The following is a 114499-nucleotide window of genomic DNA, read 5'->3' on the forward strand; positions in this document are numbered from 1 at the left end:
GGGCCTGGACCGAGACGTCCAGTGCCGAGACCGCCTCGTCGGCGATGAGCACCTTGGGATCGAGCGCCAGGGCCCGGGCAATGCCGATCCGCTGGCGCTGACCGCCCGAGAATTCATGCGGCCAGCGATCGGCCGCAGCTTCCGGCAGGCCGACCAGCCTCAGCAGCTCGAACATCCGCCGGCGGACCTCGGCTGCCGGTCGGCCATGGGCGAGGGGGGCCTCGCAGATGATGTCGCCGACCTTGCGCCGCGGGTTGAGCGAGGCGAAGGGGTCCTGGAAGACCACCTGCATCCGGCCGCGCGCCTCTTTCAGGCCGCGTGCGCCCTGCGCCATCAGGTCGGTGCCGTCCAGCATCACCCGGCCGCCATCCGGCTCGATCAGCCGGACCAGGCAGCGGCCGACGGTCGACTTGCCCGAGCCGCTTTCGCCCACGATGCCCAGCACCTCGCCGCGGCGCAGGGTCAGTGCCACATTGTCGGCCGCATGGACCTCGCGGCCGGATCTGCGCGAGAACAGGCTGCGCTCGCCCCGATAGACCTTCTCAAGGCCCGCCACATCCAGCACCACCGGCGCATCGACCGGGATCGGCGGGGCCGCCGCCTCCAGCCGCGGTACGGCACCGATCAGCTTGATGGTGTAGGGATGGCGCGGCCGGTTCAGCACCTCTTCCGCGGTCCCCTGTTCGACCACGCGCCCCGCACACATCACCACCACCCGATGGGCGATCTCGGCCATCACCCCGAAGTCGTGGGTGATGAACATGACACCCATGCCGGTGCGGGCCTGAATCTCGCGGATCAGCTCCAGGATCTGGGCCTGGGTGGTGACGTCGAGTGCCGTGGTCGGCTCGTCGGCGATCAGCAGCTCGGGTTCGTTGGCAAGTGCGATCGCGATCATCACCCGCTGGCGCTGGCCGCCCGAGAGCCGGAAGGGATGGCTCTTCACGATCTTCTCGGGGTCCGGCAGGTCCACCCGGGTCAGCAGCTCGATCACCCGGCGACGGATTGCCGCCCGGTCGCGCATGCCATGGGCGATCAGCGCCTCGGCAATCTGATCGCCGACCGTCATCACCGGGTTGAGCGCGGTCATCGGCTCCTGGAAGATCATCGCGGCCTTGCCGCCGCGCAGCCGCCGGCGTTCGGCGGCCGGAAGATCCAGCAGCTCACGGCCGCCGAAGACCACCCGGCCGGCCGAGGGCGTCAGACCTTCGGGCAGCAGACCCATCACGGCGCTTGCCGACATCGACTTGCCGGACCCGCTTTCGCCCACGATGCAGACGATCTCGCCGCGGCCGATCTCGAAAGAGACCTCCTCGATCGCATTCGGCCGGTCAGCCCCTTCGGGCAGCGGAATGGTCAGGCCCTCGATCGAGAGCAGCGGCCCGCTCATGCCCGCCCCCGGCGCGCCAGGCGCGGGTTGAGGGCGTCGTTCAGGCCTTCGCCGACGAGGTTGAGCGCAAGCACGGTCAGCACGATGGCGACTCCGGGGAAGAAGCTCATCCACCAGGCCTGGCGGATCACGGTACGGGCGGCGCCGACCTGATAGCCCCAGCTCATGAGATCGGGATCGCCGAGGCCCAGGAAGCTGATCGCGCTTTCCATCAGGATCGCGGTCGCGATCATCAGCGAGGCCGAGACGATGATCGGCGCCATGGCATTGGGCAGGATCTGGCGGCAGATGATCACCAGATCGCTCTGCCCGCCCATGCGTGAGGCGAGGACGAATTCGCGGCCGCGCAGGCTGAGGAATTCGGCCCGGACCAGGCGTGCGACCGGCGGCCAGCTGACGGCTGCGATCGCCGCCACGGTCGAGGCGATGGAGGGGGTGAGGATGGCGACCAGCACGACCGCGAAGATCAGGCTGGGGACGGTCTGGAACAGTTCGGTCAGCCGCATCAGCGCGTCGTCGATCCGGCCGCCGAAATAGCCGGCGGTGGCGCCGATCACGACACCCACCCCCACCGTCACCAGGGTCGAGACCAGGCCGATCAGCATCGAGACGCGGGCGCCATGGGCGATGCCCGCCGCAAGGTCGCGGCCGAGCGTGTCGGAGCCGAGCAGGAAGCCGCCGGTCATCGGCGGGGCGAAGGGGCGCCCGGCCATGGTCCAGGGGCTGCCGGGGAAGAGCAGCGGCGCCAGCAGGGCCAGTGCCACCAGGGCCACCAGCACCACGAGGCCGATCACGGCCCCCTTGTGGCGGGCGAAACGGGTCCAGAAGGCGATCATCGGCTCAACGCTCGAAACGGATGCGGGGATCGATCAGGCCGTAGACCAGATCGGTCAGAAGGTTGATGACCACGACCATGGTGGAGGTGACCAGGAACACGCCCAGCAGCACCGAATAGTCGCGCTGGAGCAGGGCGTTGAAGGCCAGCCGGCCGATGCCCGGCCAGGCGAAGACCGTCTCGACCAGGATCGTGCCGCCGACCAGATGGCCCGCCTGGACACCGGCCATGGTGACCACGGGCAGCAGGGCGTTGCGCAGCACATGGGCGCGTTCCACCCGCGCTTCCGTCAGCCCCTTGGCGCGGGCGGTGCGCACGAAATCCTGCGACTGCACCTCCAGCATCTGTGCCCGGGTCAGGCGGGCATAGACGCCGGTGTAGAACAGGCCGAGTGTCATTGCCGGCAGCACCAGATGCCTTGCAACCTCTGCCGTATAGGCGAAGCCGCCGGCGGGCGGGGTTGCGCCATGCATGCCGAAGGCCGGCAGCCAGCCCAGCTCCAGCGAGAAGAGCAGGATCGCCATCAGCCCCACCCAGAACAGCGGCGTCGCATAGAAGGCGAGTGCCAGGGTGGAGACGACCGTATCGACCCAGCCGCCGGGGCGGCGTGCGGCGATCACGCCGGCGGTGATGCCCAGCGCCAGCGAGATCACGAAGGCGGTGATGGTCAGCACCAGGGTTGCCGGCAGGCGTTCCAGGATGATGTCGGCCACCGGCCGGCCCTGGCGGTAGGAGGTGCCGAAATCGAGGGTCGCGACATTGCCCAGATAGACCAGCAGCTGCTCGTGTACCGGTCGGTCCAGACCGAAGCGCTCGCGCAGCTCGTCGAGATAGGCCTGATCGGTCATCGCGGCCTCGCCGGCCATGACCGCGACCGGATCGCCCGGGGCCATGCGGATCAGCACGAAATTCATGCAGGCGATGGCGAGGATGACGGCGACCGCCTTCACGAGGCGCGATGCCGCGCGGTCGAGCTTGACCATCGGTGGCAGGTTTCCTGTGGTGGGGCGCAGAGGAAAGACGAAGACAGAGATCCGGGCGGCGGCAGTCATCGCCACAAGGGGAGACAGGTGGCGGCCTTAAGAGGGAGGGCGCCGCCGCCCGGCCCGGCGGGGGGACGCCGGGGAGGGGAGGAGGGTGGGAAGAGGGGAGAGAGGCTGCCGCGCTCAGCGCTTGGGCAGACGCACGTCTTCCATCTCGCCATTGAGGCCGGTGGCCCCGGTCACGAGGTTCTCGATGCCCGAACGGTAGAGGGTCGGGAACTGCACCTCGATCAGATAGCCGAAATAGGCCTGTTCCGAGATCCGCTGCTGAAGATCCGAGAAGAGCGAGGCCCGGGTGTCGCGGTCGGTCGCGACGGCGGCTTCGCGGAACAGCCGGTCGACCTCCGGATCGTTCAGCCCCGACACATTGGCCGAGGGCGAGCCCTTGACCAGATTGGTCGAGACATAGGCCCGCTCCACGCCCAGCGACGGGTCGCCATACTGGTAGAGCAGGTTGAGGCTGAGATCGTAATCCCAGTCGCCGAGCCGCTTGGCCCAGCCGGCATGGTCGGTCGCGACCGTCTCGGTCCTGATGCCGATCTGCTCCAGCTGCTGGCGGATGTATTCGCCGAGGCGGATATAGGTCTCGCCATAGGGCAGCGGCAGGAAGCGGACGGTGGCGCGCACGCCGTCGGGGCCCTTCTTCAGCCCCATCTCGTCGAGCAGGGCTTCGGCCTTCTTCAGGTCGTAGTCGTAGTTGACCAGCGCCTTTTCGTCGTAGAACGGCGTGGTCGAGGCGATCGGGCCGGCCGACGGCTTCGCGAAGCCGAACCACAGATTATCGACGATGAACTGGCGGTCGATCGCATGCATCACCGCCCGGCGGAAGCGGGCATCGTCCATCGGCGCGCTGCGCAGGTTGAACTGCACCCACATCGTCGGCGACAGCATCTCATAGCCGGCGCGGGTCTCGGTGACACCGTCCGAGGCCGCAAGCCGCTGGACGTCGAAATACTCGATATCGCCGCCGCGCAGCACGTCGACCTCGCCGGTCTCGAAGGCGAGCGCACGGCTGGCCGCATCGGGCACGATCACGAAGTTCAGGCCGTCGAGGTCGGGCTTGCCGGCCTGCCAGTAATCCGCGTTGCGTTCCAGCCGGATGAAGGCGCCGCGCTTCCATTCGGCCAGCTTGAACGGGCCGGTGCCGATCGGGGTCTGATTGGCCGGATTGGTCTGATAGTCGGTGCCCTCGTAGATATGCGCCGGGATCATCGGCGCCGACGAGGTCTCGAAGCCCATGATGAAGGGCGCGAAGGGCGCCTTCAGGGTCATGCGCACGGTATGGTCGTCCAGCGCTTCGATCTTGTCCGCCCGGCTGAAATGGCCGCGGGCACGCGGATGGACCTTGGCAAGGAAGTCGGTCGCCGAGAACACCACATCCTTCGCCGTGAAGGGCCGGCCGTCATGCCAGCGCACGTCCTTGCGCAGATGGAAGGTGTAGACCAGCCCGTCTTCCGAGATCTCCCAGCGCTCGGCCAGATGCGGCCGCGGCTGAAGATCGGGGCCGTAGGTCAGCAGGCCTTCATAGATCTTGCCGGCCACGAACTGGGTCGGGCCCTGCTGGTTCAGGCCCAGCATCAGGGTCGGGGGCTCAGGATGCGCAATCATGCGCAGCACGCCGCCATTGCGTGCGTCTTCGGCCGAAGCCCCGCCGGGCAGGCTGAGGGCGAGCAGGGCCGTTGCGGCGGCGCTGAGCGCCGCCTGCTTCCACAGTGTCCGCATCTTTGGTCGTCCTCCCGTCGGCCGGCCTGTCGGTACCCGGGCATGGGGCACCCGCCGGCTTCACATCTGTCGGCAGGATTCCGTTAAACGGAAGGCGTGTCAATTTATAAAATGAATTTCATCTAATGAAATGACAGGGCCGGCCGATGCAGAATTCGGCGCCCCTTATACATAGCCCGGCGCATCCGCGTTCACCGCCAGCATACGGGCAAGCATGCTGGCCAGCTGGCCGCGTTCGTCCTGGGTGAACATGCGGATCAGATGGCGTTCGGTGGCGGCATGGTCCGCCATGGCGGCATCGGCCAGCGCCACGCCTTTCTCGGTCAGCTCCACGATCACGCTGCGCCGGTCGTTGCGGTCGGAGGTGCGGCGGATCAGCCCGTCTTTTTCAAGGCGCAGCAGCAGGTTGGAGATGCCGCCCGACGAGAACAGCATGGTCTGTTGCAGCTGCGAGGGCGAGAGCCGGTAGGGGGCGCCTTCCACCCGAAGCGTCGCCAGAATGGCATAGGCCGGATATTTCAGCCCATGGGCGGCCAGCGTGGCATTGACCGCCTTCAGGATCACGCCTTCGAGACGAAGGATGCGCCCGACCACGGCCTTGCCCGAGCTGTCGATATCCGGCCGTTCGCGGCGCCAGCGCGCCATGCCCCGGCCGACGGTATCGAAATCGGCCGGATCCCCCGGAGCCGTTCCGACCCCGGCGGGCGTGATCTGGCTGTCGGTCTCGTCGGTGGCAGGGCCTGGGGCCGGATCGGTCTGCATCGGCGGGTGCTGCTCCTGGCTGCGGCGTTTCCACATGGTGGCCCGGCTGACGGTATCTCACAAGTTTCTTTCTTGAAAGATAATCGGAAGAGACCTAGGCTTGCAATCAACGGGACGCATCGCGGCGGGGAGAGGCTGCGAAGACGGCCCGCCGGACGGATCAGGGCCCGGACAGGACAGGGACCCCGCCGGCACCAGGCGCGATGCGCGGCATCACGAACAAGAGAGCCCCATGCGGGGCGCACAGAAATGCCCTTTCGGGCAGGGCACCGGCCGTGGGCCGGGGCACAGGCTGGGAGAACACGGATATGGCGACGGAACGCTCCAATCGCGCGCGGCGGCGGATGACGGCAGGAACCGCTGCGGCGGCCATCACGGCGGCGGTTGCGGTCGCGGCACCGGCTGCGGCATCGGCCGAAGAACTGGTGATCGCAACCTTCGGCGGCTCTTTCGCCGAGGACACCAAAACCTGCCACATCGCCGCCTTCGAAAAGGCGACCGGCGCGACCGTCGCCATGAAGGTCGGCTCGTCCGTGCAGCATGCGGCCGCAATCCGCGCCATGGGCGGGCGCAGCCAGTTCGACGTCGCCTATATGGACGACTCGCTGGCCACCCAACTCGCCAATGAAAAGCTGCTCTCCGAGATCGACACCACGAAGCTCGGCAACGCAGCCGATCTGATCCCGGGCGCCATCCCCGACAACAAGCGCTTCGTGGTGTTCATGCTGGGTGCCACCGCGCTTGCCTACAACCCCGAGATGATGCCCGAGCCGCCGACCTCGTGGACCGATCTCGCCGACCCGAAATGGAAGGGCAAGATCGCGCTGGGCGACGTGACCGGCACCTCGGGCATGCAGTTCCTGCTGGCGATGAACCGGATGCATGGCGGCACGATCGACAATATCGATCCGGGCATCGCCGCGCTGAAGGAACTGGCGCCCTCGGCGGTCACCTTCTACACCCAGGCCGACCAGATCGTGTCGCTGTTCGAACGCGGCGAGATCGCCATGGCGCCCTGGTATCCCGACCGGGTCGGCTCTGCCGCCGACAAGGGGGTTAAGGTCGCGGTCGCCTATCCGAAGGAAGGTGCGGTCGGCATCCGCCCGACGCTGAGCATCCCCGAAGGCGCGCCCCATGCCGATCTCGCGCATAAGTTCGTCGACGTGGTGCTCTCGCCCGAGGGGCAGGCCTGCTTCGCCGAGCGGAAATATGCCGGCCCGGTGAATACCAAGGTCGAACTCAGCGACAAGGTTGCGAAGATCGTGCCGACCGGCGAGGCGCGCGACAACCTCTGGTTCCCTGATCCCCAGACGGTCGCGAGCAACATGCCCGACTGGATCCGGCGCTGGCAGCGCGAAGTCACCCGCTGATCCATCCCATGCACCGCCGCGCCGATACCTCCCCCCTTGGATCGGCGCGACGGTCCTGAACGGCGGCAGGGATGGGGGCTCTCCCCTCCCTGGCCCCCCGGACGCCTGTCTCCCCCCTTGCGGGCGCCCCCTGCCGCCGTTTCTTTCCCGTTTCAGACTGTCTTCCCGCTTCAGACCGTCCTCTTCGCCGGCTGCCCCGCCGGCCGGTGCGCGCCTGCGCCGACCGGCCGGAACGGGGAGCGCTGGCATCGAGGCGCAACCCGACCGCCTGGATGGACCGCCGCCGATGGCCAAGCTGACGATCGACCGACTGCATAAGCGCTATGGCGACACCGAGGTGGTGCGCGACGTCTCCATCACCGTTGCCGACGGGGAATTCGTCTCGCTGCTCGGGCCCTCGGGCTGCGGCAAGACCACGATCCTGCGCATGGTCGCCGGGTTGATCGAGCCCAGCGCCGGGCGGATCATGGCCGGCGACGAAGACATCACCCGCCTGCCCCCGCACCGGCGCCGGATCGGGCTGGTCTTCCAGTCCTATGCCCTGTTCCCGCATCTGACGGTGGCCGAGAACGTCGCCTTCGGCCTGAAACGCCAGGGCGTGCGCGGGGCCGAGCTGTCGTCGCGGGTGAAAGAGGCGCTGGCCCTGGTCCGGCTCGACCATCTGGCCGACCGCTATCCCCGCCAGATGTCGGGCGGGCAGCAGCAGCGGGTGGCGATTGCGCGCGCGGTGGCGCCGCGGCCGCGGATGATGCTGTTCGACGAGCCGTTGTCCAATCTCGACGCCCAGCTGCGCGACGAGATGCAGATCGAGCTGAAGCGTCTTCAGGGCCGGCTCGGCATCACCAGCCTGTTCGTGACCCATGACCAGGCCGAAGCCCTGTCGCTGTCGGACCGGGTCTGCGTGCTGGCCCATGGCGTGATCCAGCAGTTCGATGCGCCCGAGGCGATCTATGCCCGGCCGGCCAACGGTTTCGTCGCGAGCTTCATCGGCCGGCCCAACCGGCTTCAGGGCCGGGTGGAGACGGCAGGGCCGGCGGGCCGGGTGCGGATCGGCCCCGAGCTCATCCTCGCCGCGGCCGACCCGCAGGTCGCGGCAGGTGGCGCGGCCGAAATCATCATCCGGCAGGAAGCGATCCGGATCCTGGGTCCCGAAGCGGATGTTCCGCATGCGGTTGCGGGCGAAATCGCCTTCCGCTCCTTCACCGGTGCCCGGGTGCAGTATGTGGTGAAGCTGGCCGGCGGTGTGGAGATGATCGCCGAGACATCTTCCGCCGGCCCCGGTGCCGATCTGGCCCCGGGGGCGGCCGTCCGGCTCGCCATCGATCCGGGTCAGGTCTTTGCGATGCCGGCGGGAGGTGCCGCATGATCATGCGCCGCCGAACCGGGCTGGGGCTGGTCTCGCCCCTGATGCTGGTGCTGATCGCGTGCTTCCTGGCACCGGTCATTCTGATGCTGCCGACCAGTTTTCGCGAATACCTGCCGGGCATGGGCATCACCCCCGGCAGCTGGACCCTCGACAACTACACCCAGATCGTCACCGACGACTATTACCGCGAGGTGGTCTGGCGGACCTTCGGCCTGGGATTGCTGGTCACCGCGATCGCGCTGGTCATCGGCTATCCGCTGGCGCTGATGATCGCCCGCGGCCCGGCGCGCTGGCGGGTGCCGCTGACGCTGGCGGTGATCTTCCCGATGATGCTGAACCTGGTGGTGCGCTCCTTCGGCTGGATCGCGCTGCTCGCCAATCGCGGCCTGCTCAATAATCTTCTGATCGATCTCGGCCTGATCGACACGCCGCTCAAGCTCATGTTCAACATGACCGGCGTGGTGATCGGCCTGGTCCATATCTACCTGCCCTTCATGGTGCTGATGCTGGTGGCGGCGATCCAGGCCGTGCCGCGCGATGTGGAGGCGGCGGCAGCCACCCTCGGCGCCGGGCGGATCCGGACCTTCTTCATGGTCACCCTGCCGCTGACCGCCTCGGGCATCCTGGCCGGCTCGATCCTGGTCTTCGTGCTCACCATCAGCGCGCTGGTCACCCCGCGCATGCTCGGCGGTGCCACCTACCGGGTGCTGGCCACGGTCATCTACGACGAATACATGCAGCTTCTGAACTGGCCGGGCGGGTCGGCACTCGCCTTCGCGCTCACCGTCACCGCACTGGTGGTGGTGTGGATCTCGGGCCGGCTTGCGAAGCGCTGGGGAGGTCTCGCATGACACTTGCACCCGGACGCGCCGTGGCGGTCACCGCCGTGCTGGTGGTGATTTTCCTGCAATTGCCGGTGGTGGTGACGGTGCTCGCCGCCTTCAGCAGCACCTCCTACCTCACCATTCCGCCCCAGGGGCTGACGCTCGGCTGGTTCGCCAAGGTGTTGAGCGATCCGGACTATCTGAGCGCGATCTGGCTGAGCCTGCTGCTGGCCGTGGTCTCGACCACGATCTCGCTGGTGCTGGGCGTCGCCGCCGCCTGGGCGTTGCACGCCAAGGCCCTGCCGGGATCGGACGCGATCGCATCCTTCCTCATGGCACCGCTGGTTTTCCCCTCGGTCGTGATCGGCGTCGCCCTGCTGCAATATGTCAGCCTGCTCCGGCTCTATGGCGGCACCGGCGTGCTGATCGCCGCCCATGTGGTGATCACCGTGCCCTATATCGTCCGCGCGGCGCTTTCCAGCCTCGGCGGCATCGACCGCTCGCTCGACGAGGCGGCGCGGGTGCTGGGTGCTACCGGTTTCGAGGCCTTCCGCCTGGTCACCCTGCCGCTGATCCGCCCGGGGCTGATCGCCGGCGCGCTCTTCGCGCTCGTCACCTCGCTCGACAACGTGCCGGTCACGATCTTCCTGCTCGGCCCCGGCCAGCAGACCCTGCCGGTGCTGATCTTCTCCTCCGTCGAACATGGCGTCGACCCCAGCGTGGCCGCGGTCTCTACCCTGATGATCGTGCTGACCGGGCTGATCCTGTTCGTCGCCGAACGCCGCACCGGTTTCCACAAATTCGTGTGAGCGGGAGGGAGTCGTTTTAGCCCCTCGCCGGGCGGGTGCTCCCGCACCCTTGGCCGCCGCCTCAATGGCGGGAGTCTTTAAGTCCCTCGCCGGGCGGGCGCTCCCGCGCCCTTGGCCGCCGCCTCAATGGCGGGAGTCTTTAAGTCCCTCGCCGGGCGGGTGCTCCCGCACCCTTGGCCGCCGCCTCAATGGCGGCTGGGAGCTGGTCAGTCCTCACCCGGCGGGTGCATCCGTGCCCCTGCTCGCCGCCATGTTGGCCGAAATCCTAAAGTCGGAACGCTGCATCCCATGTCCTTCCATCCCGACGGCTTTCCCCTTTTCCTGACCTTCGACCTCGATGCCGAGACCATGTGGACGGCGCGGGATCCGAACAACGCCAACCGGCCGATCCTGATGTCGCAGGGGGCCTATGGCTGGAAGGTCGGCATCTGGCGGATCCTCGATCTGCTCGACCGCTATGGCGTCAAGTCGACCTTCTTCGTGCCCGGGCTGGTGATGGAGCAGCGCCCCCAGGTGGTCGAGGCCCTGTTGACCCGCGGCCACGAGATCGCCCATCACAGCTGGAGCCATGCCTGGATCGTCAACCTCACGCCTGAGCAGGAGCGCGAGGAGATGGAGAAGGGCATCGAGATCATCAAGCGGATGACCGGCCGGGCGCCGCGCGGCTGGCGCTCGCCCGCCGCCGAGTTCAGCCCGATCACGATGGATCTGCTGGTCGAGAACGGCTTCGACTATTCCTCGAATTTCTTCGACGACGACAGCCCCTATATCCACAACCATAAAGGGCAGAAGACGAAGCTGGTCGAACTGCCCTTTCGCTGGGTGCTGGATGATGCGCCCTTCTTCCAGTACTCGATCATCCTGCCCGGCCGCACGCTCCAGGCGCCCTCGGCAGCGCTCGAAGCCTGGACGCTCGAATTCGACACGCTCTATGCCGAGGACCGGATGATGATGCTGGGCATGCACCCCCAGCTGATCGGCCAGCCCTCGCGGCTCAAGCTGCTCGAAGGCATCATCGAACATGCGCTGAAGCATCCCCGGGTGGTGATCGGCCGCTGTGACGAGCTGGTCGATGCCATGCGTCCCGGCCTTGAAGCGGCGGCGTCATGAACCGTAACCGGGATTTCGAGGGCCGCCGGATCCTGATCACCGGCGGGGCCAGCGGCATCGGCCTCGCCACCGCCCGGATGATCGCGGAGCGCGGCGGCCGTGCCGCCGTGCTGGATCGCGACCGGGCGGCCCTCGACCGGCTCGATATCACGGGCGTCACCGGTCATGCGGCCGATGTGGCCGAGACCGCCGGCGTCGAGGCGGCAGTGGCCGCCGCGGCGGACGAGATGGGCGGCATCGACGGCGTCGTCTGTGCCGCCGGCATCGACCACGAAGAGCCGCTGGCGCGGATCACCGATGCCGCCTGGGCGCGCAGCATCGGCGTCAACCTGACGTCCCCGATGCTGGTGATGCGCGCGGCTCTGCCGCACCTGGCGGCCGCGGGTGCGGCTTCGGCGGTGTTCATTTCGTCGGCCGCCGGTCTGGTGCCGCTCAAGGGCCGGGCCAGCTATTGCGCCGCCAAGGCCGGGGTCGTGATGCTCGCCAAATCGCTCGCCATGGAGCTGGCGGATCAGGGGGTGCGGGTGAACGCCATCTGCCCCGGCGCCATCGACACGCCGCTCTTCCGCACCTCGTGGGAGCCCAAGCCCGACCCTGAGGCGACGCTGGCCGCGATCCGCCGCCGCTATGCGCTGGAACGGATCGGCACCCCCGACGAAATCGCTGCGGCGGTGCTCTGGCTGCTCGGCCCCGAGGCCGGCTATGTCACCGGCGTCGCACTCGCCGTCGACGGCGGCCGCAGTTTCCACTGATCAGATCCACGGTCAATCAAGGAGAGGCCGGCCATGGCACGGTTTTCGGACAGGGTGGTGATCGTGACCGGTGCCGCGAACGGCATCGGTGCCGCAACGGTCCGGCGCTTCCTGGGTGAGGGCGCGCGCGTGGTCGGTGTCGATCTGGATGATGCCGGGCTGGCGGCGGTCTTCGAGGGGGCCGGCCAGGACGGGATGGCGGTTGCCGGCGACTGCACCGATCCGGCGGTGCTGGGCCGCGCCTATATGCAGGCGGTTGACCGTTTCGGCCCGATCGACGTGCTGTTCAACAATGTCGGCCAGAGCGCCCGCGAGCGCGCCGGCCCCTTCCATGCCTCGGAAGAGGGCGTGTGGCGCTTCGTGATGGAGGTCAGCCTGATGACCACCCTGCGCATGACCCGGCTGGTGCTGCCGGAAATGCGCAGCCGCGGCACCGGCCGGATCATCAACATGTCGAGCGACGGTGCCTTCGTCGGCGATGCCGGCATCGTCGACTATGCCGCCGCCAAGATGGGCGTGATCGGCTTTACCCGCGCCCTGGCGCGCGAGAATGCCGGCCTCGGCATCACCGTCAACGCCGTTGCCCCCGGCGCCATCGCCACCCGCGCCCACGATCGGCTGACGCCCGAGGTGGTGGACCGGATCAAGGCCCAGACCCCGGCGGGCTTCGTGGGCGTGCCCGAGGATGTCGCCGGCGTGGTCGCCTTTCTCGCCAGCGACGATGCCCGCTACGTCACCGGCCAGACCCTGCTGATCGACGGCGGCCGCTGGATGATCTGAACCGGCGCCCGCGGCCCCCCTTCCGAACACGAGGACCGCCCCCATGACCACCGATATCACCGGCTTCTCCGCCCGCGATCTCGCCCGCCTGATCCGCCGCCGCGAGGTCTCGGCGGTCGAGGCGACGGAGGCGGTGCTCGCCCGGATCGAAGACCGTGCGGATCTCAACGCCTTCATCACCGTCTGTGCCGACGAGGCCCGTGCCGAGGCCCGTGCCGCCGATGATCGCGTGCGGTCGGCCGAAGATCCCGACACCCTGCCGCCGCTGCTCGGCGTGCCCTATTCGGTCAAGGATCTGACGCTGACCCGGGGGGTACGCACCACCATGGGCTCGGCCATCTTCCGCGATTTCGTGCCCACCCAGGATGCCGTCGCCGTCGCCCGCGCCCGTGCCGCCGGGGCGGTGCTGGTCGGCAAGACCACCACTCCCGAATTCGGCCACAAACAGGCCGCCGACGCGCCGATCTTCGGCCGCACCCTGAACCCGATCGACCCGAAGGTCACCTGCGGCGCCTCCAGCGCGGGTGCCGCGGTCGCGGTCGCGGCCGGCATGGGGCCGATCGCACTCGGCACCGATGGCGGCGGCTCGATCCGCATCCCGGCCGCCTGCTGCGGCATCGTCGGCCTGAAGGCCACCCTCGGCCGCATCCCGCACCTCCAGCTGCCCGACCTGATCGCTGCCAATTCCTTCGTCGGCCCCATGGCGCGCGACGTCGCCGACACCGCTCTGCTCTTCGACGCCATCCAGGGCTTCGACGCCCGCGACCCCTGGGGCCAGGGCGGCCTGCCGCCCGAACGCCGCGCCACCACGCTCGATGGCCTGCGCGTCGCCTATCTGCGCAGCTGCGGCACCCGGGTCGACCCGCGCGTGCTCGCCGCCACCGACGCCGCCGTCGCCCGCATGATCGAGGCCGGCGCCCGCGTCCACGAGATCGAGATCGATTTCGCGTCGGAAGAGCGCCATTTCCTGGTCATCCTGCAATCCGGCCTCGCCGCCCGCGTCGGCCCCGAGCTCGCCCGCTTCCGCGACCAGCTCGACCCCTCGCTGGTGATGACCATCGAGAAAGGCCTCACCCACTCGGCCGTCGACCTCTCCGCCGCCGCCGCCGCCCGCACCGCGCTTTTCGGCCGCCTCCAGGACGAACTCGCCCGCGCCGACGTCATCGTCTCCCCCACCCTGACGGCACCGCCGCTGCCGGTCGACCAGGATCCCAACGGCATCGTCACCATCGCGGGCGAGGCGGTCGGCACCATCCGCGGCGCCTGGTACCCCTACACCTTCCCCCTCAACCTCACCGGCCACCCGGCCCTCTCCATGCCCTGCGGCACCACCCCCGATGACGGCCTGCCCCTCGCGCTCCAGATCATCGGCCGCTGGCACGACGACCGCTACATTCTGGACGTCGCCGGACTGGTAGAGACGGCGCTCGGCTGACGGACAGGCCGGCGCCCTCTGCTCCGCAAGACCAGGGCTGCCGCCCTGGACCCGCCCGGAGGCGAGGCCTCCGGACCTCCGGATTTCGCTCCGCCCGCAAATATCATCCGCATGTCCGTAAATGTCAGACTCCACCCTGTAAAATAATCGCACAAACTCTCCGCAGTCATCCCGGCGAAGGCCGGGATCCAGGTAGGCCTCTATCCCAATGAACAAAAATACGTGGCACACCGGTAATATCACGCGCCCAGTCAGCCATGATCTGATCCCGCATATCCCGTATCCTTTACGCAAACACGAGCCCGGCCATCGGCCTGTCGGGCAACGCCCTGCACAATAAAAGCCGGCCCCTGTCTTTCCGGCTGCCACAGCCCCGATAGCCACCCCAGCCCGACCGCAGATCCACCCCGCCTCACCCGCGAACCCCAAGCTCCCGTAAAAACCCCGGGAGGTTCGCGGAAAAAATTCTCCTGATCTTTCAGAGCATTAAATTTCACATGTGTGAAGCATTCATACGATAGAATATCCCCCAACAGAGGTTCGCGCGGATCGCCTTTTTCCGGTCCCCGATTCAGGCTATTAAGAGGGGGTGGGTCGCACCCTTGCGGGTGCGTGGATTGAAACAGCGCCTGCGGCAGCTGATGGGGCGCTGGTCCTGGGTCGCACCCTTGCGGGTGCGTGGATTGAAACCCAGGGGTTGTGACGCGGCGACAGAATTGGATCGTCGCACCCTTGCGGGTGCGTGGATTGAAACCCTTTGTGGGCCAGGCCCGCTATGCCACGGCCCTGGAGTCGCACCCTTGCGGGTGCGTGGATTGAAACCACGGGCGCCGCTCAATTGCCCGCGACGGGCGGGTCGCACCCTTGCGGGTGCGTGGATTGAAACGGAGTCCATGTGCCACCCCGCGTGCGTGATCGCACGTCGCACCCTTGCGGGTGCGTGGATTGAAACGGCGGCCGCGCTGAAGCCCAGCAGATCCCGCAGGTCGCACCCTTGCGGGTGCGTGGATTGAAACCGTCGCCTGTTTCCCAGCCGCCGTTGTGGCCGCCTCAATCGGCCGACAGCCGAAGCGTGGTCAGATACCGCAGCAGATGCCGCGCGCCCTCGGCCGCGAGGCGCAGATGCCGGGTCCGGGCGTCTTCATCCAGCTCCGGATCGTCGGCGATCGAGACATGCAGCCCCACCAGCCAGGCCTGAAACGCGGCCCCTGACACCGACCCCGCCGTCACCCCGACTGCCCGCGCCATCACGGCATTGCGCAGCGCATCCAGCGCCAGCGCCAACCCCGGCTCCGCGGTCACATCGACCCAGCCGCCGGCGATCTGGTCGTCCAGGATTGCCCAATCGGTGGCGAGGGTAGAGACGGGGCAGGGGCCGGCCGGCCGCGCGGCCTCCGTCTCCGGTTCAGGTCTTTCTTCCGCCACGGTCATCTCCCTGCACCCCAAAAAAACCTCACTTCACCCTGCTCCACCCCGGGGAAAGCAGCGGCTCACGCTAATTTGAGGACTATAGTCCGTGGTTTTATGATCCTCAAGACCACTAGCCTCGGGCATGCATCCGCTCGAACGCGTCGCCCGAAACCTCCGCCGCCTGCGCGTCCTCCGGGGCCTTTCACAAGAGGCTCTGGCGGTGGATGCGGGTGTGGATCGCACCTACATTAGCCGCTTGGAGCGACGGTTGGAGAATCCCACTGTCGCCGTGCTTGATCGTCTGGCGGGAGCGTTGAAGTGCGATATCAGAGAATTTTTCGATGACGTGAAGGGGGAAGCGGCCGGAAATCTGATGCGAGGCAGGAAAAGAAATTCTTTTTGAATTGCCCTTATCGTAAATGGAGGTGTAAATGGAGAATATATATAAATTATTCTCAAAGAATTTCGATGATATCGATGCGGATGATCTCGTAATTCTCAAGGATATAAATGAAGGATGGTTTGTCGAATATAAGGAAGATATTCCAAAGCCTGATGCAATTGCAAAATATATGACTTCTTTTGCAAACACATATGGTGGGTGGATATTCTTTGGAATTGCGGAACACTCAAAAGAAAATCCTGTGGCAGGCAGTTTCCCTGGTATAAAGCGGGGGGATGCCGAAAAGTTACTCCAGACCATCCGGAATGTTGCGGCAAATAATTGTGAACCTGTTCCCTTTTTTAATAAAAAGGCTGTATGGGGGCCATGTGAAAGCATCGGGCTCTGCAAAGATAAATGTGTAATTATTCTCCAAGTCCCTCAGGGGGGACATGCTCCTTATATTCATAAAGATGGACGAATTTACCGGAGAGTTGGAGATGGCTCAGAGCCTAAGCCGGAAACTGATAGGTTCTTGCTTGAGAAGCTATTCTTACGATCGCAGGAGATTAGAAATTCCCACCGAGATAATATTCGTGCCTCTCTTCAGCAAATTTCATTTGATGAGCATAATGCATATATGAAGATCTTCTTCATATCAGACTTCTGGATGGAGCGAGAGGTGTGGAGATTTCTAGAAATTCACGATATAAAGAGAATCTTAGGGAAATTGAGCGATTTTTATCGTATTGATTTTGATACCATTCATAGAAATGTAAACGGATTTACTTGTCGGCAAGTGGGAAATAACGATCCCGCAAAGAATGTTATGATGTGGAAAGCATCTCATAATCTTGACAATGAATTTACATTGCCCATACGTAAAATATTCATTGAAGATGTTTCTTCTGTGCCCGAACACATCAATGAATATAAATATGGAAAGAGATTTATGGATATATGTCGCAAGCGTAATTTTAAAGAACTGATGATTCTCGATTTAAATTTGTTGCTTCCTGCGCTGATGGCTATATCCCAAATATTAGTTATATTTAATCAGGAATTCAATACTCATGAGAGCGTGCATATCAAAATTTGTATGACTGGAGTAAAAAGAACAGTACCTTTTCTGGATGTTTCATACGCGCTAGATCAATTCCAGAATCTGGGGGTGCCGATGGTTCTGGATGATGAGCTTGTAATTTTTCCTGGAAGTACTCCAGATAGCTATCTTGAGGAAAAAATTCCGAAATATGGGGGTATTGAAAATAAACAGACAGAATTGGCTACTAAATTGTTCGTAAATGTTATGATGGCTCTAGGTTTCTCGCTTCGATCAGATCCGCAAGATGAGCGTTCAGGAACTGATCAATATGTTCTAGAATTACAAAAAGCAGGCTTGAGAGCGTCAAGAATTTGGAGGGGCGATGATGATGTTGAAGATTTTTGAATAGCAGCGATCTGTAATAATAATCAGAACCCCTGAGCCCAGCGTCTCAACCCGATGAACATGATTTTCCAGGGCTGGCTGATGAACTTGTTCCAGGCATGACAGCACACGGCGATGTGCACAGAGAGGGCAATCACCCGACGGCCGGCCCCTCTGGCGAGGCTTTCATGCCACGGGGTCAAGGTGATCTAAAGTTTATCTTACCAGTTATGAATGTTCTCCCGACCGGCAGCCTTTGCCCCCCTCAATCCGGCCACCGCTTATGCACCCAGAACCACAGATCCGGCCGTTCGCGGATCCAGCCTTCCAGGCGGGCATTGACCAGCCTTGTAAGGCGTTCTGCGGCCTGCTCCAGGGTTTCGCCGGGTTCCGGTGTCGGGTCGATCGGCGGGTCGATGGTGATGCGGAAGCGGGGGCCGCTCAGGCGTTCGACACGGGCGGTGACCAGCGGTGCATCGAAGCGGACGGCGAATTCGCCATGGGCCGTGGTGGTCATGGCGTCGCGGCCGAAGAAGGGCAGGGGCGTGCCGGTGTTGAGTTTCTGGTCGATCAGCATCGCCAGATGGCCGCCGGCCTTCAGGCGTTTCATGATCTCGCGGGCGGTTCTGGCACCCTTGGGCAGGAAATCGGTGGCGCCGCCGGCGCGGCGGCGGGAATGCTGGATCAGCTTTTCGATTTCGGTGTCGTTGGCCTGGCGATAGACCTGGGAGAGGGTGATGCCCGACTGGGTGGCGGCAAGCGATGCCAGTTCCCAATTGCCGTAATGGCCCGAGACGAAGATGCCTGGCCGGCCGTCGTCGCGGGCTTCCAGCACATATTCGCGGCCGATCACCTCCACCCGGGCAGGGTCGCCGCCGGTGCAGTCGAAGCGGTCGAGATGGGCGATCTCGAAGGCGGTGCGGCCGAGATTGTCCCACATGGCGCGCACGATGCGCTCGATCTCGTCGGCGCCGAGCTCGGGAAAGGCGCGGGCGAGGTTGCGGCGGGCGATCCGGCTGACCTTGATCCGCGGGCCGATGCTGCGCGCCAGCCAGCCGCCGAAGGCCGAGGCGCGTTCCAGGCCGAGCAGCCGGGCGAAGCCGAAGGCCAGGCGGCCGGACAGGCTCTCCAGTCGCCGACGGAAGGTCATCGGCGGCGTTTCGGGGGTGAAAGGGGTGTCGGAAGTCATCTGCGGCGCCCGGTGCCGTCCTCGTGTCCGGTGCCGTCCTCATGCCCGGCCCGGCCGTCGATCAGCCGCGACAGCCCGGCCGGCGTGGCGGGTTCCGGCCGGCGCGGATCGATGCGGTCGAGCAGCCGGTCCAGCGGGTCGGCATCCAGCCATTCCAGGCTGATGGTCAGGTGGTCGACCAGGTCGCGCGCCTCGGGCGGCAGGCGGACCAGATCCTTCTCGGTCGTCACGAGCACGGCATCCATGCGATGGGCCACCTCCACCAGCCGGGCAATCTCGTCCGGATCATAGGGGTGGTGGTCGGGGAAGGACCAGCTGCCGGCGATGCGGCAGCCGATGGTGCGCAGCGTGTCGAAGAATTTCTCGGGCCGGCCGATACCGGCAAAGGCCACGACCTTGCGGTTGCGCAGCCGACGGGTCTCGGGGCCCGGCACGGTCACGGCGCGCAGCACCGGGCGTTCGAAGGGGAGTGCTGCTGCGACGTCGATCGTATCCTCGCCCACCACCACCACGCCATCGGCGCGGGCAAGGCCCCGGGCCAGCGGTTCGCGCATCGGGCCGGCCGGGATCACCCGGCCATTGCCGAAGCCATAGCCGCCGTCGACCACGATCAGCGACAGATCCTTTTCGATCGACGGGTTCTGGAAGCCGTCGTCCAGGATCACGATATCCGCCCCGGCCGCCGCCGCGGCGCGCGCCCCGGCCACCCGGTCGCGGGCGACCCAGGTCGGCAGGCGGCGGGCGATCAGCAGGGCCTCGTCGCCCACCTGCTCGGCACGATGGGCGATGGGGTCGACCAGCACGGGGCCCTTCACACTGCCGCCATAGCCGCGCAGCACCACATGGGGCCTGCGGCCGCGCTCGCGCAGCCGCGCGGCGATGGCGAGTGCGGTCGGCGTCTTGCCGGCGCCGCCGGCGGTGAGATTGCCGACACAGAGCACCGGCACGCCGGCCCGGGCCGGCCGGACCAGCAGCCGGCGCAGCTCACCCGCCGCCCGGAAGACGAGCGACAGCGGCGCCAGCGCCCAGAGCAGCGGGCGCTCTGCCGGTTTCGCCTGACGTCCCCAGAATTCCGGTGCCTTCACGACGGATCTCCCGATGCCTCGGCCGGTTCGAGAAGCGGTACCAGCGCCGCCGCGATCGCCTCCACCGCGGCACGTCCCTCTTCGGCCACCCGGGCGCCTGCCCGGGCCAGCCTCTCGCACGCCGCCGGATCGTCGAGCAGCCGCCCGGCCGTCCGGGCGAGTGCGGCGGCATCCTCGACGATTTCCACGGCGCCGGCAGCCCGGAAGCGGGCGGCCAGGCTCTCGAAATTGTCGAGATGCGGCCCGGTCGTCACGGCTGCGCCGAGGCGCGCGGGTTCCAGCAGATTATGCCCGCCGACCGGGACAAGCGAGCCTCCGATAAAGGTGAGGGGGATTGCGCGAAAAAAAAGACCCAGTTCGCCGAGCGTGTCGGCAAGATAGACCTGCGTCTGCCCGGCCAGCGGCTCGCCTGCCGCCCGTCGCGCCACCCGAAGCCCCGCCGCACGGATCTCATCCGCCAGGGCCGGGCCGCGTTCGGGGTGGCGGGGGACGATGACGGTCAGCAGGCCGGGACGGGTCGTGCGCATCGCCCGGTCGGCGGCCAGGATCTGCGTCTCTTCGCCCGGATGGGTGCTGGCGGCGAGCCAGACCGGGCGCGGGCCGATCGCGGCCTTGAGCGCTGCGACCGCCGCCGGATCCGCGGGCAGCGGCTCGGCCGCATCCTTAAGGTTGCCCGGGGCCGGCACCGGCCGGCCGAGCACGGCCGAAAACCGGGCGGCGCTGTCGTCATCCTGGGCGAGCAGCGGCCGGAAGCCGCCGATCAGCCGGGCGGCGAGGCCGGGCAGCCTCGCCCAGCGCCGGGCAGAGGTCGCCGACATCCGGGCATTGACCAGGGCGCGCGGGATGCGGCGCCGGTCCAGCCCGTCGATCAGATTGGGCCAGATCTCGCTTTCGACGAAGACCGCGGCATCCGGCCGCCAGTGATCCAGGAAGCCGTCGACCGCCACGGGCAGGTCGACCGGGGCGAACTGATGCAGGGCGCCGACGCCCCCCCCGGTTTCCGTCAGCCGGCTTTCCATCAACCGGGCCGAGGTGACGGTGCCGGTTGTGACCAGCACCGTGGTGGCCGGCGCCATCGCCTTCAGCCGGGCGATCAACGGCAGCAGCGACAGGCTTTCACCGACGCTGGCGCCATGCAGCCAGACCAGCCGTCCGGCCGGGCGGGCGAGGCCGGGGCGGCCCAGCCGTTCCGGCCAGCGGGTTTCGTGCTCGCGCCCCGCCGCCCGGCGGCGAGCCAGATGGCGCGTCACCAGCGGCGTGCCCAGCCGGGCGAGCCCACGATAGAGGCAAAGGGCCAGGCCGGCGCCACTCATCGATCCGGTACCGCTCATCGATCTGCCGCCGCCTGTTCGGCATCGAGCGGGGGCGGCAGATCCAGCGGCACATGGCCGGTGGCGCGGTCGGCCTCGGCGGTGATGCGGTTCAGCTCGTCCTCGATCCGGATCCGGTAGCGCTCCAGCGCCGCGGCATCGGCATCGCGGGGCACGTGGATCGGCTCTCCCCAGATGAACACCCCGCGGCTGAACGGCATCGGCACCAGAAACCGGTCCCAGCTGCCGATCAGCCGCCGGCGGCGCATGCTGAAGGTGGCCGGGATGACCGGTACGCCCGACAGCCGGGCGATGGCGGCGATGCCGCCGCTGGCGCGCTGGCGCGGCCCGCGGGGCCCGTCGGGGGTGACGCCGGCATATTCGCCGGCGCGGATCGCCTTGACGATCTGGCGCACCGCCGCCGCCCCGCCTTTCGACGACGAACCGGCGACCGAGCCCAGGCCGAAACGGGCGATGGTATCGGCGATCAGCCGGCCGTCGCGATGCTGGCTGATCAGCATGTTCATCGGCACGCCCGCCCGCCAGACATGGGGCATCATCAGCAGCCGTCCGTGCCAGAAGGCCAGGATGAAGGGCCGGCCCTCGTCCCAATGGGCGCGGGGGGCGGCATCGCCGGTGACCTGCCATCGGCTGGTGGCATGGACCAGGCGGATATAGGCGGCGGCAATCCGGCAGGCGAGGCGGCGCGCCCGGTCGCTCTTCAGCCAGCGCTTGACCAGCCCCGCCATCGGCCTCAGCCCTTCCGCACGGCCGGAGCGGCCATGTCGGCCGCATCCTCGACATCGCTGCGGCCGACGGGGGCTTCGGACTGGTCGGCAAACTGCAGCGCATGCAGCCGGGCATAGGCCCCGCCGGCGGCGATCAGTTCGGCGTGGCTGCCCTGTTCGATCACCCGGCCGCGATCCATCACGCAGATCAGGTCGGCATCGACCACGGTCGACAGCCGGTGTGCCACCACCACCACCGTGCGGCCGACCATCAGCCGGGCGAGCGCATCCTGCACCGCCCGCTCGCTTTCGGTGTCGAGTGCCGAGGTCGCTTCGTCGAGCAGCAGGATCGGCGCGTCCTTCAGCATGGCGCGGGCGATCGAGATGCGCTGGCGCTGACCGCCGGATAGGCTGGAACCATGCTCGCCCACCGGCGTGTCATAGCCCTTGGGCAGGGCCATGATGAAGTCATGCGCGGCGGCGTCACGGGCGGCGGCCTCGATCTCTTCGCGCGTGGCATCCGGGCGGCCATAGGCGATGTTGGCGGCGACGCTGTCGTTGAACAGCGTCACCTCCTGCGAGACCAGGGCGATGGCGGCGCGGAGCGAGGCCATGGTCACCTCGCGGACATCGGCACCGTCGATGGTCAGCCGGCCGCCGTCCAGGTCGTAGAAGCGCGGGATCAGATTGATCACGGTAGACTTGCCGGCGCCCGAGGCCCCGACCAGCGCCACCCGGCGGCCCGCCGGCACCACCAGATCGAGCCCGTCGAGCGCAGGCGCGCCCTCGGCGCCATAGCCGAAGCGGGCATCCTCGAAGCGGATTTCCCCCCTGACCGGCCCGCCGATGACCTGCGGCAGCGGCCTGGCATCCGGCCGGTCGGTAATCGTCGCCGGCAGATCGATCAGTTCGAACACCCGATGGGTGGCGGCCAGGCCTTCCTGGAGATTGGCGTTCAGATTGGCGAGGGTCTTGGCCGGGCGATAGGCCATCAGCAGAGCGGTCACGAACGAGAAGAAGGCCCCGGGCGTGGTCTCGCCCGCCACCACCTGTGATCCGCCATAGAAGATGACGAGGCCGACCGCCACGCCGCCCAGCGCCTCCATAATCGGCGAGGAGGCGGCACGGATGCGTTCGGCCTTGCCGGTCAGGCGGTAGATTTCCTCGACTGTCACGCCCATCCGCCGGGTTTCGTAGCCCTCCATGCCATAGGCCTTGACGTGGCGGGCGCCCAGGAAAGTCTCTTCCAGAATGCCGGTCAGCCGGCCGATCTGGTCCTGGGCACGGTCCGACACCTTGCGCATCCGCCGGCCGAGTTTCGCGATCGGCAGGATCGCGACCGGGAAGACCACAAAGGCGATGATCGCCAGCAGCCAGTCCTGCCAGAACATCAGCCCGACCAGAAAGACGACGGTCAGGCTTTCCTTGGCCAGGCTGGTGATCGCGGCGGCGGCGGATTTGCGCACCAGCTGCACGTCATAGGTGAAGCGCGCGATCAGCCGGCCCGATCCGGTGCGGTGGAAGAAGGCGAGATCGGCGGCCATCAGCCGCTGATACATCCGGTGCTGCAGATCGGCCACCACCCGGGTGCCCAGCCGTTCCATCAGCACCCGCTCGGCATAGGTCGCGAAGCCGTTGACGGCGGCGATGGTGAGCACGGCGGCGGGCACCAGCAGCAGCATGGTCTCGTCGCGCTTCAGGAACACGTCGTCCAGCACCGGCTGCATCAGCCAGGCATTGGCGGCGGTTGCGGCCGCGGTCACGACCATCGCCCCGATCGCGAGCGCGATCCGTCGCCAATAGGGGCGCAGATGCTCGCGGGCGAGGCGGGTGATCAGGACCCGGGTGCCGGCGGCGCCATCGGGACGGGGGGACTTCGGCTTGCGGCGCGACATGGGGCGGGGATGGATCCCGTGAAGAGGCGGCGGCCGGCGGATGCGGTCGGCATCCGGCCGGCGCGGGTCATGGCTGCGGTTGTACGCCAGCCGGCGCCGGGCTTCCAGCCGCATCGACCGCAAGCCGGCCGATCAGGGCGGCATGCAGCGCCGGGTTTGCGGCGATCAGCGAGGGATGTTCGGTGGTGTCGGGCCTGGCATAGAGCAGGTCGCGGCCCTCGGCATCGGTCATCCGTCCGCCCGCCTCGGCGACGATCAGATCGGCGGCGGCGAGGTCCCAATCCGCCTTGGGGCGCAGCGATACCGCGGCATCGAAGCGGCCGGCGGCGACCAGCGCCAGCTTGTAGGCGATGGAGCCGAGCGCGATCACCGCACTGCCGTCCAGACCCGAACCCCAGCGGCGTTCATGAAGTTCCCGGCGCGAGACCAGCAGCCGGGCGGCCAGCGGATCGGTGCCGCCGCCCACCCGGCAGGGGGCGCCGTTCAGGCGGCAGCCATGGCCGGCCACCGCCTCGAAGAACTCACCCGTCGCCGGGTTGAAGACCTGGGCGATCACCGGCCGCCCGGCCTCGACCAGGGCGACCGAGATGGTGAATTCCGGCCGCCCGTCCACAAAGGCACGGGTACCGTCGATGGGATCGACCACCCAGATCCGCGGTCGGGCCCGCTCGGAGAGATGGGCCACGCTTTCCTCCGACAGCCAGCCATAGCCGGGCCGGGCATGGAGCAGATGGTCGCGCAGCACCGTGTCGATGGCGATGTCGACCTCGGTCACCGGGTTGTCGCCGCCCTTGTCCCAGGTCACCGGGGCCTTGCCGAAGGCGTTCATGGCGATCCGCCCGCCCGTCCGCAGCGCCCGCTCCAGAAGCAGACGATCATCGGCGAGATCGGGCGGCAGGGCACCTTCCGGCAGGGCGAACAAGGGCTCGGTCATCGGTGACGGGCACTCCCGGTCGTGGATCCGGCCTGGTGTCACAGGCCGGGTGGTCTCGCGGATCAGGCGCCGGCGACGGTCAGGCCGTCGACGGCGAGCGTCGGCGCATCGGTACCGCTGCGGAATTCGAGATCGGAGGCGGGTTCCACCGACATCAGCATGTCCTGGATGCGCCCTGCAACCGTGATCTCGTTCACCGGATAGGCAATTTCGCCGTTTTCGATCCAGAAGCCTGCCACACCCTGGCTGAAATCGCCGGTGACGACGTTCACACCCGAGCCCATGGTTTCATCGACCAGCAGGCCGGTGCCGACCTTGGCAATCAGCTCGTCGCGGCTGAGCCTGCCCGGCGCCAGATAGAGGTTGCTCGACGCCGGGCTCGGCGCCGAGCCGGCGCCGCGGGCGGCATGGCCGGTGCTCTTCAGCCCCAGCTGGCGGGCCGAGCGGCAGTCGAGCAGCCAGGATTTCAGCACCCCGCCTTCAACCACGGTCAGCGGCGCACCGGCGATGCCCTCGCCGTCGAAGGGATGCGAGGCCGGCGCCCGCTCGCGGAACGGATCGTCGATGATGGTGAAGGCATCGCAGGCGATGCGCTCGCCCATCCGGTCCTTCAGAAAGCTGGTGCCGCGGGTGACCGCCGCACCGTTGACGGCAGACGCGATCGCCGCGACCAGCATCCGGGACACGCGGCGGTCGAACACCACCGGCACCCGCGCGGTCTTCGGCCGGCGCGGGTTCAGCCGCGCCACCGTCCGCTCGCCTGCGATCCGGCCGATTTCGGCCAGGTCGTCCAAATCGGCCACGAAGCGCTTGGAGGTGTATTCATGGCCGCGGACCATGTTCAGCCCCTCGCCCGCGATCACGCTGGCACCCACCGTGAAGCGGCTGGTGCGATAGGCGCCGCGGAAGCCGTTCGAGGCGGCGAGTGCGATCATGCTGTGGGACTGGGACGCGCCGGCGCCCTCGGAATTGGTCACGCCGTCGATCCCGCGGGCGGCCTCTTCACAGGTCTCCGCCCAGGCGAGCAGATCCTCGGCGCTGAATTCGGTCGGGTCGTAGATCTCCAGCGCCGGAATCTCGCGCGCGATCTCGCCCGGCTCGGCCAGGCCCGCAAAGCGGTCCTCGGGCACGACATTGGCCATGGCGACCGCGCGCTCGGCCAGCGCGTCCAGGCTGCCGGGCCTGAGATCGGCGGTCGAGACGATCGCCTGACGGCGCCCGACCAGGACCCGGAGCCCCAGATCGCCGCCATCCGACCGGGTCAGTTCCTCGATCTTGCCCAGCCGGCGCTGCACCGACAGCGCGCGGCTCTCGACCATCAGCGCATCGGCCTGGTCGGCACCGGCACGCTTCGCGCGCGCAATCAGGTCTTCGAGCAGGTCGAGAGCGTTTCCAAGTCCGGTATCGGTCATCTGGTCCTCGTGCGGCATCGTCCCGGGCCTCGGGGTGCATCGCCCGACGGGGTGCGCAGGCCCGAAGCCTAGATATGGGACGAAGCGTCACGGAACACCAGCGTCACGGCACGTGGAATGGTCCGCCGGTCAGCTTCGCGGCGGGTAGACCTCGTGCGCCACGTCGTCGATCACATAGGTGTCGAGCCCTTCGGGGCTCAGAAGGCGCGACTCGACCGTGCCGTCCTCGTCCAGCAGGTGCAGCGTCGCCCCCAGCCGCTTTTCGCCCGGAATATCAGCCGGGGCGAGCTTGTCGACGATGAAGCCCGAGGAGGCGCCGAAGGCGAAGACCGTGCCGTCGCGGCGGAAGATCCGGGCGGTGTGGAGATGGCCCGAGGCGACCAGCTTCACCATGCCCCGGCGGATCGCCTCCACATAGGGGCCGCGCGCGCGGCCAGGCACGCTCCAATAGCCGCGGTCGTCTTCGTCGGGGTCGTTCAGGAACAGCGGCTTGTGCAGGAACAGCGCCACGGGGCGGCCGGTGGCCTCGGCCTCGGCCAGCACGTCGCCGGCCCAGTCCGCCTGCTCCGCCTCACGCGGGTGGCCCGATCCCATCAGCATGGCGTTCAGCCCGATCAGCCGCCACGGCCCGGCGTCGCGCAGCCAGCGGTCCGGGCCGAAATGGGCTTCCCAGCGCGAGATGCGGAGATCGTTCACCGCCTGGAAATGGTCGGGGTTCTCGCTGCCGACATCGTGATTGCCGGGCACGGCCGCCCAGGGCAGTTCCAGCCCGTCCATCAGCCAGCGGCAATGGGCCAGATCCTCCACCATATCGGCGCCGTCGACGGTCACGTCACCGGTGTGGACCACCAGGTCCGGCGCAATCGCCCGCGCCAGCGCCGCGACCGGCGCCCAGTTCGACGCGAAATGCGGCTTGGTGGGGCTGATATGGGTGTCGGTGATCTGGAGGATGCGCAGCATGCGAGGGTCATCCATGGCCGTGGGCGGGACGGATGACAGTAGCACGGGTGCGTGGCAGCTTCGCGACGATCGGGAGATCGTGAGTATGAGGGGCGGGTATGTGCTTGTGGCCGGCTCAGCCGGCCAGCCTCTGGCGCCGCGCTTCCTCGTCGGCCAGGACACGTTGCGTCATGGCGCGCAACCGCCGTGAGACAGCTTCATCCGTCTCACTTGGCGGCAGGGCTTCGAAGATCCTGCGCAGATCTGCGACAAGGGAGGGTTCTGCCCGGGTATCGTTGATCTGATAAATTCGCTTGTTCATCTGTCAGCGCCTGATTTTGGCAGGTGATCACCGGGAGTAGACGTCAAGTTAGGACGGGGCGTCGGTTTGTTCAATGACTTCCTGCGTGGCAACACCATCGGATCGGAAGGCTTCACCGCCCGGACGCCTGCCAGCGAGAGGAAGAAGCTGTTCTTGGACCGACCATCGATGGATATCTGTTGACGATGCTCGCGGACAAGGCACAAGGCGAGAGCCTGATCGTCCGGGCCGATCGACAGTTCCTGTGCCTGGCCACCAGGCTGTTTCCAGAGTGCGATCGTGCGGATGTTCGGCGCGCCGGCCTGATGCTGCCGGTCGATCAGGGCCGTGGACGTGAAGGTCAGGACCGATGAGCCCGGATCCTCGGCAAGGACGGTGGCATATCGGCCCGGCCAACGTTTCTCGAGTTGTGGTCCATCCATCAGCAGCGCCACGACGAGACTGGGGCCGATGGCGTTGATCACCGGCAGGACCGGGTCGAAGCGGGCGAGATCTTCACAGATAAGAACCGCCAGGGACAGATCACTGTCGATGACACTGAAATGGCAGGTACGGCCACTCACGTCGATATATTCCCACCACTCGCGCGTGGGGTCGAGAACATGCCCCATATGGTAGCGCCGGATCTGATCACCGTTGAGCTTCCAGCGATGGTGCTTGCTCTGCGTCCATTTGCGTTGGACGGCGCCGTCTGCCGTCGACGCGGTGAAGGCGAGATTGCGGGGCATTGCCTCGGAGTTGGCGGGCTTGCCGATGGCGCCGGAGATGAAGAGCTGCAGCCTCGGATGGCGTCGTGCGACCTCTTTCGCCAGGTCCTCCGCGATCTCGGTCGGCAGGGCGCATTCCGGAAGAAAGACGGCATGGATCTCGCCCAGTTCCTTCTCGCCTGCCTGGATCAGACCGGCGATCATACCGGCCAGTTTTGAGACGTTGGTCGGCCCGGAGAGGGCATCATCATAGCCTGCGACATCGACGGTGAAGTATCCGGGTTCTTCCGCGTCTCTACGCTCGGCCTTGAACAGGCTGCCATTCACGCGTGCGGGCCACGGTATCAACAGGATGCCGAGCGGCCGGTGATGTTCCGGATCGGTCGCGAGGCCCGAGATGAGCCAGTTGGCTTCCACCATGCTCCGGGGCGGCAGCAACGCCAGATTGTGCGACATCGACCGCAACGTGCAGCCGACATCGGGAAGCCGGCTTTTCGGGAAGACGACGGCCTCCAGCGGCGTGACGGCAAGCGTCAGGCTCTGCGGGAAATGCGGCAGTTTCGGCATAACCGCAGATGCAGCCGTCGCGTCTCGCGTCGTGTAGGCGGGTTCCGCCGTAATGGTTGCACCGAGCACGGCCCGCGTGAACGGGGATATTCTGTCCGGAGACGGCCCGTTGGCAGGGGTGTGGGTCTTCGGCACGAACCCCATACCCTCTGCCGCTTCGTCTGCGATGCACATCAAGGTGATCAGCTTGCGGGCAAGGGGATGGGAAGGCGCCGTGTGGGCCAGAGCCTGGAGATCGACGTGATCTGCGCCGCCTGTGACCTCATGCCACAATCGTTTGGTGTACGAATCCGGCACGCCTTTGTCGCGCCAGCCGCGTCCGGCGGCTCGGATGGAACTTTTTTCAGACGAGGCCATCGAGGCATGCGCCGATTGATGAGCGTAGAGCCAGGCATGTGAGTAGAGGCCCGTCCGCTCGATCAGTGTCGCAGTGACGCCAAACAGATCCGGAGGCCATTCCGGACAGGTCGACCAATCCGGATCGTCACCACCCGGATTTGTTCCCGAGGGCATCATGTTTCTGATCACGGCCCCGATCGTCGTCATGCAGGCTCCCCGGACCCCGGTTTCCAGGAGGGTACGATGACACGGGTCCGAAGGCTCATCAACCTGGGCGTTTGTGTTTCAGTCCTTCACCGGCTTCCAGATCGCCTGCCCCGATCCGGGCAGCCCCAGTTTCGGCCAGATCTGGTCGATCCGGTCGATGACCGCCTGGTCCATGCGCAGCTCCTTGCCCCATTCGCGCTTCGTCTCGGGCGGCCATTTGTTGGTGGCATCCAGGCCGATCTTGGAGCCGAGGCCGGATTCGGGGCTCGCGAAGTCCAGATAGTCGATGGGGGTGTTCTCGATGACGGTGATGTCGCGCGCCGGATCCATGCGGGTCGACATCGCCCACATCACGTCCTTCCAGTCGCGCGCATTGATGTCGTCATCCACCACGATCACCCATTTGGTGTACATGAACTGGCGGAGATAGGACCACACTCCCATCATCACCCGCTTGGCATGACCCGGATAGGCCTTGCGCATCGACACCACGGCGATGCGGTAGGAACAGCCTTCGGGCGGCAGCCAGAAGTCGACGATTTCCGGGAATTGCTGGCGGATCAGCGGGATGAACACTTCGTTCAGCGCCTCGCCCAGCACCGAGGGCTCGTCCGGCGGCCGGCCGGTGAAAGTGGAGAGGTAGATCGGCTGGCGGCGCATGGTCACCGCGGTGACGCGGAAAACCGGGAAGGGCTCGACATTGTTGTAATAGCCGGTGTGGTCGCCATAGGGCCCCTCGTCGCCGTAATCGTCGAGGCTGACCTCGCCTTCCAGCACGATCTCGGCCGTGGCCGGCACCTTCAGCGGCTGGCTGACCGCATCGACCAGCTCCACCTTGCGGCCGCGCAGCAGGCCGGCGAACTGGTATTCCGACAGAGTATCGGGCACGGGCGTGACGGCGGCCAGGATCGTGCCCGGATCGGCGCCGATGACGGCGGCGGCCGGCAGCGGCTCGCGCTTGTTCAGCCCCCAGCGGCGATGATGCTGGGCACCGCCGCGATGGCGCAGCCAGCGCATCAGCGTGCGATCCCGCCCCAGAACCTGCATGCGGTAGATGCCGAGATTATAGCCGTCGGTCTTCTCGCCCCCGGGGCCGCGGGTCACCACCAGCGGCCAGGTGATCAGCGGTGCCGGCTCCCCCGGCCAGCAGGTCTGGACCGGCAGACGGGTGAGGTCGATCTCGTCGCCGCGCAGGACCACCTCCTGCACCGGTGCGCGCGAGACCGTCTTCGGCCGCATCGCCATCACCGTCTTCATCAGCGGCAGCATGTCCAGCGCTTCGCGCCAGCCGCCCGGCGGCTCGGGCTGGCGCAGGAAGGCCAGGGTCTCGCCCACGCCGCGCAGCTGCGGCGGCTCGCGGTCCATGCCCCAGGCGACCCGCTCCACCGTGCCGAACAGATTGACCAGCACCGGCATGGTCGACAGGCTGCCATCCGGCATCACCGGCTTTTCGAACAGCACCGCCGGGCCGCCTTCGGCCAGCAGCCGGGTCTGGATCTCGGTCATTTCGAGCACGGTGGAGACCGGCTCGCGGACCCGGACCAGACGGCCGGTGGCCTCAAGACGGGCCATGAAGTCGCGCAGGCTGTCATAGGGCATCGGTGGCGGCCTCGCTTCGGCTTTGGGTATGCCCGGACTTGACCCGTCCCGGGGGGCGGGGTCAAGTGCACAGGCGACGTTCAGACATGCGTGGAGCAGATGATGGCGGCGAAGGATCCCGAGACAAGTCCCGAAGCCCGATCCGGCCTCAAAGGACGGCTGCGGGGCATCTGGGCGCGGTTCGATCTGATCGACCGCCAGCTGGTCAAGGTGGCGGGTGCCGTGCTGATCATCCTGATCCTGCGCCCGTTCCTGCCGCCTGCCGTGGACATGCCGGCGGGGGCCTGGATCCTGGCCGTGGCGCTGCTTCTGGCCCGGCCGCTCGCCCGGCTCATCCGCCGAGGGGGACCTGGCGGGCCAGGATGATGGTGGCGAGCAGGATCAGCCCCATGTCGCGGTTTGACTTGAACAGTTTCAGGCACAGCGCCGGGTCGTCGATATCGAGCTTGCGGATCTGCCAGAACAGATGCGACGCCGTGAAGGCCATGGCCAGCACCCAGCCGGTACCGAAACCGGCGGCGAGACCCGCCGCCACGGTGAAGCCCCAGAAGACCAGATAGAACACCGCCACCGCCGGCCTGGTGCGCCGGCCGAGGGCGAGGGCGGTGGATTTCACCCCCACCAGCAGGTCGTCCTCGCGGTCCTGATGGGCATAGATCGTGTCGTAGCCGAGGGTCCAGAAGATGCCGCCCGCATAGAGCAGCAGGCCGGGCGTCATGGCGGCGAGATCGGCGGCACCGCTGGCGGCGGCCCAGCCGACCAGGGCCGCCCAGTTGAAGGTGAGGCCCAGCCAGGCCTGCGGCCAGTAGGTGATCCGCTTCATGAACGGATAGGGCACGATCAGCGCCAGCGAAGCGAGGCCGATGACGATCGCCGGCACCGGCAGCATCATCAGCACCGCCAGGCCGACCAGCCCCTGGGGCACCAGGAAGAGCAGCGCCTGGAGCGGCGTCACCCGGCCGCTCGGGATCGGCCGGCTGCGGGTGCGCTCTACCTTCGCATCATAATGCCGGTCGGCCAGATCGTTGATCGTGCAGCCGAAGCCGCGCATGGCCACCGCGCCGATCAGGAAGGCCAGCATCAGCACGATATCGGGCAGGCCGCCCTGCGGGGCGGCCAGCGCGATCGCCCACCAGCCGGGCAGGAGCAGCAGCCACCAGCCGATCGGCCGGTCCCAGCGCGCCAGCAGCGCATAGGGCTTCAGCCCCTCGGGCAGCAGACGCATCAGCCCCTTATCGGCATGGATATCGGTATGACCGGTCCTGGACTTCGCGGCCGGTTCGGCCATGGCGCTGCTCCTCGGGCTCTGGCTCCTGGGGCGTCGGGCGGCGACGGATCCACCCCATGCCGGTTTATCCCCTGGGCGCAGGGTTGCCAAGGGCGGCAATGCACCGGCTTGGGCTTCAAACCCGCGGTCAGGGGCGCTATAGCTCATGGGGAAGAGCCGATACGGAGATCCCATGGCCGCCGATGCGCCCCGCCTTTACCTTGATCCCGACCGTCTGACCGGGCCGATGACGGCCGGTGCAGAGCTGCTGCTCGACGAGGACCAGGCCCATTATCTTCGGGCGGTGATGCGGCGCGAGGCGGGGGCGGCGCTTGCCCTGTTCAACGGCCGGGACGGCGAATGGGCGGCAGAGCTGGTGCCCATGGGCAAGCGCGGCGCGGCTGCGCGGCTGGTGGCACGGCACCGCCTGCCGGTGCCCGAACGACGGCTGGAGCTGGTGATGGCCCCGGTCAAGCGCGGCCCGGTAGAGTTTGCGGTCGAAAAGGCGACGGAACTCGGCGTCACCGCGATCCGTTTCGCGGTCACCCGCCGCACCGTCGTCGACCGGTTGCGCATGGACCGGCTGGCCGCCATCGCGCGCGAGGCGGCCGAGCAGTGCGAACGGCTGACCGTGCCCGCCATTCATGCCCCGGAACCGCTGGATGCGGTGCTGGACGGTCTGGGCGACCTGCCCGTCGTCTTCGGCGACGAGACCGGGGCCGGGCGTCCGGCCGCGGACGTCGCGGCCATGCTGGGAGATGGTCCGGCCGGGCTGCTGACGGGGCCCGAGGGCGGCTTCGATCCGGCCGAGCTTGACCGGCTGAGGGGCCGGCCCCATCTGACCGCGATCGGCCTGGGCCCGCGCGTGCTCCGGGCGGAAACTGCGGTCATCGCGGGGCTTGCCATCCTGCAGGCCCTGGCGCCAGATGGCGGCGGCGCCCGCCATCGACCCGGGCCGCCGACCACCGTGCCGGGCTGACGCCCGGCCGGGAGATCCGTTTCAGGGGCGCCCTGCATGCGGCGTCCCCGGTGCCGCCACCAGGGGGGCACCGACCGGCCCGGTCCTGCCGGGCCGCATGCCCCGCCGGCCGGTCATCACGATCAGGGTGGCGGGCGCTCTTCCCGCCGACAGACGCCCGTCTGCCGGATCCGACACCCGGAGGCCGCCCGTCCCATGCAGACGCTCATTCTGCCGCTTCTCGACGACATCCTTGCATCCCAGGCCGACAAGGTCACCGCCTGGTTCGATGCCCGTTTCACCGAGACCCCGGCACTTCCCTATGCCTCGGTCGATCTGCGCCATTCAGGCGTCAAGATCGCCCCGGTCGACACCAACCTGTTCTCGGCCGGGTTCAACAACATTTCCCGCGCCGCCCGCGGCCGGGCGTCGGAACGGTTCAAGACCCATCTGGCGCGGGTGGCACCCGACGGCCGGCGGCTGCTGATCGTGCCCGAGAACCACACCCGCAATCTGCACTACCTGGAAAACGTGCGGGTGCTGGCCGGAATCATCGAAGAGGCCGGCTGGGAGGTCCGTCTCGGCAGCCTGATGTACGACCTGGACGAGGCGATGGTGCTGGAGACGGCGACCGGCGCCGATATCCGGGTTGAGCCGCTGCGTCGCGAGGACGGCCGGATCGGCACCGCCGACGGCTTCGTCCCCGATGTGGTGCTGATGAACAACGACATGACCGCGGGCGCGCCCTCGATCCTGGTCGATCTGGAACAGCCGGTGATCCCGCCGCTGTCGCTCGGCTGGTATCGCCGGCGCAAGAGCGGTCATTTCTCTGCCTATGCCCAGGTCGCCGACGCCTTCGCCGAGGAATTCGATGTTGACCCCTGGCTGATCCAGGCGCTGTGGCACCAGTGCGGCCAGATCAATTTCCGCGAAAAGGCCGGGCTCGGCTGCGTCGCCCGCGGTGTCGACAAGGTGCTGCACCTGACCCGCGAGAAGTACCGGCAATACGGCATCGAGAGCGACCCTTACGTCTTCGTGAAGGCCGACAGCGGCACCTATGGCATGGGCGTGATGACCGCCCGGTCGGGCGAAGACATCCTGGAGATGAACAAGAAGACCCGGCACAAGATGAACGTCATCAAGGAAGGTGCCCTCAACACCGAGGTCATCGTCCAGGAGGGCGTGCCGACGGTCGACCTGATCGATGGCGAGAGCGCCGAGCCGGTGATCTATCTGGTCGACGGCCGGGCGGTCGGCGGGTTCTACCGGGTCAACAAGGGCCGGGGCGAGTATGACAGCCTGAACGCTATGGGGGCCTATTTCACCCAGATGTGCGACGAGGTCGAACCGCGGATCGAGCCGGCGGGCAATGGCGGCGACGCCCCCTGTCCCTTCCGGGTCTTCGGCGTGCTGGGCAGCCTGGCCGCCCTGGCTGCCGCGCGCGAGCAGGTCATCTGAGCCGGCCCGGAACGGCTGCCCGATGAACACGGGGGCCATCCGGCCCCCGTGTTTCATATCGGCCGCCGATGAAACATCTGCAACGCATGTGTTTCAGTAAAACGGACGTTGCATCCATGATTTCAGCGGCCTAGCATCATCCGGACCCCCCGATCATCCGGATGAGACGCCATGTCCGAGATTCCGCTGCGCCGTAACCGCGCCCAGTCCCGCGTGCTCCATCGTGCTTCCGCCGCCGAGCCTGCCGTCGCCGTCGGCGGCGAGGGCTGCTGGCTGATCGACCAGGATGGCCGCCGCTATCTGGATGCCTCGGGCGGGGCCGCGGTCTCGTGCCTGGGCCATGGCGATCCGCGGGTTCGCGCCGCGATCCTGGCCCAGCTCGACCGGGTCGCCTTCGCTCATACCGGCTTCTTCACCAACGAGCCGATGGAGCGCCTGGCCGATCTGCTGTCCGAGGCCGCCCCTGACGGCTTCGGCAAGGTCTGTTTCGTCTCGGGCGGGTCCGAGGCGATCGAGAGTGCGCTCAAGATCGCCCGGCAGCATGCGGTGGAGCGCGGTGATCCGGCTCGCACCCGGGTGATCGCGCGCCGGCAGAGCTATCACGGCAATACGCTGGGCGCGCTGTCGGCCACCGGCAATGTCGGCCGGCGCCGGCCCTTCCTGCCCTGGGTGATGGGCGATGTGGTCCATGTCGCCCCCTGCCATGCCTATCGCTATCGTCTGCCCGGGGAGAGCGACACCGGATACGGCGCCCGGCTCGCGGCGGAATTCGAGCGCGAGCTGCTGATCCAGGGGCCCGAGACCGTGCTCGCCTTCCTGGCCGAGCCGGTGGTCGGCGCGACGCTTGGTGCGGTCCCCGCGGTCGAGGGCTATTTCAAGGCGATCCGCGAGATCTGCACCCGCCATGGCGTGCTGCTGATCCTCGACGAGGTGATGTGTGGCATGGGACGGACCGGCCATACCTTTGCCTGCGAAGCCGATGGCATCGCCCCCGACATCATCGTCATGGCCAAGGGGCTGGGCGCCGGCTATCAGCCGATCGGCGCGGTGCTGGTCTCGGACGAGATCGCCCGGGTGATCGAGACCGGCCGGCTGGGCCTGACCACCGGCCATACCTATATGGGCCATCCGGTTGCCTGCGCCGCCGCTCTGGCGGTGCAGGAGGCGATCCGCGACGACGGTCTGGTGGCCCGGGTGCGCGAGATGGGGCCGGTTTTCGAGCGGCTGCTGCGCGAGGGCCTGGGCGACCGGCCCTATGTCGGCGACATCCGCGGCCGCGGCTTTTTCCGCGGCATCGAGCTGGTGGCCGATCGCGACAGCAAGGCGCCGTTCCCGGCCGGGGCGGGGCTGTGGAAAAAGATCAAGGAAGAGGCCTTCGCCCGGGGGCTGATCTGCTATCCGGGCGGCGGCACCGTCGACGGGCTCTCGGGCGATCATGTGCTGCTGGCGCCGCCCTTCATCGCGACGGAAGAGGAGCTGGCGCTCGCCGTCGACCGGCTGGGGGCCGCGATCGATGCCGCGCTCGCCGCGACCGGTCTGGCGGCCGGCTGATCCAGGGGGCAATGATGACCGGAGCGGCAGGCGCGGACGAGGTGCTTCAACGGATCGAGGCCGGCATGGACGGTCTCAGCCCACAGCTGCGCCGCGCGGCGCGCCACCTGCTCGACCATCCCGACCGCGTGCCCCTGGTCTCGATGCGTCGCCTGGCCGATGAAGCGGGGGTGACGCCCGCCACCTTCGTGCGCCTGGCTGAAAAGCTGGGCTATGCCGGCTTCACCGAACTGGGGGCACTGTTCCGCGACCGGCTGGCCGGTGGCGGCGACGGCCGCTATGCCGACCGCTCGCGCCGGCTGCAGCGTCTGGGGGCCGGCGACGGCCCAGCCGGGCTGGTCGCCGACTTTCTGGCGGCCGACCGGGCCAATCTGGACCGCAGCCTGGGGGCCGACGCGGCCCCGGCGCTGGCGGCAGCCGCCGGAGCGATCGTGGCGGCCCGCCGGGTGGTGGTGGTCGGCCAGCGCAAATGCCACACCCTCGGCTTCTTCCTGGCTTATGCGCTCGACCTTGTCCGGCCCGGCGTCGCGCTTGCCGGCGATGCGGCGGGGCTCTTGCCCGACCGGCTGCGGGATCTGGGGCCGGGCGACGTGCTGATCGCCGCAACCATCACCCGCTATGCCCGGGCGACCCGCGATGCGGTGGTCTTTGCCGCCGGTACCGGCGCGACCGTGGTGGTGCTGACCGACGACCGCGACGGCCCGGTCGCCGCCTATGCCGATCATGTCCTGCTGCTGGCCCATGACGGGCCCGGGATCTTCCGCTCCCTGACCGGCGGGCTGGCCCTTGCCCAGGCCCTGGTCGGGCTGGTGGCGGTGGGCATCGGCGCAGCTGCCGACGACCGGGTGGCCCGGGCCGAGGCCCATCTCGACGGATTTCGCACATTGCTGGATGGTCCGGCGCAACGACCTTCCATCGCACACCGCGGATCGCGAAAAGATCGCTCAACTTCGAAGCCCGGTGCGATCACGGGCAGACAAGGCCGGATCGATGGTGGATGATCGGCGGAGCATCTTGTCCGCCCCCAGCAAGAGGCAGCGTTGATGACGACGGCTTATGACACGCCAGTGGTTCTGGCGGTGGCACCCAATGGTGCACGCCGCGGCAAGGCCGATCATCCCGCTTTGCCGCTGACGCCGGCTGAGCTTGCGCGCGCCGCCGTCGATGCCGTGGCGGCGGGTGCCTCGATGATCCATCTGCATGTCCGCGATGCCGATGGCCGGCACAGCCTGGACGCTGATCTCTACCGCGCGGCCGTGGCGGCGGTGGAAGACGCCGCCGGCGGCCGGCTGGTGATCCAGGTGACCAGCGAGGCGGCGGGGCTCTACGAGGCGCCGGCACAGATCGCCGCCATGCGGGCGTTGATGCCCGGCTTCTGTTCCCTGGCCCTCAGGGAGTTCCTGCCCGAAGGGGCGGGGCGCGCGGCCGAAGCCGATCTCGCCCGGCTGCTGGATGATCTGGCCGCTGCGGGTGGCCGCTGGCAGTGGATCCTCTATGATGCCCAGGAGGTTGAGCGTCTGGCCCGGCTGCGTGACCGGGGCATGCTGCCGGTGGCCGACGGGCTTGAGGGCGGTGCGGCGCCGGTGCTCTATGTCCTGGGGCGCTATGCCCCGGGCGGCGGCCGGCCGGGGGATCTGATCGGCTTTCTGGCGGCCCGTGCCGAAACCGGTTTCGAGGACCCCTGGATGGTCTGCGCCTTCGGGCCGGCGGAGCTGGCGGCGACCGGGGCGGCGATGTCGCTGGGTGGCCATGCGCGGCTCGGCTTTGAGAACAACATGACCTTGCGCGACGGGGCCCCCGCCCCGGACAACGCCGCACTGATCGGCCAGGCGGCCGGGGTGGCGGCAGCGCTGGGGCGGCCCGTCGCCGATGCGGCGTCGGTGCGTGCCCTGTTCGGGCTCCGCTGAGCGGGGGCCCGAAGACTTTCAACGATCGAGTAACGAGGGGAAAGGGAGAGCGATGTTCGTTCGCAAATCGGCCCTTGCGGCCACCGTCTTCGCCGCGGGTCTGGCGGGTGCCACGGTTCCGGCCGTGGCGGCCACCGACATTCTGATCGGCGGCGGTGCGGTCACCGGCGTCTACTACCAGGTGGCGCTGCAGGCCTGTGCCATCATCAACAAGCAGGCGGCCGACAAGCTGAACTGCGTCGGTCGTCCGGCGCTGGGTTCGGTGTTCAACGTCAATGCCGTCAGCCGCGGTCTGCTCGACTTCGGTGTCGCCCAGTCGGATGCCAACTACAATGCCTGGAGCGGTGCCGCCGACTGGGACGGCAAGAAGGTCGAAAACCTGCGCAGCGTGTTCTCGGTCCATCCCGAGACCGTGCTGCTGGTCACCCGCAAGGAGACCGGCATCAAATCGGTCGAGGATCTGAAGGGCAAGACCGTCAATATCGGCAATCCGGGCTCGGGGCAGCGCGGCAATGCCATGGACGTGCTGGACCTCTACGGGATCAATCCGGATGCGGATCTGAACGCCCAGGGTCTGCAGCAGGGTGAGGCCTCGCGCGCCCTGGTCGACAGCAAGGTCGATGCCTTCTTCTACACCGTCGGCAACCCGTCGGCGGCGATCGAGGATCCGGCGAACTCGACCGAGATCGACCTGATCAACATCAACTCCGACGCGATCAAGAAGTTCGTCGAGGAGCGGCCGTATTATGTGATGACCAGCATCCCGGCCAACACCTATCGCGGCGTCGATCACCCGACCGAGACCTACGCGGTCAAGGCGACGATGATCACCAGCTCCGATGTCTCGGAAGAGACGGTCTACACCTTCGTGAAGACCTTCTTCGACAACTTCGACACCTTCAAGGGGTCGAACGCCGCCTTCCGCGACCTGGATCCGAAGCAGATGCTGGAAGGGCTGACCGCCCCGCTGCATCCGGGCGCCGAGAAGTACTACAAGGAAAAGGGCTGGATGTAATCCGGCACGGATGCCGCCGCCCGGTTGGGGAACCGGGCGGCGGCATCGTCTTTATGCATATCTGCTTCACGAGGTTTCATGCGCATTCCAAGCCGCACCTGCGGCGAATGCCGGGGAGGAGGGGCCTGATGGCTGCATCGCAAACGGGGGGCCGCGGTGCACCCCCGAAGGGTGAGGGCGACATCGCGGCGGCCGAGGCCCTGGTCGCGCAGGTGGAAGCGGGGGCACGCGCGCCGAGAAGCCCGGTGATGCGCTGGCTGATCGTCGCGCTCTGCCTCGGCTGGTCGGCCTTCCAGCTCTACATCGCCTATGTGCCCTTCGACCAGTTCCTGGCGCGGGTCTTCCACCTGACCTTCGCCATGCTGCTCGCTTTCCTGTGCTATCCCGCCTATCGCGCGCCGGATGGCCGCCTGGCGAAGCTGCTGGATCGCCTGTCCGGGGGGCCGCGTTCGGCGCTGGCAAAGGTGCCGGTCTACGATCTGGTGCTGGCGGTCGTGGGCGCCGTCGCCGTGCTCTATCTCTGGTGGGATTACGAAGAGATCGTCATGCGCGCGGGTCTGCCGCTGGAGCGTGACATCTGGTTCGGCCTCGCCACCATCATCCTGCTGCTCGAAGCCGCCCGACGCACGCTCGGGCCGGCGCTCGCGATCCTGGCGATCGTCTTCCTCGGCTATTGCGTCGTGGGCCCCTGGCTGCCCGGCATCATCCGCCATCAGGGCGTGCCGCTCGATTTCCTGATGAGCGACATGTACCTCAGCGATACTGGCATCTTCGGCGTGCCGATCGGCGTCTCGGTCAGCTTCGTTTTCCTGTTCGTGCTCTTCGGCGCGCTGCTCGACCGCGCCGGTGCCGGGCGCTATTTCATCGACGTCGCCTTCTCGCTGCTCGGCCATCTGCGCGGCGGGCCGGCCAAGGCGGCCGTTGTCGCCTCGGGGCTGACCGGGCTGGTGTCGGGCTCGTCGATCGCCAACACCGTGACCACCGGCACCTTCACCATCCCGTTGATGAAGAAGGTCGGCCTGCCCGCCTACAAGGCCGGTGCGGTCGAGGTCGCAGCCTCCACCAACGGCCAGCTGATGCCGCCGGTGATGGGGGCGGCTGCCTTCATCATGGCCGAAATCCTGGGCATTCCCTATCTGGACGTGGTGCGCGCCGCCCTGATCCCGGCGGTGATCTCGTATCTGGCGCTGCTCTATGTGGTCCATCTTGAAGCCTGCAAGCTGGACCTGAAGCCGGTGCCGCGGTCGGAACTGCCGCGCTTCCGCCAGACATTCTTCGCCGGGCTGCACTTCCTGATCCCGGTGATCGTGCTGATCTGGTACCTCGTGGTGTTGCAGCGCTCGGCCACGCTGTCGGTGCTGCTCGCGATCGAGGCCATGGCGGTCATCATGATCCTGCAGCGGCCGATTCTGGCCTGGCTGACCCGGAAGCCGGGCGCACCCATGGGGCAGATCCTGCGCGACGGGGTCGCCCAGGGGCTGCAGGACATCTTTGACGGGCTGATCAACGGCGCCCGGAACATGGTCGCGGTGGGCATCGCGACCGCGGCCGCCGGTATCATCGTGGGCGCCGTCACCATCACCGGTCTGGTCGGGCGTTTCGTCACCCTCATCGACGTGATCAGCTTCGGCAACATCTACCTGATGCTGGTGCTGACCGCGATCACCTCGATCATTCTGGGCATGGGTCTGCCGACCACGGCCAACTACATCATCATGGCGACGCTCACCGCGCCGGTGATCGTGCAGCTGGGCGGCGATGCCGGGCTGATCTTCCCGCTGATCGCGGCCCATCTCTTCGTGTTCTATTTCGGCATTCTGGCCGACGACACGCCGCCGGTCGGGCTTGCCGCCTATGCCGCCGCCGCCATCGCCCGCGCCGATCCGATCAAAACCGGCATCCAGGGCTTCACCTACGACATGCGGACGGCGATCCTGCCCTTCATCTTCCTGTTCAACACCGATCTGCTGATGATCTCGGGCGTTGATGATGCCGGGCGGGCGGTGTGGATCGACGATCCGATCCGTCTGGCCTGGATCTCGATCTGTGCCGTGGCGGCGATGTTCGCCTTCGCGGCCGGGCTCCAGGGCTGGTTTGCCCGGGCCTGCAAGGGCTGGGAGCGGCTGGCGCTGTTCGCCGTCGCCTTCGCCATGTTCCGGCCGGGTTTCCTGGCGCCCTATATCCCCCTGATGGGGCGGATCGAGGTGCAGGCGCTGGCACTCGCCTTGTTTGCCGCCATCTATCTCTGGCAGCGGCGCACCGCCGGGCCGGACCGCAGGCCGGCTGCGGTTCGCTGAGCTGAGCTGCGGCACGACACGGAAAACCCCCGCCGGGCGGCCTGCCCGGCGGGGGTTTTCAATTGGTCGGAGCCTTGCGGCTCAGGCGGCGATTTCGGTGCCGCCCACCGTCAGCCCGTCGATGCGCAGGGTCGGCTGGCCCACGCCCACCGGCACCCACTGGCCGTCCTTGCCGCAGGAGCCGATGCCGCCGTCGAGCGCCATGTCGTTGCCGATCATCGATACCCGCTTGAGCACGTCGGGGCCGTTGCCGATCAGCGTCGCGCCCTTCACCGGCCGGGTGATCTTCCCGTCCTCGATCAGATAGGCGAGCGAGGCCGAGAAGGTGAACTTGCCCGAGGTGATGTCGACCTGGCCGCCGCCGAACTCCTTGGCATAGAGGCCACGCTTGACCGAGGCGATGATCTCGGCCGGGTCCTTGTCGCCGCCCAGCATGTAAGTGTTGGTCATCCGCGGCAGCGGCTGATGGGCATAGCTTTCCCGGCGGCCGTTGCCGGTGACCGGCACGCCCATCAGCCGGGCATTCATCCGGTCCTGCATATAGCCCTTCAGGATCCCGTCCTCGATCAGCACGGTGCGAGAGGACGGCGTGCCCTCGTCGTCGATGGTGAGCGAGCCGCGACGGTCGGGGATGGTGCCGTCGTCGACCACGGTGACGCCGGGGGCGGCCACACGTTCGCCGATAAGCCCTGAGAAGGCCGAGAGCCTGCGGCGGTTGAAATCGCCTTCCAGACCGTGGCCCACCGCTTCATGCAGCAGGATGCCGGGCCAGCCGGAGCCAAGCACCACCGTCATCTCGCCGGCGGGTGCCGGGGCGGCCTCCAGGTTGATCAGCGCCTGAGAAAGCGCCTCCTCGACCAGGGCCTGCCAGCGCTCGGGAGCAACCCAGCCGGTATAGCCGGCGCGGCCGCCGGCGCCGGCATAACCGCTTTCCTGGCGGTCACCTTCCCCCACCAGCAGCGAGACGCCGATACGGACCAGCGGCCGCACGTCGCGGGCCGAACTGCCGTCGGGGCGCAGGATCTCCACCACCTGCCAGTTGGCCGAGAGCGTGGCGCTGACCTGCCGGACCCGGTTGTCGCGCGCGCGCGCCCAGGCGTCGATCTCGGCCAGCAGCTTCACCTTGTCGGCAAAGGGCATCGCATCCAGAGGGTTGCCCGGCTGGTAGAGGGCCGGACCGGGCTTCGCAGGCGCCAGATCCAGCGTGCCGCCATGGCCGCGCAGCACGGCGCCGACCGTGTCGGCGGCACGCGCCAGCGCGCCGTCGTCGATCTGGCTGGCATGGGCGTAGGCGACGGTATCGCCGGCCACGGCCCGCATGCCGAAACCCTGAACAGTGTCGAAAGTGGCCGAACGCAGATGGCCGTCGTCGAAGCCCAGCACCTCGGACTGACGGTATTCGAGGAAGAGCTCGCCGTCATCCGCCCCTCTGAGCGCCTCGGCGACCTGGCGTTCCAGGCGCGAGCGGTCGAGTGCCCCCGAGGCGAAGAAGGGATCGGTGGCGGTGAGCTTGGCGGTATCGGGCATTGGTCGCGGGCCTTACCTGGTCGGACGATCGGGGGTCGGGGGCAGTCGGAAATCGGGGTGGTCGGACGTTGCGGCGGTGGGACGTTGCGACGAGCGGAACTCCGGGACGGGGCGGAGGGTTGCCCCGGCATGTGGCAGGCGACTGGTGCCGGCCAGAGGGTTGGACGTCGGCGTGTCGTTCATGCATGTTATATGGAGCGGTCGGCCGGGGGATATAAGGGATCGTTCGCAGAGCGCTCAGCTTCAGCCCGTCCACCCCGCGCAGGCACCGCCTTTCTCTCCGGACAGCCGTCGTTGCATTCCGGACGAAATGGCCCGGACCGCATGGCGGATTCGCCTCCAGGTTCTGTGCGACAAGTTGTCGCATTTTTCCCGAGCGGACTCCGCTTCAGCCTAAGAAGCACAGAAAAACCGCGGAGACTCCAACCGTGGTTGAGCTGCATGGACACCATATCCGTGCAGCTTGTTAGACTTACGGGCGTCGTGTAGCCTTGGTCGCAGCCAATGCGGCCAATTGCCACACGAAGGCGAACTGAGGACGTGGTCTAACGCCGTCCGGCAGAAGACGGGCGGAGCCATCCGCAGGGGGAAGGCCCAAGAATGAGGTCCAAGGATCTAGTCTCTTCGCTGATCGCGGTCTGCGCCGTTCTGTTCGGGACGGGCGGGGCGGCGTTCGCGGAAGGAGTTGCCCATGACTGGCAGCTCAATCTCCAGGCGCCGGCGACGCCTGTCATGGAGCGGGTCGTCGATCTGCATGACATCCTGCTCTACATCTGCTTCGGCGTGTCGATCTTCGTACTCGCCCTGCTGGTCGTCGTCGTCCTTCGCTTCAATCGGACGTCCAACCCGACTCCGTCGAAGCGCTCGCACCACACCCTGCTCGAGATCGGCTGGACCGTTGCCCCGATCCTGATCCTGGTCGTGATCGCGATCCCCTCCTTCCGTCTGATCTATTTCGAGAACAAGGTGGAAGAGGCCGATCTGACCATCAAGGCGATCGGGCATCAGTGGTACTGGTCTTACGAATACCCGGACAACGGCAACTTCACTTTCGTCAGCAACCTGCTGGAAGGTGATGCGCTCCCGGCCGGCGGCCACCGCCTGCTGGAGGTCGACAACCGGGTCGTCGTGCCGGCCGGCAAGACCGTCCGCCTGCTGATCACCAGCGAGGACGTGCTGCACAGCTTCGCGATGCCGTCCTTCGGCGTGAAGATGGACGCCGTGCCGGGCCGGCTGAACGAGACCTGGTTCCGGGTCGACAAGCCGGGCGTCTATTACGGCCAGTGCTCCGAAATCTGCGGCGTGCGGCACGGCTTCATGCCGATCGTGATCGAGGCGCGGGCCGAGGGCGATTTCGAAAACTGGGTGACCGAAGCACAGGGCAGGTTCGCGCGCGTCGACGGGGCCGACGAGGTCCGGGTCGCGCTGGCGGGCCAGTGAGCTTCCGCGGGCACATCCGATAACGAGAGGGATTGGTCATGGCACACGCGGGCGCACATGACGCTCACGGCGCACACCATCCGACGGGCTGGAAGCGGTGGGTCTTCTCCACGAACCACAAGGACATCGGCGTGATGTACCTTGTGTTCGCGGTGGTCGCCGGTCTGATCGGCGGTTTCTTTTCAATGCTGATCCGTGCCGAGCTGGCGTCTCCGGGCGACCAGATTTTCGGCGGCGACTATCAGTTCTACAACGTGGTCATCACCGCGCACGGCCTGATCATGATCTTCTTCGTGGTCATGCCGGCGCTCATCGGCGGGTTCGGCAACTATTTCGTGCCGCTGATGATCGGAGCGCCCGACATGGCGTTCCCGCGGATGAACAACATCTCCTTCTGGCTGCTGCCGCCGTCCTTCGCGCTGCTGCTGGGCTCCGCCTTCGTCGACGGCGGTGCGGGCACGGGCTGGACGATCTATCCGCCATTGTCGGGCAATGTGTCCCATGGCGGTGCGGCGGTGGACATGGCGATCTTCTCGCTGCATCTGTCGGGTGCGGCGTCGATCCTGGGCGCCATCAACTTCATCGTCACCATCCTGAACATGCGCGCCCCGGGCATGACGCTGCACAAGATGCCGCTCTTCGCCTGGTCGATGCTGGTGACGGCCTTCCTGCTGGTGCTGTCGCTGCCCGTGCTGGCCGGCGCCATCACCATGCTGCTCACCGACCGCAACTTCGGCACGGCGTTCTTCGACCCGGCCAAGGGCGGTGACCCGATCCTGTTCCAGCATCTGTTCTGGTTCTTCGGGCACCCCGAAGTCTACATCATGATCCTGCCGGGCTTCGGCATCATCAGCCACGTGATCTCGACCTTCTCCCGCAAGCCGATCTTCGGCTATCTGGGCATGGCCTATGCCATGGTCGCGATCGGTGTCGTGGGCTTCGTGGTCTGGGCGCACCACATGTTCACCGTCGGCCTCGATGTCGACACCCGCGCCTATTTCACCGCAGCGACCATGGTCATTGCGGTGCCGACCGGCATCAAGATCTTCTCGTGGATCGCCACCGCCTGGGGCGGCTCCATCGAGTTCAAGACCCCGATGCTGTTTGCGATCGGCTTCATCTTCCTGTTCACCGTCGGCGGCGTGACCGGTGTCGTGTTGTCGAATGCAGGGGTGGACACGGTGCTCCACGACACCTATTACGTTGTGGCGCACTTCCACTACGTGCTGTCGCTGGGCGCGCTGTTCGCCATCTTTGCCGGCTTCTACTACTGGATCGGCAAGATGTCGGGCCGGCAGTATCCCGAGACGCTGGGCAAGATCCACTTCTGGCTCACCTTCATCGGCGTGAACCTGACCTTCTTCCCGATGCACTTCCTGGGGCTGGCCGGCATGCCGCGCCGCATCCCCGATTATCCGGATGTGTATGCGGGCTGGAATCACGTCGCCTCGATGGGGGCTTACATCTCGGGCTTCGCCGCGCTGTTCTTCGTCTACGTGGTGTTCCGCACGTTGACCGCGGGTCAGAAGTGCGCCGACAATCCGTGGGGCGAGGGTGCAACCACCCTCGAATGGACGGTGACGTCGCCGCCGCCCTTCCACACCTTCGAGGACGGTCTGCCGCGCGTGAAGTGACGGCAGCCTGACGAGACCGGTCCTTCGGGGCCGTGGCCGGCGGCACCCATGCCACGGCGCGGCCCCGAAACCGCCCGACCCCGTCCCGGCCATGCCGGCCGGACCGGTCGGCCGGACAGGTGCCGGAACGGGTGGATCGGGATGCGGCGGAAAAATCGTCCGAAGCGCAGCTCATCCAGGTCGGTGCCGTCCCCCGCACCGCGTCCAGAAGACCAAGGCCCACGCCCGTGACCGACTCCGTCTACACCTCCACCGCCGTTGCCGCAGATGCCGCATCCCCCGCGGCCGATCCGTCGGTGCGGGATTTCATCGCCCTCCTCAAGCCGCGCGTCATGTCGCTGGTGGTGTTCACGGGCGCCGTCGGCATCTATCTGGCGCCCGGCCACCTGCATCCGGTGCTGGCCTTCGTGGCGCTGCTCTGCATCGCGGTCGGTGCCGGGGCGTCGGGGGCGATCAACATGTGGTACGACCGCGACATCGACGCGGTCATGGCCCGCACCGTCGACCGGCCGATCCCGGCCGGGCGCATGGAGCCCGAAACCGCGCTCGCCTTCGGCGTGGCGCTGGCGGTGGCCTCGGTGGTGGTGATGGGCCTTGCGGTCAATCCGGTGGCGGCGGCGCTGCTGGCGCTGACCATCGGCTTCTATGTCTTCATCTACACCATGTGGCTGAAGCGCAGCACGCCGCAGAACATCGTCATCGGCGGTGCCGCAGGCGCCTTCCCGCCCATGGTCGGCTGGGCGGCGGTCAGCGGCGACGTCTCGCTGGGCGGTCTGGTGCTGTTTGCACTGATCTTCATGTGGACCCCGCCGCATTTCTGGGCGCTGGCGCTCTACCGGGCCGGCGACTATGCGCGCGCGGGCGTGCCGATGCTGCCGGTGGTGGCCGGTCGCCGTGAGACCAAGAAACAGATCCTGATCTACACGGTGGCGCTGATCCCGCTGTCGGTGGCGCCCTGGGCGATGGGCCTGGCCAGCCTCTGGTACGGTCTGGCGGCGGGCGGGCTCAGCCTGATCTTCCTCGGCCATGCGATCCGCGTGGCCAAGAGCGAGGACGACCGGGCTCCCAAGGCGATGTTCGGTTTTTCGATCCTCTATCTGTTCGCCCTGTTCGCCCTGCTGGTGGTGGACAAGGCGGCGGGTCTGGGGAGCTGGTCATGACGCCTGCCGATACCCGCAACGGTCCCGCCGAGACCCATGACGCGGCGGAATACGATCCGCAGCGCGCCGTGGTGGAAGAGCGGGTCGACCCCGCTTCCGCCGAAGCGAAGGACCGGATGCGGCGCATGCGGCAGCGCAATTGGGCGCTCTTTGCCCTGCTCTGGGCGATGGTGGCGCTGTTCTTCGCCATCACCATCGCGAAGATGAGCTGACGAAGGGGTATCGGGTCGTGAGCGAGGCGGATGGACGGGAGGATATGGCGACCGGGCGGGCGCGGCGGCAGCGGCGCGGCAAGCTCGGCACCCTGATCGGCGTCGGCATGCTGCTGGGCGGCATGACCGTGCTCACCTCGTATTCGGCCACGATCTACAACCTGTTCTGCCAGGTCACCGGCTATGGCGGCACCACCCAGGTGGCGGATGCGACCGAGGTGCCGGTGCTCGATCGGGAGATGAAGGTTCGCTTCAACGCCGACACCGCCCGCGGCATGCCCTGGGGCTTCTTCCCCGAGCAGCGCGAAATGGTGGTGAAGGTGGGGGAGCGCCATCTCGCCTTCTACAAGGCGGTCAACAACAGCGACCGGCCGGTTCTGGGCCAGGCCGCCTACAATGTAACGCCCCAGAAGATGGGGCTCTATTTCGACAAGATCGACTGCTTCTGCTTCACCGAGCAGCTGCTCATGCCGGGGCAGTCGATCGACATGCCGGTCAGCTTCTACATCGATCCGAAGATGGCAGACGACCGCAATGTCGATGAGGTCCGCACCGTGACGCTGTCCTACACCTTCTTCGATCTGGGGGAGGAGGGGCTGCAGAGCTATCTGGAGCGGACCGGGCGGAAACTTGAGGATTTCGCGACCGTAACGCCGGGCACCAGCCTGGCGGACGGCGCCCGTACCGGAGGCCAGATCCGCCCCGCGGGCGGTTGAGGCGGATGGTCGGAGACCAGAAAAAGGGACGGAAACGCCCGGACCATCCCTGCGGTCCGGTGCAGGGAGCTGCCGGGGGCGGGGGTGCGCCCCGTCCCCGGGCCGACGGCCGACGCCGGACGAGGGCGGCTGCCAGGGGTCATGCGGCATCGGCCTTGAGGAGGAGTGTAGAATGAGCGAAGCACACGCCGCGCACACCAAAGTGCACGATTATCATCTCGTCGACCCGAGCCCGTGGCCCTTCCTGGGGGCCATGGCCGGCCTGCTGATGGCGGTCGGCGGGGTCATGTTCATGCACAACAACCCGGTGGGCTGGCTTGTCCTGCTGGTGGGCTTCCTCTGCGTGCTTGGCGTCATGGCCGGCTGGTGGCGGGACGTCATCAAGGAGTCGGTACAGCACAAGGCCCATACCGGCGTGGTCCAGATCGGGCTGCGCATGGGCATGGTGCTGTTCATCGCCTCGGAGGTGATGTTCTTCGTCGCCTTCTTCTGGGCCTATTTCAACGCCTCGCTGTTCCCGACCGAGGCGATCGGCGGTGTCTGGCCGCCCGAGGGCATCGAGACCTTCGATCCCTGGCACCTGCCGCTGATGAACACCACCATCCTGCTGCTGTCGGGCACCACGGTGACCTGGGCGCATCATGCCCTGCGCGAAGGCGACAACCGTACCACCGTGCAGATGCTGGCGATCACCGTCGGTCTCGGCGTGTTCTTCTCCTGCGTCCAGGCCTATGAATACAGCCACGCCACCTTCGCCTTCAGCGATGGCGTCTATGCCTCCACCTTCTACATGGCGACCGGTTTCCACGGCTTCCATGTGCTGGTCGGCACCATCTTCCTGGCCGTCTGCCTGCGCCGGGCCATGGCGCGCCAGTTCACCGCCCAGAAGCATATCGGCTTCGAGGCGGCGGCCTGGTACTGGCATTTCGTCGACGTGGTCTGGCTGTTCCTGTTCGTCGCGATCTACGTCTGGGGCCGCTGATGGCCGATATGCGAAGCGGAGGCGGGGATTGGCCGGCGGTTAACCCGCTGGCTGCCGGCCTCCGCTGCCGCTGTCCACGCTGCGGCGAGGGGCGCCTGTTCCGGGGGCTTCTCGCCGTTCGCGATTCCTGCGACCGCTGCGGCCTGGACCTTCGGGACGTGGCAAGCGAGGATGGCCCCGCCGCCTTCGTGATCCTGATCGCGGGCTTCATCCTGATGGCGCTGGTGCTTTGGGTGGAACTCACCTGGGCGCCGCCGATCTGGCTGCATCTCGTGATCTGGCTGCCGCTGGCCGTTGTCCTGTCGATCGGCCTGCTCCGGCCGATGAAGGCGTGGATGGTCGCCCAGCAATACCGCCACCGCGTCCTTGGTCTCGGCCGGGACGAGGACGGCACCACCGGAGACTGACCCCCCATCATGCCCGCCGCTGATCCGTCGCCGTCCGGTTCCCCGCATGCCGGCCGCGCCGGCCGCCCCGCCAGCAAAAAGCCCAAACGGGCCGGACTTCTGCTCGTCCTCGTGGTGCTGGCCGTGGCGGCCATGCTCGGCCTCGGCACCTGGCAGGTGCAGCGTCTGGCCTGGAAGACCGATCTGATCGGGCAGCGTGCGGCGAGCCTCGCCGCCGATCCGGTCGCGCTACCGGTCTTCGGCCCGGCCGCCACGCCTGACGAGCTGGCAGAATGGTCCTTCCGCCGGGTGCGGATGACCGGCCGTTTCCTTCATGACAAGGAACTCTATCAGGCGGCCAAATCGCTCAACGGCAATTCCGGCTACCACATCCTGACCCCGTTCGAGCGCACCGGCCTGCCGGGCGGCGCCGCGCAGACCGTGCTGGTCAGCCGCGGCTGGGTGCCGCTGGACCACAAGGACCCGGCCACCCGTGCGGCCGGCCAGATCCCGGGCGAGGTGACCGTCACCGGCATTGCCCGCGTGCCGGGGACGAATGCCTGGGTCGTGCCCGACAACCGGCCGTCCGAGAATTTCTGGTTCACCATCGACACGAAGGTGATGGGCGATTTCGTGGACGAGACCCTGGCGCCGGTCTATGTCGAAGCTGATGCCACGCCCGTGCCGGGCGACCTGCCCAAGGGCGGCCAGACCCGGTCGGAGCTGCCCAACGACCATCTTCAGTACGCGATCACCTGGTATGCGCTGGCGATCTCGCTGATCGTGATCTATGTCGTCTACAGGCGGCGGCATTGATCCGCCCGCCTGCGACCGATCGCCGACCGCCTGCCTCCGCCTGATCGCTCTCTGACCCGAACCGTTACGGCCGTCCGATGAAACCCTCCATCCGTCGCTTCCGTGCCGTCGCCGGCATCGCCATCGTCGCCACCTTCGTGCTGATCGTTCTGGGTGCGGTGATCCGCGCGACCAATTCCGGGCTGTCCTGCCCCGATTGGCCGCATTGCTACGGCTTCTGGGTGCCGACGCCGGCCAAGCTCGCAACCGTGCCCGGGATCGACTACACCTTCACCCAGGTGATGTATGAATGGGTGCACCGCTTCATTGCCGGCGTCATCGTCGGGCCGCTGACCCTGGTCCTGGCGATCTGGGCGCTGGTCATGCGGCGCGAGAACCTGCGCCCCGCCCTGTTCGGCATCGCCGCCCTGGCGCTGCTGCTGGTTCAGGGGCTGCTGGGCGGGCTGACGGTGCTGGACCGGAACTCTCCCTGGAGCGTCGCGGTTCACCTTTCAAACGCCCAGCTGGTGCTGGCGATGCTGATCGGCATGTATGTCTCGGCCGGCCGGCCGGCGCAGAGTGCTCTGGTCTGGACCGAGCCGGTCAGCCGCGGTACCAGGCTGGCCGTGTTCGTGGTTGCCCTGATCGCCCTGTCGACGATCGCGGCCGGGGCGATGATGGCCAAGAACGGCGCCTCGCTCGCCTGCTCGACCTGGCCGCTCTGTGACGGCGAGGTGGTGCCGCCGCTCGACGATCCGCTGATCGCGCTGCACTTCACCCATCGGGTGCTGGCCGGCATCACGGCTCTTTCGATCCTGGCCCTGTTCATCTGGGCCCACCGGGCCCGCCGGCGGGCGCCGGGCTTCGCCCGCGACATGCACCGTACGCTGGGGCTGGTCGCCCTTCAGGTCTGCGTCGGTGCTGCGGTCATCTTCCTGCAGGTGCCGGTCTGGACGGCCGCCACCCATCAGGGCATGGGGGTGCTGGTGCTGGCCTCGCTGGTGGTGACCCTGCTGCATCTGGCCTTCGGCCCCGGCACCGCGGCCCCTCGCGGACGACCGGAGCCCGTCGCCGGCCGTGCCGCAACGGCTCGCGGCGCCTGACCACCCGTTCTCCGATCACAAGGACGTCTCCGCCGATGCCGGCCATGACCGAACTTGAGGCGCGCTTTCGCCGCCTGTCGCATATCGAAGGCGCCGAGGGCGTGCTCAGCTGGGATTGGGCGGTGAACATGCCCAAGGGCGGCGCCGTGGTGCGCTCCGCCCAGATGGCGACCCTGGCTGAAATCGGCCATGACATCCTCACGGCTGCCGACCTGCCGGCGCTGTTCGACGATGCCGCGGCCGAACTCGCGGGGGCGATGCCAGCCGATGAGGCTGCCGCCGACCGGCTCGACTGGCAGCGGGCGAATCTGGCCGAGATGCGGCGGCGCCATGCCCATGCCACGGCCCTGCCGGCCGATCTGGTCCGGCGCCGTGCAGAGGCGGCCTCCGCCTGCGAGATGATCTGGCGCGAGGCGCGCGCGGCTGATGATTTCGCCCGCTTCGCCCCGGCGCTCGCCTATGTGCTGAAGCTTGAGCGCGAGGCCGCCGCCGCCAAGGGCGCCGCACTCGGCCTGCCGCCCTACGAGGCGCTGCTCGATGCCTACGACCCCGGCCGGCGCACGGCCGATATCGACCGGATCTTCGCCCGGCTGGAAATCGAGCTGCCGATGATCCGCGAGGCGGCGCTCGCCGCCCAGGCGGCCCGGCCGGAGCCGATCCGGCCGAAGGGGCCGTTCCCGGTGGCGGCGCAGCGCGCGCTGGGCATCCGGCTGATGACGATGGCGGGCTTTCCTTTCGATCATGGCCGGCTGGATGTCAGCCACCACCCCTTCTCGGGCGGCGTGCCGGATGATCTGCGCATCACCACCCGCTATGACGAGGCCGATTTCGCCGAAAGCGCCATGGCGGTGCTGCACGAAACCGGCCATGCACTCTACGAGCACGGCCTGCCCCGCGACTGGCGCGACCAGCCGGTGGGTCTTGCCCGCGGCATGACCATCCATGAAAGCCAGTCGCTGCTGACCGAGATGCAGGCCAGCCGCAGCCGGCCGTTCATGACCGCCTTTGCCGCCGCGGCACGCGAGGCCTTCGGCGCCGATGCCGGCGATCCGGCCTATGATGCCGACAATCTCCATGCGCTGATGGTGCGGGTGCGGCCGGGCTTCATTCGGGTCAATGCCGACGAGGTGACCTATCCCGGCCATGTCATGCTGCGCTATGGGCTGGAGCGGGCGATGATCGCCGGCGACCTTGCCGTGGACGATCTGCCCGGGGCCTGGCGCGAAGGCATGGCCCGGCTGGTCGGCGTGGTGCCCGACACCGATCGTGACGGCTGCCTGCAGGATATCCACTGGCCGAGCGGCGCCTTCGGTTATTTCCCGACCTATTCGCTGGGGGCGATGGCGGCGGCGCAGCTGTTCCAGGCCGCCCGCCGCGCCCTGCCGGCGCTTGATGACGATCTTGCCCGCGGTGATTTCTCGGGCCTGCTCGGCTGGCTGCGCACCCATGTCCACGGCCAGGGCTGCCGCTGGTCGGCAGACGAGCTGATCGTGCGGGCGACCGGCGCGCCGCTCTCCGCCGACGCCTTCCTCAGCCATCTGCGTCGCCGCTATCTGGGGGAAAACCCGGCCTGACCCCGGCCCCGGCGCCGGGACGGCCGGGTCCACATGGCTGACCGGCGCCGCTGGTCGATTGATCGGGCGCGCCGGTCCCGGTAGTCTCGGCGCAGCTCCGGCCCTTTCCGGCCTCCCGACTCTCACGACGAAGGTTGACCTCCGTGCAGTACATCAGCACCCGCGGCCGCGCGCCGCGGCTCGATTTCGGTCAGGTTCTCCTCGACGGTCTCGCCCGCGATGGCGGCCTCTATCTGCCCGAGAGCTGGCCCCGGGTCGAGCCGGCCACCATGCGGGCCTGGCGGGGGCTGGACTATGCGGGTCTCGCGAAGCAGGTGATGCGGCTCTTCGTCGGCACGACCATTGCGCCGGCCGATCTCGACCGGATGATCGACGACACCTATGCCGGCTTCGGCCACAGGGCGGTGGCGCCGCTGAAGCAGCTGGGCGCGAATGAATGGGTGATGGAGCTGTTCCACGGCCCGACCCTTGCCTTCAAGGATTTCGCCCTGCAGCTGCTCGGCCGGCTGTTCGATCATGCGCTGGAGCGTTCGGACCGGCGCGGCGTGATTCTGGGGGCGACTTCGGGCGATACCGGCTCGGCCGCGATCGAGGCCTGCCGTGATCGCGCACGGCTGGACGTGTTCATCCTGCACCCGCTGGGTCGCACCTCCGAGGTGCAGCGCCGGCAGATGACCACCGTGCTCTCGCCCAATGTCCACAACATCGCCATCCGCGGCACGTTCGACGATGCCCAGGACATGGTGAAGGCGGCGTTCGGCGACGAGACCTTCCGTGATCATGTCGGGCTGACCGCGATCAACTCGATCAACTGGGCGCGGATCGCGGCCCAGGTGGTCTACTATTTCCATGCCGCGCTGGCGCTGGGGGCGCCTGACCGCGAGGTTGCCTTCGCCGTGCCGACCGGCAATTTCGGCGATGTCTATGCCGGCTATATCGCCGCCTCGATGGGTCTGCCGGTGGCAAAGCTGATCGTGGCCACCAACGAGAACGACATCCTGGCGCGGTTCTTCCGCAATGGCGACTATTCCTCGGCCGGCGTGCGGCCGACCTGGAGCCCGTCGATGGACATTCAGGTCGCCAGCAATTTCGAACGGCTGCTTTTCGATCTGAAGGGCCGCGATGGCGAGGCGACCGCCGCTGCCATCCGCACCTTCCGCGAGACCGGCAGCCTGCCGGTCACCGATGCCGAGGTCGCGAGGGCGCGGCTGCTGTTCGATGCCGGCGCCGCCGATGACGGCCGTACCATCGACACCATCGCCCGGGTTTTCGCCGAGACCGGCGAGATCCTGGATCCGCACACCGCCGTGGGTGTGTCGGTGGCCCGCGACCGCCGCGACGGCCTGCCCGCCGGCACGCCGGTCGTGGTACTGGCGACCGCCCATCCGGCCAAGTTCCCGGATGCGGTCGAAAAGGCGATCGGCCGTCGCCCGGCCCTGCCGGAGCGCATGGCAGACCTGATGGAGCGACCGGAGCGATATGACACACTGGAGGCTGACGTTTCGGTCCTGACCTCCCATATCCTGTCGCATCGCCGCAACGCCTGACCATTCCGGTCCGGCTGCCATCCCCGACAGAAGGGCAGAAGACGCCATCATGAGTCTCGACGGTTCCAGCATCCGCATCACCACCCTGCCCAACGGCATGCGTGTGGCCACCGACACCATGGCCCATGTCGAGACCGTGACCGTGGGGGTCTGGGTGCATGCGGGCACACGCCACGAGCCGGCGGAGATCAACGGTGTCTCGCATCTGCTCGAACACATGGCCTTCAAGGGCACCGAGCGGCGCACTGCCCAGGGCCTGGCCGAAGAGGTCGAGGCCGTGGGCGGCTATATGAACGCCTATACCTCGCGCGAGCAGACGGTCTACTACCTGAAGCTGATGGCCGAGGATCTGGAACTGGGCGTCGACGTGCTCGCCGACATCCTGCAGCATTCGGTCTTCGATCCGGACGAGCTGGAACGCGAGCGCTCGGTGGTGGTGCAGGAGATCCTGTCGGCCGACGACATGCCGGAAGACGTCGTCTTCGACCATTTCCAGATCGCAGCCTACCCCGATCAGGGGCTGGGCCGGCCGATCCTGGGCCCGGTGGAGATCGTGCGCGGCATGCCGCGCCAGGCGATCGCCGGCTATATGCGCCGCCAGTATGCCGCCGGCCGGATGGTTCTGGCGGCGGCGGGCAAGGTGGATCACGACCGGCTGGTCGATCTGGCCACCCGTTTCTTCGATGCCCTGCCCGCGACCGAGACCCGCGAGACCGATCCTGCCGCCTATGTCGGCGGCGATCTGCGTCGGCGCAAGGACCATCTGGGCCAGGTGCATCTGACGCTGGGTTTCCCCGGCATCGGCTATGCCCACGAGGACTATCACGCTTCGCAGCTGCTGGCCACGCTGCTGGGCGGCGGCATGTCCTCCCGCCTGTTCCAGGAGGTGCGCGAAAAGCGCGGTCTCTGCTACAACGTCTATTCCTTCGCGAGCCCGTTCGAGGATCACGGCCTGTTCGGCATCTATGTCGCAGCCGCCGAGGACGAGATCGCCGAGGCGATGCCGGTGATCGTGGACGAGACCCTGGGCGTTGCCGACCGGGTGGGGGAGGAGGAACTCCGCCGCTCCTTCGCACAGCTCAAGGCCGGGCTGCTGATGGGGCTTGAGAGCACCACGGCGCGTGCCGAACGTCTCGCCCAGTCGCTGATCATCCACGGCCGGGTACAGTCGGTCGCCGAAACGGTGGCGGAGCTGCAGGCGGTGACGCCCGATCAGGTGTCGCGGCTTGCCGGCCGGCTGCTGGGGGGCGGTGCGCCGACCCTGGCGGCTCTCGGGCCGATCGCCCGGGTGCAATCCTACGACGATCTCCGCCGTCGCTTCGGTTGACGGCGGCCCCAGGATCCGACCGCGGGCGGGAGACGGCATGACGGCAGGACGCAACATGCAGGCGGACACGACCGGGGCAGAAGAGGCCCGGGCGCCGGGCAATTCCGACGAGCCGGTCGCGCAGGTGCCAGTCGCCCAGGTGCCAGTCGCCCTGGTGGTGGATGCCGAGGGGCTGGTCTGCCCCTGGCCGGTACTCAAGGCCCGCAAGGCGCTGGACACCCTGGCCTCGGGTGCCGTGATCGAGGTGATTGCGACCGATCCCGCCTCGTATATCGACATTCCGGCCTTCTGCGACACCGCTGGACATATTCTGCTCGACCAGCGCCGTGACGGTTCCCGCTTCGTCTATCGTGTCCGCAAGGGCACGGGTGGCTGACGGCGGACGGGAGGTGTCGGGGATGTGGCCCTTTGCCTCGATGGATGGCGGCGACCGGCCGCGGATCGTCACGCCCCGTGTGCTGATGCGCCCGGCGCGACTGGTCGATTATCGCGAATGGGCAGAGGTGCGCGAAGCCTCTCGCGACTTCCTGGAGCGCTGGGAACCCTCGTGGGGCAATGACCCGTTGAGCCGTGCCGCCTATCGCCGGCGGGTCGGCCATTACCGCATGATCGCGCGCCGGGGCATGGGCCTGGCCTTCCACATCTTTGTCCGCGACGTGGGCAATGTTCGCAGTGAGGGGCGTGAGGCGCTGAGCCTCGCCGGCGGGCTCACCCTCAACAACATCCGCTATGGCGTGGTCCAGTCGTGCAATGTCGGCTACTGGATCGGCGAGCATGCCGCCCGCAAGGGCTATATGACCGAGGCGCTGGCGGGGGCCGCCGATTTCGTCTTCGACACGCTGGGCCTGCACCGGCTGGAAGCGGCCTGCCTGCCCGAGAATCACCGCAGCATCGGCCTGCTGGAAAAGCTCGGCTTCGAATCCGAAGGCTATGCGCGGGAATATCTGCTGATCGACGGCCGCTGGACGGATCATCGCCTGTTCGGCCTCATCGCCACCGACTGGCGCCGCCGTCGGCCCTTGCCGCCGGCGGTGATCGACGCCGGCTGAACCTGCCGCTCCCCTTCTGCTACTCTGAGGCGAAGAGCGCTTCGCAGAAGGGGAGGGCCTGATGACGATCGAGACGCAGGAAACAGCCGGTCCGCGGCCGGTGGTGGTCTATCCGAACGGCACCCTGCCGGCTCCCGACATGGCTGCGCTGGAAGCGGCGCGGGTGGAGATGGAGAAGGTCGACGAACTGGTCGTGCCGCCCCGCGACGGGCGGGCCTTCCGGGTGCCCAGGGGGCATTTTTTCCGCATCCTCTCGATCGAGGGGCCGCAGGTCGGTGATCTCAATCTCTGGAATGCCCACGACCTGACCGAGCGCTTCTTCAGTGGCAAGACCCGGGCGCTGCACGCCACCCATGTGACCACCGGCCACCGGCTGTGGAGCACGCTGCCGGCGCTGCGGCCGATGGCGACGATCAGCCATGACACGCTTGGCTGGTATGGCTGGGATGCCGATGGCGGCGGGGTGCACGACGTGATCGGCACGCGCTGCGACCCCTACACCAACCGCCTGCTGACCGGCACCGACTACCATCACTGCTGCCATTCCAATCTCTGCCGGGCGCTGGCGAAGGCCACCGGGCTCAGCCCGCGGGCGGCGGAACCCCATGTCCACGACGTGCTCAATGTCTTCATGTGCACGGGCTTCACCCGCGACACGCACCAGTACTTCATGAAGGCGAGCCCGGTCCGCCCCGGCGACTATCTGGAACTCTTCGCCGAGATCGACCTGCTGGCGGCGCTCTCCGCCTGCCCCGGCGGCGATTGCAGCGCCAGCCATTCGAGCGATGCGGCACGGTGCTTTCCGTTGAAGGTCGAGATCTTCCGGCCTGACCCGGTCTTGCTCTCCGCCTGGCCCTGGCCGGCACCAAGCGGCTATGACGGGCTCTGAGCCGGGGGTGGTGCTGTCGGATCGCCGGTGCCCTGTCGTCTTTCCTGAGAGTGCATCTGCATCCCATGGAGACCGACATGTCACCGAGACGCTGCCTTGCCGCCGGCATTGCCGCCCTTGCTCTCACCACCACGGCCCTCGCCACCATGGCCGGGGCGCATGAATTCATGATCGTTCCGGGCGCCGACGGCACGGTCGATCTGATCATGACCGAAGCCTATATCGTGCCGGACCGGGTGCCGCCGATGGCCGCCACGCAGCTGGAGCTGATCGCCGACGGACGGCGGACCGTGCTGGACCTGTCCGCCGGTACCGATCGCCTGACGGCCCGCCCGGGGGAGATTCCGGGGCCGGCGGTGCTGGCTGCATCCATGATCCGCGACCGGATGGAGGCGCCGCGGGTGGCCCCGGGCATGCCTGCGGCCGCGCCGCGCATGACCCGCTCCGCCGCCTATTCCAAGAGCTGGCCGGCAGGCGATGCCGGGGACGCGCTATGGTCCCAGCCCGTGGGCAGCCGGCTGGAGATCATGCCCCTGACCAATCCCGCGGCCCTCAAGGCGGGGGACGAGCTGCCGGTCCGGGTGCTGTTCGACGGCCGACCGGTCCCGGCCATGGTGCAGGCAACCTATGACGATGACGGGCGTGAGGGGCATGGCTTCGTGATCCGCACCACGGCCGATGCCGAGGGGCTGGCCCGTCTCGTGCTCGATCGGCCCGGGCTTTGGGTGGTGCGCACGAAACATGGTGTCGATGAGCACCGTGACGGGTATGTCCGCTTCAATGGCGGTGCCAATCTGGTCTTTGCGGTCGCCCCCTGAACCGTCCGCAGCCCCCGCGAAAAAAAAGGCCGGCCAGGGAGTACCTGGCCGGCAAAGTCGCGTGTGTGAGGACGAGTCGTGCGAAACGGGAATGAAACGTTTGCACGCCGTTGATAATATGAGATTGAGAATGATTCGCAATACTGAATCGACAAAGCCTGCAAAGTTTTTTCCCGACCAGGGCAGGTCTCACACAAAATCAAGGGGTTGTGCAGGCGGGGCACAGGGGCCGGGCGAGGCCGTGCCACGCCGGTGCACGTCGCCGCATCGCGGTCAGGCGTGACCGCCTTCGCCGGAGAGATGGGCGAGATCGACCCCCAGCCGGCCGATCGCTTCGCGCCACTTGCCCTCGACATCGCCCTCGAACAGCAACTCGGCATCGGCATCGACCACAAGCCAGCTGTTGCTCTGGATCTCGGTCTCAAGCTGCCCGGGCCCCCAGCCGGCATAGCCGAGCGCAACCAGGGTCCGGTCGGGGCCGTGCCCCTCGGTCATCGCCTTCAGCACGTCCAGCGTTGCGGTCAGCGCCACCTCGTCGTCGATGCGCAGGCTGGTCGCCAGGACATAATCGGTCGAATGCAGCACGAAGCCGCGGCCGGTCTCGACCGGTCCGCCGAAATGAACCTTCACCGTCGCCACTTCAGGCCCGCAATCCAGGCCCAGCTGCGAGAGAAGTTCGGGGAAATCGACCGTGTCGAGCACCCGGTTGACCACCAGCCCCATGGCGCCGTCATCCGAATGGGCGCAGAGATAGATCACCGTCTTGGTGAACCACGGATCCTCCAGCCGGGGCATGGCGATCAGCACCTTGCCGGTAAGGCCCTCGGGCCCAGACATTTCGAAAGGCGTGGTGGTTGCTGCCGCCATGGGGCGGTCTGCCCGCATCCCTGCCATTGCCCGACTACCTTCTCGCCCGTGTTGTCGCGGTCGCCCGCTGTGGGGAAGCGCACGAAGGATCATCACAATCACGTGGTCGCCGCCACATGACGCCCTGTCGCATGTCCTTCCGGCGCCATGCCGCCTATAGTTACGTCAGGATTAGGTAGGCTGGCGCCGGAGCATGCGCAAGGGCACATCTGTTCGCCCGGCGAATGGCCGGCAACTGCCGTCCCCAGCCCAGGAACCCACGGGACCGCCGCATGCATCTCTGCCGTACAGACCGCCAGACCCTCCGGCAGCAGGCCGGAACCGCCTTCCGCCGTCTGGGTATTCTGCTGGCGCTCGCATGTCTGACGGTGGCGGCCCCCGCCCTGGCGGCAGAGGCGCCACGCGGCTGGCTGGGCCCCTGGGCGGAGGGGCAGCGTTCGGCGGTCCGGCTGGTGGCGGCGCCGCAGACCCCGGATCAGGCGGCACGGGGCGAGCTGTCGCTCGGCCTCGATTTCCGGATGGATCCGGGCTGGAAGCTCTACTGGCGTTCGCCCGGGGACGCCGGTCTGCCCCCCGCGATCAATGCCGGGGCAAGCCCGTCGGTCGCAGACGGGCAGATTGTCGCGACGCGGATCCACTGGCCGCTGCCGGAACGTTTCACCGCCTTCGAGACCATCCACACCTATGCCTATGCCGACCATGTCCTGCTGCCGGTGACGGCGCAGCTGGCCCCGGACAGGCCGGCCGTGCCCGAAAGCGCTGCCGGCCCCGTCCGGCTCCGGGTCGATTATCAGGTCTGCGAGGCGCTGTGCATTCCGGTGACCGCCGATCTGGCACTCGACGTGCCGGCGGGACCGGCCGACCCGCTGGATCGCACCGCGGCCGAAGCGGAAGCGGCGATCGCCGCGGCGCAGGCATCCGTGCCCGCCATCGCATCCGACCCCGCCGCCGCCCCGTTTGCGGCGGTCTCGGCCGGCTGGATCGTGGCCGAGGGCGACGCCCCCGCCCGGCTGATCGTGGAGGCGAAGAGCGATGCGCCCTTCAGCCCCGCGGCGGATGTCTTCATCGAGGGGCCGGACGGCTTCGCCTTTTCGCCACCCGATGCGCGGCGGCTCGATGACGGCCGGCGGATCCGCTTCGTCGCCGATGTGGCGCCGCCCACGGCCGATGCCCGGCTTCTGGGTGAGACGGTGCGCCTCACCCTGCGCGACGCGACCCCTGGGGCAGGGCTGCGGGCGGTGGAGACGACCGCCCAGGTGGTGCCGGCACCGGCCACCCTGCCCGGACCCGAAGGCGGGCTGGTCGCGGCCCTGCTGATCGGCCTGCTGGGCGGTCTGATCCTGAATGTCATGCCCTGCGTGCTGCCGGTGCTGTCGATCAAGCTGATGGGGCTGGTTGCGACCCGCGGCCTCGGTCGCGGCGATGTCCGCGCCAGCCTGCTTGCGACCGCCGCGGGCATCCTGCTGTCCTTCCTGGCGCTGGCGCTGGCGGCCGCCGGGCTGAAGCTTGCCGGTGTCGCGGTCGGCTGGGGCATCCAGTTTCAGCAGCCGGCCTTCATCGGCATGATGATCGTGCTTATGGCGCTGTTTGCGGCCTCGCAGCTGGGGGTGTTCACCATCCGGGCACCGGTGCTTTCGGGCGGTCTTGCCCGCGATGCCGTGGCGGAGGCCGACGGGCGGCCGAAGCTCGGCCGGGCGGTGATGAGCGGCGTGGTGGCGACCCTGCTCGCCACCCCCTGTTCGGCACCCTTCGTCGGCACGGCACTGGGCTTCGCACTTGCCGGCGGCACGGCGGACATTCTGGCGGTGTTCGCCGCCATGGGGCTCGGCATGGCGCTGCCCTATCTGGCGATCGCGGCCGTCCCCTCGGCGATCCGGCTGCTGCCCCGCCCGGGGCGCTGGATGGTCTGGGTGAAGGTGGCGATGGGCCTGGCGCTGGCGGGCACCGCCCTCTGGCTGACCCTGGTGCTCAGCCGTCTGGTTCAGCCCGGCGCCGCTGCGGCGGTCGCCGTGCTGGCGGCTCTGGCCGCGCTGCTGCCCCTGGTCATCACCAAGGCCCGGCTGCTGCGCTGGGCGGGGGTCGGCGGCCTTGCGGTGGCGGCGGTGGCGACGGCCGTTCTGGCCTCGCCGCCTGCGACCCGCGGTCTTCAGACCATGCCGGCCGGCGGTCCCTGGATCCCCTTTGCGGCCTCCGCGATCGCAGAGGATGTTGCGAAGGGCCGGGTGGTGTTCGTCGACGTCACCGCCAGCTGGTGCGTCACCTGCATCGTGAACGAGGAACGGGTGCTGGCGGTGGACCCGGTGGCGGGCCGTCTGGCCATGCCCGATGTGGTGGCGATGAAGGCCGACTGGACCCGGCCCGATCCGGCGATCGCCGACTATCTGGCCGGCTTCGGCCGCTATGGCATTCCGTTCAATGTGGTCTACGGCCCGGGCGCGCCGCAGGGCCTGGTGCTGCCCGAACTGCTGACCGCCGATGCCGTGACCCGGGCGCTGGATCGGGCCCGCGGCAACGGCGCCGGTTGAGCGCGAAATCCGGCGCCCGCGGACTTGCGCCCGTCACCGGAACCGGCCTTAAATGGCGGCGATCCCGAATGGCGGCGATCCCTGCCGGCCGGGTCCCGGTCGGTTCGCGCCGGTCGGGTCGTCCCCGCAGACGAGACGCGAGTTCCGAGCCAGGAGAGCACGACTATGACCATTTCCATCGGTGATAAGATTCCGGCAGCCACCCTGGTCGAGATGACCGCGGATGGCCCGAACAAGGTGTCCACCGACGAGCTGTTCGCCGGCCGCACCGTGGCCGTCTTCGCGGTGCCCGGCGCCTTCACCCCCACCTGCTCGGCCCGTCATCTGCCGGGTTTCGTGGAGCAGGCCGATGAGATCACGGCCAAGGGCGTCGACGAGATCGTCTGCATCTCGGTCAACGACGCCTTCGTGATGGGCGCCTGGGGCAAGGCCCAGGGCGTTGACGGCAAGGTCCGCCTGCTGGCCGACGGCAATGGCGACCTGACCAAGGCGCTGGGTCTGACCCTCGACGGCACGGGCTTCGGCATGGGCCTGCGTTCGCAGCGCTACTCGATGCTGGTGAAGGACGGCGTCGTTGCTCAGCTGAACGTCGAAAAGCCCGGGGCCTTCGAAGTGAGCGACGCCGCCACCCTGCTCGGCCAGCTCTGACATCGTCGCGGAGCCTCCGGGCTCCCGCCGCTGCATCGGCCGCACGTCCGGCACCCCTGTGGGATGCCGGACGTGCGGCCATGCCGGGATATCCTCAACGCCCGCCCAGCCATCGCGGAGCCGACATGACCCAGACCACCACCGACGACCGCGACCTGGCCGCGCGTTTCCCGAACCTGCATGTGCTCGACCATCCGCTGATCCTGCACAAGCTCAGCCATATGCGGAACCAGGCGACCTCGACCAAGACCTTCCGCCAGCTGCTGCGCGAGATCGCGCTGCTGATGGGCTACGAGATCACCCGCAGCCTGCCGATCACCCATGAAGAACTCGACACGCCGCTTGAACGCGTGGCGGTGCCGGTGATCGAGGGCAAGAAGGTTGCGGTGGTGCCGATCCTGCGCGCCGGCCTCGGCATGGCCGACGGCCTGACCGAGCTGATGCCCTCGGCCCGCATCGGCCATGTCGGCCTTTATCGCGACGAAGAGACCAAAGAACCGGTCGAATATCTGGTGAAGCTGCCGAAGGCCGATGGGCGGACCTTCATCCTGGTCGACCCGATGCTCGCCACCGGCAATTCGGCGGTGCACGCGGTCGACGTGCTGAACCGCTATGGCGTCGCCGACGAGCAGATCCGCTTCATGGCCCTGATCGCGGCCCCCGAAGGCCTGGAGGTCTTCACCCGCGCCCATCCGCAGGTGAAGGTCTATGTCGCCGCCGTCGACCGCTGCCTGGACGAAAACGCCTATATCCGCCCGGGCCTGGGCGATGCCGGCGACCGGCTGTTCGGGACGCGGTGATCTCGCCGCCTCTCGCGACCTGACATGCGGGACCCTGCAGATGACGAAGACCTACCGCAGTGAGGCCCTGGCCGCGATCCACGAGACGGCGTCGGATCTGCACGATGTGGGCCTGCTCGACAAACAGACCATGCGCCAGTTCGACGCCCTTGCCCTGGCACCGGTGACGCCTGAGCGTTCGGATGCCATCCCGACGTGACCACCGGCCTTATCAGCCAGTGGGAGCGGGGCGAGAAACGACCGGCGGGTGCGTCGCTCAAACTTCTGTCATTGGTTGAACGTCACGGCCTGGGCGTGCTGGCTTGATGTGAGGTTCCGGCGTCCCTCTCAGCCCCGCTTCGGAATCCCGGCGCGCGCCAGCGCGTCGGCACGTTCGTTTTCGGGGTGGCCGGCATGGCCGCGGACCCATTCCCATTCCACCGTGTGGCCGCGGACCAGCCCGTCCAGTTCCTGCCAGAGATCGGCATTCTTGACCGGATCCTTCGAGGCGGTCTTCCAGCCGTTGCGCTTCCAGCCATGGATCCATTTGGTGATGCCGTCGCGCACATAGGTGCTGTCGGTGCAGATCCGGATCGTGGTCGGCCGCTTCAGCGCGCGCAGCGCCTCGATGGCTGCGGTCAGTTCCATGCGGTTGTTGGTGGTGAGCGGCTCGCCGCCGCTCATCTCGCGCTCCAGCTCTCCCCAGCGCAGCAGCACGCCCCAGCCGCCGGGGCCGGGATTGCCCGAACAGGCGCCATCGGTGAAGGCTTCGACGATCTTCTTCGGTGCGTCAGTCGAGGCCATAGGCGCCCGGTCCCGTGACGCTGCGGTGGAAGCGCAGCTTGTGGAGATATTCGAGCGGGTCCTTGGGCTTCACCAGCGCCCCTTCCACCCGGTTCAGCCAGTCATAGGCACGGGTGAGCAGGAAGCGCAGTGCCGCCCCTTCGCAGAGCAGCGGCAGGGCCGCCAGTTCGGCGTCGGAGAAGGGGCGGACCTTGCGATAGGCCCCCAGCATCAGCCGGGCCTTGGTCACGTTGAACTGCCCGTCCGGCTCGAAGCACCAGGCATTGATGCAGATCGCGATTTCGTAGGCGAAGGCGTCGGAGCAGGCGAAGTAGAAATCGATCAGCCCCGACACCCGGTCCGGCCGCTCGTAGAACACATTGTCGGGGAAGAGATCGGCATGGATCGTGCCCGCCGGCAGATCGGCCGGCCAGTCGGTGGCGAGCCGGTCCAGCGTCTCCGCGATTTCGGCGGCAAGGCCCGGGACGATCTCGTCGGCACGGGTGCCGATGCGGGCCGCGAGCCCCTGCCAGCCGGGCAGGGCCAGCGCATTGGGGCGCCGGCCGGTGAAATCCGCGGTCGCAAGATGCAGCTCGGCCAGCGCCGTGCCCAGCGCCCGGCAATGGGCCGGCAGGATCCGGGCCGGCCCCCGGCCGGGCAGGAAGGTGAAGATCGCCGCCGGCTTGCCGACCAGTTCGACCAGGACCCGGCCCCGGCGGTCGCGCACAGGTTCCGGGCAGCGGATGCCGCGCCGGGTGAGGTGCTCCATGAGATTCAGGAAATAGGGCAGGTCCGCGGGGTCGACCCGCTTCTCATAGACCGTCAGCACATAGCGCCGACCGCCGGCGTCGAGGAACCAGTTGGAGTTCTCCACCCCCTGCTGGATGCCCTGCAACCGCTCGAAGGGGCCGATATCATAGCCGCTGAGCAGCGCGCGCATGTCGTCATCGTCGACCGCCGTGTAGACCGCCATCCCGGTCGATGCCTCCTGTTGCGCCGGGGCCAGCCCCGCGGCGCGTCTCTTCTGGTTGCGGGGGTATGGTCAGCGGGTCAGTTCGGGCGGCAGCTTGAACACCACCCGTTCCTCTGCCGTGGTCACCCGTTCGATCGTGACCGGTCCGCGGGCGCGGAAGGCGGTGATCACCTCTTCGACCAGTCTCTCGGGCGCCGAGGCGCCTGCGGTGATACCGACCCGCGTCACCCCTTGCAGCCGCGACCAGTCGATCTCGGCGGCGGTCTGGATCAGCCGGGCGTTGGCGCAGCCCGCCACGGCCGCCGTCTCGACCAGCCGGCGGGAGTTCGAGGAATTGGGCGCGCCGATCACCAGCACCGCCTGAACCTCGGCCGCAATGCGGGCCACGGCCTCCTGGCGGTTGGTGGTGGCATAGCAGATGTCCTCGCGCCGCGGACCGGCAATGTCCGGAAAGCGGCGGCGCAGCACCTCGATGATGCCCGAGGTGTCGGCCACCGACAGCGTGGTCTGGGTCGCGAAGGCAAGCTCCAGCCCGGGCCGCGGCGGCTGGTAGGCCTCGGCATCGGCGATGCTCTCGATCAGGTCGACGGCACCGTCGGGCAGCTGACCCATGGTGCCGATCACCTCGGGATGGCCGGCATGGCCGATCAGCAGCACATGGCGCCCCTCGTCGTGATGGCGCTCGGCTTCGCGATGCACCTTCGAGACCAGCGGGCAGGTGGCATCGATCGCGCGCAGCTCCCGACGCGCGGCCTCGGCCGGCACCGATTTGGGCACGCCATGGGCCGAAAAGATCACCGGCACCCCGTCCGGCACTTCGTCCAGTTCTTCGACGAAAACCGCCCCCTTGGCCGCCAGATCCTGCACCACGGTCTTGTTGTGGACGATCTCGTGGCGGACATAGACCGGCGCGCCGAAGCGTTCGATCGCCTTCTCGACGATCTGAATCGCGCGGTCGACGCCGGCACAGAAACCGCGGGGTTCGGCCAGCACGATGGTCACCGCAGCGTGCGGTACCGCTGCTGGGGAGGTCGGGGCCGCCTGGGTCATCGCGTCGGCTCTCCGGGCTGAAGGATCCGGAACGGCGGATCCGGGGAGGGTGGCTCGCATAGGGTGCGGTATGGCACGGGCGGCGCCCGAGTTCAACACCAGGCACACGCATCCCGTTGCCTGGGAAGGACGATCCCGGCCCTTGCCCGCGGTGATTCCTCGCCACTACACTCAAGGGCGTCCGCTCCGACGATAAAGCAATCCTGGCGCGCAATGCGCCGGCGGGGCGGCACCGAGGCACGAGTTGATGATCCATCGGCCGATTCGGCCGGCAAGAGACGGGAAGGGTCAGGACATGACGATGGAGAACGACGCCACACCGCCGGCCGCGGCGCCGGTGGTGGCACGGGCGGAGCCCTATGAGGTGGCGGTGAAGGCGGGGCGGACCTATTGGTGGTGTTCCTGCGGGCTGAGCACGAAACAGCCCTTCTGCGACGGCACCCACAAGGGCACCGGGCTCAGCCCTCAGGCCTGGAAGGCCGAAGAGGACGGCACGGTGTGGTTCTGCGGCTGCAAGCAGACCGGCGCAGGACCCATGTGTGACGGCAGTCACGAAAGATTGTGACCCCGCGGACGCGGCCCGGAAGGTGACACGGACATGCGCGGGCGGCGGCATTGCGTGCCCGCGCGCCATCGCTATAAAGTGGCGCTTGTCTCAGCCGGCCGCCCGGTCCCCGGGCGATCCGGCGATAAACGATCACGGAGCGCTTCGTCGTGGCACAGTCCCATTCCGCGTCCGGTCCCGAAACGGCAATGAACAGGACGGCGATGCGGGCGGCCCTGCGCCGCCGGGCGGCGCTGGCCCTGGCCGCGTCGGGGGTGGCGCTCGTCGTCTCCGGCTGCGGCGCCTTCTCACGCGCCGAGCCGCCGGTCTGCCCCCGCGTGGTGGTGCTGCGCGACACCGCCCAGGCGGTGCAGATCGAGCCGGGGGCGAAGGATGTGACCGGCGTGCGCTTCCTGGGCCGGATCGCCGATGCCCAGTGGACCTGCGATGCCGATACCGACGACGGCAAGCGCTATCTGGATGTGGCGCTGACCGTGGTGCTCGATGCCGAACGCGGCCCTGCCGCCCCCGATGCCACCGCCACCGCCTTCGACTATTACGTGGCGGTGGCCGACCGGCAGCAGACCATCCTGAACAAGCAGGTCTTCCGGTCGGATCTGCCCTTCCCGGCCAATCGTCTCAAGGCCGGATCGAAGGAGGAGCTCAGCATCCGTGTGCCGCTGCCCGGCACCAGCACCGGTGCCGACTATGCCCTGCTGATCGGCTTCCAGCTCGACCGCGAGCAGCTGGAATTCCAGCGCGGTCACAGCCGGTAAGAGCACAGCAGGACCCGGGGGGGGGCGCAGCCCGGGCCGGAACCATCCCGGTCCGGATCGTGATCCGTTGACGCGAGAGGGCTGCGGGCCGGATTGTGCCCCGCAGCCCTCTCGTGTATCCTGGCCGCGCTCGGAGGCTACGTGACAGACGAACCCTGTGGGAGAGCGCGCTGCGCGACACCCGGCCGGTCGACGGTCGGGATCATGTCGACGTAGTGCCGCCGAAGGAGCAACCGGCCCCGGTAAACTCTCAGGCACCAGGGACCGCAGGGGAATGTCACTCTGGAAAGCAGGCGGCGCAGAAGATCGCGGCGTCTCACCGAAGGGGTAAGTGCGACGGCACCCACCGCATCTGCGGTGCGTGGCGGCGCACAATCTTTCAGGTCCGAAGACAGAGCGGGGCCATCTCCGGGGACGGAACGTCGGATCGACCGGCGGCGCCGGACCTGGGAGATGCGCGGCCGCAATCCTGTTTTCTCGGAGCGACCCGATGTCCGGTCCGGACCAGCCGACCCAGGGCGGTGCCCCCGCCGATCTTCTGAAAACCCCGCTTTACGATCTCCATCAGGAGCTTGGCGGCAGGATGGTCCCCTTTGCGGGCTATCTGATGCCGGTTCAGTTTCCCATGGGCATCAAGGGCGAGCATCTGCACACCCGCGCCCAGGCCGGGCTGTTCGACGTCTCGCATATGGGCCAGGCGCGGATCACCGGGCCGGATGCCGCGGCGGCGCTGGAGCGCCTGGTCCCGGGCGACATCACCGGGCTTGGCCTCGGCCGGATGCGCTACACCCAGTTGACCACCGACGATGGCGGCATCCGCGACGACCTGATGGCGACGCGGTTCGACGGTCATGTGTTTCTGGTCGTGAACGCCGCCTGCAAGGCGGATGATTTCGCCCATATCGCGGCGCATCTGCCGGATGGTCACAGCCTCGACATCCTGGACGACCATGCCCTGCTCGCCCTGCAGGGGCCCGAGGCGGCGGCCGTGCTGGCGGCGCTCGCGCCCGAGGCGGCCGAGATGGCCTTCATGTCGATGCAGCCGCTCGATATCGCCGGCATCCCCTGCCTGGTCAGCCGGTCCGGCTATACCGGCGAGGACGGTTACGAGATTTCGGTTCCGGCCGACCAGGCGGAGGCACTGGCCCGCAGGCTGCTGGCGGATGCGCGTGTGGCGCCGATCGGCCTCGGCGCCCGCGACAGCCTGCGCCTTGAGGCCGGGCTCTGCCTCTACGGCCATGATATCGACCTCTCGACCAATCCGGTCGAAGCCGGGCTCGGCTGGTCGATCGCGAAGCGCCGCCGCACCGCCGATGCCGGCTATCCCGGGGCGGCGGTGATCGCCGCCGCCTTTGCCGAGGGCCCGGCCCGCAAGCGCGTCGGCCTGGTGCCCGAAGGCAAGGTGATCGCGCGCGAGGGCACCGACGTGGTCGATCCGGCAACCGGCGAGACCGTCGGCCGTGTCACCAGCGGCGGTTTCGGCCCCAGCGTCGACGGGCCGGTGGCCATGGCCTGGGTCCGCGCCGATCTGGCCGCCCCCGGCACCGCTCTTGCTCTCGACGTCCGCGGGAAATCCCGCCCGGCGGCCGTCGCCCCCATGCCTTTCGCGCCGCATCGCTACCGGCGCTGACCGGCCACACTCCCGCCCCATCAGGGAACAGCGAGCTTCCTCATGAGCACTCTGCGTTTCACCAAGGACCATGAATGGATCGACCTCGACGGCGAGGTCGCGACCGTCGGCATCACCGACTACGCCCAGGGACAGCTGGGTGATGTGGTGTTCGTCGAACTGCCCGAGGTCGGGCGGTCCCTGGCCGCCGGCGACGATGCCGCGGTGGTCGAGTCGGTCAAGGCTGCGAGCGACGTCTACGCGCCGATCGACGGCGAAGTGGTCGAAGCCAATCAGGCGGTGGTCGACGACCCGAGCCTGGTCAACAGCGATCCTGCGGGCGAGGGCTGGTTCTTCAAGGTCCGCGTCACCGATGCCGGTCAGCTCGACGAGCTGATGGACGAGGACGCCTATGCGTCCTACATCGCGGAGCTGGAGTGATCTTATCATGCGTTATCTGCCCCTGACGGGTGAGGACCGCGCGGAGATGCTCCGCGTGATCGGTGCCCCGTCGATCGACGCCCTCTATTCCGACGTGCCGGCCGACCTGCTGCATGGCCCGGAGGCCTTCCAGGCCGTGGCGCCGGGCAAGAGCGAGCTTCAGGTCGAGCGCGAGATGGCCGCCTATGCCCGCGCCAGCCGGGCCGCCGGTGACGGGCCGTTCTTCGTGGGCGGCGGGCTCTACCGCCACCATGTGCCGGCCGCCGTCGACCATCTGATCCAGCGGTCCGAATTCCTGACCGCCTACACTCCCTATCAGCCGGAAATCGCCCAGGGCACCTTGCAGACCCTGTTCGAGTTCCAGACCCAGGTGGCCCTGCTGACCGGCATGGACGTGGCCAATGCCTCGCTCTATGACGGCTCCACCGCCGCGGCCGAAGCGGGCATGATGGCGGTGCGCATCACCCGCCGGAACAAGGTGGTGGTGGCGGGATCGGTCCACCCGCACTACCGCGCCGTGGTGCAGAACCAGCTGGGTTTCGCGGGCATCGAGGTCGATCTCGCCCCGGCCGATCCGCTGGCTGAAGACGATGTCGCGGCGCGGGTCGATGCCGGCACCGCGGCGGTGATCGTGCAGAATCCCGGCTTCTTCGGCCAGGTCCGCGACCTCACGGCGCTGGCCCGGGCGGTGCATGCCAAGGGCGCGCTGCTGATCGTGGCGGTGACCGAGGCGGTGTCGCTGGGCGCGGTCGAAAGCCCCGGCGCCATGGGCGCCGACATCGTGGTCGGCGAGGGCCAGAGCTTCGGCAATGCGCTCACCTTCGGCGGGCCGACCGTCGGCCTCTTCGCCACCCGGTCGAAATTCCTCCGCCAGATGCCGGGCCGGCTCTGCGGCGAGACCGTGGATGCCGATGGCCGTCGCGGCTTCGTGCTGACGCTGTCGACCCGCGAGCAGCACATCCGCCGCGACAAGGCGACCAGCAACATCTGCACCTCGGCCGGCCTTTGCGCCACCGCCTTCACCATCCATCTGGCGATGCTGGGAGAGCAGGGGCTGGCGCATCTGGCGGCGCTGAACCATGCGCTGGCCTCCCGCGCGGCCGATCGTCTGGCGGCGGTGCCGGGTCTGCGTCTGGTCAACGACACCTTCTTCAACGAGTTCACCCTCGATCTGGGGCAGCCGGCCGCACCGGTGGTGGAGCGGCTGGCGGCGCGCGGCATCCTGGCCGGCATCGCGCCGGCGGCGCTCGACGGGGTCGAGGCGGATGCGGCGGCGCTCCGCAACCTGCTGGTGGTGGCGGTGACCGAACTCGTCACCGACGAGGATGTCGAGGCGCTGGCCTCGGCGCTGACCGAGGAGCTTTCGGCATGACCGCGATGGACCGTTCCCAGGGCCGGGTCTCGCGCGACGAGACGCCGGAGATTTCAATGATCCCCGAAACCGCGACCGGCAATCGCGGCCTGCAGCTTGAAGAGCCGCTGATCTTCGAACAGGGCACCCCCGGCCGGATCGGCGTCGATCTGGCGCCGGTGCCGGAAGCGAAAAGCCGGCTGGGCGGTGTGGTGCGCAAGGCGCCGGTCGGCCTGCCCGATCTGGCCGAGCCGCAGGTGGTGCGCCATTTCGTGCGCCTGTCGCAGAAGAACTACTCGATCGATTCGGGGCTCTTCCCGCTCGGCTCGTGCACGATGAAGTACAATCCGCGCCTGAACGAAAAGGTGGCGCGGATGCCGGGCTTCGCCGATCTGCACCCGCTGCAGCCCGTTTCCACCATCCAGGGCGCGCTCGGCATGATGCACGAGCTGGGCACCTGGCTGACCGAGCTGACCGGCATGGCCGAGGTGACGCTGGCGCCAGCCGCCGGCGCCCATGGCGAGCTGGCCGGGCTGATGGCGATCCGTGCCGCCCACGTCGCCCGCGGCGATGCCCGCAAGCGTGTGATCGTGCCCGACAGCGCCCATGGCACCAATCCGGCCTCGGCCGTGCTCTGCGGCTATACCGTGCAGAGCATTCCGGGCACCGATGACGGCCGGGTCGATGTGGCGACGCTGAAGGCGGCGCTCGGCCCCGATGTCGCGGCGGTGATGCTGACCAATCCCAACACCTGTGGCCTGTTCGAACGGGACGTGAAGGTGATTGCCGATGCGGTGCACGAGGTGGGCGCCTATTTCTACGGCGACGGCGCCAATTTCAACGCCATCGTCGGGCGGGTGAAGCCGGCCGAACTCGGCTTCGACTGCATGCACATCAACCTGCACAAGACCTTCTCCACCCCGCATGGCGGCGGCGGCCCGGGTTCGGGCCCGGTGGTTTTTGCCGAAAGCCTCGCTCATGTCGCGCCGGGTCCGCGGATCCGCCGGCAGGACGACGGCAGCTATACGGTCGAGGCCGTGCCGGGTGGCCCGGCCGTGGGCCGGCTCAAGGCCTTCTTCGGCCAGGCGGGCATGTTCACCCGGGCGCTCGCCTATATGAAGAGCCTGGGCCGCGACGGTCTGTATGCGGCTTCGGGTGATGCGGTGCTGGCCGCCAATTACCTGATGGCGCGGCTCTCGGAAGAGATGACCCCGGCCTTCCCCGGCCCGGCGATGCATGAATGCCTGTTCGACGACGGTTTCCTTGAGGGCACCGGGGTCAGCACGCTCGACTTCGCCAAGGCGATGATCGACGAGGGCTTCCACCCGATGACCATGTACTTCCCGCTGGTGGTGCATGGCGCGATGCTGATCGAGCCGACCGAGACCGAATCGAAGCAGGCGCTGGACCAGCTGGTCGACGCGCTGCTCTCGCTGGCCCGCCGGGCGAAGGCGGGGGAAGCGGAAGCCTTCCATGCCGCCCCGCGCTACGCGCCGCGCCGGCGTCTCGACGAGACCCTCGCCGCCCGCAAGCCGGTGCTGCGCTGGACCCCGCCGGCAGAGGCCCGCGCCGCGGCCGAGTGACCGCCCGCAGACCTGTCCCGACCGCCCCGGTAGCGTCGCTGCCGGGCCAGTCCGGAGACCGATCGACCGCCTCGGTAGCGTCGCTGCCGGGCCAGTCCGGAGACCGATCGACCGCCTCGGTAGCGTCGCTGCCGGGCCAGTCCGGAGACCGACCGACCGCCCCGGTAGCGTCGCTACCGGGGCGGTTCGCGTTTCGGTCGGCAAATCCCGCGATGCGGCACAGGAGCGTTAATCCGGGTTGACCTGGGCACAGGAAGCGCGGGCCAAAACCAATACATCCGGGTAGGATGCGGGAAATCCGGCCCCCCTTGCTGCGGGTGGTCCTGCATAGCGGAAAATCCTTCTCCATGAGCCTCGCCACCCGGGCCCGCGGGCCGATCTTCCGTCTCACCCTCGCCCTGGCGCTGCTGCTGCCGGTGTGCATGGGCATTGCCGGTTTCCTGAACCTCACCGCCCTGAAGCGGGTCGACGCCGAGGCGACGGTCAGCGAGGTGACCGCGATCGGCGGCAAATGGGCCGACCGGCTGCAGGTCGCCGTGCGCTACGGCAAGCCGATCGAGAAATTCTCGGGGCTCGACGACCTGCTCGACGATGTCCGCCAGGATATCCCGCTGGCGGGCCAGGCGGCGGTGGTCGATCGTCGGGGGCAGGTGCTGGGCAGCCGCGGTGAAGAGGCGGCAGTGCCGGTGGTCGGCGCGGATCAGGGCGGCCAGGTCGTGGAACGGGTGACCGCCGGTCGCCGCTGGGTGCTGTTCCCGATCCGTGATGCCGGCGGGGCGGTCGTGGCCCATCTGGGCGTGGCATTGCCCGAAGAGGCCCATACGGCCGAGATCGGCCGCACCGTCCAGGCGATGGTCGCCGCCGCGGCCGCTGCCACCATTCTGGGCGTTCTGGTCACGCTGGGGCTGGGTTTCGTCTCGGCCCGTGGCAGGGCGGCCGATGATGTGCGGCTGAAGCGGATGCGGGTCGCCGGCATCGCGGTGGTGGTGCTGGCTCAGGCTGGGTTTGCCGCCTATGCGATCGGCGAGTTCCGCAGCGCCGTCGAGAATGCCGCCGCACGTCAGGGCGAACGTCTGGCGGCCTCGGTCGCCAATGATCTCGACCAGTTGATCAACAAGGGCATCGCGCTCCGTTTCATGGGCCGGATCGAGGACAATTTCGCCCGGCTGATCGATCAGGTGCCGCTGATCGGCGGTGCCGCCCTGGTCGGGCCCGACGGCACGCGCATCGCCGTGGCCGGTGTCACCGGCCCGGATGCCGGGCCGGTGGTCACCCGTGACCTGACCACGGTCGCGGGCAGCGGCGGCCGCCCCGCCGGCCGGATCGAGATGACGCTGTCGGGCACCGCCATTGCCGACAGCGTGCAGTCGCGCGTGCTCGACGCGGTCACCCTGGCGCTGGTTTCGGCCATGATCGTGGGCGAGGGGCTGATCTTCGTCTTTGCGGCGGTCCGTGGCCGTACCGGGGCGGGTGGTATCGCCGATTCGCGCTTCGCACGGCCGATGGCCTTCCTGTTCCTTCTTGCCTGGTCGCTGCCCCTGTCTTTCGTGCCGCTGGCGATGCGCCTGCTGGCCGCAGGCAACGGAGGGGAGACCAGCGACATCATGATGGCGGCCCCGGTTTCGGCCGAGATGATGTGCGCGCTGGTCACCGCCCTCATCGCCGGCCCGATGGCCGATCGCCGCGGCTGGCAGGTGCCGGTGCTGACCGGCTTCGGCCTGTGTGTGCTGGCCAATCTGGTGTCGCTGGTGGTGATGGCGACCCAGACCCATCCCGCCGCCTTCATCGCCGCGCGTGCCCTGGGCGGTCTCGGCTATGGCTTTGCATGGATGGGCATCCAGAGCCACCTCTACGCCACCACTTTGCCCGAGCGCCGGGCCAGCGCCACGGCCGGGCTGATCGCCGGCATCTTCGTCGGCCAGATGTGCGGTACCGCGATCGGGGCGATGCTGGCCGAACAGCTGGGCTATGCCAATGTCTTCCTGGTCGCGGCCCTGTTCATGGTCATGCCGCTGATTGTGGCGCTGGTCGCCGTCAGTGTCGGCCGCGAGCCCGCGACCGTGGCCGAGAGCAAGCCCGCCGCCGCCGCGCCGGTGCCGGCCGAAGCCGGCGGCGGCTGGCGCGGCCTGTTCACCGACCGCACCTTCATGCTGGTGCTGATCTGCAGTGTGATCCCGTTCTCGATCGCCCAGGTCGGCCTGCTCAACTTCGCCGTGCCGGTCTATCTGGCAGAACAGGGCATCAACCAGTCCGATATCGGCCGCGTGCTGATGGTCAATGGCCTGGCAGTCATCCTGCTCGGCCCGCTCTTCGGCCGGCTGACCGACAGGGTGACCGACAAGCGGCCTTTCATCGTGGCCGGTGCACTGGCCGCCGCCGCCGCCCTGGTCGTTGCCAGCATCGGCGGCAATCTGATGGCGCTGGTCGCCGCCGTGTTCCTGATCGGCGTCTCGGGCAGCATTGCCGGCGGCGCGCAGAGCGCCCATGGCCTGCAGGGCGAAGGCGTCGCCCGGGCCGGCATCGGCCGGGCGGTCAGCATGAAGCGTTCGGCCGACAAGTTCGGCCAGATGCTGGGGCCGCTGATCGTGGGCGGGCTGTTCGCGGTGGTCGGCACCACGGCGGGGCTGGCGGCCACGGCGGGGCTGATGCTGGCGGCCGGCCTGCTCTTCCTGCTGCTCGACCGCCGCCCTGCGCCACCCCGGGTGGGGGAGGCGGAGGCCAGCTCATGACCTTGGAGCATCTGCCGATGCCGCGATCGCCCAAGGTCGGGGTGGAGATCGAACTGCCGGTCGCCTCTGCCGCCGACGGCTCCAGCCTTGCCGTGCCCGACGTCTTCACCCGTCTGGTTGCCGAGGGCGAGGCCCAGGGCCGGTCGCCGCAGCCGCTCTGCCTCGGCGGCCGGGTGGTGGGCCTGCGCGATGCCGCGGGCATGATCTCGGTCGACAACGGTTTCAACAACCTCGAAGCCTCTCTCGGGCCGGTCAGCGGTCTGGAGCGGCTCGACGACGAGGCGCACGAGGCGCTGGACCGGATCGGGGCCGCGGTGACGGCCGCAGGCGGCATGCTGGTCAATCTGGCCGAGCATCCCTTCCAGCCGGTGTCACGTCCCTTCTATCTCGCCACCCGGGCCCCGAAGCCGGTCTATGACTATTGGAACGAGGTGCGGGGCTGGGATCATGCGGCCGGCATCGATGCCAAGGCCCATAACAGCCCCTCGACCGATGTGCCGGTCGATCGCGGTGCCGATGCGGTCAATCTGGTGCTGGGCTTCTCCGCGGCCTTCATCGCCCTCTTTGCCAACAGCCCCTACGAGAACGGCCGGGCGACCGGCTTCAGGGAGAACCGGCTGACCCTCTGGTCGCGGATGTGCGGCAGGGCCCATGCCGCCCGCGATCGCAGCTGCTTCGTGCCGCCGGCCGAGCCCTTTGCCGGGCTCGCCGCCTATATGCGCTGGGCGCTGGGCATGGATGCGCCGCTGCCGGCCCTGCCGCACGGCCCGGCGGATCTCGCCCCCACCTCGAAGATCGGTGGCCTGGTCGAGGTCGAGGGTCAGCCGACCCTGCGGGAATTTCTTGCCAGTGGCCGCAGCTGGAGCGGCCGGCTGCGGGGCGACGACATGGTGGTACAGATCCGCCCCTCTGCCACCCATTTCGCGGCGTTGCAGTCGTCGAACTTCCTGGACGCCCGGTTGCGCTTTGCCTTCGCCCCCGGCCGCATGCCCGAGCCGGCGACGCTGGCCGCGGCGGTCGACAGCGATGCGGCCCTGGCCCGGCTGATGGCCGAGACCACCTCGGCGGTCTATCTGGAAGGCCGTGCCCCCGGCGCCAACCTGCCGGATCAGGAGCTGACCGATCTGGGCGGCGAGGCCGTGGCGGCCAGTGTGGTGAGCGCCGCCGGTGCCCTGCAGAAGGGGCTGCTGGCGGTGATGGATCGGGGTCTGGCCGTCATCGCGCGCCATGGCTGGGCGCGGCTGATGCTGCTGCGCATGCGCGCCATGCGCGACGGGCTGGGGGCCGAGGTCGATGGTCTGACCGCGGCTGGTCTGGCGGCGGAGCTGGTCGATCTGGCGGGTGCCGGGCTTGATGCCCGCGAGGCGCGCTTCCTTGCCTATCCGGCCTTCGTGCTGCAGACGGGGCAAAGCGGCGCCGATCGGGCGATCGCGATGGTGGAAGCCGGCCATGACGACATGGCCGCGCGGCTGGCTCGGCTGGTCTTCGCCCGGCGGCATGTCGCCCTGGGCGGTGCGGCGTCCGCCGCCGCCGGGCTCGCTCAGCGCTCGATCTTGCGGTAGATCTCGTCGGCGGCCAGCAGGATGTCGACCGGCGGGTTGAAGCCGATGATCTCCATGGTCTCCAGATTGAGGGCGATCTTGGCCGGCGCCACCCAGCGCTGATCCAGCGCCCAGGGCTCGGCGCCGTTGAAGATCCGGCCGATCACCTCGGCATGGAACAGCCCGACATACGAGAAATCGCCCTGGGCGATGCTCATCAGCACGCCCCGGCGGACGTCGCCCGATCCGGCCATCGAGAAGGTCGGCACGCCGGCATCCAGCGCCGCATCGACGATGGCGGCAAGGCTGCTGCTGGTCACGCCGCGGTGGACGGTGATGTAGAGCGCGTCGACCTTGGGGGCCAGTTCCTGGTAGCAGCGCACCGCCTCGGCCTTGGCGACATCTTCCGGCACGCCGTTGAAGGGGGCGAAGCAGGTGACGAGGTCGAAGCCGCGGCTGGCGGAGACCGACTCGACCTCTTCGATGGCGGCAAAGGTGCGGCCTTCCAGCGTGTTCTCGTAGACCACGCCCAGGCGCTTCGCCCGGACGATGTCGTCGAACAGCTCCACCTGACGGCCGTAACGGCCGGGCTCGACCTTGGCATGCAGGTTGGGGCGGCCGGAATCATCCGGTGACGGGATGATCTTCGAGGCGACGGGGTCCGAGGTCGAGGCGACGACGATCGGTGTGGTGACCGCGTCATTGGCCAGATCCTGACCCGCCCAGGTGCCCATGGCGATCATCAGGTCGATATCCTGCCGCCGGGTCAGCCGCTCGATGATCTCGGGCCGGACCTGCTTGCGGCGCTCGGGGTCGAAATCGCCGGCGGTGTAATGGGCGTCGCCGACGAATTCGACATGGCCGCCATTGGCATTGGTGATCAGGAACTGCCAGAGAGCGGCGGAGTCCTTCACCTGATCCATCGGCGGCAGATCGATCGGGGGCACCCAGCCCAGCTGCATCAGCCCGCGGACGATGGCGGCAAGGATGATCTTATAGTCGCCGTACTGGCCGCCTTCGTAATAGCCGATGCGGAAGCGCTTCTCGGGGGTTTCGGGGCCCGGCACTGCCGGGATCGCCTCGGCCGCGGCGCGGATCTCGGGCGAGGGCGGGGCGGCATGGGTCGAGGCGGGCAGCAGGCCGATCAACAGCCCGGCAAGTGCCAGACCGATCAGCAGCGACAGCAGGACACGTCCGAACAGGGTCGCGGGCTTCCAGAGGGTCATCCGATGCTCCGTAGTGCCTCGGGGGCTGCGGTGGTGGCGTCGGCCCCGGGGCCGGCGTAGTGCAGGGCGAAGACGGTGATGTCGTCCGACTGGTCGGCACCGGCAACGAAATCGTCGATGTCGTCGAACAGCCGGTCGACGAAGCGCTTCGGATCGGCCGCCATGCCGCCGGCCGACACCCGGAGCAGCCGGTCGTCGCCGTAGAGCGCCTTGTCGGGGTTGTGGGCCTCGGTCACGCCGTCGGTATAGACCAGCAGCTCGTCGCCGGCGCAGAGGTCCAGCGACATCGCCCGGTAGGGCATGTCTTCCATCACGCCCAGCGCCGGGCCACAGACCGTGCTCAGGGCCTCGGGTGCCGTGGCGCCGCGACGCAGCAGCAGCGGCGGGTTGTGGCCGGCATTGCAGTATTCCAGCCGGCCGGCCGCCAGATCGATCCGGCCGCAGAACAGGGTGACGAACATGGTGTTCGGGTTGTCGCGCGCCAGCATGTCGTTGACCTCGGCCAGCATCTCGGCCGGCGTCAGGCCCTTCTCGGCCGAGGTCTTGAGCAGGGTGCGGGTGATGGCCATGAACAGTGCCGCCGGCACGCCCTTGCCCGACACGTCGCCGACCACGAAGTAGAAATGGCGGCCCTCGGCGAAATAGAAGTCGAACAGGTCGCCGCCGACCTCCTTTGCCGGCACCAGGCGGGCATGGAGATTGATCTCGGGCCGGTCGGGGAAGGGCGGGAAGGTCTTGGGCAGCAGGCCTTCCTGAATGTCGCGGGCGGCGGCGAGTTCGCCTTCAATTCGCATACGCTCTTCCGTCACCCGGATCAGCTCGCGGATCTTGGCGCGGAGCGTCTCGTCCATGAAGGCGAAGGCGGATGCCAGCCGGCCGATTTCGTCGGCACGATCGTCGATCATCCGCCGCAGCCCCGGATCGGGCGGCGCGTCCTGGGTGAAATCCTGCGAGGCGAGGGCGCGGACCCGGACCTCCAGCCGGCGCAGCGGCCGGACCAGCCAGCCCGAGAGCGGATAGGCGGCCAGGAAAGACAGCACCAGAACCGAGCCGAGCAGCAGCGCCTGATTGCGGGTGACCTCGCGCGCCGGGCCCAGGATGTCGTCGCGCGACAGCAGCATCGTCACCCGCCAGTCCAACGGCTTGAACAGATGGGCGTAGAGTACGACGTCGTCGGCGCCCGCCGGCGGTGGCACCGCAATCGTGTCCTGGCGGGGCAGGGTCTGCGGCAGCATGGCGAAGGCGTCGGCGCAGCTGTCGACGGCGGTGCTGATCGCCGCACAGGCGGCATCACCGCCCTGGGGCGGGATCACCAGCCGGCCCTGGCCGTCGAAGATCATCGCCCGGCCGCGATCGCCCAGGCGGAGCGCATGGACGCTGTTGGTCAGGTCGCGGATCATCTGCGCCATCTGGGCGTCGGCTGCACGCTGGACGTCTTCGGCGTCGGCGATCACCGCCACCGTCCAGCCCCAGGGCTCGAAATTGCGGAAATAGCCGAATTTCAGCCGGGTCTCGGTGGCATCCAGGCTCTGCCAGGGGAAGGTGGAGAAGGTGTCGCCGTATTGGGCAACGTCTTCCTGTGCCGCCTGGAAGGCGGGGCGGCCCTTCATGTCGCGGCCGTCGATCAGCGTCTGGCCCAGCAGGGCGGCATTGGGGTGGATCAGCACCCGCATGCCGCCGTCATAGACGATGACATAGCGGGCCTCGCTGCGCGGCTGGTCCGACAGCCATTGCAAGGCGGTGTTGCGGGCGGCGGTCTCGCTCATCCCGCCATTGGCGGCCAGGCGGCGCAAGGCGGAGAGCACCGAGACCACCTGGTCGCCCTGGTCGCGGAGTGCCGTCTTGCGCTGGTCGACGGCATCGACCTTCTGGCGGATCAGCGACTGGAAGCGCTCACGCAGGCTGGTGGCGAAAAGATCGATGGTGTTGGTGGCCTCGCGCTCGCGTTCCGAGACGAAGCTCCGCTCCAGCAGGGCGGTGGTGGATGGCAGGATCACGGCGGCGGTGACGCCCAGGATGGCGGCCACGCCCAGAAACACCGCCACTCTCAGTGATCGAAACTGCCGCACGCCCTGTCCCCGTCGCCACATGCCCCGGCCGTCCGGCAGGTCTTCGCCCGGCCGGCCGTCATTTCTCCCGCCGGTGCATCCTGCCTGATCACCGGCCACATGGCGAGCCTCCAGACGCACCGGGTCAACGGCGGGCCACATTGGTGACGGAACATTACATCGACGCCGGAGGATCGATCCAGTGACGCGACATTACATCGACGTCGATGTATTATATCGACGATATGTCATTATATTGATGCCGGAATATCCGCAGGAGCCGGTCCCGAAACGCGAAACGCCCCGCCGGCAGGGCCGGCGGGGCGTTTCGGAACTGCCCGGATTGCGGGAGACGCAGATCAGTGCAGGGTCTTGAGGCCGGCGATGGTGTCATCCACCAGCTTGGCCTGACGGTCGGCGGAGAGCTGGGTGCGCAGCACCTGCTCGGTCGCCGCCATTGCCACATCGACCGCGGTCGCACGGACCTCGGCGATCGCATCGGCTTCCGCCTGGGCGATCTTGGTGGCGGCCATGCGCTCGCGGCGCTCGATCGACTGGGCCAGCTGGGTCTGGCCCATCTCGACGATGCGCTTCGCTTCGGTGCGCGCATGGGCGACCATCTGCTCGGCTTCCTGCATCGCCTCGCGCTGCTTGCGCTGATACTGGGCGAGGAGCGCCTGGGCGTCCTCGCGCAGCTTCTGCGCGGCATCGAGTTCGGCGCGGATCGCGGCTGCACGGGCGTCGAGCATGCCCCCGATGGTCTTGTGGACCTTCAGGAAGCCAAGCCCGGCGATGCAGAGGACGAAGGCGACGGCGACCCAGAAAGTGGGATCGGAGAACATCGGCCTCACTCCTTCCGCGACGAGGTGGCAGCCAGGGCGGCGTCGACGGCGCTGCGGACCGCAGCGGTATCGACCGGCGCACCGGCGAGCTTCGCGGTGGCAGCCTCGGCGGTCTCGGTCGCGAGCGACGCGAGATCGGCCATGGCGTCCGCCTTGGCGGCGGCAACGGCGGCCTCGGCCTCGCGGACCTTGGCGGCCAGACGCTCGTCGAGCGCGTCAAGCTGCCGCTGGGCCTCGGCCTGGGCCTGCTCACCGGCCTGCTCCAGAAGCTTCTGGGCTTCGGCGCGGGCATTGGCGAGCGCCGCTTCATAGGCCGCACGCGCCTCTTCGGCCTCGCGCTTCAGCGCTTCGGCACGATCGAGATCGGCGGCGATACGGTCCTGGCGCACCTCGAGGATATCGGCGATGCGCGGGAGCGCGATCTTCGACATCAGCAGATAGAGCAGGCCGAAGGACACCACCAGCCAGAAGATCTGCGACGCGAATGTGCTCGGTTCGAACTGAGGCATGGGTCTCCCGGGGCATTTCGTGGACGGGGCCCGGAAAAGGCCGTCCGTCATGGCGAAAGTCTGGCGTGGCCGGAGGATCGTGCCGTTGCCGGATGATGTGCTCCAAGAAGCCTCATCCGGCGGCCGTCTGCCGTCCCCGCCCTCACGAACGCGCCCGAGGCGGTGTTTTCACACCCCTCGGGCCCGCTCGGTACCGGTTCCCGGCCGTCGTGCTGATCAGAACACGAAGAGAATGATCAGCGCGATCAGCAGGGCGAAGAGGCCGACCGCCTCGACCAGCGCGAAGCCGAGCATCGCGAGGGGGAACACGGTGGTGCGGACCGAGGGGTTCCGCGCCAGCGAGCTGACCAGCGAGGAGAAGATGTTGCCGATACCGATACCGACGCCGAACAGCGCAAGCACCGCGAGGCCGGCACCGATCATCTTTGCGGCTTCCAGTTCCATCGCTCAACTTCCTTATCTTGACAAAGGGACTGGTTTTCAGAGAGGCGATCGCCCGAACCTGCCCGCGACCGGGGACCGGCCGGCGACATCGCCGGTCGGTCGGATCCGGTCCCGGATCTCAGTGCAGGTGCAGCGCGTCGTTGAGGTAGATGCAGGTCAGGATCGCGAAGACATAGGCCTGCAGCGCGGCGATGAAGAGTTCGAGGGCGGTGAGGCCCACGACCACCACGAGAGGCGCAACGCCCGCGATACCGAGCGCGACGATGAAGCCGGCCAGCACCTTCAGCATCGTGTGCCCGGCAACCATGTTCGCGAACAGTCGCACCGACAGGCTGATCGGACGCGACAGGTAGGAGATGATCTCGATCGGCACAACCAGCGGCATCATCCACAGGGGCACGCCCTGGGGGACGAAGAAGCTGAAGAAGTGACCGCCATGCTTCACCAGACCGATCACGGTGGTCAGCAGCCAGACAAACAGCGCCATCGCAAAGGTGACGACGATGTGGCTGGTGGTGGTGAAGCTGTAGGGGAGCATGCCCGCCAGGTTGGCGAACAGGATGAACATGAACAGCGTGAAGATGAAGGGGAAGTACTTCCGGCCTTCGGATCCCACGTTGTCTCGAAGCATGTTCGCTACAAACTCGTAGGACATCTCCGCCATCGACTGTCCGCGGCCCGGAACGAGGGCACGATTGCGCGAGCCCAGCGTCAGGAACAGCGTAACGGCCGCGATGGCGATGAACATCCACAGCGACGAGTTGGTGAAGGAGATGTCGACGCCGCCGATCTGGAGGTCGACCAGACGCTTGATGTGGAACTGCTCAAGCGGGCTATGTGCTTCCGCCACCGTGGCCCTCGCTCTTCGTTAAGAACTCAACCCTGGCCGGAGCCGTCGGCATCGGGGAATTCCCGCATGCCGGCCACCTTCCGCACCCTTGCCCGCGGTCGACCCGCAGACCCGTCAATCTTCCCGTCCGGCGTCACCGGCGGTCGCCGGCGTCATCCTGCCGCCCCGAACCATCCCCTTCCGGGGGATCGGCCGGGCCGTTGCCCTTCGCTTCGCCTTCATCGATCTCGTTCATCGTCCGCTTGGCGAAGGCGTAGGCATTGCGTATGCCGGCCGCCGCACCAAATAGAAAGAAGATGAGCATTCCGAAGGGTGCCGTGCCGAGCCAGCGGTCGATGAACCAGCCAAGCCCGAGCCCGACGACGAGAGCCGCCAGGAGGTCCGTCCCGACGCGAGCGGCGAACCCGATGCCCTTCACCGGCTCACGCGAATTCCCCGGACCGTCGCCAGTGCGGCGGCCGGTGGAGGATCGTGCCTGCTTCAATCGGGCTTCAAGCTCTTTCAGTCCCGAGTCGTCCCGGTCATCCATGAGCATGGGCCCGCCTTGAGCATCCGGTCGGTGGAAGGCGTCTCTGGGTTTCCGGCGTCAGGCGGGCTGCATTTCTGCAGCAACACCTTGGGATCCGGCCACCCGGGCACGCCGGCCGCGCCGCAACAGCGCTGCCGAAGGCGCGTGAACCATACGGGGAAGCCCTATGCGTGTCAAGAATGAAAACCCCTTGCTTTACAAGGGATTGGCTTGGCCAACCCATTGATTTTTCAGCACTCGTCTTTCAGGCTCGTGCCCACCCGGACACCCTGTGCCCTGGTGTCGCGGGTGCCGGCGGTGCAACCTCCGGGTATCTGATGCGGGCTTCCACCGCATGACGGGGGGCGGGCTTTGATGCTTCGGGATGCGTGATGGGGTGGCTTATCCCCCGTTGATTGAAAATCGGCGAGATGTTGCATCCTTCGCGCGGTTGACGCATGGTGACTGAACAAGGCCGGCCCGATACGGGACCGGCCACCACGCCCCGGGACGCCAGACGCGACGGGGCTTCGCGGGCGGGATCATCGCCGGCGGACGGGCGGATCCTGGATGGAAGCCCGCGTGGACGATCGTGATGGCATTGCCGCCTGCACCCTGCCGGCGGCGGCGGTTTTCTGCTGCCACGCGACGCCGACGCAGCGCGCTTCCTCTCGGTTATATACGGGCCCCCGTCCATCGGCCGCTTCCGCACCGACAGCTGTGTGACGGAGGGACGGAACGCGATGTTCGGGCTTGGAGCCGGTCAGGGACTGATGATCTGCGGCCATGGCAGCCGCGATCAGGGGGCGGTCGACGAATTCGCCGAGCTGGCCATCGAGCTGCGCCGGCGTTTTGCACCGGTGCCCGTCGAATACGGTTATCTGGAATTCGCCCGCCCGATCATCCGCGAAGGTCTGGACCGGCTGCGGGCCCAGGGCGTGCGCGAGGTTCTGGCCGTGCCGGGCATGCTGTTCGCCGCCGGCCATGCCAAGAACGACATCCCCTCGGTGCTGAACACCTATCAGGAAAGCGTGCGCACGGGCGGCGAGATGGCCGGCGGCCTGGCCGATCCCGGTTTCACCATCCGCTATGGCCGTGAACTGGGTATCGACCCGCGGATGCTGAAGGCGGCGGGAGAGCGGGTAGAGGCGGCCATCGCCCGTGCCGATGCCGCCCGGCCGGTGACCGATCCCATCCCGCGCCACGAGACCCTGCTGGTCGTGGTCGGCCGCGGCGCCTCGGATCCGGACGCCAATTCCAACGTCGCCAAGGTCGGCCGCATGCTCTGGGAGGGGCTGGGCCTCGGCTGGGCGGAGACCGCCTATTCCGGCGTCACCTTTCCCCTGACCGAACCGGCGCTCCGCCACGCGGTGCGGCTGGGGTTCCGGCGGATCGTGGTGTTTCCGTATTTCCTGTTCACCGGCATTCTGGTCAACCGGATCTACGACGCCGTCGACCGGGTGGCGGCCGATTTCCCCGAGATCGAATTCGTGAAGGCCCGCTATCTGCGCGACCACCCGCAGGTGGTGGAAACCATGATCGACCGGGTGCAGGAAATCCTGCAGGGCACCGGCAACATGAACTGCCAGATGTGCAAATACCGGGTCCAGGTGCTGGGCTTCGAGGCCGAGCGTGGCCTGCCGCAGGAAAGCCATCACCATCATGTGGAGGGCATCGGCACCGGTGCCGCGGGGCATGATCACGGGCATGATCACCATCACCACCATGATCACGATCATCCCCATGGCCACGATCACCATCACGACCACCACCATCACGGGTCCCACCATCACGGAGCCGGCCATGATCATGGCCACCACCACCACCCCTATCCCCATGCCGACCACCCGCTCGGGCCGTCCAGTCTGAAGAAGGCATCGGGGGGATGAGTGCGGCCTGGCTGCGTGTGCCGGACGAGATCTATGCCAGATCCTTCGCCATCATCCGTGCCGAGGCGGAGCTTGACCGGCTGCCCGCGGCCCTGGTGCCGCTGGCGCTCAGGGTCGTGCATGCCTGCGGCATGGTCGAGGTGGCGTCGCATCTTGCCTGGCGGGGGGATCCGGCCGCGGCCGGCCGCGCCGCGCTGGCCGATGGCCGGCCGGTGATCGCCGATTGCCGCATGGTCGCTTCGGGCATCATCCGCCGCCGGCTGCCGGCGGCTACCGGCATTCTCTGCGGGCTCGACTGCGACGAGACGGCGGCGATCGCGGCGCGCGACGGCACCACCCGGTCGGCCGCAGCCCTCGATGCGCTGGGCGACCGGCTGGCGGGGGCGGTGGTCGCGATCGGCAATGCGCCGACCGCCCTGTTCCGCCTGCTGGAGATCATCGCCGGCGGGGGGCCGCGCCCGGCGGCCATCCTGGCCTTCCCGGTGGGGTTCGTCGGCGCCGCCGAGAGCAAGCAGGCGCTGATCGAGGCCGATTGCGGGGTGCCCTTCCTCACCCTGCCCGGGCGGATGGGCGGCAGCGCCATGGCCTCGGCGGCCGTCAATGCCCTCTGGGCGCCCAATGAGGAGGGGGCGGGATGATGGACGGCGCCACTCTGACCACCGCAACCGCCCCCTGGATCACCATCATCGGCATCGGCGAGGACGGCCTGGACGGTCTCGGCACCGAGGCCCGGGCCGAGGTGGCCGCGGCGGAGCTGCTGATCGGCGGCGATCGTCATCTGGCGATGCTGCCCGCGGAAGATCAGCGCCCGCGCCTGGCCTGGCCCAGCCCGCTCAAGGATCTGCGGCCGGCGATCGAAGCCGCGCGCGGACGCCGGCTGGTGGTGCTGGCCAGCGGCGACCCTTTCTGCTGGGGCGTCGGCACCACGCTCGCCCGCTGGTTCGGGCCCGATGCGCTGAGCGTGCATCCGGCCCCCTCGGCCGCGAGCCTGGTCTGTGCCCGGCTGGGCTGGCCGCTGCCGGAGGTCCGGATCATCACCCTGCACGGCCGGCCGCTGGCGCTGCTCGACCGCCATCTCCAGCCCGGCGCACGTCTCGTTATATATACCGACGACGGCGCGGCCCCGGCGGCGATCGCCGCCCGTCTGGCCGAGCGCGGTTTCGGCGCCAGCCCGATGGTGGTGCTCGAATGCCTGGGCGGCCCGCGGGAGGCTGTACGCCGGGGGCTGGCGGGCGACTGGGATCAGCGCCCCGCGGCTGATCTCAACACGGTGGCGGTGGACCTGGTGGCGGCACCCGCGACCGACTGGCTGCCGACGCTTGCCGGGCTCGACGACGACGCCTTCGACCATGACGGCCAGCTGACCAAGCGTGAGGTGCGGGCGATCACCCTGGCCCGGCTGATGCCGGCGCCCGGCGCGCTGCTCTGGGATCTGGGCGCCGGCAACGGCTCAGTCGCGATCGAATGGCTGCGGGCCGAGCCCACCGCCCGGGCGATCGGCATCGAACAGCGGCCCGACCGGCTGGATCGGGCGCGGGCCAATGCGCTTCGGCTGGGCGTGCCGGGGCTGAAGCTGATCGAAGGCCGGCTGCCCGAGGCGCTGGCGGGGCTGCCCGCCCCGGATGCGGTCTTCCTGGGCGGCGCCGTGGCGCAGGCGGGGCTGATCGACCATCTGGTCACCCTGCTTCGGCCGGGCGGCCGGCTGGTCGCCAATGCCGTGACGCTGTCGGGAGAGGCGGCGCTGATCGAGGCTGAGGCCCGCCATGGCGGCGATCTGACCCGCATCCAGATCGCCCGCGCCGAGCCGGTCGGGCCGCATCTGGGCTGGCGGGCGGCGATGCCGGTCACCCAATGGGCCTGGCGGCGCGTATGAGCGGGGCAGGTTCGACGACTGGCCGGCTGATCGGTCCGGGCCGGTTGATCGGTCCGGGCCGGTTGATCGGTCCGGGCCGGTTGATCGGTCTGGGTCTGGGCCCCGGCGACCCTGAGCTGATCACGCTCAAGGCCGCCCGGCTGCTCGGCAGTCTGGGGGTCGTTGCCCATATCCGGGCGGCGGGTGCCGCCGGGGGCATGGCGCTCAACATCGCCCGCGGGCTGATCGCCCCTGAGGCGGTTCTGGTCGAGATCGAGATGCCGATGCGCGACGACCGCAGCCCCGGGGCCGCAGCCTATGATGCCGGCGCCGCGGCCATCGCCGCCCATCTGGCGGAGGGCCGTGATGTCGGCCTCTTGTGCGAGGGCGACCCGCTGACCTTCGGCTCGTTCATGTATCTGGCCGCCCGACTGTCGGGGCGTTTCCCGGTCGAGGTGGTGCCGGGCATCACCTCGATGGCCGGCGCGGCGGCGCGGATCGGCCTGCCGCTCGCCGCCCGCACCGACTGTCTGGCGATGATCCCGGCCACCCTGCCCGAACCCGAGCTTGCGGCGCGGATCGCCGCCGCCGACGGCATGGCGATCCTCAAGATCGGCCGCCACCTGCCCAAGCTGCGCCGGGTGCTGGAGGACGCCGGGCTGCTGGCCCGGGCCTGGTATGTCGAGCGCGCCACCTGGCCCGGCGAGCGCATCCTGAAACTTGCCGACCTTCCCGACGAGGCGGTGCCCTATTTCAGCCTGATCCTGGTTCACCGGCGCGGCGAGGCGACAGCATGACCGACATCTTTTCCACCGCCGCACCGGCCGTTCTGATCCTGGGGCCGTCGGGGCTGCCGCTGGCCCGGCGGGTTCAGGCGCTGCTGCCGGGCGCCGTGATCACCGGCCCCCATGCCCGGCTTGCGGCCGAAGATCGCGCCCTGGTCGCGCCGCTCGACTCCGTGGCCGAGGGGCTGCGCGGCCTGTTCCTGGCCGGCCGGCCGATCCTGGGCATTGCGGCTGCCGGCGCGCTGATCCGCATGCTCGCCCCGGTTTTGGCCGACAAGACGGCCGAGCCGCCGGTGCTGGCACTCGCCGAGAATGGCAGCGCGGTCGTGCCGCTTCTGGGCGGCCATCACGGCGCCAATGATCTGGCCCGCCATCTGGCTGAGGCGCTGGGGGCGGTGGCGGCGGTGACGACGGCCGGCGATCTGCGCTTCGGTATCGCCCTCGACGAGCCGCCGGCCGGCTGGCGGCTGGCGGCGGGGCTGGATCCGAAACCCGCCATGGCGGCGCTGGTCGCCGGGGCCTCGGTCCGGCCCGAGGGCGATCTGCCGGCCTGGCTCGCCCCCCTGCCGCGGGCGGCGGAGGGCAGCGTGCCGCTGGTGATCGATCACCGGCTTCGGGAGGTGACGGCAGGCGGGCTGCTTTATCATCCGGCTCGCCTTGCCGTCGGCATCGGCTGCGAACGCGGTGCCGGGGCCGACGAGATCGGCGGGCTGATCGACGAGACCCTGGCCGGCGCCGGTCTGGCACCCGAAGCCGTCGCCCTGATCGCCACCATCGACATCAAGTCGGACGAGGCCGGAATCGCGGCTGCGGCCGCGGCACGCGGCCTGCCGGTCCGGGTCTTCCCCGCTGCACGGCTTGCCGAGGAAACCCCGCGCCTTGCAACCCCGTCCGACTATGTGAGGGCGACGGTGGGCGTGGCCGGGGTCGCCGAGGCGGCAGCACTTGCGGCGGCAGGTCCTGCGGGCGACCTGATCGTGACCAAGCGCAAATCGCCACGGGCGACCTGTGCGGTGGCGCTCGCCCCCGAACCGATCGCGGCCGGCGAGGTCGGGCGCGCGCCGGGCATGCTCTATGTCGTCGGCATCGGCCCCGGCCGGGCCGACTGGCGCACGCCCGAGGTCGACCGCATGGTGGCGGAGGCGACCGATCTGGTCGGCTATGGGCTCTATCTGGATCTGCTGGGTCCGGCCGCGGCGGGCAAGCGTCGCCACGGCTATGAATTGGGCGAGGAGGAACGCCGCGTCGCCGCGGCACTCGATCTTGCGGCCGAGGGGCGAAGCGTCGCGCTGGTCTGCTCGGGCGATGCCGGCATCTATGCCATGGCGGCGCTGGTCTACGAGCTGATCGAGCGCGGCGAGGATATGGGCGAGCCCCGCCCCGGCTGGGCGCATGTGCCGGTGCAGGTCTCACCCGGGATTTCCGCGCTCCAGGCTGCGGCGGCGCGGGCGGGGGCGCCGCTCGGTCATGATTTCTGCACCATCTCGCTGTCCGATCTGATGACGCCGTTCACGGTGATCGAACGCCGGATCCGGGCCGCGGCCGCCGGCGATTTCGTGATTGCCTTCTACAACCCGGTCTCGCGCCGCCGGCGCCACCAGCTGGCCCGTGCCCGCGAGATTCTGATCGAGGCCCGCGGCGGCGCCACCCCGGTCATCCTGGCCCGCAATCTGGGCCGGCCCGACGAGACGGTGACCATCACCGATCTGGACGGGCTCGCGGTCGATGCGGTCGACATGCTGACCCTGGTGATGGTCGGTGCCCGCGGCAGCCGGCGGCTGGAGCTGGGGCAGGGCACCCGGGTCTACACCCCCCGCGGCTATGGCAGCCGCGGCGAGGACAGTTTTGCAGATGCCGGTTTCGGCCGGAACGGATCAGGAGAGGCCGTGGCATGACGGTTCATTTCATCGGTGCCGGCCCCGGTGCGGCCGATCTGATCACCATCCGTGGCCGCGACCTGATCGCCGCCGCCCCGGTCTGCCTTTATGCCGGATCTCTGGTGCCGGCCGAGGTGGTGGCCTGGGCGCCGGCCGGTGCCCGGGTGATCGACACCGCCCCCCTCACCCTCGACGAGATCGTCGACGAGATGCGGGCGGCCCATGACCGGGGCGAGGACGTCGCCCGTGTCCATTCCGGCGATCCCTCGATCTATGGCGCGACGGCCGAGCAGATGCGGCGGCTGAAGGCGCTGGGCATCCCCTTCGACGTGACCCCGGGTGTGCCCGCCTTCGCCGGCGCCGCGGCGGCGCTGCAGAGCGAGCTGACCCTGCCCGGCATTTCGCAGACGGTGATCGTGACCCGCACCGGCCATGCCTCATCCCCCATGCCCGAGGGCGAGACGCTGGAAGAGCTGGGCCGGTCGCGGGCAACGCTCGCCATTCACCTCTCGATCCGCTTCCTGCCCCAGATCCATCGGACTCTGGCGCCCCATTACGGCGACGACTGCCCGGTGGTGGTGGTCTATCGGGCGACCTGGCCCGACCAGATGATCATCCGCGGCACGCTGGCCGATATCGCGGCCCGGGTCCGGGCCGCGAAGATCACCCGCACGGCTCTGATCCTGGTCGGCCGGGTCTTCGAGCCCGGCGACTTCGCCGACAGTGCGCTTTATGATCCGGGGCATGCGCATGTGCTGCGGCCGGTTCGTGCCGCCCCGAAACGTCCCCGGGGCAGCCTGCCCGAACCCGCGGCCGGCGTTGCCCCCCGCGTCGGGGACGCCGACCCCCTCTCCCGCTGAATCCGGCGACCCCTCGGATTCCTTCCTGAACCCTGTCCGCACCGGACGTCCCGACGACGGAGACACGATCCCATGTTCCGACGCAGCCTGATCCTGCCGCTGACCGCCGCCGCCGCCCTGGTGGCCGGCCCCGCCTTCGCCCATCCCGGCCACGACGTCGCCGGCTTCATGAGCGGCTTCACCCATCCGATCGGCGGTCTCGACCATGTGCTGGCCATGCTTGCGGTCGGCTTCTGGGCGGGCCAGACCGGCGGCCGCATGATCTGGGCGGCGCCGCTCGGCTTCATGGCGCTGATGATCGCGGGCGGCGCGCTCGGCATGGCCGGGATCGGCCTGCCGGGGGTGGAGCTCGGCATCGTCGCTTCGATCGTGGTCTTCGGTCTGATGATCGCCTTCGCCTTCCGCCCGAACCCGGCGGCGGCTGCCGCCATTGCCGGCGTCTTCGCGCTGTTCCACGGCCATGCCCACGGCACCGAGATGGCGGGCGAGGGCTCGGCCGCCCTCTATGCCCTGGGCTTCCTGGCGGCGACCGGTGTGCTGCATCTGGCGGGCATCGCCATCGCCACCGGTCTGCAGAAGCTGCAGGCGGGGAAGATCGAGCGTCTGATCGGCGCCGGCATCGCCGCCGCCGGTCTCGTGCTCATGGCCGGCTGAACGGAGGGACAGCCTGGTCTTCCGCCACCGGCCGGGCCAGCCAGTCGACCACGTCGTCGACCCGGCTGGCCCAGAGGCCCGGGGGCGAGGGCGGACGGTCGATCATGAGCACGGCGATGCGGCATTCGCGCGCGACCTGGATCTTGGCTTCGGCACCGGTGCCGCCGGCATTCTTGGCGACCACCGCCGAGACCGCGTGTTCGGTGAAGAAGGCGCGTTCGGCGGCAAGATCGAAGGGGCCGCGATCGCGGACCAGGGTGACGTCGATGCCCGGCGGCAGCACGGCCACCGGCTCGATCGTGCGGACCACGAAGCTGTATTCGGGGCGGGTGGCCAGCAGGTTCAGCCCGCGCCGGCCGGTGGCGATGAACACCCGTCCATCCTCGGGTGCTGCCGCGCGCGGCATGGTTTTCAGCGCGTCGGCCAGATCCGCCACGCCATACCAGCGGTCGCCGATACCGGCGGTCCAGGGTGGGCGGCGGAGCGTGATCCGGGGGACACCGGCCCGCATCGCCGCTTCGACCGCATTGGCGGAGATCGTCTCGGCAAAGGGGTGGGTGGCATCGACCAGCCGGTCGAAACCCTCTTCCAGCAGCAGCCGGGTCAGGCCGTCGATGCCGCCGAGCGGGCCCGAGACCAGCCGGCCCGCCGGGCGTCGCGGTGCATGGGTTGCGCCGGCGAGTGAGGTCCAGACCTCGTGGCCGGCGGCGGTGGCGGCCTCGGCCAGGGCCGCGGCTTCGGCCGTGCCGCCGAGGATCAGAAGCTTGAGCGGTTCGACCATCGGCTCAGATCCGGATCCCGGCCGTGGCGGCGACGGGCTTGCCCGCCCGGTCGGCGACCACCACGTCTATTGCCACGGCGGCGGGTGTGACCGCGGCGGCGAGCGTCGCCCCCGCCGCCTCGGCCACCGGTCGGGCGATGTCGAGCCCGGCGGCACTGCAGAGGTCGAGCACCTGTTTGGCGGTGTTGGCGGCGGCAATCGCGGCGGCCAGTTCCGCCCCGGCGCCGATGCCGGCGGCGAGGCCCGCAAGGCGGCCGAAATCCACCGTCGAGCGGCTGGAATGCAGGTCGAGCGCCCCCTGGGCCAGCTTGACCAGCTTGGCGAAGCCGCCGGCCACCACCAGGCGCGGGACCGGGTGGTGGCGCAGATATTTGGCGAGTGCGCCCGCGAAATCGCCCATGTCGATCAGGGCATGATCGGGCAGATCGGGCAACAGCCGGCGCAGCATGGCCTCCGAGGTCGATCCGGTGCAGCCGGCGACCATGTCGAGGCCGGCGGCGCGGGCGACATCGACGCCGCGATGGATCGAATGGATCCAGGCGGCACAGGAATAGGGCACCACCACGCCGGTGGTGCCCAGGATCGAGATCCCGCCCAGGATGCCCAGGCGCGGGTTCCAGGTCCGCTCGGCAAGGGCCGCGCCGCCGGGGACCGAGATGGTGACGACGACATCGCCCGGATGGTCGAGCAGGGATGCGAGTTCGGCCACGGTGTCGGTCATCATCCGGCGCGGCACCGGGTTGATCGCCGGTTCCCCGGGCGGGATCGGCAGGCCGGGCCGGGTGACGGTGCCGACGCCGGTGCCGGCGCGGAAGGTGACACCCGTTCCCCGGGGCGCCGGGTGCAGCGTCGCCAGGATCAGCGCGCCATGGGTGACGTCGGGGTCGTCGCCGGCATCCTTGACGATGCCGGCGGTCATGGCACCGTCGGCTTCCACCCGCCGCTCGGCGACCGCGAAGACCGGGCGCTGCCCCGTGCGGAGGGGGGCCTTGGGCAGGGTGATCTCCACGCGGTCGGGGAACCGGCCGGTGGCGAGGGCCGTGAAGGCGGCGGCGGTGGCCGCGGTGGCGCAGGCACCGGTGGTCCAGCCCGAGCGGAGCTGAGGCGCAGCCGCCCCGCCCCCCGGCTTGCGGCCGGAGGTCTGATTGCCGGGCAGGGTTTCCGGTATGGCGCGGGTCGTGGTCATGGCGCGACGATATCATCAAGCGGCGGAAGGGTCATGGCCCCGGCCGTGACAAACGGAGGTAAGGCGCGATGAGCGAGGCAGAGGGCAAGGAGATGCCGGGGGTGGTGCCGGGCGGTGCCGGGATGGTGCTGCCGGGCCTGCTGGGCCTGCCTGCCTTCGAGCCGGGCCAGGTCTGGCTGGTGGGGGCGGGGCCGGGCGATCCGGCGCTGCTGACGCTGGGGGCCGCCCATGCCATCGCCTCGGCCGATGTCATCGTCTACGACGCCCTGGTGGACGAGCGGATCCTGGCGCTCGCCGGACCCCATGTGCGGCTTGAATATGCCGGCAAGCGCGGTGGCCGGCCCTCGCCCAAGCAGGCCGACATCACGCTCCGGATCATCGCGCTCGCCCGCGAGGGGTTGCGGGTGCTCAGGCTGAAGGGCGGTGATCCTTTCGTCTTCGGCCGTGGCGGCGAGGAAGGGCTGGCGCTGGTCGAGGCGGGCATTCCCTTCCGGGTGATCCCGGGCGTCACCGCCGGGATCGGCGGTTCGGCCTATGCCGGCATTCCGGTCACCCATCGCGATACCAATCATGTGGTCAGCTTCATCACCGGCCACGACACCACCGGCGGCGTTACCGGCAGCATCGACTGGGCGGCGCTGGCCAAGGGGTCACCGGTGATCGTGCTCTATATGGGCCTCAAGCATCTGGGCGAGATTTCAAGCCGGCTGATTGCCGGTGGCCGGGATCCCGACGAGGCTGTCGCGGTGATCAGCCGCGCCACCACGCCGCATCAGCGGGTGCTGGAGACCACGCTCGCCCGCGCCCATGACGACGTCGAAACATCGGGAATCGAGGCGCCCTCGATCGTGGTGATGGGGCCGGTGGTCCGGCTGCGGGCCGCCCTCGACTGGATGGGGGTGCTGGACGGCAGCCGGACGCCGGAACGCGATCCGCTCGGCACCCGCGGACACAAGGCGGCCTCGTGACCCCGCTGCCGGCGCTGATCCTGGCGGCCCCCGCCTCTTCGGGCGGCAAGACCACCATGACGCTGGGCCTGCTCCGCGCCTTCCGGCGCCGCGGCCTCGGCCCCGCCGCCGCCAAGCTCGGCCCCGACTATATCGATCCGGCCTTTCACGAGGCGGCCTCGGGCCGGCCCTCGGTCAATCTCGACGGCTGGGCGATGGCGCCGGCACGGCTGGCCAGGCTGATCGAAGGCCGGATGCCGGCCGGTCTGCTTGCGATCGAGGGGGTGATGGGGCTGTTCGACGGCGCGCCGGCGCCGGGGGTGAGCGGTGACGGGTCGGCGGCGGCGCTGGCCCGGCTGTTCGCCCTGCCGGTGCTGCTGGTGGTGGATGCCGCGGCGCAGGCGCGCTCGGCGGCGGCGCTGATCCACGGCTTCCGCAGTTTCGATCCGGCGGTTCGGGTCGCGGCGGTGATCTTCAACCGGGTCGGTGGCCCCGGCCATCGGCGCGTGCTGGCGGCGGCTGCCGCCGAGGCGGGGGTGAAGGCGCTGGGCTTCGTGCCCCGTCGGGCCGATATCGCCCTGCCGTCGCGCCATCTGGGGCTGGTGCAGGCCCGCGAAACCACGGATCTGGACGCGCTGCTCGATCGGCTGGCCGATCTGGTCGAGGCGCATGTCGATCTGGATGCCGTGGCGGCGCTGGCCCGGCCAGCGACCCTGGGCGCCCGGCTGGTGGCGGCGGAACCCGGGCCGGCGGTGCCGCCGCCGGGCGGGCGGATCGCCCTTGCCCGCGACGATGCCTTTGCCTTCATCTATCCGCATCTGCTGGAGGACTGGCACACGGCGGGTGCCGAGGTGCTGCCCTTTTCGCCGCTGGCGGGGGAGGCGCCGGACCCGGCGGCCGATGCCGTCTGGCTGCCCGGCGGCTATCCCGAGCTTCATGCCGGGCGGCTTGCGGCCGATCGCGCCTGGGTGCGCGGGCTGGAAGCGGCCCGGGATCGCGGGGCGGTGATCTTCGGGGAATGCGGCGGCTATATGGCGCTGGGCGAGGTGCTGACCGATGCCGATGGCCGCGACTGGCCGATGGCGGGGCTGCTGGGGCTTTCCACCAGTTTCGCCACAAGACGGCTGCATCTTGGCTATCGCCTTGGCCGGATGACGGCGGGGCCGCTGGAGGGCAGGCTCTGGCGCGGCCATGAATTCCACTATGCCACCATCACCGCCGAGCGCGGCACGCCGCTCTGGTCGTCGGTCGAGGATGCGACCGGGGCCGCGGTCGCCGCGGCGCAGGGGCTTCGGGCCGGACGGGTCGCCGGCTCGTTCCTGCATCTGATCGCGGTGGATCAGTCCGTGGCCGGCTGAGCCGGGGCGGGTGCGGCGGCGCTGCCCCGCCGGGCGGTGAGCGTGGTGCCGGCCGAGGCCGAGATGATCGCGGCGATCGCCAGCCATTGCAGCATCGACAGCTGTTCGCCCATGAAGACGAGGCCCGACAGGGCGGCCATGGCCGGCTCGATGCTCATCAGAATGCCGAAGGTGCGGGTCGGCAGGCGGGTCAGCGCCACCATTTCCAGCGCATAGGGCAGGGCGGTGGACAGCACCGCCACCACCAGCGCCACCGGCAGGATCGCGGGATCGAGCAGCCCGGTGCCGGCGTGGACGATGCCGAAGGGCATCACCAGCGCCGCCGCGATCAGTGCGCCATAGGCCGAGGTCTGCATGCCGTGGGTGGCACCCGCTTTCTGGCCGAACAGGATGTAGAGCGCCCAGCAGGCACCGGCTGCCAGCGCATAGGCGGCCCCCAGCGGATCGACACCGTTTTCGAGGCCGCCCACCGGCAGGAGCAGCAGCAGCCCCGCCACCGCCAGCACCACCCACAGGAAATCCATCGGCCGGCGGGCGCCGGCCAGCGCCACGATCAATGGACCGGTGAATTCCAGCGCCACCGCCACGCCCAGCGGCACGGTGCGCAACGCCATATAGAAAGAGAGGTTCATGCCCCCCAGCGCCAGGCCGTAGATCGCCACGGATTTCATCGCCGAACTGGTGAAGCGCACCCGCCAGGGCCGGAACACCGCCATCAGCAGGATCGAGGCGAAGACCAGCCTGAGCGTCACCGCCCCTTGAGCCCCGATCTCGGGGAACAGCGTCTTGGCGAGCGAGGCGCCGCTCTGGATCGAGGCGATCGCGATCAGCAGCAGCCCGACGGGCAGCAGGATCGAGCCCTGGTGGCGGGAGGACATGGTCGGCAGGCTTTCGGGCGGGGCGGGAGGGGGGCTTCCGGCGTCGGAAGCATGATGTAATATACTGCTCAGAGCGGAGGATATGGGCAATATAATGCACAGTCAAGACGGGGGCCGCCCGCCGATCCTGGAGCATGTGGCCGGCAATCTGCGCCGGCTGCGCCAGGAAGCCCGGATGAGCCAGGAGGCGCTGGCGGAACGTGCCGGCGTCAGCCGCCGGATGCTGGTGAATATCGAACGCGGCGACGCGAATGTCAGCCTGGCCACCCTCGACCGGCTGGCGGCGGGATTGGGCGTGCTGTTCGTCGATCTGGTCCGCAGCCCTGATCCGACAGCCGATCGCGGCCGTATCGCCGCCCTCGCCTGGGCCGGCCCGGCGCCCGAGAGCCGCGGCACGCTGCTGACCGGGGTTGCGGCAGCCCAGGCGGCCGAACTCTGGCTCTGGTCGCTCGGCCCCGGCGACCGCTATGCCTCGGGCCCTGATCCTGCCGGCTGGCAGGACATGGTCTATGTGCTGGAAGGCCGCCTGACCGTGGAGGTCGACGGCACCACGCGGATCGTCGAGGCCGGCGACTTCCACGCCTTCCCCACCGACCGCCCCTTCGCCTATGTGAACCCGGGGCCGGGCCTGCTGCGCTTCCTGCGCAACGTCGTCTATTGAGCCACCCCGCCTGCCCCGGCCCCAACCTCGATCCCGGGCTGGTCCCCCGCTTATTTAAGGCGTTTAATCAGCCGGCAGGCTTATTAAAGAAAATCGCAAAAATTTAAATAAGGGATGTGGGAGGCATGGTGGTCGACCCAAGGCGCCTGGGAGAGCGGGTCCCGGTTGTCGTGATGAACGAGCGGGTGGATGCCTTCGTCCCGCCGGCTCTGCCGCCGGTCCCGGCCGTCGATCCCGTTCCCTTCATGGCCCTGCTCGGCCGCGCAGACCGGGCGCTTGGGCGCCTCGATGGTATCGTGTCCATGTTGCCGCGACAGGAGCTCTTTCTGTATCTCTATGTCCGCAAGGAAGCCCTGCTGTCCTCTCAGATTGAGGGCACGCAATCGACGCTGACCGATCTGCTTCGCTTTGAAGCAGCGGCTGAAGCGGGCGTCCCGATTGACGATGTGCGAGAGGTTTCCAACTACGTCGATGCCCTCATCTACGGCGTCGAGCGCTTGCGGGATCTGCCGCTCTCGCTCAGGCTGGTGCGCGAACTGCACGCCCGTCTTCTCAGAAGCAGCCGGGGCGAGGCAGCTGCACCCGGTGAATTCCGGCGGACCCAGAACTGGATCGGCGGGCTGCGGCCGTCTGATGCCATGTTCGTCCCGCCGCCCGTCGACCGGATGCATGCCTGTCTGGATGCGCTGGAGCGTTTCATACATGCCGAAGACAACCTGCCGCCGCTCATCCGCGCCGCCATGCTTCATGTGCAATTCGAGACCATACATCCCTTCCTCGATGGCAACGGCCGTGTCGGGCGCCTGCTGGTCATCCTGTACCTGTTGCAGGCCGGCGTGCTTGCCCAGCCGCTGCTGTATCTGAGCCTGTATCTCAAGACCCATCGACGGGCTTATTACGATCATCTTCAGGCGGTGCGGGAAGCAGGGGACTGGGAAGGCTGGATCGGATTCTTCCTTGAAGGTGTCGCACAGACTGCCGAACAGGCTTATGGCGCAGCCCAGCGTATTCTCGACCTGCATCGGAGCGATCGCGATCGGGTGACGTCCGGCCTGCCGAATCCGAATTCGGCGCTGAGAGTGCTGGAGGTTCTGCGGCAGACGCCGTTCGTTACGGCGGCCAGCCTGGTGGACGCGACCGGGCTGTCGACGCCCACTGCCAATGCCGCTCTCGCCCAGCTCGAAACACTCGGGATCGTGCGCGAAGTTACCGGGCGCAGGCGTGGGCGGGTTTTTGCCTATGATGCCCTGATGGCGATCCTGTCCGAAGGCACCGAGCCTCTGCCCCGATAATCAGGGGGCGCCGGTGACCGCCGGCAGCCTTTCGCCCCGGCGGAGCATGTGGCCGCGGCCGGCGGCGATGCCGAGTTCCAGGCTGGCGGCGACCCGTTCGGCCTTATCGATCAGCAGGGCGGCGCCCGGGGGTGTGCAGAGCTCGGTTGCGGTCTCGCGGAAGAGGCTGAGCCAGCGGTCGAAATCGGCGCCCGAGACGGGCAGAGGCAGATGGGCCTGCATCGGCCGGCCGTGATAATCGCCGGTCATCAGGGCGAGGGACGACCAGAAGCGCTTCATCTTCGCCAGATGCGGGCCCCAATCCGCATCCGACAGACGGGCGGCGAAGAGCGGCGCCAGCACCGGATCGGCCCGCACCCGGTCGTAGAAGCGGTCGACCACAAGACCGATCGTCGTGTCGTCGAGGCCGGTTGCCGCCATCACCTCGCGGGTCAGCGCCTCGCGGCGGGCGGGCCCGCCTTCGGGATCTGCGGTCATCTCGGCCTCCATAGATGTATCTTCAGGGAATGTTATGAGCCGACGGGCGATCTCCTGCAAGGGGGGCGTCTGCGGCCGATTGGCGCGCCGCGGCCAGGGTCCGCGCCAGATGGCGGGCGGCCAGGCCGGTGCGGATGCCGGCAACGGTTTCGGAAAAGGGGAGGGTCGCGATCTGCCCGGTCCGCAGGGCGCGGAGACCGGAAAGGGCGGAATCGGTCTTGAGCCGGCGCCGCTTCTCCGCAGCGGGGTCTGCCGTGGTGTCGACCAGCAGGATCAGGTCGGGATCCCGGGCGAGCACGGTTTCCCACGACACGCTTGCCCAGCGGCCGGGCGTGTCGTCGAAGATGTTGCGCGCACCCGCACGGGCGAGCAGGCGGGTCAGCAGACCGTCGCGGCCGACGGTATAGGGCGCCTTGTCGCCGCCGTCATAGATGAAGACCGTCAAGGCCGGCCCAGGCTCCAGCGCCTTGATCCCGGCCTCGATCCCGGCCACAAGCTGATCTGCCCGTTGCTCGCGATCGAACAGCACACCCATCTGCCGGATGTCGGCGATCGCGGTCGCGACCGGATCATCGCCCGCGGCCATGCAGCCCGAGGCCAGCACATGGGTTGGGATGCCGAACTGTGCAAAGGTCTCACGCGGGCCCAGCCCGCCGGCACCGAAGGCCGAGGCGAAGCCGCCCAGCACGAGATCCGGCAGCAGGCCCGCCACCGCTTCGGTGGCGAGATAGCGGTCGAATCTGACCGGGATGCTGTCGAACCCGGCCTGAAGATCGGGCGGCAGGGTATCGTCGAGATAGCCGGCGGCGGCGATGCGGTCGGCGAGGCCCAGGGCGAGCAGGATCTCGATCGCGTGCTGATGCACCACGACCACCCGCTCCGGCGGGCGGTCGGGCAGGGGCGGGTTGCCACAGGCATCGGCGGCACGGGCAGGCCCGGCCATGAGGGCCAGGCAGAGCAGGAGCAGGGCCGCCAGCCGCGTCAATCCCGCCCCTCCCGGAACAGCAGATCGGCCACCGGCCGGCCGTCCCTCAGATGTTCCGTGGCGATCCGCCGGGCGGCGCCGGCATCGGGCACTGCATACCAAAAGCCGCCCGGATGGATCGTCGCCACCGGCCCGCGATTGCAGGGATAGAGGCAGCGGGTGCGGGTGACCATCACCCGATCCGCCGTTTTGCCGCGCAGCCCCGCCTCTTCCAGCGCATCGAGCATCGCCGTCCAGACGGCACCCGATCCGCGGTGGGCACAGCGCGGCCCGTCGCAGGCGAAGAGATGGAAAGCATGGTCCGGCGGGTCGTTCCAGGAGGGCCGGCTGTCGGTGGCGGGGCTTTGGCGCACGTCTTCCACCGGACCGGCCGTGATGCGCGAGACCACGGCCGAGACGAAGGCCGGATCGCCATCGACCGGATCCGAGAAGGCGATGTCGAGCGTAACCTCCCGGCGGTTGGCCCAGTCGTGCAGTGCACCGGGCAGCCAGCCGCGCAGGCTCATATCCGCCGGCACGACGAGGTCGACCACCAGCACCCGGACCCGGCCCTGGCCGTCGAGCGCCTCCAGCGCGCCCGCGACCGACGGGACCGCAAGTTCGGCAAAGGCCAGCACCACCGGTCCTGAAAAGCCGGTCTCGTCGGCCAGGTGCGCCGCCACGGCCGCGCGCAGTGCCTCCAGCCGCCGCGGGCTGCCATAGCCGCGGCGGACCAGCAGAAGGATCACGTCCGGTGGGGCGGCATTGGCCGGCATGTCAGAAACTGTAGCCATAGCGCAGTTCTGCGGTGAGCGGCCGGCCCAGCTGATCGACATAGCGGCCGGACGTGCTGGTGCCGGCGCGCGCGGTGGCATAGTCCTGGTCGAACAGGTTTTCCACCGTCAGGGTCAGCCGGTGGGCGCCTTTGGGGCCGAAGGCATAGAAGCCCGAGGCATCGAAGACGACATAATCCCCATAGGCGACATCGCGGGCACGGACATGGCCGACATGACGGGCGTAAAGATCGGCCCCCCAGCTGTCGCCGGGCGCGAAGCCCAGGCTGTCATCCGGCGTCTCATAGCCGATCCGGACGAAACCGTGGCGGGTCGGAATGTTGTCGATCTGTGCCCCGGTGTCCCGGCGCTCGGTCGAGACGAAGGTGGCGCCGGCGCCGGTCGACCAGCCGCGGGCGAAATCGAGCCCCACCTCCAGTTCGACACCTTCGGAGAGCACGCCTTCGGAGATGTTGATGAAGCGCTCACCGTCGTCACCGATCATGTCGTCGATCTCCCGCCGGAAGGCGGTCGCCTCGATGGTGATGCGGGCATCCCGGCCAAGATCGAATTCGATGCCGCCGCCCAGTTCAACCTCGCGGCTGGTCTCGGGGTCGAGGCCGGGATTGCCCTTGGCGCAGCAATCGTCGTTGGCATAGAGCTGCTCGGCGGTGGGCAGGCGGAAGGATGTGCCGGCAAGTGCCCGGACGAAGGCCGGGCCGAAGCCCTGGCGGATGCTGGCCGACCAGACCAGCGCCTCGGCACCGTCGGCCGTCCAGTTGTAGCGGGTGCCGATCGACAGATCGGTCTCGGGCAGGGCATCCAGATGCGGCCGGAGCTGGGTGAACAGCCCATAGGCCTCGCCCGTCTGCCTGCCGATCACCAGCACATCGTCGGCACCGCGGTAGAACTGGCTGTCGGCGCCGAAGAGCAGTTCCTGTCCGGCGAAGCGCCAGCGGCCCTGAGCCTTCAGCCCGTAATCCTTAAAGCCCCAATAGTCGCCGTCATTGACCGTGGTCGTGCCGCCGCCCTCCAGATTGTGGATGCGGGTATAGTCCGTGTCCCAGACGTTCAGATGGGCGCGGAGCGCATAGTCGAAGGCCGCGCTCGGCGCATGCTCGAAGCTGGCGGTGGCGATGTGCTGGGTACGGTCGTTGAAGACGTCGCGGTTGGCATAGGGTTTGGCGAAATCCAGCTTGCCGGCGGCGTATTGATAGAACAGATCCGCGCGTGCGGTATCGCCCAGATGCTGCGTGGCGCGAAAGCCCAGATTGGCGACGCGATAGGACCGGCGGCGGTCGCTGACCGTGGCCTCGATGTCCTCACTGCGATAGGGGATGTAGCCGTTGCTCTGGTCGTGGGAGCCGAAGACCATCAGATCCAGGGCGCCGGGCGCGTTCGGGAAGCGGTGACCAACCCGGCCGTCGAGATGGCGGGCGCCGTCGGTGGCGAGGCCGCCGGAAATGGCCCCCTCAGGATCGTTGCCGGTCACCCGGCGGGTGACGATGTTGATCACGCCGGCAACCGCCTCGGTGCCGAAGATCAGCCCCTGGGCGCCCTTCACCACCTCGATCCGCTCGATCGCGGCGGTCGAAATCGTGTCGATGTAGAGCCCGCCATAGAGCCGGTTGTTGAGCCGGACCCCGTCGAGCAGGATCAGGATGTCGGCCGATCGCGAGCCGCGCAGCGAATAGGTCGCGTAGTCGAAGGGGCCGTTCTTGGGCGCGACATACAGCCCCGGCACATAGCGCTGCAGCACCCGGGTGACATCGGCCGAGGGGCCGGCGCGCTCGATCTGGGCGCGGGTCACCACCTCCATTTCCCAGCCCAGGCGGGCGAGGTCGGAGGTTGCCGTCTCTTCGATGCCCGGCGCTTCCACCGACAGCGGGTCGAGACGGGTTTCCGCCGCCCCTGCAAGGCTGGTGGCGAGAAGTGGTGGCAGGGTTGCAAGCCCTTGGATCCATAGGGGAAAACGCATAAACAGGGTCGCATCCTCGTCGACGGAACGGGACAGCGACCGCAGCTAACTGGTCTGCAAACGGATCCGGAACGGGGGCGGCCGGCAGCCGGCATACGGACCTTGGGAAACACAGGCCCGAGGGAGACCCCCTGGATCAGCGCTCACCGCCCACCGCGGCCTGCCGGTCATGTCACGGGCTGGTATCCGGGCTCGGAAGCCGGACCGGAAATCCGGGCCGGGGGCCGTCCCTTCCCAGGTCTTCCGACCCAGTGGTTTCGACGGCCTTAAGCTTCCATACCGTTGCGGGGGCAGCAGCGGCTTTGCGGGGCTATGAGCCTTCCGCGTACCGCTTTCCCAATTCTCCACCCCCTCCGCCTGGATCGGGGTGGCACCACGTGCGGGCACGATGCTAGCGGCCCGATCCGGCGCGCGCAACGTGATTTCGCAGCCCGGACCGGGGCTCAGAGAGTGGATTGACGGCGCGGCCATTCGACCTCTACCGTTGCCGCGATCGAACCGAACCAACGCGAGGCGCGCATGAGCACCCGGGCGAAAATACCTGCGACGATCGTCACCGGCTTTCTCGGCGCGGGCAAGACCACGCTGATCCGGCATCTGATCGAGAACGCCGGCGGGCGTCGTCTGGCCCTGATCGTCAACGAATTCGGCGATGTCGGCATCGATGGCGATCTGCTCAAGGGTTGCGGAATTGATACGTGCCCGGATGAGAACGTTATTGAACTTGCGAATGGTTGCATCTGCTGCACCGTCGCCGACGACTTCCTGCCGACCATGGAGGCCCTGCTCGCCCGCGAGCCGCGGCCCGATCACATCATCATCGAAACCAGCGGCCTGGCGCTGCCCAAGCCGCTGGTCCAGGCCTTCGCCTGGCCGGGAGTGAAGACCCGGGCGACCGTCGATGGCGTGATCGCGGTGGTCGACGGCGCCGCCCTGGCCGAGGGCCGGGTCGCCAATGATCCCGAGGCGCTGGATCGCCAGCGCGCCGCCGATCAGACCCTGGACCACGAGGCCGAGGTCGACGAGCTGTTCGAGGATCAGCTGGCCTGCGCCGATATGGTGGTGGTGACCAAGGCCGACATGCTCGATGCCGCAGGCATGGCCCGGGCCCGCGCTGCGATCGCGCCCGAACTCCGCCCCGCCACCCGGGTGATTGAAGCGGCGCGCGGCCTGGTCGACCCGGCCGTGCTGCTGGGTCTGGGGGCGGCGGTCGAGGACGATCTCGCCGCCCGCCCCAGCCATCACGACGGCGAAAGCGAGGAAGAGCACGGCCATGACGCCTTCACGAGCTTCGTGGTCGAGCTGCCGGAAGGCGTCGATCACGAGGCCCTGCCGGGCCGCATCGGGGCCGCGGTCGAAGCGCATCCGATCTACCGGGTGAAGGGTTTCGTGGCCGTGCCGGGCAAGGCCATGCGCCTGCTGGTTCAGGGCGTCGGCCCGCGGTTGCAGCAGCAGTTCGACCGGCCCTGGCAGCCGGGCGAGGCGCGCCGCTCGCGCCTGGTGGTGATCGGCGCCCAGGGGCTGGATCCGGCCGCGGTCGCCGAAGCCCTCGGCGGCCGACCGGCGAGCTGAGGGCGCGGGCGTCATGCATCTGCTCGCAGCCGAACCCGGCCGGATCGACGATGGCGACGAGGCCATCGACCTCCGCCAGAGCCCGGCCGAGATGGTCGTGGTGACGGCTGCGGATACCGAACTCGCCTGCCTCTCGGCCGCGAAGGCGCGGCTGGGCGCCGATGCGCCCGAGCTTCGGCTGGTCAATCTTCAGCGGCTGAAGCACCCGATGTCGGTCGATCTCTGGGTCGATCGCACGCTGGCCCGTGCCCGGCTGGTGATCGTGCGCCTGCTGGGCGGTGCCGCCTATTGGGCCTATGGGCTGGAGCGGCTGACGGCGCTTGCCCGCAGCCGCGCCGTGGCATTGGTGGTGATCCCCGGCGACGACCGGCCGGACAGCTCGCTCGACGGCCTGTCGACCGTGTCGGCGCGCGAGCGGGCGCTGATCTGGGCCTATTTCAACGGCTATGGCATCGACAACGCCGCCGGGCTGCTGATGCATGCGCAGCATCTGCTGGGCCGGCGGGATGTGCCCGGTCCTGCACCTGTCAGGCTACCGCCGGCGGGGCTGCACCCTGCCACCGGTACCCTCCCGGCCGATGCCGGGCTGACCGGGGCGGATCTGGCGCATATCGATGCCCTGGCGGCCGGCGGCCGGCCGGTGGCGGCGATCGTCTTCTACCGTTCGCTTGCGCTTGGCGGGCAGACGGCCGCGGTCGAGGCCCTGGCCTCGGGGCTGGAGGCCCGCGGGCTGGCGCCGCTGATGATCCATGCCCAAAGCCTGAAGGACCCGGCGGCGGCCGCTTTCGTGCGGGCGGCGCTGGAGCGGGCGAAGACCGCCATCGTGCTCAACACCACCGCCTTTGCGCTGGGGGATGCCAATGGCCGGGGGGCGGCGCGCACCCCCTTCGACGGCCTGCCCGGCCCGGTGCTGCAGGTGGTGCTCTCCGGCGCATCCGAGGCCGCCTGGGCCGGCAGCAGCCGGGGGCTCGGGCCATCCGACCTTGCCATGCATGTGGCCCTGCCCGAGATCGACGGCCGGGTGCTGACCCGCGCCGTCGCCTTCAAGGCCGAGGCGCGCTGGGACGAGGCGACCGAATGCCCGATCCTGGTCCAGCAGCCCCGGCCCGACCGGATCGACCATGTGGCGGCGCTTGCCGCCGCCTGGGTGCGGCTTGCGCGCACGGCGGCGGCCGATCGCCGGGTGCTGCTGGTCATCGCCAATTATCCCAACCGCGACGGGCGGCTTGGCAACGGCGTCGGCCTCGACACGCCCGAGAGTGTGGCCAGGATCCTGGCGGCACTGAAGGATGCGGGCTATGACACCGGCGATGCGCCCACCGACGGGGCGGCGCTGATGGCCCGCCTGCTGGCCGGGCCGACCAATGATCTTACCCGCGATCGTGATGGCGGTGTCGCCTGGAGCCTGGACAGTTACCGGTCACATTTTGGAACCCTGTCTCCCGGCGCCGCCGGCCGGATAAGTGACAGATGGGGAACTCCGGACGCCGATCCCTTCGTCGCCGACGGCGCCTTCCGCCTGCCGGTGCATCTGTTCGGCAAGGTCGCGGTGGCGGTGCAGCCGGCCCGCGGCTACAACATCGACCCGTCCGAGAGCTATCACGACCCGGCCCTGCCGCCGCCCCATGGCTATGTCGCCTTCTATGGTTGGGCCCGGCGGGATTTTGATGCCCATGCCATCGTCCATGTCGGCAAGCATGGCAATCTGGAATGGCTGCCGGGCAAGGCGCTGGCGCTTTCGGCCGACTGCCTGCCCGAGGCGGTGCTGGGCCCCGTGCCCAATCTCTACCCCTTCATCGTCAATGATCCGGGCGAGGGCTCGCAGGCCAAGCGTCGGATCGGGGCGGTGGTCATCGACCATCTGACCCCGCCGCTGACCCGCGCCGGCATCTACGGTCCGCTCGGCCGGCTGGAAGCGCTGGTCGACGAATATTACGAGGCGGCGGGCATGGACCCGCGCCGTCTGCCCGAGCTGGGCCGCGGCATCGTCGCCGAGGCGGCGAGGCTGGGGCTCGACCGGGATTGCGGCGTGGAAACCGGCATGGCCGAAGAGGCGGCGCTGGCCCGGATCGACGCCCATCTCTGCGACCTCAAGGAACTCCAGATCCGCGACGGTCTGCACATCTTCGGCGCCAGCCCCGATGCGGCGCGGCGCCTGGATCTGCTGGTCGCGATCCTGCGCAGCCCGCGCCATGCGGGCGAGGGCGGCGATGCCTCCATCCTGCGCGCGCTCGCCCGCGATCTGGGGCTGATGGCCGACGGCTTCGACCCGTTGTCCCGCGATTTCGGCGCCCCGTGGACGGGGCCGCGTCCGGCGGTGCTGGGCCCCTCTGCCGGCTGGCGCAGCCTGGGCGATACGGTCGAGCGGCTGGAGACCCTGGCGCGGGCGCTGGTGGCGGGAGAGATCGCCTGCGATCCCGGCTGGACGGAGACCGCAGCCGTGCTGAAGACGGCGGAGACGGTGATCGGCCCCGCCCTCGATGCCTGCGGGACGGCCGAGATGGCGGCACTGCTCGCCGGGCTCGCCGGGCGAGCAGTGCCCCCGGGCCCCTCGGGGGCGCCGACCCGCGGCCGGCCTGAAGTGCTGCCGACCGGGCGTAATTTCTTCTCGGTCGACAGCCGGGCGCTGCCGACGCCGGCGGCCTGGGCGCTGGGCTGGAAATCGGCCGGCATGCTGGTCGACGCCCATGTCCAGGAACAGGGCGACTGGCCGCGGCGGATGGTGTTGACCGCCTGGGGCACCGCCAATATGCGCACCGGCGGCGACGATATCGCCCAGGCGCTGGCCCTGATCGGGGCCCGGCCGCGCTGGGACGACGCCTCGGGCCGGGTGGTCGGTTTCGAAGTGCTGCCGGCGGGCGTCCTCGGGCGGCCGCGGGTGGATGTCGTGCTCCGCGTCTCGGGTTTCTTTCGCGATGCCTTTCCGGCCCAGATCGACCTGTTCGACAGCGCAGTGCGCGCCGTGGCGGCGCTGGATGACGAAGATGACGAGACCAACCCGATCGCGGCCGCCGTGCGCGACGAAGCCGCGGGTTTCGCGGCCGAGGGCATGGAGCCCGCCCTTGCCCGTCGGGCTGCGGGGTTCCGGGTGTTCGGGTCGGCCCCCGGTGCCTATGGCGCCGGCCTTCAGGCCCTGATCGACGAGGGTGGCTGGTCCGGCCGCGCCGATCTGGCCGAGGCCTATCTGACCTGGGGCGGTCATGCCTATGGCGCCGGCGCCGAGGGGGAGGGGGCGAAGGCGCTGTTCAGGGCGGCTCTGTCGCGCGCCGATGCGGTGGTGCAGAACCAGGACAATCGCGAGCACGACCTGCTCGACAGCGACGATTATTACCAGTTCGAGGGCGGGGCGGCCGCCGCGGTCGAGGCGCTGTCGGGCAAGGCGCCGGCGGTCTGGCATCCCGATCACAGCCGGCCCGATCTGCCGGTGATCCGCAGTCTGGATGCCGAGATCGGCCGGGTGGTGCGCGGCCGCGCCGCCAACCCGAAATGGATCGAGGGCGTGATGCGACACGGCTACAAGGGCGCCTTCGAGATGGCGGCGACGGTGGATTATCTCTTTGCCTTCGCCGCCACCACCGACGCCGTGAAGGGCCACCATTTCGACCAGCTCTACGATGCCTATCTGGGCGATCCGCGGGTGCGTGGCTTCATCGCCGACGCCAACCGCCCGGCGCTGGACGAGATGGCCGCGCGCTTTGCCGAGGCCATCGAGCGCGGGCTCTGGCAACCCGCCCGCAATGCCGTTCAGGACGAACTCACCCAACTCCGCGCCGAGGGGCGCGCCATCAGGGAGACCAATCCGTGACCGACGCTTCCGAGACCCCCGCCGCCGGCTCTGCCACCCCTTCGGCCGACGTGCTGCCCGAGGATCAGGATCGCCGCCATGCCGAAAAGATGGCCAAGAAGAAGGCGGTGCGCGACAAGATCGTCGCGGGCAAGACCATCGAGAAGGGGCTGCTGATCGTCCACACCGGCAAGGGCAAGGGCAAGTCGACCGCCGCCTTCGGCATGGTGCTGCGGGCGATCGGCCACGGTTTCAAGGTCGGCGTCGTCCAGTACGTCAAGGGCGCCTGGGACACCGGCGAGCGCACGGTTCTGGAGCGCTTCCCCGATCAGGTGACGATCAAGGCACTGGGCGAAGGCTTCACCTGGGAAACCCAGGACCGCGCCCGGGATATCGCCGCCGCCCGCGCCGCGTGGAACGCGACGCTGGAGATGCTGGCCGATCCGTCCTGCCGCATGGTGCTGATGGACGAGATCAACATCGTGCTCCGCTATGGCTATCTGCCCGTCGAAGAGGTGGTGGAGGGCCTGTCGCGCCGCCACCCTGACACCCATGTCATCGCCACCGGCCGCAACGCCCCCGATGCGCTGATCGAGGCCGCCGATCTGGTGACCGAGATGACCATGATCAAGCATCCCTTCCGCGATGGCGTGAAGGCGCAGGCGGGCGTTGAGTTCTGAGGCCGCGGCCGGGATCAACCGTTGTAAACGTCATGGATGCCGTCTCTTTCCCTTGGCGCGGGTGGCGTCGGGTGACGGAATGTTCCGGTCAGAGGCCGGCCGGCCGCCGGTCTTTCGTCGCAGGGGATGTTCCATGGCTCTCTGGTTCAGGCGGATCTTCGGCGGTGTCAGCCCGACAAGCGGCGGTGGAAAGCAGCCGTTCCAGTCACTCTTCGTGCTGGTCCGCGGGTTCGATGGCGCATTCCGGCGCAGCTTGCGGGCTGATGTCATGGCATGCGCGGCGGAGGTTCTGCGCGAGCCTGGACCTGCGCGGAAGCAGCCTTGACGACAAGGCGAGATCCGCCGATCCCCAGCCTCCGGATCGGCTGACCCCGCTCAATCCACCATCCGTTCCGCTTCGGTCAGATCCACCGAGACCAGGCGGCTGACGCCGCGGTCGACCATGGTGACGCCATAGAGCCGGTCCATCCGGGCCATGGTCATGCGGTGGTGGGTGACGACCAGGAAGCGGGTGCGGCCGGCGGCGGCGATGTCTTCCACCAGCGACAGGAAGCGGTCGACATTGGCGTCGTCGAGCGGCGCGTCGACCTCGTCCAGCACGCAGATCGGTGCCGGGTTGGACAGGAAGACGGCAAAGAGCAGGGCCAGGGCGGTCAGCGCCTGTTCGCCACCCGAGAGCAGGCCCAGCGACTGAAGCTTCTTGCCCGGCGGGCTCGCCAGGATTTCCAGCCCGGCATCGAGCGGATCATCCTTCTCCACCAGCTCCAGCCGGGCCCGGCCGCCGCCATAGAGCCGCTCGAACAGGCGGCCGAAGGCGGCGTCCACCTCTTCGAAGGCGGCAAGCAGCCGGGCGCGGCCGTCGCGGTTGATGTCGGCGATCGCCCGGCGCAGCCGGTCGATGGCGCCCTGGACATCCTCGCGCTCGGCCAGCGTCTCGTCATGGGCGGCCTTCGCCGCGGCATATTCCTCGGCGGCCCGGAGGTTGACGGCGCCCAGTGCCTCGCGGCGGCGGGTGAGATCCGCCACCCGGCGGACCAGCACCGGCTCTTCGGCCGATGGCAGCACCGGTGCCACGAAGCGTGGTCCCGTCTCCGCCACGGGCGGAGGCGGAGCAAGCGGCAGTTCAGGCTCTCCGTCGTCGGACCCGCCGTCATCCTCGTCGTCGCCCGCCTCGCCGATGGCGCGGCGTTCGGCGCGCACCGCATCCTCCAGTGCATCCGGGCCCAGGTTGAGCCTCTCGCGCAGATCGGCGACGAAGGCGTTCCAGGCCTCGCGGACCTGATCGCGCTGACCGCCGGCACGGGTGCCGGCCTCGCGCGCTTCGGCGAGCTTCTGATCGGCGGCGCGTTCCTCGGCTGCGGCGGCGGCACGGGCCGCCTCTGCCTGACGCAGGGTCTCGGTCGCGGCGTCCAGCCGGACCGACGCCTCGGCGAGCGCGGTTTCGGCTGCGCGGGCGGCCGCCTCCAGCGCCTCGGGCTGCCCTGCAATATCCTGGGCGCGCCGGTCGAGATCGGCGGCCCGCCGGTCCAGGGCCGCGCGCCGCTCCAGGGCGGCGCGCGCCCGTTCCGCCGCCCGGGCCCGATCGGCGGACAGCCCCTCGCGCCGGCGGAACAGGGCCTGAAGTTCCGCTGCATGGCCGGCCCGGCGCCGGGCGATGTCGTCGCGGGCCGCACGGACCGGCGCAAGCGCGGCCTCGGCGCGGGTCACGGCGGCACGGGCCTCCTCTACCGCCGGATCGGCAGCCAGGCGGGCGGCAAGCTCGTCATGGCGGGCAACCGCCGTCCGGGCCTCTTCATCGGCGCGGGCGGCGGCCGCTTCGGCCTGTTCCAGGCGTCGCGCCAGGGCCTTGCGTTCATTCTCCACCCGGTCCAGCTGGCCACGGGCCTCGGCGGCCTGGCGGTCGAGCTGGCGCAGCCGGCCATCCGCCGTCCGCAGGGTCTGATCGGCTTCGCTGCGCCCGCGGCGGGCCTCGGCCAGCGCCCGGTCTGCCGCGGCGAGCGCCGCTCTGGCGCGCGCCTCTTCGGCGGTGGCCTGCTCGACCGCAACCCGCGCCGGGTCGAGCACCGCATCCGGATCGACCGCCTCCGCCAGGGCCCGGGCAGCGGCCGCCGCTTCGGCCAGATGCTCATCGGCTGCGGCCAGCCTGTCGCGTGCGAGCGTCGCGCGGGCCTCGGCATCGCGGGCGGCGCCCTGGGCCTGCGATGCGGCTTCGGCCGCAGCGGTCACCTGGCGCCGTGTCCCGGCCACAGCCTTGCGCGCGGCATCGCGCCGGGCCAGGGCGGCGCTCTGGGCCGCGGTTGCGGCGTCAGTGGCGGTTCCGGCCGCGGCGCATGCGGCTTCGGCCGCGGCGATGTCGATGTCGAGCTGCCGGCGTCGCGCCCGACGGCGCAGATCCGCAGTGCCGGCGTCCTCTACCGACCCGCCCCGGCGGCGATAGCCGTCCCAGCGCCACAGCCCGCCATCGGGCGTCACCAGTGCAGCCCCGGCCGGAAGCAGGGCCGCGAGCCTTTGCGCGGTGGCGGCATCCGCCACCAGCCAGCAGGCGGCAAGGACAGGCGCCAGCACCGCCGGCCCCCGCACCAGCTCCAGCAGTGGCCGGGCGCCGGCATCGATGATCGCCTCGGGCATGGCCGGGGCGGCCGTGCCCGCCACCCAGTGGCGTCGCGCCGCGTCATCCAGCCCGGCGGTGAGCCCCTCGCCGAGTGCCGCAGCCAGGGCCGCTGCATGGGCATCGTCGAGCGTCAGGATCGCCGAGACCGGCCCTTTTCCCCCTGGTCCACCCTCGGCCTCGGCCGCGATCAGCCGGTCGAGAGAGGCGGCCTCGGCGCGCAGGGCCGACAGCGCCGCCTCTGCCTCGGCGCGCTGGCGGCGGGCGTCGCGGAGCCTGGTTTCCGCCGCGGCAAAGCCGGCCTCGGCCTCTGCCTCGGCGGCATCGGCCGTCGCCTGCGCCTCTGCGACGGAGGCGGCCCTCCGCCCGGCCTCTGCCGCGGCGGCGGCAAGTCCGGCCGGGTCGGGCAGGGCCGCCAGTGCGGCCCGCGCCTGATCGCGCCGCGTGGTCGCCGCCGTCAGCCGGGCCTCGGTTTCCCGCGCGCGGCGCCGGGCGGCCTCGGCGGTGGCGCGGGCCTCGTCCAGGGCCCGTTTGCAGGCAGCCAGAACCTGGCCGGCTTCGGCTGCGGCGGAAACCGCCGGGTCGCGTGCCGCTTCCGCATCGCGCAGCACCGCATCGGCGGCGGCAAGGGCGGCCTCCGCCGCGTCGCGGGCGGCCGCGGCGCGGGCCGCGTCGGCCTCCATACGGCCCAGACGGGTCTCGGCTTCTTCAAGCCTGCGGCGGTCCTCCAGCCGGCGGCGCAGATCCTCGTGCTCGCGTGCGGCCGCGCGCGCTGTCTCCTGCAGCCGGTCGCGGTCGCGGGCGAGTGCGGCAAGGTCGCGTGCCGCGGCTGCGGCGGCCGCTTCGGCGGCACTTTGCGCGGCCTGGGCCTTCGCGTGGTCGGCCTCGGCCCGGGCAAGGGCGCTCTCGGCCTCCGCCGCTGCGGCATCGTCTGCTGCGGCTGCCGCCGCGGCCTGCTCAACTTCCGTTTCCAGCGTCCGTGCCTCGGCGGCAAGGCGGCCGGCTTCCGCCTCGGCCAGCCCGGCATCCCGCAAGGCGGCGGCCCGGTCCTCGTCGAGGGCGGTGCGGGCGCGGTCCAGTTCCTGGGTCAGCGTATCGATCCGCGCCCGTTCGGCCGCGATGCGGGCCCGTTCCGCCTGGGCAAGGTCGCGGGCAGCGCGGGGGCCGTCGAGCGCGGCGCGGGCCGCATCTGCGGCGGCACCGGCTGCCGCGGCGGCGCGGGCTGCACGTTCTGCGGCGGCGGTGGCCTGGGCAAGCCCGGCCTCGGCCATCGCCTCGCGCTCGGCCGCCCGTGCCCGACGCTCCACCAGCGCGATGCGGCGGGCGAGCATCAGCTCGGCCTGGGCCAGGCGCAGGCGCTGCGACAGGCGGCCATAGCGCCGGGCCTCGCGCGCCTGCTGGCGGAGCGCCGTCACCCGGGCAGCCAGGGTGGTGATGATGTCGTCGAGCCGGGTGAGATTGGCCTCGGCGGCGCCGAGCCGCTGCTCGGCCTCGCGACGGCGGGCATGCAGCCCGCCGATGCCGGCCGCTTCTTCCAGGATCGCGCGCCGGTCCGAGGCGCGGGCGGAAATGATCTGGCCGATCTGGCCCTGGCCGACGATCGCGGTGGAGCGGGCGCCGCTGGCGGCATCGGCGAACAGGATCTGGACGTCGCGGGCGCGGGCCGGGCGGCCGTTCACCCGATACTGCGTGCCCTGGCCGCGTTCGATCCGGCGGCGGACCTCGATGGTCTCGGCCTCGGTCCAGGGTGGCGGCGCCCGGCCGTCGCCGTTGTCGAGGACGAGCGTCACTTCGGCAAGGTTCCGCCGGCCGCGGCCTTCGGCCCCGGCGAAGATCACGTCGTCCATTTCGGTACCGCGCAGGGTGCGGGCGGAGGCCTCGCCCATCACCCAGCGCAGCGCCTCGGTGAGGTTGGATTTGCCGCAGCCGTTCGGGCCCACCACGCCGGTCATCCCCGGCGCGATCTCGACCGTGGTCGGATCGGCGAAGGATTTGAACCCGCTCAGGACCAGGCGGACGAAATGCATCGGCGCGGACGGCGGCGGTCTGCCGCCTTAGGGCAGCTTGTCGTCGATCACCTTGGCGAAGGTGTCGATCGGCTGGTCGCCCACCACCTTCTCGCCATTGACGATGAAGGTCGGCGTGCTGTTGATCTCGAAGACGCGCGAGCCTTCCAGGCGCTGGTTCAGGATCTTCTCCTCGATGGCGCCGTCAGTCAGGCAGGCCTGCATCTGATCGTCGCTGAGGCCGGCGAGGCGGCCGTAACGCTTCAGCCCCTCGGTCGGGTCCTGCATCACGCCCCATTCGGCCTGCGAGCGGAACAGCACGTCGACGAAGCCGGCATAGCGCTCGGGCTGGACGCATTCGGCGAGCTTCGCCGCGACCAGCGCCGGCTCGTTCAGCGGGAAGTGACGGATCACCAGCTTGGCCTTGCCGGTGTCGATATAGCGGGTCTTGAGCTCGGGCAGGGTGCCGGCATGGAAGGCGGCGCAATGCGGGCAGGTCAGCGACGAATACTCGATGATCGTCACCGGGGCCGCCGGATCGCCGACCACATGATCGCCGGGCATCGCCTGGGCGAGCTGGGCCGCGGCATTGCCGCCCGTGGCGGGGCTCTGGCTGGCCTGGCCCTGCTGGGCGGCCGGCGCCGCTGTCGGTGTCGGGGCCTCGTCCTTCAGGGCGAACTGCCAGGCACCGAGGCCGACGACGGCGACGGCGGCGATGCCGATCAGGCCATAGGTCAGATTGCGCACCGGACGACGAAGCTCCCTAACAACTGGACATAGCGGAGGTGTTTGCGACGGGACCCGCCGCGCGACCGGAGTTTAGTGCGGGACGGCGCTGCAAACCAGTCTCGATCCTGCGCGGGCGGGCCGCACCCGACGCATGACGGTGCGGAACCTCACAGGACCGCGCCACGCATCAGGCCCGCTGGCGGGCCGCCTTGCTGAACACCGCCCGGCCCAGCCGTTCCAGCCGGGCGGCCAGATCGGCATCGGGCACGGTGGCGACCAGCTGCCCCAGCCGGTGCTCTTCCGCAGCCGGCAACGGCCCGGCCACCGGATGGGGCCGGGCCCGGGGTGCCGGGATCGGCCCCTGCTGGATGCGCAGCCGTTCGACCGCACCATAGCCGAAATAGGCGTTCACCCGCTCGATGACCAGATGGCTCAGCATCTGGATCTCGGTTGCGAAGGGGCCGGCCACCTTGACGATCAGCGTGCCGCCGGCCCGGCGACCGGGCGGGAATTTCAGCTCCAGCGGCATGGTGACCCGGTCGAGCGGCCGGCCGATGATCTGCGGCCAGTCCGTGACGATACGCCCGGCCATGAAGCCCCGGCGCCGCAGGTCGCGGTCCAGGAGCCCCGGCACCAGATCTGCCAGCCTGCGTTCCGCCCGGATGCGATCAGCTTCCCCGTCCTTGCGCATCCCGTCCTTGCGCATGCCGGCGGATCGCGTCGCCGCGCGGGAGGCGGCGCGGCGGCGGTCGGTCGCGGTATCGCTTGCTGTCTCTGCCATCGGTGCTCCGGCGGCTGGCGGGGGGCGGCACTCATTCTAGCCCCCTGCGGCCCGGAAGGCGAACCGCATCGTCAGGCGGCGCAGGCGGCGGCGCGTGCCAGAAGGAAATCCCGTTCTCTCGGATTGCCCGCAAGCGAGGCGGCGCGGGTGAAGCGGGCATGGGCTTCCGCCGGCTGTCCGGCCCGGGCGAGCATGTCGCCGATCGCCGCCTGCAAGGGCGCATAGCCCGCAAGTGCC

At 68.9% G+C, this 114499-nt stretch carries 100 protein-coding genes, 1 pseudogene, 1 CRISPR repeat array and 3 riboswitches (2 of these 105 running past the window's edge); of the genes and pseudogenes, 60 read left to right on the forward strand and 41 right to left on the reverse strand.

Annotated features, from left to right (window positions below; genetic code table 11):
• From P7L68_RS07575 to P7L68_RS07595, 5 genes are all read right to left on the reverse strand, one after another.
• On the reverse strand, window positions 1-1390 hold the 5' portion of the coding sequence (locus P7L68_RS07575) for an ABC transporter ATP-binding protein (protein ID WP_372003843.1). Its footprint begins 278 nt before the window's first position; 1390 of the gene's 1668 nt are visible here — the first part of the coding sequence; its start codon is at window positions 1388-1390; the stop codon falls past the left edge of the window.
• Window positions 1387-2226 (reverse strand): ABC transporter permease, encoded by an 840-nt coding sequence (locus P7L68_RS07580; RefSeq protein WP_372003844.1) that lies wholly within the window; start codon window positions 2224-2226, stop codon window positions 1387-1389. The genes P7L68_RS07575 and P7L68_RS07580 overlap by 4 nt, the downstream gene beginning before the upstream one ends.
• A gap of 4 nt (window positions 2227-2230) precedes the next feature.
• Entirely contained in the window at window positions 2231-3208 is a 978-nt protein-coding gene (locus P7L68_RS07585; RefSeq protein ID WP_372003845.1) for an ABC transporter permease, read from the reverse strand.
• 183 nt (window positions 3209-3391) lie between these two features.
• Window positions 3392-4990, reverse strand: coding sequence for an ABC transporter substrate-binding protein (locus P7L68_RS07590; RefSeq protein WP_372003847.1), 1599 nt, complete (start codon window positions 4988-4990; stop codon window positions 3392-3394).
• Window positions 4991-5155: 165 nt separating this feature from the next.
• Window positions 5156-5752, reverse strand: coding sequence for a MarR family winged helix-turn-helix transcriptional regulator (locus tag P7L68_RS07595; protein ID WP_372003849.1), 597 nt, complete (start codon window positions 5750-5752; stop codon window positions 5156-5158).
• 308 nt (window positions 5753-6060) lie between these two features.
• Here P7L68_RS07595 and P7L68_RS07600 point away from each other — a divergent pair, with 308 nt between their 5' ends.
• The 8 genes from P7L68_RS07600 (at window position 6061) to P7L68_RS07635 (ending at window position 14198) form a co-directional block, all read left to right on the forward strand.
• Window positions 6061-7122: an ABC transporter substrate-binding protein gene (locus P7L68_RS07600; protein ID WP_372003851.1), complete on the forward strand. Its 1062-nt coding sequence runs from the start codon at window positions 6061-6063 to the stop codon at window positions 7120-7122.
• Between the two features lie 286 nt (window positions 7123-7408).
• Window positions 7409-8488, forward strand: a complete 1080-nt coding sequence (locus tag P7L68_RS07605) for an ABC transporter ATP-binding protein (RefSeq protein ID WP_372003853.1) — start codon at window positions 7409-7411, stop codon at window positions 8486-8488.
• A complete protein-coding gene (locus P7L68_RS07610; protein WP_372003855.1) occupies window positions 8485-9339 on the forward strand; it encodes an ABC transporter permease in 855 nt (284 codons plus the stop codon). Before P7L68_RS07605 ends, P7L68_RS07610 begins: the two co-directional genes overlap by 4 nt.
• The gene (locus tag P7L68_RS07615; RefSeq protein ID WP_372003857.1) at window positions 9336-10121 is read left to right on the forward strand and encodes an ABC transporter permease; all 786 of its coding nucleotides are present in this window, start codon (window positions 9336-9338) and stop codon (window positions 10119-10121) included. Before P7L68_RS07610 ends, P7L68_RS07615 begins: the two co-directional genes overlap by 4 nt.
• A gap of 288 nt (window positions 10122-10409) precedes the next feature.
• On the forward strand, window positions 10410-11231 hold the full coding sequence (locus tag P7L68_RS07620) for a polysaccharide deacetylase (RefSeq protein ID WP_372003859.1): 822 nt from the start codon (window positions 10410-10412) through the stop codon (window positions 11229-11231).
• Window positions 11228-11983, forward strand: coding sequence for an SDR family NAD(P)-dependent oxidoreductase (locus P7L68_RS07625; protein ID WP_372003861.1), 756 nt, complete (start codon window positions 11228-11230; stop codon window positions 11981-11983). Before P7L68_RS07620 ends, P7L68_RS07625 begins: the two co-directional genes overlap by 4 nt.
• Before the next feature lie 33 nt (window positions 11984-12016).
• On the forward strand, window positions 12017-12763 hold the full coding sequence (locus tag P7L68_RS07630; RefSeq protein ID WP_372003863.1) for an SDR family NAD(P)-dependent oxidoreductase: 747 nt from the start codon (window positions 12017-12019) through the stop codon (window positions 12761-12763).
• Window positions 12764-12806: 43 nt separating this feature from the next.
• Window positions 12807-14198 carry an amidase gene (locus P7L68_RS07635; RefSeq protein WP_372003865.1) on the forward strand — a complete coding sequence of 464 codons (1392 nt, stop codon included), beginning with the start codon at window positions 12807-12809 and terminating at the stop codon, window positions 14196-14198.
• A gap of 593 nt (window positions 14199-14791) precedes the next feature.
• A CRISPR array of direct repeats spans window positions 14792-15214; the repeat unit is 31 nt; unit sequence GTCGCACCCTTGCGGGTGCGTGGATTGAAAC.
• Window positions 15215-15248: 34 nt separating this feature from the next.
• On the opposite strand, the gene P7L68_RS07640 is transcribed toward P7L68_RS07635, so the two are convergent.
• The gene (locus P7L68_RS07640) at window positions 15249-15623 is read right to left on the reverse strand and encodes a hypothetical protein (protein WP_372003867.1); all 375 of its coding nucleotides are present in this window, start codon (window positions 15621-15623) and stop codon (window positions 15249-15251) included.
• Between the two features lie 127 nt (window positions 15624-15750).
• Here P7L68_RS07640 and P7L68_RS07645 point away from each other — a divergent pair, with 127 nt between their 5' ends.
• Both P7L68_RS07645 and P7L68_RS07650 read left to right on the forward strand, forming a co-directional pair.
• Window positions 15751-16011 (forward strand): helix-turn-helix domain-containing protein, encoded by a 261-nt coding sequence (locus P7L68_RS07645; protein WP_372003869.1) that lies wholly within the window; start codon window positions 15751-15753, stop codon window positions 16009-16011.
• A 28-nt stretch (window positions 16012-16039) separates the two neighbouring features.
• Complete coding sequence (locus tag P7L68_RS07650; protein WP_372003871.1) at window positions 16040-17440, forward strand: helix-turn-helix domain-containing protein; 1401 nt, start codon at window positions 16040-16042, stop codon at window positions 17438-17440.
• Window positions 17441-17684: 244 nt separating this feature from the next.
• Here the strand turns inward: P7L68_RS07650 and P7L68_RS07655 are convergent, their stop codons facing one another.
• From P7L68_RS07655 to P7L68_RS07705, 11 genes are all read right to left on the reverse strand, one after another.
• Complete coding sequence (locus P7L68_RS07655) at window positions 17685-18608, reverse strand: lysophospholipid acyltransferase family protein (protein WP_372003873.1); 924 nt, start codon at window positions 18606-18608, stop codon at window positions 17685-17687.
• Window positions 18605-19693 carry a tetraacyldisaccharide 4'-kinase gene (gene lpxK / locus P7L68_RS07660; protein ID WP_372003875.1) on the reverse strand — a complete coding sequence of 363 codons (1089 nt, stop codon included), beginning with the start codon at window positions 19691-19693 and terminating at the stop codon, window positions 18605-18607. Before lpxK ends, P7L68_RS07655 begins: the two co-directional genes overlap by 4 nt.
• Window positions 19690-21024 (reverse strand): 3-deoxy-D-manno-octulosonic acid transferase, encoded by a 1335-nt coding sequence (locus tag P7L68_RS07665; protein ID WP_372003877.1) that lies wholly within the window; start codon window positions 21022-21024, stop codon window positions 19690-19692. The genes lpxK and P7L68_RS07665 overlap by 4 nt, the downstream gene beginning before the upstream one ends.
• Window positions 21021-21752 (reverse strand): lysophospholipid acyltransferase family protein, encoded by a 732-nt coding sequence (locus P7L68_RS07670; protein ID WP_372003879.1) that lies wholly within the window; start codon window positions 21750-21752, stop codon window positions 21021-21023. Before P7L68_RS07670 ends, P7L68_RS07665 begins: the two co-directional genes overlap by 4 nt.
• A gap of 5 nt (window positions 21753-21757) precedes the next feature.
• Complete coding sequence (msbA, locus tag P7L68_RS07675; RefSeq protein ID WP_372003881.1) at window positions 21758-23626, reverse strand: lipid A export permease/ATP-binding protein MsbA; 1869 nt, start codon at window positions 23624-23626, stop codon at window positions 21758-21760.
• Window positions 23627-23693: 67 nt separating this feature from the next.
• On the reverse strand, window positions 23694-24560 hold the full coding sequence (locus tag P7L68_RS07680) for a 3'(2'),5'-bisphosphate nucleotidase CysQ (protein WP_372003883.1): 867 nt from the start codon (window positions 24558-24560) through the stop codon (window positions 23694-23696).
• A gap of 62 nt (window positions 24561-24622) precedes the next feature.
• Window positions 24623-25972, reverse strand: coding sequence for a TldD/PmbA family protein (locus P7L68_RS07685; RefSeq protein WP_372003885.1), 1350 nt, complete (start codon window positions 25970-25972; stop codon window positions 24623-24625).
• Between the two features lie 129 nt (window positions 25973-26101).
• Window positions 26102-26932: a metallophosphoesterase gene (locus tag P7L68_RS07690; RefSeq protein ID WP_372003887.1), complete on the reverse strand. Its 831-nt coding sequence runs from the start codon at window positions 26930-26932 to the stop codon at window positions 26102-26104.
• A gap of 115 nt (window positions 26933-27047) precedes the next feature.
• The gene (locus tag P7L68_RS07695) at window positions 27048-27233 is read right to left on the reverse strand and encodes a hypothetical protein (RefSeq protein WP_014746342.1); all 186 of its coding nucleotides are present in this window, start codon (window positions 27231-27233) and stop codon (window positions 27048-27050) included.
• A complete protein-coding gene (locus tag P7L68_RS07700) occupies window positions 27230-29053 on the reverse strand; it encodes a hypothetical protein (protein WP_372003889.1) in 1824 nt (607 codons plus the stop codon). Before P7L68_RS07700 ends, P7L68_RS07695 begins: the two co-directional genes overlap by 4 nt.
• 78 nt (window positions 29054-29131) lie before the next feature.
• Window positions 29132-30652, reverse strand: coding sequence for a UbiD family decarboxylase (locus P7L68_RS07705; protein WP_062761555.1), 1521 nt, complete (start codon window positions 30650-30652; stop codon window positions 29132-29134).
• A 102-nt stretch (window positions 30653-30754) separates the two neighbouring features.
• Between P7L68_RS07705 and P7L68_RS07710 the strand changes: the two genes are divergently transcribed.
• A complete protein-coding gene (locus tag P7L68_RS07710) occupies window positions 30755-31018 on the forward strand; it encodes a hypothetical protein (RefSeq protein WP_372003891.1) in 264 nt (87 codons plus the stop codon).
• Here P7L68_RS07710 and ubiA read toward each other — a convergent pair.
• Complete coding sequence (gene ubiA / locus P7L68_RS07715; RefSeq protein WP_372003892.1) at window positions 30984-31940, reverse strand: 4-hydroxybenzoate octaprenyltransferase; 957 nt, start codon at window positions 31938-31940, stop codon at window positions 30984-30986. The genes P7L68_RS07710 and ubiA overlap by 35 nt on opposite strands.
• 172 nt (window positions 31941-32112) lie before the next feature.
• On the opposite strand from ubiA, the gene P7L68_RS07720 reads away from it, so the two are divergent.
• The 7 genes from P7L68_RS07720 (at window position 32113) to P7L68_RS07750 (ending at window position 41105) form a co-directional block, all read left to right on the forward strand.
• Window positions 32113-32898 (forward strand): 16S rRNA (uracil(1498)-N(3))-methyltransferase, encoded by a 786-nt coding sequence (locus P7L68_RS07720; protein WP_372003894.1) that lies wholly within the window; start codon window positions 32113-32115, stop codon window positions 32896-32898.
• A gap of 195 nt (window positions 32899-33093) precedes the next feature.
• Window positions 33094-34335: a glutamate--cysteine ligase gene (gene gshA / locus P7L68_RS07725; protein ID WP_372003896.1), complete on the forward strand. Its 1242-nt coding sequence runs from the start codon at window positions 33094-33096 to the stop codon at window positions 34333-34335.
• A gap of 171 nt (window positions 34336-34506) precedes the next feature.
• A complete protein-coding gene (locus P7L68_RS07730) occupies window positions 34507-35886 on the forward strand; it encodes an aspartate aminotransferase family protein (protein ID WP_372003898.1) in 1380 nt (459 codons plus the stop codon).
• A 14-nt stretch (window positions 35887-35900) separates the two neighbouring features.
• Entirely contained in the window at window positions 35901-36887 is a 987-nt protein-coding gene (locus tag P7L68_RS07735) for a MurR/RpiR family transcriptional regulator (protein ID WP_372003900.1), read from the forward strand.
• A gap of 42 nt (window positions 36888-36929) precedes the next feature.
• Window positions 36930-37793 (forward strand): 3-keto-5-aminohexanoate cleavage protein, encoded by an 864-nt coding sequence (locus P7L68_RS07740; protein WP_372003902.1) that lies wholly within the window; start codon window positions 36930-36932, stop codon window positions 37791-37793.
• A 52-nt stretch (window positions 37794-37845) separates the two neighbouring features.
• Window positions 37846-38808 carry a TAXI family TRAP transporter solute-binding subunit gene (locus P7L68_RS07745; RefSeq protein ID WP_372003904.1) on the forward strand — a complete coding sequence of 321 codons (963 nt, stop codon included), beginning with the start codon at window positions 37846-37848 and terminating at the stop codon, window positions 38806-38808.
• A 128-nt stretch (window positions 38809-38936) separates the two neighbouring features.
• A complete protein-coding gene (locus P7L68_RS07750; protein ID WP_372003906.1) occupies window positions 38937-41105 on the forward strand; it encodes a TRAP transporter permease in 2169 nt (722 codons plus the stop codon).
• An 81-nt stretch (window positions 41106-41186) separates the two neighbouring features.
• Here the strand turns inward: P7L68_RS07750 and tldD are convergent, their stop codons facing one another.
• Complete coding sequence (gene tldD, locus P7L68_RS07755; RefSeq protein WP_372003908.1) at window positions 41187-42632, reverse strand: metalloprotease TldD; 1446 nt, start codon at window positions 42630-42632, stop codon at window positions 41187-41189.
• 600 nt (window positions 42633-43232) lie between these two features.
• Here tldD and coxB point away from each other — a divergent pair.
• The 16 genes from coxB to P7L68_RS07835 all read left to right on the forward strand — a co-directional run bounded on the left by coxB (window position 43233) and on the right by P7L68_RS07835 (window position 58264).
• Window positions 43233-44072: a cytochrome c oxidase subunit II gene (coxB, locus tag P7L68_RS07760; RefSeq protein WP_372003910.1), complete on the forward strand. Its 840-nt coding sequence runs from the start codon at window positions 43233-43235 to the stop codon at window positions 44070-44072.
• Between the two features lie 38 nt (window positions 44073-44110).
• Entirely contained in the window at window positions 44111-45706 is a 1596-nt protein-coding gene (gene ctaD / locus P7L68_RS07765; protein WP_372003911.1) for a cytochrome c oxidase subunit I, read from the forward strand.
• A gap of 227 nt (window positions 45707-45933) precedes the next feature.
• Window positions 45934-46866, forward strand: a complete 933-nt coding sequence (gene cyoE, locus P7L68_RS07770) for a heme o synthase (protein ID WP_372003913.1) — start codon at window positions 45934-45936, stop codon at window positions 46864-46866.
• Window positions 46863-47078, forward strand: coding sequence for a hypothetical protein (locus P7L68_RS07775; RefSeq protein ID WP_372003915.1), 216 nt, complete (start codon window positions 46863-46865; stop codon window positions 47076-47078). Before cyoE ends, P7L68_RS07775 begins: the two co-directional genes overlap by 4 nt.
• 44 nt (window positions 47079-47122) lie before the next feature.
• Window positions 47123-47794 (forward strand): cytochrome c oxidase assembly protein, encoded by a 672-nt coding sequence (locus P7L68_RS07780; RefSeq protein WP_372003917.1) that lies wholly within the window; start codon window positions 47123-47125, stop codon window positions 47792-47794.
• A gap of 172 nt (window positions 47795-47966) precedes the next feature.
• The gene (locus P7L68_RS07785) at window positions 47967-48776 is read left to right on the forward strand and encodes a cytochrome c oxidase subunit 3 (protein WP_372003919.1); all 810 of its coding nucleotides are present in this window, start codon (window positions 47967-47969) and stop codon (window positions 48774-48776) included.
• A gap of 8 nt (window positions 48777-48784) precedes the next feature.
• Window positions 48785-49183, forward strand: a complete 399-nt coding sequence (locus P7L68_RS07790) for a DUF983 domain-containing protein (RefSeq protein WP_372006795.1) — start codon at window positions 48785-48787, stop codon at window positions 49181-49183.
• A 9-nt stretch (window positions 49184-49192) separates the two neighbouring features.
• Window positions 49193-49978, forward strand: a complete 786-nt coding sequence (locus tag P7L68_RS07795; protein WP_372003921.1) for an SURF1 family protein — start codon at window positions 49193-49195, stop codon at window positions 49976-49978.
• 77 nt (window positions 49979-50055) lie between these two features.
• The gene (locus P7L68_RS07800) at window positions 50056-51060 is read left to right on the forward strand and encodes a heme A synthase (RefSeq protein ID WP_372003923.1); all 1005 of its coding nucleotides are present in this window, start codon (window positions 50056-50058) and stop codon (window positions 51058-51060) included.
• A gap of 35 nt (window positions 51061-51095) precedes the next feature.
• Window positions 51096-52634: a carboxypeptidase M32 gene (locus P7L68_RS07805; protein WP_372003925.1), complete on the forward strand. Its 1539-nt coding sequence runs from the start codon at window positions 51096-51098 to the stop codon at window positions 52632-52634.
• Window positions 52635-52777: 143 nt separating this feature from the next.
• Window positions 52778-54181: a threonine synthase gene (thrC, locus tag P7L68_RS07810; protein ID WP_372003926.1), complete on the forward strand. Its 1404-nt coding sequence runs from the start codon at window positions 52778-52780 to the stop codon at window positions 54179-54181.
• A gap of 49 nt (window positions 54182-54230) precedes the next feature.
• The gene (locus P7L68_RS07815) at window positions 54231-55508 is read left to right on the forward strand and encodes a M16 family metallopeptidase (protein ID WP_372003928.1); all 1278 of its coding nucleotides are present in this window, start codon (window positions 54231-54233) and stop codon (window positions 55506-55508) included.
• A gap of 37 nt (window positions 55509-55545) precedes the next feature.
• Window positions 55546-55884, forward strand: coding sequence for a sulfurtransferase TusA family protein (locus P7L68_RS07820; RefSeq protein ID WP_372003930.1), 339 nt, complete (start codon window positions 55546-55548; stop codon window positions 55882-55884).
• Window positions 55885-55906: 22 nt separating this feature from the next.
• Window positions 55907-56557: a GNAT family N-acetyltransferase gene (locus P7L68_RS07825; RefSeq protein ID WP_372003932.1), complete on the forward strand. Its 651-nt coding sequence runs from the start codon at window positions 55907-55909 to the stop codon at window positions 56555-56557.
• Between the two features lie 61 nt (window positions 56558-56618).
• Entirely contained in the window at window positions 56619-57446 is an 828-nt protein-coding gene (locus tag P7L68_RS07830; protein ID WP_372003934.1) for an urea carboxylase-associated family protein, read from the forward strand.
• Between the two features lie 77 nt (window positions 57447-57523).
• Window positions 57524-58264 (forward strand): DUF4198 domain-containing protein, encoded by a 741-nt coding sequence (locus tag P7L68_RS07835; RefSeq protein ID WP_372003936.1) that lies wholly within the window; start codon window positions 57524-57526, stop codon window positions 58262-58264.
• Between the two features lie 273 nt (window positions 58265-58537).
• Here the strand turns inward: P7L68_RS07835 and P7L68_RS07840 are convergent, their stop codons facing one another.
• Window positions 58538-59131 (reverse strand): YqgE/AlgH family protein, encoded by a 594-nt coding sequence (locus tag P7L68_RS07840; RefSeq protein WP_372003938.1) that lies wholly within the window; start codon window positions 59129-59131, stop codon window positions 58538-58540.
• A 272-nt stretch (window positions 59132-59403) separates the two neighbouring features.
• Here P7L68_RS07840 and P7L68_RS07845 point away from each other — a divergent pair, with 272 nt between their 5' ends.
• From P7L68_RS07845 to P7L68_RS07860, 4 genes and pseudogenes are all read left to right on the forward strand, one after another.
• Window positions 59404-61656, forward strand: a complete 2253-nt coding sequence (locus P7L68_RS07845; RefSeq protein WP_372003940.1) for a protein-disulfide reductase DsbD family protein — start codon at window positions 59404-59406, stop codon at window positions 61654-61656.
• 165 nt (window positions 61657-61821) lie between these two features.
• Window positions 61822-62304 (forward strand): peroxiredoxin, encoded by a 483-nt coding sequence (locus P7L68_RS07850; RefSeq protein ID WP_372003942.1) that lies wholly within the window; start codon window positions 61822-61824, stop codon window positions 62302-62304.
• Window positions 62305-62429: 125 nt separating this feature from the next.
• Complete coding sequence (gene upp / locus P7L68_RS07855) at window positions 62430-63104, forward strand: uracil phosphoribosyltransferase (RefSeq protein WP_372003944.1); 675 nt, start codon at window positions 62430-62432, stop codon at window positions 63102-63104.
• A gap of 40 nt (window positions 63105-63144) precedes the next feature.
• A pseudogene (locus P7L68_RS07860) lies at window positions 63145-63410 on the forward strand (helix-turn-helix domain-containing protein).
• A 21-nt stretch (window positions 63411-63431) separates the two neighbouring features.
• On the opposite strand, the gene rnhA reads toward P7L68_RS07860, so the two are convergent.
• The 3 genes from rnhA to ispH form a co-directional block, all read right to left on the reverse strand.
• On the reverse strand, window positions 63432-63887 hold the full coding sequence (gene rnhA, locus P7L68_RS07865; protein ID WP_014746310.1) for a ribonuclease HI: 456 nt from the start codon (window positions 63885-63887) through the stop codon (window positions 63432-63434).
• Window positions 63874-64839, reverse strand: coding sequence for a homoserine kinase (locus P7L68_RS07870; protein WP_372003947.1), 966 nt, complete (start codon window positions 64837-64839; stop codon window positions 63874-63876). Before P7L68_RS07870 ends, rnhA begins: the two co-directional genes overlap by 14 nt.
• A 69-nt stretch (window positions 64840-64908) precedes the next feature.
• On the reverse strand, window positions 64909-65889 hold the full coding sequence (gene ispH, locus P7L68_RS07875) for a 4-hydroxy-3-methylbut-2-enyl diphosphate reductase (RefSeq protein WP_372003948.1): 981 nt from the start codon (window positions 65887-65889) through the stop codon (window positions 64909-64911).
• Between the two features lie 295 nt (window positions 65890-66184).
• Between ispH and P7L68_RS07880 the strand changes: the two genes are divergently transcribed.
• The 8 genes from P7L68_RS07880 to P7L68_RS07915 all read left to right on the forward strand — a co-directional run bounded on the left by P7L68_RS07880 (window position 66185) and on the right by P7L68_RS07915 (window position 76484).
• Window positions 66185-66454, forward strand: a complete 270-nt coding sequence (locus P7L68_RS07880) for a CDGSH iron-sulfur domain-containing protein (RefSeq protein WP_372003950.1) — start codon at window positions 66185-66187, stop codon at window positions 66452-66454.
• A 188-nt stretch (window positions 66455-66642) separates the two neighbouring features.
• Window positions 66643-67209 carry a hypothetical protein gene (locus tag P7L68_RS07885; protein ID WP_372003952.1) on the forward strand — a complete coding sequence of 189 codons (567 nt, stop codon included), beginning with the start codon at window positions 66643-66645 and terminating at the stop codon, window positions 67207-67209.
• A 148-nt stretch (window positions 67210-67357) separates the two neighbouring features.
• Window positions 67358-67486, forward strand: a riboswitch (glycine riboswitch).
• Window positions 67487-67611: riboswitch (glycine riboswitch) on the forward strand.
• A gap of 88 nt (window positions 67612-67699) precedes the next feature.
• Window positions 67700-68839 (forward strand): glycine cleavage system aminomethyltransferase GcvT, encoded by a 1140-nt coding sequence (gcvT, locus tag P7L68_RS07890; protein ID WP_372003953.1) that lies wholly within the window; start codon window positions 67700-67702, stop codon window positions 68837-68839.
• A gap of 42 nt (window positions 68840-68881) precedes the next feature.
• Window positions 68882-69259 (forward strand): glycine cleavage system protein GcvH, encoded by a 378-nt coding sequence (gene gcvH, locus P7L68_RS07895; RefSeq protein ID WP_014746304.1) that lies wholly within the window; start codon window positions 68882-68884, stop codon window positions 69257-69259.
• Window positions 69260-69266: 7 nt separating this feature from the next.
• On the forward strand, window positions 69267-70631 hold the full coding sequence (gene gcvPA / locus P7L68_RS07900) for an aminomethyl-transferring glycine dehydrogenase subunit GcvPA (RefSeq protein ID WP_372003956.1): 1365 nt from the start codon (window positions 69267-69269) through the stop codon (window positions 70629-70631).
• 56 nt (window positions 70632-70687) lie between these two features.
• The gene (gcvPB, locus tag P7L68_RS07905; protein ID WP_372006796.1) at window positions 70688-72193 is read left to right on the forward strand and encodes an aminomethyl-transferring glycine dehydrogenase subunit GcvPB; all 1506 of its coding nucleotides are present in this window, start codon (window positions 70688-70690) and stop codon (window positions 72191-72193) included.
• Between the two features lie 347 nt (window positions 72194-72540).
• Window positions 72541-74922 (forward strand): MFS transporter, encoded by a 2382-nt coding sequence (locus tag P7L68_RS07910; protein ID WP_372003958.1) that lies wholly within the window; start codon window positions 72541-72543, stop codon window positions 74920-74922.
• Complete coding sequence (locus P7L68_RS07915) at window positions 74919-76484, forward strand: glutamate-cysteine ligase family protein (RefSeq protein WP_372003960.1); 1566 nt, start codon at window positions 74919-74921, stop codon at window positions 76482-76484. Before P7L68_RS07910 ends, P7L68_RS07915 begins: the two co-directional genes overlap by 4 nt.
• Here the strand turns inward: P7L68_RS07915 and P7L68_RS07920 are convergent.
• From P7L68_RS07920 to P7L68_RS07950, 7 genes are all read right to left on the reverse strand, one after another.
• Window positions 76463-77689 (reverse strand): ABC transporter substrate-binding protein, encoded by a 1227-nt coding sequence (locus P7L68_RS07920; RefSeq protein ID WP_372003962.1) that lies wholly within the window; start codon window positions 77687-77689, stop codon window positions 76463-76465. The genes P7L68_RS07915 and P7L68_RS07920 overlap by 22 nt on opposite strands.
• Entirely contained in the window at window positions 77686-79779 is a 2094-nt protein-coding gene (locus tag P7L68_RS07925) for a SpoIIE family protein phosphatase (RefSeq protein ID WP_372003964.1), read from the reverse strand. The genes P7L68_RS07920 and P7L68_RS07925 overlap by 4 nt, the downstream gene beginning before the upstream one ends.
• A 317-nt stretch (window positions 79780-80096) precedes the next feature.
• Window positions 80097-80579 (reverse strand): F0F1 ATP synthase subunit B, encoded by a 483-nt coding sequence (locus P7L68_RS07930; protein WP_372003966.1) that lies wholly within the window; start codon window positions 80577-80579, stop codon window positions 80097-80099.
• Between the two features lie 5 nt (window positions 80580-80584).
• Window positions 80585-81088 carry a F0F1 ATP synthase subunit B' gene (locus P7L68_RS07935; RefSeq protein WP_372003968.1) on the reverse strand — a complete coding sequence of 168 codons (504 nt, stop codon included), beginning with the start codon at window positions 81086-81088 and terminating at the stop codon, window positions 80585-80587.
• Window positions 81089-81304: 216 nt separating this feature from the next.
• Window positions 81305-81532: an ATP synthase subunit C family protein gene (locus P7L68_RS07940; RefSeq protein ID WP_014746295.1), complete on the reverse strand. Its 228-nt coding sequence runs from the start codon at window positions 81530-81532 to the stop codon at window positions 81305-81307.
• A 118-nt stretch (window positions 81533-81650) separates the two neighbouring features.
• Window positions 81651-82382 carry a F0F1 ATP synthase subunit A gene (locus tag P7L68_RS07945; RefSeq protein ID WP_372003970.1) on the reverse strand — a complete coding sequence of 244 codons (732 nt, stop codon included), beginning with the start codon at window positions 82380-82382 and terminating at the stop codon, window positions 81651-81653.
• Between the two features lie 133 nt (window positions 82383-82515).
• Window positions 82516-82917, reverse strand: coding sequence for an AtpZ/AtpI family protein (locus P7L68_RS07950; protein ID WP_372003972.1), 402 nt, complete (start codon window positions 82915-82917; stop codon window positions 82516-82518).
• A gap of 716 nt (window positions 82918-83633) precedes the next feature.
• Here P7L68_RS07950 and P7L68_RS07955 point away from each other — a divergent pair.
• The 7 genes from P7L68_RS07955 to P7L68_RS07985 all read left to right on the forward strand — a co-directional run bounded on the left by P7L68_RS07955 (window position 83634) and on the right by P7L68_RS07985 (window position 90807).
• The gene (locus P7L68_RS07955) at window positions 83634-84779 is read left to right on the forward strand and encodes a sirohydrochlorin chelatase (protein ID WP_372003974.1); all 1146 of its coding nucleotides are present in this window, start codon (window positions 83634-83636) and stop codon (window positions 84777-84779) included.
• Entirely contained in the window at window positions 84776-85417 is a 642-nt protein-coding gene (locus P7L68_RS07960; protein WP_372003976.1) for a precorrin-8X methylmutase, read from the forward strand. The genes P7L68_RS07955 and P7L68_RS07960 overlap by 4 nt, the downstream gene beginning before the upstream one ends.
• Complete coding sequence (gene cbiE, locus P7L68_RS07965) at window positions 85414-86652, forward strand: precorrin-6y C5,15-methyltransferase (decarboxylating) subunit CbiE (protein WP_372003978.1); 1239 nt, start codon at window positions 85414-85416, stop codon at window positions 86650-86652. The genes P7L68_RS07960 and cbiE overlap by 4 nt, the downstream gene beginning before the upstream one ends.
• Window positions 86649-87428, forward strand: coding sequence for a precorrin-2 C(20)-methyltransferase (gene cobI / locus P7L68_RS07970; RefSeq protein WP_372003980.1), 780 nt, complete (start codon window positions 86649-86651; stop codon window positions 87426-87428). Before cbiE ends, cobI begins: the two co-directional genes overlap by 4 nt.
• Window positions 87425-89311: a precorrin-3B C(17)-methyltransferase gene (cobJ, locus tag P7L68_RS07975; protein ID WP_372003982.1), complete on the forward strand. Its 1887-nt coding sequence runs from the start codon at window positions 87425-87427 to the stop codon at window positions 89309-89311. Before cobI ends, cobJ begins: the two co-directional genes overlap by 4 nt.
• Window positions 89308-90153, forward strand: a complete 846-nt coding sequence (cobM, locus tag P7L68_RS07980; protein WP_372003984.1) for a precorrin-4 C(11)-methyltransferase — start codon at window positions 89308-89310, stop codon at window positions 90151-90153. Before cobJ ends, cobM begins: the two co-directional genes overlap by 4 nt.
• Before the next feature lie 72 nt (window positions 90154-90225).
• A complete protein-coding gene (locus P7L68_RS07985) occupies window positions 90226-90807 on the forward strand; it encodes a HupE/UreJ family protein (RefSeq protein WP_372003985.1) in 582 nt (193 codons plus the stop codon).
• Here P7L68_RS07985 and P7L68_RS07990 read toward each other — a convergent pair.
• Window positions 90794-91588 carry a cobalt-precorrin-6A reductase gene (locus P7L68_RS07990; protein ID WP_372003987.1) on the reverse strand — a complete coding sequence of 265 codons (795 nt, stop codon included), beginning with the start codon at window positions 91586-91588 and terminating at the stop codon, window positions 90794-90796. The genes P7L68_RS07985 and P7L68_RS07990 overlap by 14 nt on opposite strands.
• Window positions 91589-91592: 4 nt before the next feature.
• Window positions 91593-92774, reverse strand: coding sequence for a cobalt-precorrin-5B (C(1))-methyltransferase (locus tag P7L68_RS07995; RefSeq protein WP_372003988.1), 1182 nt, complete (start codon window positions 92772-92774; stop codon window positions 91593-91595).
• A 122-nt stretch (window positions 92775-92896) separates the two neighbouring features.
• Here P7L68_RS07995 and cobA point away from each other — a divergent pair, with 122 nt between their 5' ends.
• Window positions 92897-93742: a uroporphyrinogen-III C-methyltransferase gene (gene cobA / locus P7L68_RS08000; protein ID WP_372006797.1), complete on the forward strand. Its 846-nt coding sequence runs from the start codon at window positions 92897-92899 to the stop codon at window positions 93740-93742.
• A complete protein-coding gene (locus P7L68_RS08005; RefSeq protein ID WP_372003990.1) occupies window positions 93739-95079 on the forward strand; it encodes a cobyrinate a,c-diamide synthase in 1341 nt (446 codons plus the stop codon). Before cobA ends, P7L68_RS08005 begins: the two co-directional genes overlap by 4 nt.
• Here P7L68_RS08005 and rhtA read toward each other — a convergent pair.
• Window positions 95061-95957: a threonine/homoserine exporter RhtA gene (gene rhtA, locus P7L68_RS08010; protein ID WP_372003992.1), complete on the reverse strand. Its 897-nt coding sequence runs from the start codon at window positions 95955-95957 to the stop codon at window positions 95061-95063. The genes P7L68_RS08005 and rhtA overlap by 19 nt on opposite strands.
• A 94-nt stretch (window positions 95958-96051) precedes the next feature.
• On the opposite strand from rhtA, the gene P7L68_RS08015 reads away from it, so the two are divergent.
• Both P7L68_RS08015 and P7L68_RS08020 read left to right on the forward strand, forming a co-directional pair.
• Window positions 96052-96618, forward strand: coding sequence for a helix-turn-helix domain-containing protein (locus P7L68_RS08015; RefSeq protein WP_372003994.1), 567 nt, complete (start codon window positions 96052-96054; stop codon window positions 96616-96618).
• A 125-nt stretch (window positions 96619-96743) separates the two neighbouring features.
• Window positions 96744-97910, forward strand: a complete 1167-nt coding sequence (locus P7L68_RS08020) for a Fic family protein (protein ID WP_372003996.1) — start codon at window positions 96744-96746, stop codon at window positions 97908-97910.
• Here the strand turns inward: P7L68_RS08020 and P7L68_RS08025 are convergent, their stop codons facing one another.
• From P7L68_RS08025 to P7L68_RS08040, 4 genes are read right to left on the reverse strand one after another with little or no spacing between them, the layout of a single operon-like run.
• The gene (locus P7L68_RS08025; RefSeq protein WP_372003998.1) at window positions 97911-98387 is read right to left on the reverse strand and encodes a group III truncated hemoglobin; all 477 of its coding nucleotides are present in this window, start codon (window positions 98385-98387) and stop codon (window positions 97911-97913) included.
• Between the two features lie 22 nt (window positions 98388-98409).
• Window positions 98410-99372: an ABC transporter substrate-binding protein gene (locus P7L68_RS08030; protein ID WP_372004000.1), complete on the reverse strand. Its 963-nt coding sequence runs from the start codon at window positions 99370-99372 to the stop codon at window positions 98410-98412.
• Complete coding sequence (locus P7L68_RS08035; RefSeq protein ID WP_372004001.1) at window positions 99369-100145, reverse strand: ferredoxin; 777 nt, start codon at window positions 100143-100145, stop codon at window positions 99369-99371. The genes P7L68_RS08030 and P7L68_RS08035 overlap by 4 nt, the downstream gene beginning before the upstream one ends.
• Window positions 100129-102102, reverse strand: a complete 1974-nt coding sequence (locus tag P7L68_RS08040) for a TonB-dependent receptor plug domain-containing protein (protein WP_372004003.1) — start codon at window positions 102100-102102, stop codon at window positions 100129-100131. Before P7L68_RS08040 ends, P7L68_RS08035 begins: the two co-directional genes overlap by 17 nt.
• Window positions 102103-102262: 160 nt before the next feature.
• Window positions 102263-102495, reverse strand: a riboswitch (cobalamin riboswitch).
• A gap of 126 nt (window positions 102496-102621) precedes the next feature.
• Here P7L68_RS08040 and cobW point away from each other — a divergent pair.
• Genes cobW through cobO form a run of 3 tightly spaced genes read left to right on the forward strand, consistent with a single transcriptional unit; the run spans window position 102622 to window position 108138 of the window.
• A complete protein-coding gene (gene cobW / locus P7L68_RS08045; RefSeq protein WP_372004005.1) occupies window positions 102622-103674 on the forward strand; it encodes a cobalamin biosynthesis protein CobW in 1053 nt (350 codons plus the stop codon).
• A 13-nt stretch (window positions 103675-103687) separates the two neighbouring features.
• Window positions 103688-107479 (forward strand): cobaltochelatase subunit CobN, encoded by a 3792-nt coding sequence (gene cobN, locus P7L68_RS08050; protein ID WP_372004007.1) that lies wholly within the window; start codon window positions 103688-103690, stop codon window positions 107477-107479.
• A 50-nt stretch (window positions 107480-107529) separates the two neighbouring features.
• Window positions 107530-108138 carry a cob(I)yrinic acid a,c-diamide adenosyltransferase gene (gene cobO / locus P7L68_RS08055; protein WP_372006798.1) on the forward strand — a complete coding sequence of 203 codons (609 nt, stop codon included), beginning with the start codon at window positions 107530-107532 and terminating at the stop codon, window positions 108136-108138.
• Between the two features lie 375 nt (window positions 108139-108513).
• Here the strand turns inward: cobO and P7L68_RS08060 are convergent, their stop codons facing one another.
• The 4 genes from P7L68_RS08060 to P7L68_RS08075 all read right to left on the reverse strand — a co-directional run.
• Complete coding sequence (locus P7L68_RS08060; protein WP_372004009.1) at window positions 108514-112773, reverse strand: AAA family ATPase; 4260 nt, start codon at window positions 112771-112773, stop codon at window positions 108514-108516.
• Window positions 112774-112800: 27 nt separating this feature from the next.
• Window positions 112801-113499 (reverse strand): DsbA family protein, encoded by a 699-nt coding sequence (locus P7L68_RS08065; RefSeq protein WP_372004011.1) that lies wholly within the window; start codon window positions 113497-113499, stop codon window positions 112801-112803.
• A gap of 169 nt (window positions 113500-113668) precedes the next feature.
• Window positions 113669-114262, reverse strand: a complete 594-nt coding sequence (locus tag P7L68_RS08070; RefSeq protein ID WP_372004013.1) for a DUF721 domain-containing protein — start codon at window positions 114260-114262, stop codon at window positions 113669-113671.
• A gap of 71 nt (window positions 114263-114333) precedes the next feature.
• Window positions 114334-114499, reverse strand: partial view of an RNA polymerase sigma factor gene (locus P7L68_RS08075; RefSeq protein ID WP_372004015.1) — the end only. It continues 1115 nt past the right edge of the window; only the last 166 of its 1281 coding nucleotides appear in the window; its start codon lies beyond the right edge, outside the window — the gene reads right to left on this strand; it ends in the stop codon at window positions 114334-114336.

Origin of the sequence: Tistrella mobilis, assembly GCF_041468085.1 — a bacterium.
GTDB lineage: Bacteria > Pseudomonadota > Alphaproteobacteria > Tistrellales > Tistrellaceae > Tistrella > Tistrella mobilis_A.

Bases quoted from the DNA above. Each gene is read 5' to 3' on its own strand.
- P7L68_RS07580 (WP_372003844.1), bottom strand. From the start codon at position 2,226: ATGATCGCCTTCTGGACCCGTTTCGCCCGCCACAAGGGGGCCGTGATC.
- P7L68_RS07585 (WP_372003845.1), bottom strand. From the start codon at position 3,208: ATGGTCAAGCTCGACCGCGCGGCATCGCGCCTCGTGAAGGCGGTCGCC.
- P7L68_RS07590 (WP_372003847.1), bottom strand. From the start codon at position 4,990: ATGCGGACACTGTGGAAGCAGGCGGCGCTCAGCGCCGCCGCAACGGCC.
- P7L68_RS07595 (WP_372003849.1), bottom strand. From the start codon at position 5,752: ATGCAGACCGATCCGGCCCCAGGCCCTGCCACCGACGAGACCGACAGC.
- P7L68_RS07600 (WP_372003851.1), top strand. From the start codon at position 6,061: ATGGCGACGGAACGCTCCAATCGCGCGCGGCGGCGGATGACGGCAGGA.
- P7L68_RS07605 (WP_372003853.1), top strand. From the start codon at position 7,409: ATGGCCAAGCTGACGATCGACCGACTGCATAAGCGCTATGGCGACACC.
- P7L68_RS07610 (WP_372003855.1), top strand. From the start codon at position 8,485: ATGATCATGCGCCGCCGAACCGGGCTGGGGCTGGTCTCGCCCCTGATG.
- P7L68_RS07615 (WP_372003857.1), top strand. From the start codon at position 9,336: ATGACACTTGCACCCGGACGCGCCGTGGCGGTCACCGCCGTGCTGGTG.
- P7L68_RS07620 (WP_372003859.1), top strand. From the start codon at position 10,410: ATGTCCTTCCATCCCGACGGCTTTCCCCTTTTCCTGACCTTCGACCTC.
- P7L68_RS07625 (WP_372003861.1), top strand. From the start codon at position 11,228: ATGAACCGTAACCGGGATTTCGAGGGCCGCCGGATCCTGATCACCGGC.
- P7L68_RS07630 (WP_372003863.1), top strand. From the start codon at position 12,017: ATGGCACGGTTTTCGGACAGGGTGGTGATCGTGACCGGTGCCGCGAAC.
- P7L68_RS07635 (WP_372003865.1), top strand. From the start codon at position 12,807: ATGACCACCGATATCACCGGCTTCTCCGCCCGCGATCTCGCCCGCCTG.
- P7L68_RS07645 (WP_372003869.1), top strand. From the start codon at position 15,751: ATGCATCCGCTCGAACGCGTCGCCCGAAACCTCCGCCGCCTGCGCGTC.
- P7L68_RS07650 (WP_372003871.1), top strand. From the start codon at position 16,040: ATGGAGAATATATATAAATTATTCTCAAAGAATTTCGATGATATCGAT.
- P7L68_RS07655 (WP_372003873.1), bottom strand. From the start codon at position 18,608: ATGACTTCCGACACCCCTTTCACCCCCGAAACGCCGCCGATGACCTTC.
- P7L68_RS07665 (WP_372003877.1), bottom strand. From the start codon at position 21,024: ATGAGCGGTACCGGATCGATGAGTGGCGCCGGCCTGGCCCTTTGCCTC.
- P7L68_RS07670 (WP_372003879.1), bottom strand. From the start codon at position 21,752: ATGGCGGGGCTGGTCAAGCGCTGGCTGAAGAGCGACCGGGCGCGCCGC.
- msbA (WP_372003881.1), bottom strand. From the start codon at position 23,626: ATGTCGCGCCGCAAGCCGAAGTCCCCCCGTCCCGATGGCGCCGCCGGC.
- P7L68_RS07680 (WP_372003883.1), bottom strand. From the start codon at position 24,560: ATGACCGAGCCCTTGTTCGCCCTGCCGGAAGGTGCCCTGCCGCCCGAT.
- P7L68_RS07685 (WP_372003885.1), bottom strand. From the start codon at position 25,972: ATGACCGATACCGGACTTGGAAACGCTCTCGACCTGCTCGAAGACCTG.
- P7L68_RS07690 (WP_372003887.1), bottom strand. From the start codon at position 26,932: ATGCTGCGCATCCTCCAGATCACCGACACCCATATCAGCCCCACCAAG.
- P7L68_RS07695 (WP_014746342.1), bottom strand. From the start codon at position 27,233: ATGAACAAGCGAATTTATCAGATCAACGATACCCGGGCAGAACCCTCC.
- P7L68_RS07700 (WP_372003889.1), bottom strand. From the start codon at position 29,053: ATGACGACGATCGGGGCCGTGATCAGAAACATGATGCCCTCGGGAACA.
- P7L68_RS07705 (WP_062761555.1), bottom strand. From the start codon at position 30,652: ATGCCCTATGACAGCCTGCGCGACTTCATGGCCCGTCTTGAGGCCACC.
- P7L68_RS07710 (WP_372003891.1), top strand. From the start codon at position 30,755: ATGGCGGCGAAGGATCCCGAGACAAGTCCCGAAGCCCGATCCGGCCTC.
- ubiA (WP_372003892.1), bottom strand. From the start codon at position 31,940: ATGGCCGAACCGGCCGCGAAGTCCAGGACCGGTCATACCGATATCCAT.
- P7L68_RS07720 (WP_372003894.1), top strand. From the start codon at position 32,113: ATGGCCGCCGATGCGCCCCGCCTTTACCTTGATCCCGACCGTCTGACC.
- gshA (WP_372003896.1), top strand. From the start codon at position 33,094: ATGCAGACGCTCATTCTGCCGCTTCTCGACGACATCCTTGCATCCCAG.
- P7L68_RS07730 (WP_372003898.1), top strand. From the start codon at position 34,507: ATGTCCGAGATTCCGCTGCGCCGTAACCGCGCCCAGTCCCGCGTGCTC.
- P7L68_RS07735 (WP_372003900.1), top strand. From the start codon at position 35,901: ATGACCGGAGCGGCAGGCGCGGACGAGGTGCTTCAACGGATCGAGGCC.
- P7L68_RS07740 (WP_372003902.1), top strand. From the start codon at position 36,930: ATGACGACGGCTTATGACACGCCAGTGGTTCTGGCGGTGGCACCCAAT.
- P7L68_RS07745 (WP_372003904.1), top strand. From the start codon at position 37,846: ATGTTCGTTCGCAAATCGGCCCTTGCGGCCACCGTCTTCGCCGCGGGT.
- P7L68_RS07750 (WP_372003906.1), top strand. From the start codon at position 38,937: ATGGCTGCATCGCAAACGGGGGGCCGCGGTGCACCCCCGAAGGGTGAG.
- tldD (WP_372003908.1), bottom strand. From the start codon at position 42,632: ATGCCCGATACCGCCAAGCTCACCGCCACCGATCCCTTCTTCGCCTCG.
- coxB (WP_372003910.1), top strand. From the start codon at position 43,233: ATGAGGTCCAAGGATCTAGTCTCTTCGCTGATCGCGGTCTGCGCCGTT.
- ctaD (WP_372003911.1), top strand. From the start codon at position 44,111: ATGGCACACGCGGGCGCACATGACGCTCACGGCGCACACCATCCGACG.
- P7L68_RS07775 (WP_372003915.1), top strand. From the start codon at position 46,863: ATGACGCCTGCCGATACCCGCAACGGTCCCGCCGAGACCCATGACGCG.
- P7L68_RS07780 (WP_372003917.1), top strand. From the start codon at position 47,123: ATGGCGACCGGGCGGGCGCGGCGGCAGCGGCGCGGCAAGCTCGGCACC.
- P7L68_RS07785 (WP_372003919.1), top strand. From the start codon at position 47,967: ATGAGCGAAGCACACGCCGCGCACACCAAAGTGCACGATTATCATCTC.
- P7L68_RS07790 (WP_372006795.1), top strand. From the start codon at position 48,785: ATGCGAAGCGGAGGCGGGGATTGGCCGGCGGTTAACCCGCTGGCTGCC.
- P7L68_RS07795 (WP_372003921.1), top strand. From the start codon at position 49,193: ATGCCCGCCGCTGATCCGTCGCCGTCCGGTTCCCCGCATGCCGGCCGC.
- P7L68_RS07800 (WP_372003923.1), top strand. From the start codon at position 50,056: ATGAAACCCTCCATCCGTCGCTTCCGTGCCGTCGCCGGCATCGCCATC.
- P7L68_RS07805 (WP_372003925.1), top strand. From the start codon at position 51,096: ATGCCGGCCATGACCGAACTTGAGGCGCGCTTTCGCCGCCTGTCGCAT.
- P7L68_RS07815 (WP_372003928.1), top strand. From the start codon at position 54,231: ATGAGTCTCGACGGTTCCAGCATCCGCATCACCACCCTGCCCAACGGC.
- P7L68_RS07820 (WP_372003930.1), top strand. From the start codon at position 55,546: ATGACGGCAGGACGCAACATGCAGGCGGACACGACCGGGGCAGAAGAG.
- P7L68_RS07825 (WP_372003932.1), top strand. From the start codon at position 55,907: ATGTGGCCCTTTGCCTCGATGGATGGCGGCGACCGGCCGCGGATCGTC.
- P7L68_RS07830 (WP_372003934.1), top strand. From the start codon at position 56,619: ATGACGATCGAGACGCAGGAAACAGCCGGTCCGCGGCCGGTGGTGGTC.
- P7L68_RS07835 (WP_372003936.1), top strand. From the start codon at position 57,524: ATGTCACCGAGACGCTGCCTTGCCGCCGGCATTGCCGCCCTTGCTCTC.
- P7L68_RS07840 (WP_372003938.1), bottom strand. From the start codon at position 59,131: ATGGCGGCAGCAACCACCACGCCTTTCGAAATGTCTGGGCCCGAGGGC.
- P7L68_RS07845 (WP_372003940.1), top strand. From the start codon at position 59,404: ATGCATCTCTGCCGTACAGACCGCCAGACCCTCCGGCAGCAGGCCGGA.
- P7L68_RS07850 (WP_372003942.1), top strand. From the start codon at position 61,822: ATGACCATTTCCATCGGTGATAAGATTCCGGCAGCCACCCTGGTCGAG.
- upp (WP_372003944.1), top strand. From the start codon at position 62,430: ATGACCCAGACCACCACCGACGACCGCGACCTGGCCGCGCGTTTCCCG.
- rnhA (WP_014746310.1), bottom strand. From the start codon at position 63,887: ATGGCCTCGACTGACGCACCGAAGAAGATCGTCGAAGCCTTCACCGAT.
- P7L68_RS07870 (WP_372003947.1), bottom strand. From the start codon at position 64,839: ATGGCGGTCTACACGGCGGTCGACGATGACGACATGCGCGCGCTGCTC.
- ispH (WP_372003948.1), bottom strand. From the start codon at position 65,889: ATGACCCAGGCGGCCCCGACCTCCCCAGCAGCGGTACCGCACGCTGCG.
- P7L68_RS07880 (WP_372003950.1), top strand. From the start codon at position 66,185: ATGACGATGGAGAACGACGCCACACCGCCGGCCGCGGCGCCGGTGGTG.
- P7L68_RS07885 (WP_372003952.1), top strand. From the start codon at position 66,643: ATGAACAGGACGGCGATGCGGGCGGCCCTGCGCCGCCGGGCGGCGCTG.
- gcvT (WP_372003953.1), top strand. From the start codon at position 67,700: ATGTCCGGTCCGGACCAGCCGACCCAGGGCGGTGCCCCCGCCGATCTT.
- gcvH (WP_014746304.1), top strand. From the start codon at position 68,882: ATGAGCACTCTGCGTTTCACCAAGGACCATGAATGGATCGACCTCGAC.
- gcvPA (WP_372003956.1), top strand. From the start codon at position 69,267: ATGCGTTATCTGCCCCTGACGGGTGAGGACCGCGCGGAGATGCTCCGC.
- gcvPB (WP_372006796.1), top strand. From the start codon at position 70,688: ATGATCCCCGAAACCGCGACCGGCAATCGCGGCCTGCAGCTTGAAGAG.
- P7L68_RS07910 (WP_372003958.1), top strand. From the start codon at position 72,541: ATGAGCCTCGCCACCCGGGCCCGCGGGCCGATCTTCCGTCTCACCCTC.
- P7L68_RS07915 (WP_372003960.1), top strand. From the start codon at position 74,919: ATGACCTTGGAGCATCTGCCGATGCCGCGATCGCCCAAGGTCGGGGTG.
- P7L68_RS07920 (WP_372003962.1), bottom strand. From the start codon at position 77,689: ATGACCCTCTGGAAGCCCGCGACCCTGTTCGGACGTGTCCTGCTGTCG.
- P7L68_RS07925 (WP_372003964.1), bottom strand. From the start codon at position 79,779: ATGTGGCGACGGGGACAGGGCGTGCGGCAGTTTCGATCACTGAGAGTG.
- P7L68_RS07930 (WP_372003966.1), bottom strand. From the start codon at position 80,579: ATGTTCTCCGATCCCACTTTCTGGGTCGCCGTCGCCTTCGTCCTCTGC.
- P7L68_RS07935 (WP_372003968.1), bottom strand. From the start codon at position 81,088: ATGCCTCAGTTCGAACCGAGCACATTCGCGTCGCAGATCTTCTGGCTG.
- P7L68_RS07940 (WP_014746295.1), bottom strand. From the start codon at position 81,532: ATGGAACTGGAAGCCGCAAAGATGATCGGTGCCGGCCTCGCGGTGCTT.
- P7L68_RS07950 (WP_372003972.1), bottom strand. From the start codon at position 82,917: ATGCTCATGGATGACCGGGACGACTCGGGACTGAAAGAGCTTGAAGCC.
- P7L68_RS07955 (WP_372003974.1), top strand. From the start codon at position 83,634: ATGTTCGGGCTTGGAGCCGGTCAGGGACTGATGATCTGCGGCCATGGC.
- P7L68_RS07960 (WP_372003976.1), top strand. From the start codon at position 84,776: ATGAGTGCGGCCTGGCTGCGTGTGCCGGACGAGATCTATGCCAGATCC.
- cbiE (WP_372003978.1), top strand. From the start codon at position 85,414: ATGATGGACGGCGCCACTCTGACCACCGCAACCGCCCCCTGGATCACC.
- cobI (WP_372003980.1), top strand. From the start codon at position 86,649: ATGAGCGGGGCAGGTTCGACGACTGGCCGGCTGATCGGTCCGGGCCGG.
- cobJ (WP_372003982.1), top strand. From the start codon at position 87,425: ATGACCGACATCTTTTCCACCGCCGCACCGGCCGTTCTGATCCTGGGG.
- cobM (WP_372003984.1), top strand. From the start codon at position 89,308: ATGACGGTTCATTTCATCGGTGCCGGCCCCGGTGCGGCCGATCTGATC.
- P7L68_RS07985 (WP_372003985.1), top strand. From the start codon at position 90,226: ATGTTCCGACGCAGCCTGATCCTGCCGCTGACCGCCGCCGCCGCCCTG.
- P7L68_RS07990 (WP_372003987.1), bottom strand. From the start codon at position 91,588: ATGGTCGAACCGCTCAAGCTTCTGATCCTCGGCGGCACGGCCGAAGCC.
- P7L68_RS07995 (WP_372003988.1), bottom strand. From the start codon at position 92,774: ATGACCACGACCCGCGCCATACCGGAAACCCTGCCCGGCAATCAGACC.
- cobA (WP_372006797.1), top strand. From the start codon at position 92,897: ATGGTGCTGCCGGGCCTGCTGGGCCTGCCTGCCTTCGAGCCGGGCCAG.
- rhtA (WP_372003992.1), bottom strand. From the start codon at position 95,957: ATGTCCTCCCGCCACCAGGGCTCGATCCTGCTGCCCGTCGGGCTGCTG.
- P7L68_RS08015 (WP_372003994.1), top strand. From the start codon at position 96,052: ATGCACAGTCAAGACGGGGGCCGCCCGCCGATCCTGGAGCATGTGGCC.
- P7L68_RS08020 (WP_372003996.1), top strand. From the start codon at position 96,744: ATGGTGGTCGACCCAAGGCGCCTGGGAGAGCGGGTCCCGGTTGTCGTG.
- P7L68_RS08025 (WP_372003998.1), bottom strand. From the start codon at position 98,387: ATGACCGCAGATCCCGAAGGCGGGCCCGCCCGCCGCGAGGCGCTGACC.
- P7L68_RS08035 (WP_372004001.1), bottom strand. From the start codon at position 100,145: ATGGCTACAGTTTCTGACATGCCGGCCAATGCCGCCCCACCGGACGTG.
- P7L68_RS08040 (WP_372004003.1), bottom strand. From the start codon at position 102,102: ATGCGTTTTCCCCTATGGATCCAAGGGCTTGCAACCCTGCCACCACTT.
- cobW (WP_372004005.1), top strand. From the start codon at position 102,622: ATGAGCACCCGGGCGAAAATACCTGCGACGATCGTCACCGGCTTTCTC.
- cobN (WP_372004007.1), top strand. From the start codon at position 103,688: ATGCATCTGCTCGCAGCCGAACCCGGCCGGATCGACGATGGCGACGAG.
- P7L68_RS08060 (WP_372004009.1), bottom strand. From the start codon at position 112,773: ATGCATTTCGTCCGCCTGGTCCTGAGCGGGTTCAAATCCTTCGCCGAT.
- P7L68_RS08070 (WP_372004013.1), bottom strand. From the start codon at position 114,262: ATGGCAGAGACAGCAAGCGATACCGCGACCGACCGCCGCCGCGCCGCC.